Annotated in this window: 122 protein-coding genes, 1 tRNA gene, 1 pseudogene and 1 other annotated feature (1 of these 125 running past the window's edge); of the genes and pseudogenes, 24 read left to right on the top strand and 100 right to left on the bottom strand. The window is 48.4% G+C overall.

Annotation, left to right across the window (positions count from 1 at the left end):
• The 3 genes from I8U21_RS08240 to I8U21_RS08230 form a co-directional block, all read right to left on the bottom strand.
• On the bottom strand, positions 1-1,052 hold the 5' portion of the coding sequence (locus tag I8U21_RS08240) for an acyl-CoA dehydrogenase family protein (RefSeq protein ID WP_198053673.1). The gene continues 121 nt to the left of window position 1, outside the view; only the first 1,052 of its 1,173 coding nucleotides appear in the window; the start codon lies at positions 1,050-1,052; its stop codon lies off the left edge, out of view.
• Between the two features lie 58 nt (positions 1,053-1,110).
• Positions 1,111-1,746 carry a TetR/AcrR family transcriptional regulator gene (locus tag I8U21_RS08235; protein ID WP_170151222.1) on the bottom strand — a complete coding sequence of 212 codons (636 nt, stop codon included), beginning with the start codon at positions 1,744-1,746 and terminating at the stop codon, positions 1,111-1,113.
• 815 nt (positions 1,747-2,561) lie between these two features.
• Positions 2,562-3,812 (bottom strand): NCS2 family permease, encoded by a 1,251-nt coding sequence (locus I8U21_RS08230; RefSeq protein ID WP_049720081.1) that lies wholly within the window; start codon positions 3,810-3,812, stop codon positions 2,562-2,564.
• 249 nt (positions 3,813-4,061) lie between these two features.
• On the opposite strand from I8U21_RS08230, the gene I8U21_RS08225 reads away from it, so the two are divergent.
• Entirely contained in the window at positions 4,062-5,138 is a 1,077-nt protein-coding gene (locus I8U21_RS08225; protein WP_236533604.1) for a tyrosine-type recombinase/integrase, read from the top strand.
• Positions 5,139-5,255: 117 nt separating this feature from the next.
• Positions 5,256-5,876: a transcriptional repressor LexA gene (gene lexA, locus I8U21_RS08220; RefSeq protein WP_181732115.1), complete on the top strand. Its 621-nt coding sequence runs from the start codon at positions 5,256-5,258 to the stop codon at positions 5,874-5,876.
• 94 nt (positions 5,877-5,970) lie between these two features.
• Here the strand turns inward: lexA and I8U21_RS08215 are convergent, their stop codons facing one another.
• From I8U21_RS08215 to I8U21_RS08190, 6 genes are all read right to left on the bottom strand, one after another.
• Positions 5,971-7,164 (bottom strand): pyridoxal phosphate-dependent aminotransferase, encoded by a 1,194-nt coding sequence (locus tag I8U21_RS08215; RefSeq protein ID WP_181732114.1) that lies wholly within the window; start codon positions 7,162-7,164, stop codon positions 5,971-5,973.
• 74 nt (positions 7,165-7,238) lie between these two features.
• Positions 7,239-8,435, bottom strand: coding sequence for an acetate/propionate family kinase (locus tag I8U21_RS08210; RefSeq protein WP_181732113.1), 1,197 nt, complete (start codon positions 8,433-8,435; stop codon positions 7,239-7,241).
• On the bottom strand, positions 8,432-9,322 hold the full coding sequence (locus I8U21_RS08205; RefSeq protein WP_309544774.1) for a 3-hydroxyacyl-CoA dehydrogenase family protein: 891 nt from the start codon (positions 9,320-9,322) through the stop codon (positions 8,432-8,434). The genes I8U21_RS08210 and I8U21_RS08205 overlap by 4 nt, the downstream gene beginning before the upstream one ends.
• A gap of 21 nt (positions 9,323-9,343) precedes the next feature.
• Positions 9,344-10,864, bottom strand: coding sequence for an AAA family ATPase (locus tag I8U21_RS08200; RefSeq protein ID WP_370527055.1), 1,521 nt, complete (start codon positions 10,862-10,864; stop codon positions 9,344-9,346).
• A complete protein-coding gene (locus I8U21_RS08195; RefSeq protein WP_062842992.1) occupies positions 10,857-11,390 on the bottom strand; it encodes a hypothetical protein in 534 nt (177 codons plus the stop codon). The genes I8U21_RS08200 and I8U21_RS08195 overlap by 8 nt, the downstream gene beginning before the upstream one ends.
• A gap of 120 nt (positions 11,391-11,510) precedes the next feature.
• Entirely contained in the window at positions 11,511-12,149 is a 639-nt protein-coding gene (locus tag I8U21_RS08190) for a hypothetical protein (protein ID WP_198052542.1), read from the bottom strand.
• A 198-nt stretch (positions 12,150-12,347) separates the two neighbouring features.
• Here I8U21_RS08190 and I8U21_RS08185 point away from each other — a divergent pair, with 198 nt between their 5' ends.
• Positions 12,348-12,545: a hypothetical protein gene (locus tag I8U21_RS08185; protein ID WP_037995397.1), complete on the top strand. Its 198-nt coding sequence runs from the start codon at positions 12,348-12,350 to the stop codon at positions 12,543-12,545.
• 92 nt (positions 12,546-12,637) lie between these two features.
• On the opposite strand, the gene I8U21_RS08180 is transcribed toward I8U21_RS08185, so the two are convergent.
• Positions 12,638-13,936, bottom strand: a complete 1,299-nt coding sequence (locus I8U21_RS08180; protein WP_232333964.1) for an amidohydrolase — start codon at positions 13,934-13,936, stop codon at positions 12,638-12,640.
• 68 nt (positions 13,937-14,004) lie between these two features.
• Positions 14,005-14,907: a non-homologous end-joining DNA ligase gene (ligD, locus tag I8U21_RS08175; RefSeq protein WP_062842988.1), complete on the bottom strand. Its 903-nt coding sequence runs from the start codon at positions 14,905-14,907 to the stop codon at positions 14,005-14,007.
• A 337-nt stretch (positions 14,908-15,244) separates the two neighbouring features.
• Here ligD and I8U21_RS08170 point away from each other — a divergent pair, with 337 nt between their 5' ends.
• Together I8U21_RS08170 and I8U21_RS08165 are read left to right on the top strand one after the other, a co-directional pair.
• Entirely contained in the window at positions 15,245-15,460 is a 216-nt protein-coding gene (locus I8U21_RS08170; RefSeq protein ID WP_062842987.1) for a hypothetical protein, read from the top strand.
• A gap of 77 nt (positions 15,461-15,537) precedes the next feature.
• Positions 15,538-16,479 (top strand): ATP-dependent DNA ligase, encoded by a 942-nt coding sequence (locus I8U21_RS08165; RefSeq protein ID WP_049720069.1) that lies wholly within the window; start codon positions 15,538-15,540, stop codon positions 16,477-16,479.
• Between the two features lie 55 nt (positions 16,480-16,534).
• Here I8U21_RS08165 and nagB read toward each other — a convergent pair whose 3' ends face one another.
• A complete protein-coding gene (gene nagB / locus I8U21_RS08160) occupies positions 16,535-17,272 on the bottom strand; it encodes a glucosamine-6-phosphate deaminase (protein WP_049720139.1) in 738 nt (245 codons plus the stop codon).
• 3 nt (positions 17,273-17,275) lie between these two features.
• Complete coding sequence (gene nagA, locus I8U21_RS08155) at positions 17,276-18,463, bottom strand: N-acetylglucosamine-6-phosphate deacetylase (protein ID WP_049720068.1); 1,188 nt, start codon at positions 18,461-18,463, stop codon at positions 17,276-17,278.
• Positions 18,464-18,745: 282 nt separating this feature from the next.
• Here nagA and I8U21_RS08150 point away from each other — a divergent pair, with 282 nt between their 5' ends.
• Positions 18,746-19,930: a CynX/NimT family MFS transporter gene (locus tag I8U21_RS08150; protein ID WP_049720067.1), complete on the top strand. Its 1,185-nt coding sequence runs from the start codon at positions 18,746-18,748 to the stop codon at positions 19,928-19,930.
• A 55-nt stretch (positions 19,931-19,985) separates the two neighbouring features.
• Here I8U21_RS08150 and I8U21_RS08145 read toward each other — a convergent pair whose 3' ends face one another.
• The 8 genes from I8U21_RS08145 to I8U21_RS08110 all read right to left on the bottom strand — a co-directional run bounded on the left by I8U21_RS08145 (position 19,986) and on the right by I8U21_RS08110 (position 28,166).
• On the bottom strand, positions 19,986-21,314 hold the full coding sequence (locus I8U21_RS08145) for an APC family permease (protein ID WP_198053671.1): 1,329 nt from the start codon (positions 21,312-21,314) through the stop codon (positions 19,986-19,988).
• A gap of 151 nt (positions 21,315-21,465) precedes the next feature.
• Positions 21,466-21,900 carry a pyrophosphohydrolase domain-containing protein gene (locus I8U21_RS08140; protein WP_198053670.1) on the bottom strand — a complete coding sequence of 145 codons (435 nt, stop codon included), beginning with the start codon at positions 21,898-21,900 and terminating at the stop codon, positions 21,466-21,468.
• A gap of 22 nt (positions 21,901-21,922) precedes the next feature.
• A complete protein-coding gene (locus I8U21_RS08135; RefSeq protein ID WP_255516949.1) occupies positions 21,923-22,966 on the bottom strand; it encodes a ribonucleotide-diphosphate reductase subunit beta in 1,044 nt (347 codons plus the stop codon).
• A gap of 12 nt (positions 22,967-22,978) precedes the next feature.
• A complete protein-coding gene (locus I8U21_RS08130; RefSeq protein WP_198053777.1) occupies positions 22,979-25,144 on the bottom strand; it encodes a ribonucleoside-diphosphate reductase subunit alpha in 2,166 nt (721 codons plus the stop codon).
• Between the two features lie 418 nt (positions 25,145-25,562).
• Positions 25,563-25,967 carry a CRISPR-associated protein Cas4 gene (cas4, locus tag I8U21_RS08125; RefSeq protein ID WP_198053669.1) on the bottom strand — a complete coding sequence of 135 codons (405 nt, stop codon included), beginning with the start codon at positions 25,965-25,967 and terminating at the stop codon, positions 25,563-25,565.
• 77 nt (positions 25,968-26,044) lie between these two features.
• Complete coding sequence (locus I8U21_RS08120; protein ID WP_049720062.1) at positions 26,045-26,314, bottom strand: hypothetical protein; 270 nt, start codon at positions 26,312-26,314, stop codon at positions 26,045-26,047.
• Between the two features lie 127 nt (positions 26,315-26,441).
• Positions 26,442-27,392, bottom strand: coding sequence for a thioredoxin-disulfide reductase (trxB, locus tag I8U21_RS08115; protein WP_198053668.1), 951 nt, complete (start codon positions 27,390-27,392; stop codon positions 26,442-26,444).
• Between the two features lie 141 nt (positions 27,393-27,533).
• Entirely contained in the window at positions 27,534-28,166 is a 633-nt protein-coding gene (locus I8U21_RS08110; protein WP_198053667.1) for a DsbA family oxidoreductase, read from the bottom strand.
• A 155-nt stretch (positions 28,167-28,321) separates the two neighbouring features.
• Here I8U21_RS08110 and I8U21_RS08105 point away from each other — a divergent pair, with 155 nt between their 5' ends.
• Both I8U21_RS08105 and I8U21_RS08100 read left to right on the top strand, forming a co-directional pair.
• Positions 28,322-29,044: a pseudouridine synthase gene (locus I8U21_RS08105; protein ID WP_181732181.1), complete on the top strand. Its 723-nt coding sequence runs from the start codon at positions 28,322-28,324 to the stop codon at positions 29,042-29,044.
• 168 nt (positions 29,045-29,212) lie between these two features.
• Positions 29,213-30,577, top strand: a complete 1,365-nt coding sequence (locus tag I8U21_RS08100; RefSeq protein ID WP_181732103.1) for an amino acid permease — start codon at positions 29,213-29,215, stop codon at positions 30,575-30,577.
• A gap of 446 nt (positions 30,578-31,023) precedes the next feature.
• On the opposite strand, the gene I8U21_RS08095 is transcribed toward I8U21_RS08100, so the two are convergent.
• Positions 31,024-31,446: a helix-turn-helix transcriptional regulator gene (locus I8U21_RS08095; RefSeq protein WP_181732102.1), complete on the bottom strand. Its 423-nt coding sequence runs from the start codon at positions 31,444-31,446 to the stop codon at positions 31,024-31,026.
• 272 nt (positions 31,447-31,718) lie between these two features.
• Between I8U21_RS08095 and I8U21_RS08090 the strand changes: the two genes are divergently transcribed.
• On the top strand, positions 31,719-32,729 hold the full coding sequence (locus I8U21_RS08090) for a gluzincin family metallopeptidase (protein ID WP_181732101.1): 1,011 nt from the start codon (positions 31,719-31,721) through the stop codon (positions 32,727-32,729).
• Between the two features lie 167 nt (positions 32,730-32,896).
• On the top strand, positions 32,897-34,141 hold the full coding sequence (locus tag I8U21_RS08085) for a YeeE/YedE family protein (RefSeq protein WP_181732100.1): 1,245 nt from the start codon (positions 32,897-32,899) through the stop codon (positions 34,139-34,141).
• 70 nt (positions 34,142-34,211) lie between these two features.
• Here the strand turns inward: I8U21_RS08085 and I8U21_RS08080 are convergent, their stop codons facing one another.
• The gene (locus I8U21_RS08080; protein ID WP_232337578.1) at positions 34,212-34,472 is read right to left on the bottom strand and encodes an Mpo1-like protein; all 261 of its coding nucleotides are present in this window, start codon (positions 34,470-34,472) and stop codon (positions 34,212-34,214) included.
• Positions 34,473-34,611: 139 nt separating this feature from the next.
• On the opposite strand from I8U21_RS08080, the gene I8U21_RS08075 reads away from it, so the two are divergent.
• Entirely contained in the window at positions 34,612-34,965 is a 354-nt protein-coding gene (locus I8U21_RS08075) for a hypothetical protein (protein WP_181732098.1), read from the top strand.
• Here I8U21_RS08075 and ku read toward each other — a convergent pair.
• The 20 genes from ku to I8U21_RS07975 all read right to left on the bottom strand — a co-directional run bounded on the left by ku (position 34,962) and on the right by I8U21_RS07975 (position 51,073).
• A complete protein-coding gene (ku, locus tag I8U21_RS08070; protein WP_181732097.1) occupies positions 34,962-35,765 on the bottom strand; it encodes a non-homologous end joining protein Ku in 804 nt (267 codons plus the stop codon). The two genes, I8U21_RS08075 and ku, sit on opposite strands and share 4 nt — an antisense overlap.
• Before the next feature lie 10 nt (positions 35,766-35,775).
• Complete coding sequence (locus I8U21_RS08065) at positions 35,776-37,152, bottom strand: tetratricopeptide repeat protein (protein ID WP_181732096.1); 1,377 nt, start codon at positions 37,150-37,152, stop codon at positions 35,776-35,778.
• A gap of 151 nt (positions 37,153-37,303) precedes the next feature.
• Positions 37,304-37,687 carry an aspartate 1-decarboxylase gene (gene panD, locus I8U21_RS08060; protein WP_181732095.1) on the bottom strand — a complete coding sequence of 128 codons (384 nt, stop codon included), beginning with the start codon at positions 37,685-37,687 and terminating at the stop codon, positions 37,304-37,306.
• A gap of 3 nt (positions 37,688-37,690) precedes the next feature.
• On the bottom strand, positions 37,691-38,542 hold the full coding sequence (panC, locus tag I8U21_RS08055) for a pantoate--beta-alanine ligase (RefSeq protein WP_198053666.1): 852 nt from the start codon (positions 38,540-38,542) through the stop codon (positions 37,691-37,693).
• Complete coding sequence (gene panB / locus I8U21_RS08050; RefSeq protein WP_181732093.1) at positions 38,539-39,402, bottom strand: 3-methyl-2-oxobutanoate hydroxymethyltransferase; 864 nt, start codon at positions 39,400-39,402, stop codon at positions 38,539-38,541. Before panB ends, panC begins: the two co-directional genes overlap by 4 nt.
• 291 nt (positions 39,403-39,693) lie before the next feature.
• Positions 39,694-40,878 carry a NupC/NupG family nucleoside CNT transporter gene (locus I8U21_RS08045; protein ID WP_181732092.1) on the bottom strand — a complete coding sequence of 395 codons (1,185 nt, stop codon included), beginning with the start codon at positions 40,876-40,878 and terminating at the stop codon, positions 39,694-39,696.
• Positions 40,879-41,039: 161 nt separating this feature from the next.
• Positions 41,040-41,207 carry a hypothetical protein gene (locus I8U21_RS08040; protein WP_181732091.1) on the bottom strand — a complete coding sequence of 56 codons (168 nt, stop codon included), beginning with the start codon at positions 41,205-41,207 and terminating at the stop codon, positions 41,040-41,042.
• A gap of 19 nt (positions 41,208-41,226) precedes the next feature.
• Positions 41,227-41,739: a hypothetical protein gene (locus tag I8U21_RS08035; protein WP_181732090.1), complete on the bottom strand. Its 513-nt coding sequence runs from the start codon at positions 41,737-41,739 to the stop codon at positions 41,227-41,229.
• A complete protein-coding gene (locus I8U21_RS08030; protein ID WP_198053665.1) occupies positions 41,714-42,388 on the bottom strand; it encodes a hypothetical protein in 675 nt (224 codons plus the stop codon). Before I8U21_RS08030 ends, I8U21_RS08035 begins: the two co-directional genes overlap by 26 nt.
• Positions 42,385-42,918: a hypothetical protein gene (locus I8U21_RS08025; RefSeq protein ID WP_181732088.1), complete on the bottom strand. Its 534-nt coding sequence runs from the start codon at positions 42,916-42,918 to the stop codon at positions 42,385-42,387. The genes I8U21_RS08030 and I8U21_RS08025 overlap by 4 nt, the downstream gene beginning before the upstream one ends.
• Positions 42,919-42,920: 2 nt before the next feature.
• Complete coding sequence (locus I8U21_RS08020; RefSeq protein WP_181732087.1) at positions 42,921-43,424, bottom strand: hypothetical protein; 504 nt, start codon at positions 43,422-43,424, stop codon at positions 42,921-42,923.
• Positions 43,425-43,436: 12 nt separating this feature from the next.
• A complete protein-coding gene (locus I8U21_RS08015; RefSeq protein WP_181732086.1) occupies positions 43,437-43,979 on the bottom strand; it encodes a hypothetical protein in 543 nt (180 codons plus the stop codon).
• A gap of 5 nt (positions 43,980-43,984) precedes the next feature.
• Positions 43,985-44,623, bottom strand: coding sequence for a TetR/AcrR family transcriptional regulator (locus I8U21_RS08010; RefSeq protein ID WP_181732085.1), 639 nt, complete (start codon positions 44,621-44,623; stop codon positions 43,985-43,987).
• A gap of 164 nt (positions 44,624-44,787) precedes the next feature.
• A complete protein-coding gene (locus I8U21_RS08005; protein ID WP_198053664.1) occupies positions 44,788-45,765 on the bottom strand; it encodes a biotin--[acetyl-CoA-carboxylase] ligase in 978 nt (325 codons plus the stop codon).
• Positions 45,743-46,978 (bottom strand): CCA tRNA nucleotidyltransferase, encoded by a 1,236-nt coding sequence (locus I8U21_RS08000; protein WP_181732083.1) that lies wholly within the window; start codon positions 46,976-46,978, stop codon positions 45,743-45,745. Before I8U21_RS08000 ends, I8U21_RS08005 begins: the two co-directional genes overlap by 23 nt.
• 13 nt (positions 46,979-46,991) lie before the next feature.
• A complete protein-coding gene (gene bshA / locus I8U21_RS07995) occupies positions 46,992-48,116 on the bottom strand; it encodes an N-acetyl-alpha-D-glucosaminyl L-malate synthase BshA (RefSeq protein WP_181732082.1) in 1,125 nt (374 codons plus the stop codon).
• 18 nt (positions 48,117-48,134) lie between these two features.
• Positions 48,135-48,833, bottom strand: a complete 699-nt coding sequence (gene bshB1, locus I8U21_RS07990; RefSeq protein WP_198053663.1) for a bacillithiol biosynthesis deacetylase BshB1 — start codon at positions 48,831-48,833, stop codon at positions 48,135-48,137.
• 61 nt (positions 48,834-48,894) lie between these two features.
• Complete coding sequence (locus tag I8U21_RS07985; protein ID WP_198053662.1) at positions 48,895-49,890, bottom strand: 1-aminocyclopropane-1-carboxylate deaminase/D-cysteine desulfhydrase; 996 nt, start codon at positions 49,888-49,890, stop codon at positions 48,895-48,897.
• A gap of 17 nt (positions 49,891-49,907) precedes the next feature.
• Positions 49,908-50,708, bottom strand: coding sequence for a 4-hydroxy-tetrahydrodipicolinate reductase (dapB, locus tag I8U21_RS07980; protein WP_220215025.1), 801 nt, complete (start codon positions 50,706-50,708; stop codon positions 49,908-49,910).
• Positions 50,709-50,740: 32 nt separating this feature from the next.
• Entirely contained in the window at positions 50,741-51,073 is a 333-nt protein-coding gene (locus I8U21_RS07975) for a nucleotide pyrophosphohydrolase (protein WP_181732079.1), read from the bottom strand.
• 150 nt (positions 51,074-51,223) lie between these two features.
• Here I8U21_RS07975 and I8U21_RS07970 point away from each other — a divergent pair, with 150 nt between their 5' ends.
• Complete coding sequence (locus I8U21_RS07970) at positions 51,224-52,114, top strand: YitT family protein (protein WP_181732078.1); 891 nt, start codon at positions 51,224-51,226, stop codon at positions 52,112-52,114.
• Positions 52,115-52,595: 481 nt separating this feature from the next.
• Here I8U21_RS07970 and I8U21_RS07965 read toward each other — a convergent pair whose 3' ends face one another.
• The 34 genes from I8U21_RS07965 to I8U21_RS07800 all read right to left on the bottom strand — a co-directional run bounded on the left by I8U21_RS07965 (position 52,596) and on the right by I8U21_RS07800 (position 80,685).
• On the bottom strand, positions 52,596-53,387 hold the full coding sequence (locus tag I8U21_RS07965) for a sporulation protein YpjB (RefSeq protein ID WP_181732077.1): 792 nt from the start codon (positions 53,385-53,387) through the stop codon (positions 52,596-52,598).
• An 83-nt stretch (positions 53,388-53,470) separates the two neighbouring features.
• Positions 53,471-54,127: a DUF1405 domain-containing protein gene (locus tag I8U21_RS07960; protein ID WP_232333963.1), complete on the bottom strand. Its 657-nt coding sequence runs from the start codon at positions 54,125-54,127 to the stop codon at positions 53,471-53,473.
• Positions 54,128-54,184: 57 nt separating this feature from the next.
• On the bottom strand, positions 54,185-54,973 hold the full coding sequence (locus I8U21_RS07955; RefSeq protein ID WP_181732076.1) for a menaquinol-cytochrome c reductase cytochrome b/c subunit: 789 nt from the start codon (positions 54,971-54,973) through the stop codon (positions 54,185-54,187).
• Between the two features lie 26 nt (positions 54,974-54,999).
• A complete protein-coding gene (gene qcrB, locus I8U21_RS07950; protein WP_037995230.1) occupies positions 55,000-55,671 on the bottom strand; it encodes a menaquinol-cytochrome c reductase cytochrome b subunit in 672 nt (223 codons plus the stop codon).
• Between the two features lie 27 nt (positions 55,672-55,698).
• Entirely contained in the window at positions 55,699-56,196 is a 498-nt protein-coding gene (locus I8U21_RS07945) for a Rieske (2Fe-2S) protein (RefSeq protein ID WP_037995233.1), read from the bottom strand.
• A 166-nt stretch (positions 56,197-56,362) separates the two neighbouring features.
• Positions 56,363-56,818, bottom strand: coding sequence for a DUF2487 family protein (locus tag I8U21_RS07940; protein WP_198053661.1), 456 nt, complete (start codon positions 56,816-56,818; stop codon positions 56,363-56,365).
• Positions 56,819-56,877: 59 nt separating this feature from the next.
• Complete coding sequence (locus I8U21_RS07935; RefSeq protein ID WP_049720005.1) at positions 56,878-57,426, bottom strand: YpiB family protein; 549 nt, start codon at positions 57,424-57,426, stop codon at positions 56,878-56,880.
• 113 nt (positions 57,427-57,539) lie between these two features.
• Entirely contained in the window at positions 57,540-58,670 is a 1,131-nt protein-coding gene (locus I8U21_RS07930; RefSeq protein WP_198053660.1) for a hypothetical protein, read from the bottom strand.
• A gap of 81 nt (positions 58,671-58,751) precedes the next feature.
• The gene (locus I8U21_RS07925) at positions 58,752-59,249 is read right to left on the bottom strand and encodes a hypothetical protein (RefSeq protein WP_181732073.1); all 498 of its coding nucleotides are present in this window, start codon (positions 59,247-59,249) and stop codon (positions 58,752-58,754) included.
• Between the two features lie 169 nt (positions 59,250-59,418).
• On the bottom strand, positions 59,419-60,711 hold the full coding sequence (aroA, locus tag I8U21_RS07920) for a 3-phosphoshikimate 1-carboxyvinyltransferase (protein WP_198053659.1): 1,293 nt from the start codon (positions 60,709-60,711) through the stop codon (positions 59,419-59,421).
• Positions 60,708-61,838 (bottom strand): prephenate dehydrogenase, encoded by a 1,131-nt coding sequence (locus I8U21_RS07915; RefSeq protein WP_198053658.1) that lies wholly within the window; start codon positions 61,836-61,838, stop codon positions 60,708-60,710. The genes aroA and I8U21_RS07915 overlap by 4 nt, the downstream gene beginning before the upstream one ends.
• Before the next feature lie 9 nt (positions 61,839-61,847).
• Positions 61,848-62,939 (bottom strand): histidinol-phosphate transaminase, encoded by a 1,092-nt coding sequence (hisC, locus tag I8U21_RS07910; RefSeq protein WP_198053657.1) that lies wholly within the window; start codon positions 62,937-62,939, stop codon positions 61,848-61,850.
• A 31-nt stretch (positions 62,940-62,970) separates the two neighbouring features.
• Positions 62,971-63,768 (bottom strand): tryptophan synthase subunit alpha, encoded by a 798-nt coding sequence (trpA, locus tag I8U21_RS07905; protein ID WP_181732069.1) that lies wholly within the window; start codon positions 63,766-63,768, stop codon positions 62,971-62,973.
• Positions 63,768-64,967 carry a tryptophan synthase subunit beta gene (trpB, locus tag I8U21_RS07900; protein ID WP_198053656.1) on the bottom strand — a complete coding sequence of 400 codons (1,200 nt, stop codon included), beginning with the start codon at positions 64,965-64,967 and terminating at the stop codon, positions 63,768-63,770. Before trpB ends, trpA begins: the two co-directional genes overlap by 1 nt.
• Positions 64,951-65,619: a phosphoribosylanthranilate isomerase gene (locus I8U21_RS07895; protein ID WP_181732067.1), complete on the bottom strand. Its 669-nt coding sequence runs from the start codon at positions 65,617-65,619 to the stop codon at positions 64,951-64,953. Before I8U21_RS07895 ends, trpB begins: the two co-directional genes overlap by 17 nt.
• Positions 65,616-66,395, bottom strand: a complete 780-nt coding sequence (gene trpC / locus I8U21_RS07890) for an indole-3-glycerol phosphate synthase TrpC (RefSeq protein ID WP_198053655.1) — start codon at positions 66,393-66,395, stop codon at positions 65,616-65,618. The genes I8U21_RS07895 and trpC overlap by 4 nt, the downstream gene beginning before the upstream one ends.
• The gene (gene trpD, locus I8U21_RS07885) at positions 66,385-67,407 is read right to left on the bottom strand and encodes an anthranilate phosphoribosyltransferase (RefSeq protein WP_181732065.1); all 1,023 of its coding nucleotides are present in this window, start codon (positions 67,405-67,407) and stop codon (positions 66,385-66,387) included. Before trpD ends, trpC begins: the two co-directional genes overlap by 11 nt.
• Positions 67,404-68,918 carry an anthranilate synthase component I gene (gene trpE / locus I8U21_RS07880; RefSeq protein ID WP_181732064.1) on the bottom strand — a complete coding sequence of 505 codons (1,515 nt, stop codon included), beginning with the start codon at positions 68,916-68,918 and terminating at the stop codon, positions 67,404-67,406. Before trpE ends, trpD begins: the two co-directional genes overlap by 4 nt.
• 229 nt (positions 68,919-69,147) lie before the next feature.
• Complete coding sequence (gene aroB, locus I8U21_RS07875; RefSeq protein ID WP_181732063.1) at positions 69,148-70,257, bottom strand: 3-dehydroquinate synthase; 1,110 nt, start codon at positions 70,255-70,257, stop codon at positions 69,148-69,150.
• Positions 70,257-71,417, bottom strand: coding sequence for a chorismate synthase (aroC, locus tag I8U21_RS07870; protein WP_181732062.1), 1,161 nt, complete (start codon positions 71,415-71,417; stop codon positions 70,257-70,259). Before aroC ends, aroB begins: the two co-directional genes overlap by 1 nt.
• A gap of 193 nt (positions 71,418-71,610) precedes the next feature.
• Positions 71,611-72,054, bottom strand: coding sequence for a nucleoside-diphosphate kinase (gene ndk, locus I8U21_RS07865; protein ID WP_181732061.1), 444 nt, complete (start codon positions 72,052-72,054; stop codon positions 71,611-71,613).
• A gap of 91 nt (positions 72,055-72,145) precedes the next feature.
• Positions 72,146-73,117 carry a polyprenyl synthetase family protein gene (locus tag I8U21_RS07860; RefSeq protein ID WP_181732060.1) on the bottom strand — a complete coding sequence of 324 codons (972 nt, stop codon included), beginning with the start codon at positions 73,115-73,117 and terminating at the stop codon, positions 72,146-72,148.
• Positions 73,118-73,214: 97 nt separating this feature from the next.
• The gene (locus tag I8U21_RS07855; protein WP_181732059.1) at positions 73,215-74,084 is read right to left on the bottom strand and encodes a UbiA-like polyprenyltransferase; all 870 of its coding nucleotides are present in this window, start codon (positions 74,082-74,084) and stop codon (positions 73,215-73,217) included.
• A gap of 23 nt (positions 74,085-74,107) precedes the next feature.
• On the bottom strand, positions 74,108-74,833 hold the full coding sequence (locus tag I8U21_RS07850; protein WP_232337577.1) for a demethylmenaquinone methyltransferase: 726 nt from the start codon (positions 74,831-74,833) through the stop codon (positions 74,108-74,110).
• The gene (locus tag I8U21_RS07845) at positions 74,830-75,567 is read right to left on the bottom strand and encodes a heptaprenyl diphosphate synthase component 1 (protein WP_181732058.1); all 738 of its coding nucleotides are present in this window, start codon (positions 75,565-75,567) and stop codon (positions 74,830-74,832) included. Before I8U21_RS07845 ends, I8U21_RS07850 begins: the two co-directional genes overlap by 4 nt.
• A gap of 26 nt (positions 75,568-75,593) precedes the next feature.
• A complete protein-coding gene (locus I8U21_RS07840) occupies positions 75,594-76,154 on the bottom strand; it encodes a hypothetical protein (protein ID WP_198053654.1) in 561 nt (186 codons plus the stop codon).
• Positions 76,155-76,231: 77 nt separating this feature from the next.
• Positions 76,232-76,453, bottom strand: coding sequence for a trp RNA-binding attenuation protein MtrB (mtrB, locus tag I8U21_RS07835; protein ID WP_198053653.1), 222 nt, complete (start codon positions 76,451-76,453; stop codon positions 76,232-76,234).
• 98 nt (positions 76,454-76,551) lie between these two features.
• A tRNA-Pro gene (locus tag I8U21_RS07830) sits at positions 76,552-76,628 on the bottom strand.
• 77 nt (positions 76,629-76,705) lie between these two features.
• On the bottom strand, positions 76,706-77,269 hold the full coding sequence (gene folE / locus I8U21_RS07825; protein WP_198053652.1) for a GTP cyclohydrolase I FolE: 564 nt from the start codon (positions 77,267-77,269) through the stop codon (positions 76,706-76,708).
• Between the two features lie 145 nt (positions 77,270-77,414).
• A complete protein-coding gene (locus I8U21_RS07820) occupies positions 77,415-77,690 on the bottom strand; it encodes an HU family DNA-binding protein (RefSeq protein ID WP_037995279.1) in 276 nt (91 codons plus the stop codon).
• A gap of 170 nt (positions 77,691-77,860) precedes the next feature.
• A complete protein-coding gene (spoIVA, locus tag I8U21_RS07815; protein WP_198053651.1) occupies positions 77,861-79,339 on the bottom strand; it encodes a stage IV sporulation protein A in 1,479 nt (492 codons plus the stop codon).
• A 164-nt stretch (positions 79,340-79,503) separates the two neighbouring features.
• Complete coding sequence (locus I8U21_RS07810; RefSeq protein WP_156097728.1) at positions 79,504-79,647, bottom strand: hypothetical protein; 144 nt, start codon at positions 79,645-79,647, stop codon at positions 79,504-79,506.
• A 69-nt stretch (positions 79,648-79,716) separates the two neighbouring features.
• Complete coding sequence (locus tag I8U21_RS07805) at positions 79,717-80,448, bottom strand: hypothetical protein (protein ID WP_181732057.1); 732 nt, start codon at positions 80,446-80,448, stop codon at positions 79,717-79,719.
• Between the two features lie 12 nt (positions 80,449-80,460).
• On the bottom strand, positions 80,461-80,685 hold the full coding sequence (locus I8U21_RS07800; RefSeq protein WP_181732056.1) for a hypothetical protein: 225 nt from the start codon (positions 80,683-80,685) through the stop codon (positions 80,461-80,463).
• A 77-nt stretch (positions 80,686-80,762) separates the two neighbouring features.
• Between I8U21_RS07800 and I8U21_RS07795 the strand changes: the two genes are divergently transcribed.
• Positions 80,763-81,302 (top strand): hypothetical protein, encoded by a 540-nt coding sequence (locus I8U21_RS07795; protein WP_181732055.1) that lies wholly within the window; start codon positions 80,763-80,765, stop codon positions 81,300-81,302.
• A gap of 163 nt (positions 81,303-81,465) precedes the next feature.
• On the opposite strand, the gene I8U21_RS07790 is transcribed toward I8U21_RS07795, so the two are convergent.
• From I8U21_RS07790 to I8U21_RS07750, 9 genes and pseudogenes are all read right to left on the bottom strand, one after another.
• Complete coding sequence (locus I8U21_RS07790; RefSeq protein WP_181732054.1) at positions 81,466-82,491, bottom strand: NAD(P)H-dependent glycerol-3-phosphate dehydrogenase; 1,026 nt, start codon at positions 82,489-82,491, stop codon at positions 81,466-81,468.
• On the bottom strand, positions 82,488-83,096 hold the full coding sequence (gene plsY / locus I8U21_RS07785; RefSeq protein WP_181732053.1) for a glycerol-3-phosphate 1-O-acyltransferase PlsY: 609 nt from the start codon (positions 83,094-83,096) through the stop codon (positions 82,488-82,490). Before plsY ends, I8U21_RS07790 begins: the two co-directional genes overlap by 4 nt.
• A gap of 29 nt (positions 83,097-83,125) precedes the next feature.
• The gene (gene der, locus I8U21_RS07780; protein WP_181732052.1) at positions 83,126-84,439 is read right to left on the bottom strand and encodes a ribosome biogenesis GTPase Der; all 1,314 of its coding nucleotides are present in this window, start codon (positions 84,437-84,439) and stop codon (positions 83,126-83,128) included.
• Between the two features lie 109 nt (positions 84,440-84,548).
• Entirely contained in the window at positions 84,549-85,166 is a 618-nt protein-coding gene (locus I8U21_RS07775; RefSeq protein WP_181732051.1) for a hypothetical protein, read from the bottom strand.
• A gap of 99 nt (positions 85,167-85,265) precedes the next feature.
• Entirely contained in the window at positions 85,266-86,423 is a 1,158-nt protein-coding gene (gene rpsA, locus I8U21_RS07770; protein ID WP_181732050.1) for a 30S ribosomal protein S1, read from the bottom strand.
• A gap of 108 nt (positions 86,424-86,531) precedes the next feature.
• A complete protein-coding gene (locus I8U21_RS07765) occupies positions 86,532-87,122 on the bottom strand; it encodes a lysophospholipid acyltransferase family protein (protein ID WP_181732049.1) in 591 nt (196 codons plus the stop codon).
• 3 nt (positions 87,123-87,125) lie between these two features.
• Positions 87,126-87,794, bottom strand: coding sequence for a (d)CMP kinase (cmk, locus tag I8U21_RS07760; protein ID WP_181732048.1), 669 nt, complete (start codon positions 87,792-87,794; stop codon positions 87,126-87,128).
• A 307-nt stretch (positions 87,795-88,101) separates the two neighbouring features.
• The gene (gene ypeB / locus I8U21_RS07755) at positions 88,102-89,448 is read right to left on the bottom strand and encodes a germination protein YpeB (RefSeq protein WP_181732047.1); all 1,347 of its coding nucleotides are present in this window, start codon (positions 89,446-89,448) and stop codon (positions 88,102-88,104) included.
• Between the two features lie 15 nt (positions 89,449-89,463).
• Positions 89,464-89,826, bottom strand: a pseudogene (locus tag I8U21_RS07750) (cell wall hydrolase); the annotation flags it as partial.
• A 503-nt stretch (positions 89,827-90,329) separates the two neighbouring features.
• On the opposite strand from I8U21_RS07750, the gene I8U21_RS07745 reads away from it, so the two are divergent.
• Positions 90,330-91,304, top strand: coding sequence for an asparaginase (locus I8U21_RS07745; RefSeq protein ID WP_198053650.1), 975 nt, complete (start codon positions 90,330-90,332; stop codon positions 91,302-91,304).
• A gap of 70 nt (positions 91,305-91,374) precedes the next feature.
• Here I8U21_RS07745 and I8U21_RS07740 read toward each other — a convergent pair whose 3' ends face one another.
• Positions 91,375-92,355, bottom strand: a complete 981-nt coding sequence (locus tag I8U21_RS07740; protein ID WP_370527046.1) for a YpdA family putative bacillithiol disulfide reductase — start codon at positions 92,353-92,355, stop codon at positions 91,375-91,377.
• 62 nt (positions 92,356-92,417) lie between these two features.
• Positions 92,418-93,698 (bottom strand): Glu/Leu/Phe/Val family dehydrogenase, encoded by a 1,281-nt coding sequence (locus tag I8U21_RS07735; RefSeq protein ID WP_181732045.1) that lies wholly within the window; start codon positions 93,696-93,698, stop codon positions 92,418-92,420.
• Between the two features lie 134 nt (positions 93,699-93,832).
• On the opposite strand from I8U21_RS07735, the gene I8U21_RS07730 reads away from it, so the two are divergent.
• The gene (locus I8U21_RS07730) at positions 93,833-94,513 is read left to right on the top strand and encodes a PIG-L deacetylase family protein (protein ID WP_181732044.1); all 681 of its coding nucleotides are present in this window, start codon (positions 93,833-93,835) and stop codon (positions 94,511-94,513) included.
• A 37-nt stretch (positions 94,514-94,550) separates the two neighbouring features.
• Here I8U21_RS07730 and I8U21_RS07725 read toward each other — a convergent pair whose 3' ends face one another.
• Positions 94,551-95,141: a genetic competence negative regulator gene (locus tag I8U21_RS07725; RefSeq protein WP_181732043.1), complete on the bottom strand. Its 591-nt coding sequence runs from the start codon at positions 95,139-95,141 to the stop codon at positions 94,551-94,553.
• Positions 95,142-95,301: 160 nt separating this feature from the next.
• Positions 95,302-95,886, bottom strand: a complete 585-nt coding sequence (locus I8U21_RS07720) for a CPBP family intramembrane glutamic endopeptidase (RefSeq protein ID WP_181732042.1) — start codon at positions 95,884-95,886, stop codon at positions 95,302-95,304.
• 110 nt (positions 95,887-95,996) lie between these two features.
• Here I8U21_RS07720 and I8U21_RS07715 point away from each other — a divergent pair, with 110 nt between their 5' ends.
• On the top strand, positions 95,997-96,206 hold the full coding sequence (locus I8U21_RS07715; protein WP_037997672.1) for a ferredoxin: 210 nt from the start codon (positions 95,997-95,999) through the stop codon (positions 96,204-96,206).
• A 38-nt stretch (positions 96,207-96,244) separates the two neighbouring features.
• Here the strand turns inward: I8U21_RS07715 and I8U21_RS07710 are convergent, their stop codons facing one another.
• Positions 96,245-96,571, bottom strand: a complete 327-nt coding sequence (locus I8U21_RS07710; protein ID WP_181732041.1) for a rhodanese-like domain-containing protein — start codon at positions 96,569-96,571, stop codon at positions 96,245-96,247.
• A gap of 114 nt (positions 96,572-96,685) precedes the next feature.
• Between I8U21_RS07710 and I8U21_RS07705 the strand changes: the two genes are divergently transcribed.
• From I8U21_RS07705 to I8U21_RS07695, 3 genes are all read left to right on the top strand, one after another.
• Entirely contained in the window at positions 96,686-97,180 is a 495-nt protein-coding gene (locus I8U21_RS07705) for an inorganic diphosphatase (RefSeq protein ID WP_037997666.1), read from the top strand.
• 121 nt (positions 97,181-97,301) lie between these two features.
• Positions 97,302-97,700, top strand: a complete 399-nt coding sequence (locus tag I8U21_RS07700) for a GntR family transcriptional regulator (protein ID WP_198053648.1) — start codon at positions 97,302-97,304, stop codon at positions 97,698-97,700.
• The gene (locus I8U21_RS07695; RefSeq protein WP_181732039.1) at positions 97,697-98,800 is read left to right on the top strand and encodes a DUF1648 domain-containing protein; all 1,104 of its coding nucleotides are present in this window, start codon (positions 97,697-97,699) and stop codon (positions 98,798-98,800) included. Before I8U21_RS07700 ends, I8U21_RS07695 begins: the two co-directional genes overlap by 4 nt.
• A 34-nt stretch (positions 98,801-98,834) precedes the next feature.
• On the opposite strand, the gene I8U21_RS07690 is transcribed toward I8U21_RS07695, so the two are convergent.
• Positions 98,835-100,970 (bottom strand): ATP-dependent helicase, encoded by a 2,136-nt coding sequence (locus I8U21_RS07690; RefSeq protein WP_181732038.1) that lies wholly within the window; start codon positions 100,968-100,970, stop codon positions 98,835-98,837.
• A 150-nt stretch (positions 100,971-101,120) separates the two neighbouring features.
• Positions 101,121-101,349: a binding site (T-box leader), on the top strand.
• Between the two features lie 68 nt (positions 101,350-101,417).
• Here I8U21_RS07690 and I8U21_RS07685 point away from each other — a divergent pair.
• The 3 genes from I8U21_RS07685 to I8U21_RS07675 are packed head-to-tail and all read left to right on the top strand — an operon-like array spanning position 101,418 to position 104,885.
• Positions 101,418-102,575 carry a pyridoxal-phosphate-dependent aminotransferase family protein gene (locus I8U21_RS07685; RefSeq protein ID WP_181732037.1) on the top strand — a complete coding sequence of 386 codons (1,158 nt, stop codon included), beginning with the start codon at positions 101,418-101,420 and terminating at the stop codon, positions 102,573-102,575.
• Complete coding sequence (serA, locus tag I8U21_RS07680) at positions 102,568-104,148, top strand: phosphoglycerate dehydrogenase (RefSeq protein ID WP_181732036.1); 1,581 nt, start codon at positions 102,568-102,570, stop codon at positions 104,146-104,148. Before I8U21_RS07685 ends, serA begins: the two co-directional genes overlap by 8 nt.
• A 41-nt stretch (positions 104,149-104,189) precedes the next feature.
• Positions 104,190-104,885: an SDR family oxidoreductase gene (locus I8U21_RS07675; RefSeq protein WP_181732035.1), complete on the top strand. Its 696-nt coding sequence runs from the start codon at positions 104,190-104,192 to the stop codon at positions 104,883-104,885.
• Between the two features lie 49 nt (positions 104,886-104,934).
• Here I8U21_RS07675 and I8U21_RS07670 read toward each other — a convergent pair whose 3' ends face one another.
• The 8 genes from I8U21_RS07670 to I8U21_RS07635 form a co-directional block, all read right to left on the bottom strand.
• Complete coding sequence (locus I8U21_RS07670; protein WP_370527045.1) at positions 104,935-106,749, bottom strand: ATP-binding protein; 1,815 nt, start codon at positions 106,747-106,749, stop codon at positions 104,935-104,937.
• Entirely contained in the window at positions 106,746-107,462 is a 717-nt protein-coding gene (locus tag I8U21_RS07665) for a response regulator transcription factor (RefSeq protein WP_037997548.1), read from the bottom strand. Before I8U21_RS07665 ends, I8U21_RS07670 begins: the two co-directional genes overlap by 4 nt.
• Positions 107,463-107,487: 25 nt before the next feature.
• Positions 107,488-108,690 (bottom strand): cytochrome c biogenesis protein CcsA, encoded by a 1,203-nt coding sequence (gene ccsA, locus I8U21_RS07660; protein WP_181732034.1) that lies wholly within the window; start codon positions 108,688-108,690, stop codon positions 107,488-107,490.
• Positions 108,691-108,702: 12 nt separating this feature from the next.
• Positions 108,703-110,277: a cytochrome c biogenesis ResB family protein gene (locus tag I8U21_RS07655; RefSeq protein WP_309544779.1), complete on the bottom strand. Its 1,575-nt coding sequence runs from the start codon at positions 110,275-110,277 to the stop codon at positions 108,703-108,705.
• A 111-nt stretch (positions 110,278-110,388) separates the two neighbouring features.
• The gene (locus I8U21_RS07650; protein WP_181732033.1) at positions 110,389-111,108 is read right to left on the bottom strand and encodes a pseudouridine synthase; all 720 of its coding nucleotides are present in this window, start codon (positions 111,106-111,108) and stop codon (positions 110,389-110,391) included.
• A 119-nt stretch (positions 111,109-111,227) separates the two neighbouring features.
• Entirely contained in the window at positions 111,228-111,767 is a 540-nt protein-coding gene (locus I8U21_RS07645; protein WP_181732032.1) for a spore maturation protein, read from the bottom strand.
• Between the two features lie 25 nt (positions 111,768-111,792).
• Complete coding sequence (locus tag I8U21_RS07640; protein ID WP_181732031.1) at positions 111,793-112,395, bottom strand: nucleoside recognition domain-containing protein; 603 nt, start codon at positions 112,393-112,395, stop codon at positions 111,793-111,795.
• Positions 112,396-112,402: 7 nt separating this feature from the next.
• Complete coding sequence (locus tag I8U21_RS07635) at positions 112,403-113,551, bottom strand: D-alanyl-D-alanine carboxypeptidase family protein (RefSeq protein ID WP_232333962.1); 1,149 nt, start codon at positions 113,549-113,551, stop codon at positions 112,403-112,405.
• Positions 113,552-113,805: 254 nt separating this feature from the next.
• On the opposite strand from I8U21_RS07635, the gene tnpA reads away from it, so the two are divergent.
• Positions 113,806-114,204: an IS200/IS605 family transposase gene (gene tnpA, locus I8U21_RS07630; protein ID WP_181732030.1), complete on the top strand. Its 399-nt coding sequence runs from the start codon at positions 113,806-113,808 to the stop codon at positions 114,202-114,204.
• 4 nt (positions 114,205-114,208) lie between these two features.
• Positions 114,209-115,264: an RNA-guided endonuclease TnpB family protein gene (locus I8U21_RS07625; protein ID WP_198053647.1), complete on the top strand. Its 1,056-nt coding sequence runs from the start codon at positions 114,209-114,211 to the stop codon at positions 115,262-115,264.
• The last annotated feature ends 79 nt before the right edge of the window (positions 115,265-115,343 follow it).

Below are 115,343 nucleotides of genomic sequence, written 5' to 3'. Positions count from 1 at the left end.
AAAATTTGCACCGCATTGGTCGTGACTTCCATGGCCGTTTCGGCCGCGAATGCTTTGGCCATACTGGCTTCGGTCGTACAGGGTTCCCCCCGGTCTGCCAGATCGGCCGCGCGATAGGTCAGCAGGCGGGCCGCTTCGATTTTGGTTTTCATTTGCGCAAGCATGAAGGAAATCGCTTGGTTTTTGATGATGGGACGCCCGAATTGCACCCGGTTTTTTGCATACTCCAATGCATATTCATATGCAGCCCGGGCAACACCGACAGCCCCGGCAGCCACTACCGGTCTTGATTTTTCCAACATCTGCATGGCCCCGAAGAATGCCATGTGCTCTTCTCCCAGCAGGTTTTCCTCCGGAACGCGGACATCCTCAAAAATCACATCTCCGGTATGAGAAGCCCGAATTCCCATTTTTCGCTCTTTTTTCCCTCCGGAAAGCCCCGGCGTTCCTTTAGGGACAATAAAAGCCGACACCCCGTGATAACCCGCATCCGGAATGGTCCGTGCAAAAACGACGTACAAATCGGCAATGCCGCCATTGGTGATGAAACATTTCCGTCCGTTGATCACCCATTCGTTGCCGTCTTTTTCGGCGCGGGTTTTAATCGCTTTGACATCGGAACCAGCGCCCGGCTCAGTCAGTGCCATGGCTCCCATCCGCGGGGTTTCCGGATCACACAAGAACGGGATCCATTTCTTTTTTTGTTCTTCCGTTCCCATATAATAAAGAGGCAATCCGGCCAACCCCGCCACCATCAGCGAAGTGGCAATTCCCGCACATCCCCAATACAACTCCTCGGCAATCAGGCAAGCAGCCATCACGCTGGTCAGCCCGCCCCCTCCGTATTCCGCCGGAGCCGCATAGCTGGTTAAGCCGGCTTTCGCAGCTTTATCCAAAACTTGCATGGGGAACTCTTCTTTTTCGTCATACTCGGCCGCGATCGGGCGGATCTCTTTTTCTGCAAATCCATGCGCCCACTTTTTGAGCTCCAATTGTTCATCAGAAAGTTGGAAACAAAGTCCAGGATTTGCTTCCTTATTGGTTCCTGACATGATGGCATCCCTCCGTTTGATACCGATACGTACTGGTACTTCCTGTCCAAAGACAGGCCTATTGGCGAACCACGTTTCCAGCTGATTTCCCAAACGAAAAGTTGACATACGAACTGACCATGATCCGGTTTAACAACCGTGCCAAGTGGTCCGTGTCGATTTTTTCATCAGACTGGAAAAGATTTTGCATCACGACTTCATTGATCGCTCCAACCATTGCTTGCGAAATGAACCGGGCATCCTGGTTTTGTTTGGCTGGCGGGAGAATCTCTTGCACGATCCGGTCAATCAAGCCGGCAAATCTCAGGTGCGCTGTCCGGCGCATTCGTTCGACTGCCTTACTCACCCCGACAGACTCCACCAACAATAATTTCGCAACGGTTGAACGATTCACACAAATCTCGATGTAACGGCGTATGCCGGCATACCCCTTGTACGCAATTTGCTCTTCCCGGCGAACCGCTTCCTCCACTTCCTTCAGAACTTCGTTGGCCAACAGTTCAAACAAACAGACAAGCAATTCTTCTTTGCTGCGGAAAAAGCGGTAAAAAGTCGTTTTGGACACCCTTGCCTGTTCCACCACTTCAAGGATCGAGGTCTCTTTAAAGCCTTTGGTGGTAAACAGTTGAAGAGCTGCATACAGTAACTTGTCTTTTGCTTCTGTTGGCATTTTGGTTACATGAAGCATTTCCATCATCCATTCTCCAATGAGTACCAGTACGTATTAGTATTATACTACAAAACCAATCCATTTATCAATTAATTTATTATTTTTTGAATAATATATTTTTATTTCTTTCCGTCTGTGATTTCCTCATTTCTCGACGGATTTGTTTTTAAATCGGAAGTGGTTCGGTTGATTATTGATGTTTTGGGGCTACCCGGGGGATTTCGGCTGGGCAGTTTAGTTTTGTGTTTATTTTAGGGTTAATGGGTTGGATTCTAAACATATCCTTTGTATGGGGTTGTTTCTTTTTTGAAGAATTTTTTATTTGTGTTGCAAACTAGTTTTTACTGATGTTCCATTGATGTTTCGTGCAAACGAAAACTTTTTGGATGAAATGCCTGCATTCACCTGCATTCAACGGGATTAACGGGGATTGGTTCCATTCCGTTGGAACTTGAATTTAATTTTGAATAGTGGAAATAAACAAAAAATAATTTCTCCTTACGAATGATCCATTATCGGGATGAAAAGGAGAAAAACTATGATTGCCAAAAAAAATATCGGTCATTCTCGTCTTCTCCCTCGGCTTTTTGTTGACATTTTTTCTCGTGTTTTCCCTCCCCGTCCCCATCATGAATCCACCGCCGGCAAAAACAAATGCCACCTTGGATTACATTCGTTTGAATCCGCCCCGCCCGGAATCTTTCCGGACAGGGCAACCTGAAACGGCACACAAGTGCCCCGTCCGGCTGTCCCGGCTCATTTTTTGTTTCCTCAAGAAATCTCCTCACCCGTGATGAAATGTCATCACACAAAAAAAGAGGCCGGATCCGGCCTCTTTTTTAATGCATCATCCATGCGGATGCAACAAAATAGATTAAAAACAGTCCCGCTGTCATATAAATCAAGCGCGAAACCTGTTTCCATTTTCCGCTTGCGGCTTTGATCAACGGGTATGCGATGAATCCCAACGCCAACCCGTCCGCGATACTGCCCGTAAGCGGGATTCCGGCGATGATCAAAAAAGCGGGAAACCCTTCTGAAAAATCATGGAAGGGAATCTCTTCCACGCTTTTCATCATCAGCGCGCCAATCACCATCAATACAGGAGCAACTGCATTTTCCGGAATCATGCTGATGACTGGCAGCATCAAAACGGAAAGGGCAAACAACCCGGCTGCAACCAGAGCCGGAACGCCCGTTCTTCCCCCTTCCGCGATTCCGGCTGAGCTTTCAGCCGATGCCACCGTCGGGCTCGTTCCAAAGATACCGGATGTGAGCGTGGATACCGCCACCACCTGATAAGCCCGCGGAAATTTTTTTGCATCCGGCAGCATACCGCTTAATAAGCCCATGTTTTCAAAAACCACAATCATGGTCATCGAAAAAACGGAAAGCCAAAACGGGATCTGCCAAAAGCTGAACTCTGCCGCAGCAAACAGATGGACATAATCTTGCAGCTTCACATCAGTTGCCCGGGGACGAAAATCACCGGTCAGGATCATCGTCAGCAAGCTGGTGATGATCAGCCCGATCAACATGCCTCCTCTGGTTCCCCGGACAAACAAAAACAGCGTGACAACAAGTCCCAGAATCGTGGCGAGGGTTACCGGATGAGAAAAATCCCCCAGTTGAACCACGTTGATTTCACTCGGTCGGATGATCATCCCTTTTTGCAAACCGATAAAGGTCAGCAAGAAACCAATCCCTGCTGTGATTCCGTGCTTCAACGAATCCGGGACCCCGGTGACAAGCTTATCGCCCCAGGATGTCACACTGGCGACGAAAAAGCAAAACCCGGAGAGAATCACCACAGCCAACCCTTGCTTCCACGAAAGGCCAAAAGATTGCACAATGGTGTAACTGAAAAATGCATTGACTCCCATTCCGGGAACCAGGATAACCGGAGCTTTGGCAAACCATCCCATGATCAAACAACCGAAGACGGAAGCGCAAATGGTGGCCATCAATCCTGCTCCCAACGGAATTCCGGCATCTTTCAAAATCAGTGGATTAACAAGCAGAATATAGGCTGTCGTGAAAAAGGAAGTCACTCCTGCAATGATCTCAACTTTCAATGTTGATCGATCCATCTTGCCTTTCTATTCCTTTGAGATGTTCCCTCACCCACCCGCCACGCAACGAGTTGCGTGACACAAAAAGATCGATGTCGTTTATCATATAAAATGGAATTGTGGTCATTAAAAAAACGGGTGTTTTCCCACACCCGGATAGATATTATAGATGATCCTGACCTCATAAGTCAAATCACCTTCCATTCTTTATGGTAGAATAATGACATTGACTTTCCGGAAACAGGAGGTGGATTCGGCTTGAAACCTGTGTTTAAATCACGCAAACTGCCAGAAAACATCAATCGGATCATTTCTCAGTTTCCTGCAGAAGTGCAAGAATTTTTTCTCGAGATGATCAGCGCCGAACGTTCAAAACAAACCATTGCGAATTATGCCTATGATTTTGCACTCTTTTTTGATTATCTTAATTCCATCAACAAAACGATCGAGCAAGTGGATCCGATGATCATCAAACGTTTTTTCCGGCAGATAGAAAACGGCTATGAACGAACCGTACATATCTTAAGAAAGAAAAAAGACCCGAAAACCGGGAAAATCAAGGAGGAGTGGATCACCCGGACACACTTCCGGGAAAACTCCCAGAGCGGCAAACAAAGAAAGCGCGCTTCGTTGCGCTCTCTCTTTCGTTTTCTGGTCAAAACGCACGTGCTGAACCAAAATCCGATGGCAGAATACGAAGATGCTTCACTGAGAAGCCGTTCGCGCCAAAAAGTGCCCGTCTTTCTGACCAAAGAAGAGGCCCTGCGCCTTCTTCGCGCCGTCAAAACGTACCATCAAAAGAAAAACACCAAAAGCCCGGAATGGATGGAAAGACGCGATCTGGCCATTCTTCTCCTGTTTTTGAACACCGGAATGCGGGTGTCCGAGCTGATTCAATTAAACCTGAACAGTATCCAGTCCGACGGCGAAGTCATGCGGGTGATCATCCTGGGCAAAGGCGGAAAAGAACGGATGCTCAAATTGAATGAGACGGCCAAACAAGCGTTGAAAAATTATTTGACCGTCCGCCCTGAAAACAAAGCATCACGGGAACATCAGCAAGCCTTGTTTCTCAATAAAAACTATCAGCGCATCAGCCGGAAAGGCATCTCGGATATTATCAGCAAATACGTGCGCGAAGCCAACCTTCCACCGAAGGCAGCTTCCATTTCCCCGCATAAATTGCGCCATACCCTGGCCACTCTTCTTTTGTCCAACGGGGAAAACCTGCGGGTGGTGCAAGAAATCCTGGGGCATTCCAATATTCAAACCACCCAGATTTACACCCACGTCATCAATACGGAAAAGGATGAAGCACTCGACCGGCTGGATCAAATGTTATAAACTGTGTTTTAAGAACAAACATTCTGCAAATGTTTGTTCTTTTTCCATTGTTCATGTATACTAGTAGAAGATATGTCAATGTGGAGCGGGTGAATGTGATCAAAGGGGGATGAAAACGTGGACAAACTCTCACCCAGGCAAAAAGCCATTTTAGACTATATCCAAAAAGAAGTGGCCGAAAAAGGATACCCGCCTTCCGTTCGGGAAATCGGCGAAGCCGTGGGTCTTGCCTCCAGTTCCACCGTGCATGGACACCTGGCTCGTCTTGAAAAAAAGGGATATATCCGGCGTGACCCGACCAAACCCCGTGCCATCGAGCTTTTACATCGTCCTGAAATCTACACCAAAGGCGTGGAAACCGTCATGGTCCCGCTGGTCGGTAAAGTGACGGCGGGCGAGCCGATTACAGCCATTGAAAACATTGAAGATTATTATCCGCTTCCAAGACGGCTCGTCGGACAAGATGATCCCGTGTTTCTCTTATCCGTGCGCGGGGACAGCATGATCAATGCCGGAATTTTGGACGGGGATTATGTGGTCGTGCGTCAGCAACCGACCGCCGAAAACGGCGACATCGTCGTGGCCATGACCCCTGAAGGGGAAGCAACGGTCAAACGTTTTTTTAAGGAAAAAGATCATATTCGTTTGCAACCTGAAAATGACACCCTTTCGCCGATCTTATTGCCCAGTGTGAAAATTCTCGGCAAAGTGATCAGCTTGATTCGTGAAGTTTTGTAATTTATACGATGCCGGCAAGGATTTAGATTGTTGTCACCCAAACGATTCCGATGGATGGCAAAAAGGCTGTTGACCATGGTCAACAGCCTTTTTTTCATGCTTGGGATTGGGTAACGAACCGTTCGATCCGGTCCAAAGCCTTTTCCAATTGTTCCAAAGAGGTGGCGTAAGAGATACGGATATGATCCTTGGAACCGAAACCGGAACCCGGAACCACGGCAACCCGTTCGATTTCCAACAAATCCGCCGCCCACTCATCCGGGTTTTTGTAACGTCCGCCGGAGTTTTCGAGCGCCTGCCGGATATTGACAAACGCATAAAACGCACCCGCCGGCTTCAGACAAACAAAGCCCGGAATTTTATTCAAGCGTTCCACCACGTAATCGCGGCGTTCTTTAAAAGCTTTTTTCATTTCTTGAATGGGTTCCTGTGTCCCCGACAAAGCTTCCAAAGCGGCATATTGCGCAATGGAAGTGGGATTGGATGTGCTGTGGTCGGAAATTCCGTTCATGGCTTTGATGAGCGGTTCCGGCCCCGCAGCAAATCCGATCCGCCATCCGGTCATGGAATAAGATTTGGAAACCCCGTTGATGATGACCGTATGATCATAATAATCCGGGCCCAGACCGGCCATGCTGACATGTTTTTTGTCCGGATCATAGATCAGATGTTCATAAATTTCATCCGAAATGATGAGGATGTCCCGGTCAATGCAGACTTTTCCAATTGCACGCAACTCATCCTCCGTATAAACCATGCCGGTCGGGTTGGACGGGCTGTTTAGAATCAACGCTTTCGTCCGCGGAGTAATGGCTTCTTGCAATTGTTGAGGTGTGATCTTAAACCCCTGCTCTTCTGTTCCCTCGATCACCACCGGCTTTCCTTGGGCCAGTTTCACCTGTTCGATATAACTGACCCAGTAGGGGGCCGGGATAATGACTTCGTCCCCTTCATCCAGTAAAGCTTGGAACAGATTGTAAAGCGCGTGCTTCGCCCCGACGGTCACAATAATTTGGCCGGGTTTGTAAGTCAACCCGTTATCCTTTTTCAACTTGTTTGCAATGGCTTCTTTCAGCTCAGGGATCCCGCCTGTTGCCGTATATTTGGTAAACCCGTTGTCCATTGCAGCTTTGGCTGCTTCAATGATGTGTTCCGGTGTATTAAAATCCGGTTCACCGGCTCCCAGGCCAATCACATCATGCCCTTGTTGTTTCAAGGCTTTTGCTTTGGCAGTAATCGCAAGTGTCGGCGACGGCGCCAACTGTTGCACACGTTTTGAAAGTTTCAAGATCGGGCCCCTCCCCTGTTCTGCAGTCTGGCAATCTATCCTTTCACCATTATCCATCTTATCATGAACATCCCTTATTGAACCAGTGCTTGTGTTTCTCTTGCGATCATCAATTCTTCATTGGTCGGGATGACCAGGACATCCACTTTGGACCGCTGCGTACTGATCCGGCGCTCTTTTTTGCTGCGTTCGGCATTTAATGCCGGATCCAGTTCCACACCGAAGAAGGTAAGCCCTTCACATACTCTTTCCCGGATCAATGCTGCATTTTCGCCGACCCCGGCGGTAAAGAGAATGACATCCACGCCGTTCATGGCGGCAATATAAGCCCCGATGGTCTTTTTGATTTTATAGACATACATATCAATGGCCAGACGCGCATAATCATTCCCGTTTTCCATGGCTTCGGTCACTTCGCGCATATCTCCGGAAATTCCGGAAATCCCCAGCAATCCGCTGTGCTTGTTCATCATGGAATTGACTTCGGCAAGGGTCAGATCTTCTTTTGTAATGACAAAAGGAACGATTGCCGGATCGATATCCCCGCTGCGTGTTCCCATCATCAAACCTTCCAGTGGAGTCATCCCCATGCTTGTATCCACCGATTTTCCGTTTTGAACAGCGGTAATGCTGGCTCCGTTCCCGATATGACAAGAGACAATTTTCAGTTCATCCAGCGGACGTCCGAGGAATTTGGAAGCCTGTTCCGAAACATACTTGTGCGAAGTCCCGTGGAAACCATAACGGCGAATTTTATATTTCCGATACAAGACATAAGGAAGCGGGTACATGTAGGCATAATCGGGCATGGTTTGATGAAAAGCCGTGTCAAAAACGGCAACATGGACGGCATGCGGAAGTTGGGCCTGGGCCGCGTCAATGCCGAGCAGGTTCGGCGGATTGTGCAAAGGAGCCAAATCGATGGTTTCCCGGATGGCCCGGCGCACATTGCTGTCGATCACCACCGAACTGGAGAAGTTTTCTCCCCCGTGAACCACGCGGTGCCCGACGGCCGCCACTTCTTCAGCGCTTTTGATCACACCGTCTTCCGGATCCATCAACAAATCTAGCACTTTTTTCATACCAACCCGGTGATCCAGAATCTCGCTGGCAATCACCAGTTCTTCTTTTTCCGGCACCTGATGTTTGATAATCGAACTTTCCGTCCCGATCTTTTCAACCAATCCGGTGGCCAAGACGGACTCGTCCTGCATGTCAAACAGCTGATATTTGATGGACGAACTGCCACAGTTGATGACTAAAATCTTCATTGCTGCTCCTCCTTGTCGATACGTTCACCGTCTTCATCATACCGGAAAAATCCTTCCCCGGTTTTCACTCCCAAATGCCCGGCACGGACCATTTTTTTCAACAGTGGTGCGGGACGATATTTAATATCGCCAAATTCACGGTAAAGGCGTTCCAAAGCCGCCAAAATCGAATCCAAACCGAAGTGGTCCGCCATTTCCAACGGACCCTTGTCGAAGTGATATCCGCTTTTCATGGCCCGGTCAATGTCTTTCTCGCTGGCGACTCCTTCCATCAAGGTGTAAATCGCCTCATTGATCAAAAGAACAATCAGACGGGTCGTGACAAAACCGGGAGATTCGTATACTTCAACCCCTTTGATTTCCAGTTTCGGCAGCAACTCCATCACGGTTTCCACGGTTTGTTGCGAGGTTTTCAAGCCGCGCACCATCTCTACAAGCGGTGTCCGGGGAACCGGATGCACAAAATGAAGACCAATCACATTCTGAGGGCGATTGGTCGCAGCCGCAATCTCCGTCAAGCTGAGGGTCGATGTGTTACTGGCTAAAACGACTTCAGGACGGCACAGTTTATCACATTGTTCAAAAACTTGAATTTTTGTCTTCATGTCTTCGTAAACCGATTCAATCACAAAATCCGCTTCTTTTAACACATTCATGTCACTGGTGACATGCAGTCGGGAAAGGGTCATTTTCTTTTCAGCAAGCGTAATGCCCCATTTCGACAATTTCTTGTCCAGGCTCATCTCGATATAGTCATACGCTTCTTTGGCCAATTCATCGTTTTGTTCAATAATGGTGGTGTCAAAACCTTTGGACGCAATCAATTCGGCAATGCCGCGTCCCATGGTTCCGCCACCGATGACTGCGATGTTTTGTATGCTTGCCACAATAAGTACTCCTTTCATCTTTTACCTAACTTGATCTATTTTAACAGTTCTTGCAGCATATTTCTTTAACATTTTCCGAAAATCGTCACCAGATAACACTTCACCAGATAACACTTCTTCTAATAAAATGCGCAATGCATCCTGAAACATGAAAGAAAATTGCACAATGTCGTTCAAAGTTTCCTGATACAGTTGATCCAATATTTTCTTGGCTTCCGTGTACATTGCCTGCTTGTCCGTCCACTCGGGGTGAATGATCCCGAGATCCGACAGACCGGCTTCAATCAATTGCCGGGCATAACGGTAAGCTTGCTCATAATCATTCTTGGCCCCGGTGCTCTTTTGGCCGTAAACATGTTCCTCCGCAGCCGCTCCGGCCAGACAGACACGAATGCTTTCTTCCAGATCCTCCCGGGTATACAAAAGCCGGTCCTGTCCCGGTTTTTGACGCACATAACCCAGGGCTTGCCCGCGGGGAGTCAAGGTGATCTCCGAAACAGATCCGGGTCTTACCCGTTCCGAAACAATCGCGTGACCCATTTCATGAACCGCCACCCGTTCTTTTTCCTCTTCGCCGGCTTCCCGGTCGGTCTGCTCCCCCATCAGCACTTTGTCAATGGCGGAGGCAAAATGTGCTTGTCCGATTTCGGTTTGCTTGTCGCGCAAAGCGTAAATCGCTGCTTCATTTGTCAGGCTTTCCAATTGTGCACCGGAAAACCCGAAAGTTTCGGATGCGATTTTTTCCAATGACACATCCGGGTGCAACGTTTTGTTTCTGGTGTGCAATTGAAGAATTTTTAACCTTGCGTTTTTATCCGGCAAATCGACTTGGATATGACGGTCAAACCGTCCCGGACGAAGGAGTGCCGGATCCAGGATATCTTTCCGGTTGGTGGCTGCCACAATCAAGAGCTGCACATCCTGATCGGACCGGATCCCGTCCATTTCGGTCAACAATTGATTGAGCGTTTGGTCGTATTCGCGCTGTTGGCCGCCATCCCGTTTCCCGCCGATGACATCAATTTCATCAATAAAGATAATGGCGGATGACTTTTTATTTTTCTTTGCTTTTAAACGGGCGTTTTCAAACAACGAGCGAACGCGTTTCGCCCCGACTCCGACATACATTTCCACAAATTCACTGCCGGAAGCGCTGACGAAAACCGAATCCGTGTAGTGGGCGGCCGCTTTGGCCATCAGCGTTTTCCCCGTTCCGGGAGGACCGGTGAGCAAAATCCCCTTGATCGGACGAATTCCAAATTGAGCGATTTTTTTGCGGTCGATCAAAAATTGGAGGGCTTCCTTCAGCTCATTTTTGGCCCGGTTTTGTCCGCCGATCTCGTCAAAATCAATGGTGGGAATCACAGATGTTGTTTTTTTCTTTTCAAAAACCTTCCCTGTCCTTTGCGCCATGCGGGTGCGCTGAAAATAAACCGTTCCGCCGATCACCGCCAAAACCAAAACCGGCAGCGGATCCACCCCGAGATAAAGAAGAAAAATAACGAGAGCTGCTCCCGCTCCCGCCAAAACCGGCTTAATCAACATTGTCGCCTCCTTTCTGCGCAGATTTGACATGCATCACACGGGTTAAATAATGATCTCCGTCATAAAGCAAAATATAAACCGCATCTTCATTCATTTTGACGCCGTATCCCAAATCGTACTTGTCCGCCCATTTCCCGATGGTTTCAGGAATTTCCGTATATTTTTGCGTTTCCAAGCCTTCCCGGATCCCAAAGATCATTTGATCCCAAGCAACCAGCAACTTCTCATTGGGACGGTCTTTCCATTTCACATGAAGAGAACGATGCTTGTTTTTTTCCTGAATCCGTCGGATTAAATCCGGAGCCTTTCTTGTGAAGACCTTTTGGTCGGGACGGTTCATTTCCAGTTCAATTTCTATGTCAGATGGATAAACATCGATGTTTCTCAGCATCATCCCGGTTTGTTTTTCAATCATGGAAACAACCGGTCTTTTCACCAGCAGCTCTTGGTATCCCCAAAAACCGCCAAACAATAAAACAAGCGTGACCAAGCAACTGATGAAAATGATTTTTTTATTTTTCACACGCCACGCTCCTTTCTAAAACGACATACACAAATACATAAAAAGTATAACATTTTTTATATATGATCGTATTGACAATCCATTCCAATAAAAAAAGACAGCATTCCGGTGATGCTGTCTTTACCCCTCAATCTCATAAGTCAAGGTTTGTTTGACTTGCTTTTTGTCATGCACATGCAAAATCATTCGTTTCAGATCCATTTGCGGTCCGGTGTAAATCAACTCATAATAAATTTCCATCTCTTCATAAACCGGAAACAACACTTGTTCGGCCCCGTCATTGACGCGCTGTTTGAAATTACGGGTTAACTTCGCCGAATCGACGGATACTTTCATCCTTTTTGCGTCCGGATTCTTTTCAATCTCTCCATAAACCTGTCCGATAAACCGCAAATGGTCTTTCAACGAAACCAAACCGGCTTGTTCCGGTGTCATTTCTTCCTTTTTTCCTGAATGATATGCCCAAACCTTTTCTTTTTTTCTTTCCATGACTTTGTGTTCCTGCGTATCCAAAATCACCCAATTTTCCCCATTTTGCATTCCTTTGTATTCTTCTTTTTGTTTGGAATTTTGTATTTGCAAGCAAAACGCGTAATGCTTTTTTTGCTCCGCACGGTGGATCAGGTGCTGAAGTTCTTGCTGAAGCCGGCTTTGCTCCGCACGCTTGATTTCCGCTGGAGAAGGCTTGTTCGCTTCTGTCCCGCAACCGGAACAGAACCACAACAGGGAAAACAACAAAATGCAACAGAACGGTTTCATGCGACACCTCCTTTCAACATACTTACGTCATTTCCTTGTTTTTTATCCCGAAAAGAAAAAATGGTTCAAGAACCGTCGGGTTCTCAAACCATTTCATGCCAAAAGCCGTCCGCCGCGAATTTTGCAGACGGGCAAAATGTGCTAATCATAAACGGTTTATCTCCGGTGATACTAACACCAACAAGGGAGGTGAAGGAAATGACAACCCCTTCCCTTTATCCCGATTGGGTTTACAAAGAGTTACAAAACCGGTTGACCGAAGAGGAATGGAAACAGCTGTCCACCTTTTTACCCGCGGAGACATGGGCTTCCCCTGCTGCTCAAAAACGGGAATGGCAAGAAAGAAATACAGACATTCCCTTGCGCTTCCATTTGGATATTGATATGGAAATTTGATTTGTTCTTAGTATGACTTAGAAACTCCTGCCTATTCCCCTTCGCCAAATCTCTTTTCGCTGCCAATGATGCCAATTATTGGCGGCTTTTTCTTATAAGATCTCCTGAATGGCCCGATTGGCTTCAAATTTGATTTTTTCTTCATCCAAGGTCAGCAATTCCCGGTTCCGCATGACCGGTTTTCCGTCAATGTAGACATCCAAAACATCATTCCGGTTCGCCGAATACACAATATGCGATACCACATCATGCAAAGGCTGCATATGGGGCCCTGACAAATCCAACACCACAAAATCCGCTTTCTTTCCAACTTCCAAGGATCCGGTTTCTTTTTCCAAAAAGGCGCATTCCGCCCCATACAAGGTAGCCATTTTCAACGCCGTCATCGCAGGAACCAGCACCGAATTTTCATGAGCGCCTTTATGGATCATTGCCGCGATATGCATCTCTTCAAACAAATCCAAATTGTTGTTACTGGCCGCCCCGTCCGTGGCCAATCCGGGACGGATGCCTTTTTCAAGCATTTTCGGAATGGGAGCAATACCGCTTCCCAACTTCAAATTGCTTTCCGGGTTGTGAGCGACTTTGACATCATAAGAAGCCAGAATATCAATCTCCTCATCCGTCACATGCACGGCATGCGCCACCAACGCCGGCTGATCAAAAAAGCCCAAACGGCGCAAATGTTCCACCGGCCGGACACCGTAATCCCTCACATTTTGTTCCACTTCTTTCGCGGTTTCCGACATATGGGTATGCAGCGGCAACGAAAGTTCAGCCGCTTTTTCCACAAATTGGCGGATGTAATCCGGTGAACAGGTGTAAGGGGCATGCGGCGCCAGCATGGTGGTGATTCTCCCGTCTGCTTGTCCGTTCCAATCCTTGGCGAATTGCACGGCTTCATTCAGTTTCTGTTTTTGTTCTTCTTCACTGCAAAGTCCGATGGAACCGCGGCACAGCCGGGCGCGCATCCCGGATTCCATCGTGATTTTGGCCACTTCATCCATATGGTCATACATATCCACAAAACATGTGGTCCCGGATTTTATCATTTCCGCGACCGCCAAGGCCGTTCCGGCCGAAACTTGTTTTGCTGTAAACCTGGCTTCCAGCGGCCACATTTTTTCTTCCAGCCACGTTTGTAACGGAAGATCATCGGCATACCCTCTGAGCAACGTCATGGCCGCATGTCCGTGTGTATTGACAAGCCCGGGCATGATCGCGCGTCCCCGGCAATCGATGACTTCATCATAGGAAGCCAGTTCGTCTTCTCCCGGAACCGGACCTATATATGTAATATCGGTGCCATCCACACCCATGGCTCCTTGTTCAATCACTTCTTGTCCTTCCACCAGGGTGATGATCGTGCCGTTAATGAATATCCGTTTCAATCATTTTCCTCCTCACCATTCAAGTAAAAATGCACATCAATATTAAGATAACACGACCGATTTCCTTTTTACAGTTTGCGTTTTTCAATAAACTGAAGAATCGCATCCAATCGTTGTCTTTCACCGGATAAAACCGGTTCAAACAAATCCCCTTTTTCTTTCAAACGGTCAAAAATGTTGAGCAGCGTCCATTCCTTGGGCGAACGAAGTGTTTGGAGTTCCTCCCACTCCAGCGGCGTCGAAACCGTTGCTTCCGGCACGGCCCGCGGCGAATAGGGCGCAATTAACGTTTTGTTGTGCCAATGCTGCAGATAATCAATATAAACCTTGTCTCCCCGCTTTTTGACCAGGCGTTCCACCGTGACCAACCGGGGATGAAGTTCGGTCAAATAATGTGCGATCAATTCCCCGATTTTCCTTGTTTCTTCATAAGAGTAAACCGGTTCGATCGGGACATAAATTTGAAGTCCCGTTGCGCCGGAGGTTTTCACCAATCCGGATAACCCCATTTTCTCCAGTACTTCCTTGATCAACCACGCCACTTCCGCCACTTTTTCAAATCCGGGAGCACTGGGATCCAGGTCAAACACCAACTCGGTGGGAACCGGGCGATCCACCCGGTGAAAAGAAACATGGTATTCCAGACAAGCCAGGTTTGCGAGCCAAATCAATGTCGGGACATTATTGAGCAAAATATATTCAATATCCCCTGCCTTGCTGGTCTCTACCCAATCCGGGCGGTAAAAAGGCGCGTTTTTCTGATAAAACGAATCATGATTCACCCCGTCCGGAAAACGGATCGTTGTCAGCAAACGATCCTTGCAATAAGGCAGGAGATAGGATGCCAGACGGGCGCAATACAAAATAAAATCCCACTTTTTGATCCCTGCTTCAGGAAACCAGATTTTATCCGGATTGGTGATCTTTAATTCCCGTCCGTCAACTTGGACGTATCGCTCTTTTTCAGCCATGTGACCTCCCCGTTCAAATGCCTATTTTTCATTGGACAATGACCCGGGACGTGATAAACGCATAGTTTATAACAAACCCTGAAACCCGAGCAAACAGGAGGAATGAAACGTGTTGGAATCTGCCAATCAGCCGCTTCATGATGATTCTGCAGAATTTGTGGCATCCGGGTTGGAGCAGGAACCCATCCATGCATCTCAATTTTTCCCGGGGCCGTTTTTCGGAGCTCCCTTCATTTACCCGCGTCCCTTTTTTTATTTTGGATTTTTTCCTTTCTTCCGCCCTTTTGGACGGTTCGGCCCGTTTTAACTTCATCACCCGTTAAGGAGGAGATTTCGTATGTATCATCATGATAAGGAATGGATGGATACCGAAGAAAATGAAATTGAAACCAAACAACGGGGTTTTTACCCGCCTTTTTCACCCTTCTGGCCACCTTATTATCCCCCGTTCTATCCGGTCTATCCGCCGATTTTGTTTCCACCGTTTTCCCCGGTTTTCCGGCCTCCTTACTTTCCCCGGGACCGGCGCCGGGACAGAAGACGCGGCTATTGACGAAAGGACACTTCCCTTTTATTGGGAGGTGTCCTTTTTTAAAACCCGCAAAAAATAGGAAAAAAGGAGGCTTTCGCATGGATTTGAAGCCAATCATCCCGTTTGAACCGGTAACAACGGATGACTTCCCGCAAGGAAAACAATGGATCGCGCAAGTGAAATGGGACGGCGTCCGCATCCTGGCATACCGGAACAGAAACGAAATCAAACTTTTTAACCGCAAAAAAAATGAACGGACGTTTCATTATCCCGAGCTTCAGCATTTGGATCAATCCTTAAGAGCCAAATCGGCAATATTGGACGGGGAAGTCATCGCATTAAAAGACGGGAAACCTTCTTTTTATGAAGTGATGAAAAGAGACGGCCTTCGTAATATCGACCGGGTTTTGACCGTGCAAAAACAAGTTCCGGTTACATATATGGTTTTCGACCTGTTATACTTGGACGGCCAATGGATCATCCACCGGCCACTTTCGGAAAGAACCGCGTTGCTTCATGAAATCTGCGAATCTTCCGGTCCTGTTCAGCTCGTCCCCTCTTATGAAGATGGAAAAGCGCTGTTTGAAGCCGTGAAAGAACACGGCTTGGAAGGAATCGTTTTCAAAGACCAAAACAGCACCTATGCCATCGGCGGGAAAGATCACCGCTGGCAGAAGAAAAAAAATATGCAAGATTTGATTGCGGTGGTGGGGGGCGTCGTTGTACGCGATTCCGTGGCCCGTTCCCTTCTGCTCGGATTATATGATGAAAAGGACCGGCTTTGGTATATCGGACACGCAGGAACCGGCAAATTGACTCACGAAGATTGGAAAACGCTGACCCGCATGATTCAACCTGTTGTGCAGGAGAACATGCCTTTTGTCAATCCGCCTTCCCGGATGAAAAACACACTTTGGCTGAAGCCGGCCATCACGGTGAAAGTTGAATACTTGGAATGGAGCCACGGACACACATTGAGACAGCCGAGCATTCAGGCTTTCGTGACCCATCCTCCCCGCCAATGCCGCTTCGACCAATAAAAAACCCCGGCGCAAGCAGAAAACCCGCTAACGCCGGGTCCGCATGCCGGGCAGCTCATCCACGGTCGTCCAGGGACAAAGCCTCTTCATCGGCAATGATGGTGACATTCGGATGTTGTTTCAAAATGGAAGCCGGCAATTCCGGGGACGGCTCGTCCATGGTAAACAGCCGGTGCAAGACCGGGGCTTTCATCTTCCCGTTGGCAAGCAAGACAATCTTTTTGCTTTTCATAATGGTCGAAAGCCCCATTGTGATCGCATGGGTGGGAACCTGATCCTTCGCATCAAAAAAAGGACGGTTGGCTTCCCGGGTCGATTCCGTCAACTTCACCACGTGGGTCTTGGAGGAAAAAGGGGTTCCGGGTTCATTAAATCCGATATGCCCATTTCTGCCGATCCCCAAAATTTGCAAATCGATGCCTCCGTGTTCTTCGATCTCCCGCTCATAACGCACACATTCCTCTTCCGGATTTTTTGCCAAGCCATCCGGAATATGGGTTTGGCCGACAGGAATATCGATATGGCGAAAGAGATGTTCCATCATGTAGAAGAAATAACTGGTTGCATCCTCAGGTCCCAACCCGACATACTCATCCAAATTGAAGGTGGTGACATGCCGGTAGGAAGTACCGTTTTGCCGGTGGTCCGAAACCAGTTTTTCATAAACACCGGTGGGGGTCGCGCCGGTCGCAAGTCCCAGCACGGGAGACTCCGTTTCCTTTACAACCCGGATGATTCGTTCAGCCGCCAGATCACACATTTCTTCATAGTTTTGTACACGGACCAGTTCCATCATTCATTCCTCCTGTGTCTGTTGATACGCAAACTCGCCGCGGCAGATCGTGAGGTAAATTTCCAAGTCGGGATTTAACACCACCAGGTCCGCATCTTTGCCGACCCGGATACTCCCTTTGCGATCATCCATCTTTAATTCTTTGGCCGCGTTGGAAGCGGTCATTTGGATCACTTCTTCCATGGTGCACCCGGTATATTCGATCATATTTTTTGCAGCATCCTTCATTTTTAAAATGCTTCCGGCCAACGTACCGTCTTCCAAGCGGGCATCCCGGTCCGAGACAAAGACCTTTTGTCCTCCCAGATCATAATTGCCCCTCTTCATGCATTTGGCACGCATGGCATCAGTGATCAGCAAAATCCGGTCACTCGTGATTTGCTGGTAAGCCAGCCGCACGCTGCGCGGATCGATATGGATCCCGTCCACAATCATTTCCACATTCAATTCTTTACGTAACATGGCCGCGCCGGCGACACCGGGCTCCCGGTGATGAAATCCGCGCATGCCGTTAAAAAGATGGGTGACGTGGGAGATACCGGCTTCGATTCCTTCCATCACTTGATCATAGGTGGCATCGGAATGGCCGATGGAAGCAATGACCCCCGTCTCCTTCAAATAGGCAGCCAGTTCATACCCGCCCGGTTCTTCCGGGGCCAATGTGACCAATTTAATGGTTCCGCGGGCAGCCTCCTGCCATTTTTTAAACTGCTTTACATCGGGTTCCAAGATAAATTCCAACGGTTGCGCGCCTTTTCGCTTGGCATTGACAAACGGCCCTTCCAGATGAACCCCCACGCATTCTGCTTTGCCCGGGGTTTGATGATGCTTTATATATTCCGCGGCATTTTTCAGCGCCTTTTCAATGTTCTCCGGTGACTGAGTAATCGTTGTCGCCAAAAATGCGGTTGTCCCTTCCCGGGCCAAAGCAACCGCCATTTGATCCAATGCTTCCGGCGTGGCATCCATCACATCAGCCCCGGCGGCACCGTGAATATGGACATCAATCATTCCCGGAACCACGGTTCTTCCTTGGACATCCAGCACGGACCCGCCGGAAGGAGGAACATCATCGTCCATGGTGCCGATCGCCGATATTTTATCCTTTGTCACAGAGATAAAACCGTTTGGTATCAAACCGTTTTCAGCATAAATCTTTGCATTGATCAAGGTCCACGTAACTTCGTTCATATGAATAACTCCTTTGTTCTGCTTGTCATTCTAAAGTTTAACGCTGTGCATCCCATCCGTCCATCGGATGGCAATGTCCGTTCATATCAGATACCCGGCCCGAATAAAGCACGCCGCTTTTTCATTGCCAGTTTGCATTATCTTTGCTAAAATATCTTCCAATCAATAAACCCTTTTATCTTTTCATATTTCCAGTCGACTTGTAAAGAAGATGGCGGTCTCTCATGCCATCTTTTCTTTTATCTTCACCTTGTCAATGTCAACGAAAAAGGAGTCCACAGCATGAATCAGCCATCATCGGTGAAAAAAGCCATTTTAATTGCAGGGATTGTTTTTGTTGCATTTAATTTACGCCCTTCGATCACTTCCGTCGGGCCCGTGATTCATTCGATTCGCGCCGATCTGAACATCTCCAATGGAACGGCCGGATTTCTCACCACTTTGCCGTTGATTGCTTTTGCCCTGCTGTCTCTTGTGGCCCCGCTTTTATCCCGCAAGTGGGGAAATGAGCGAACCATCTTCATCGGGCTTTTCACACTGGTATGCGGCATTCTTATCCGTTCGGCCGGAACGGTGTTCACCGTCTTTTTCGGCACGGTTTGGATCGGAGTCGGAATTGCCATCGGAAACGTGCTGCTTCCCGGGATCGTAAAAGAAAAATTTCCGGATCAAGCCGGCTGGATGACCAGCATTTACACCACTTCAATGAACACCTTTGCCGCCATCGGATCAGCTGTGAGCATTCCGCTGGCGGATGCGTTGAACGGGGGATGGAAATCCTCTCTTTCTTTTTGGGCATGGATGGCCGTTGCTGCTTTGTGTATCTGGATTCCCCAAGTCCGAAGCAGAGATCAAATCCGGCCGGCCAAAGCGGAACCGGTCCGGACAGGCGGCACCTTGATGTGGCGTTCGTCGCTTGCCTGGTATGTGACCATTTTCATGGGACTGCAATCCTTTCTGTTTTACTGCACGATCACCTGGCTTCCCGCCATCATGCAAAGCCGGGGATTCAGTGAAGAAACCGCAGGTTGGATGGTATCGGTCATGCAACTCATCAGCCTTCCGGCCACTTTTGCCACCCCGGTTCTGGCCAACCGGCTTTCCCAGCAAAAAGGAATCGCCTTCGCCATCGGACTGATTCACCTTTCGGGAATCATCGGTTTGTTCACCAGCGAACCGGTTCTTCTGTATATCAGTATTGCCCTGATCGGGATGGCCCAAGGTGCCAGCGTCAGCCTGGCCCTCACGCTGATCACACTGAGGACGGCTGATGCCAAAGAAGCCGCCAATCTTTCCGGCATGTCGCAATCCGTCGGGTATCTCCTTGCCGCCTTTGGTCCGATCCTGCTGGGTTATCTCTTTGATGCAACCCGCTCATGGGTTCCGTCCCTTGTGCTCCTGCTGGCAACAACGGTCTGTTTGATTCTTTCCGGACTGGGGGCCGGCCGCCGGGGTCATGTCGCATGATACGAAAAAAGAAGGTTCGCATCCTGCAGGATGTGAACCTTCTTTTTTTCATGAATCAAACCTGATCCGTCGCTCTCCGTTTTAAGAAATAATAAACCGGCAGTCCGATGACCATAATGAAGATTGCACCCAATCCGCCGACCGGATCATGCCGGAGCATGCTGACAATGATGTAAATCGAACCGACAATGGCAACCAGAGGCACCAACGGGTAAAGCGGAACACTGTAAGGCCGCTCTTTCCCGCTGTTTCTTCTGCGCAAAGTAAACACGGCAAAAAAGGCAAAAATATAAAAGAGATAAATGGAAAATACCGAGATATCCGACAAACGGTTCGGATCGCTGATCAGCATGAAAACCGTGGCGATCGCCGCTTGTGAAATAATGGAAACATAAGGCGTGTGAAATTTCGGATGCACCTTGCCCAACCCTTTGGAAAACGGCAATTGGCCGTTTTTGGCCATCGCATACGGGATCCGCGGAAAAGCCATCATTTTTCCGTTCAGGCAACCAAAAATCGAAATAATGATTCCAATGGTGATCAAAATCCCGCCAAAATCGCCAAACAACGTTGTTGCCGCCGTACTTGCCGCGTTTTCACCCAACTTCACAATATCTTCTGCAGGCAACACATACAAAAGGGCCATATTGACAAGCAAATAAACCACGGTGACCCCCGCCAAACCGATAAAAATCACCTTCGGCAACAATCTGGTCGGATTTTTCATTTCCCCGGCGACGGATCCGACCAAAATCCATCCGTCATACGCAAACAAAGTGGCCAGCACAGCCGCGCCAAAGCTGAATTCTTCCGGCTCAAAAGCCCCCGGGGTGAAGATCGACTGTTCTCCCTTCCATAAACCGAAGATGATAATGAGCACAATCGGAATCAGCTTGGCCGCTGTGGAGATGTTTTGCACCCATCCCCCATACTTCGTTCCGGTGATGTTCACCAACATCAGAAATACCACAAACCCGATGCCGATCCCTTTCAACCATGACTCGTCCAGGCCAAACAGATGAACAATCAATGAACCCAGATACAAACCCAATGCGGCAATGACCGCCGGACCGTACACCACGGTCTGCACCCATCCGCATAAATATCCCCAAAACTTTCCATACGTTTCTTCCAAATAAATATATAACCCGCCCGTTTTAGGAATTTGCGCTCCCACTTCAGCAACGGTCAGTCCGCTGGCCAGTGTGATCAATCCCCCCAAAAGCCAGGCGAGCAAAGCCATCTTTGCATCTCCTGAAGAGGCCAACACTTCGCCTGGTTTCATAAAAACCCCGGAACCGATGACAGTTCCGATTACAATGGATAATGCCGTGATAAATCCGATGTCCCTTTTCAGATGATTGCTGTTGTGTTCTGCGTTCATGGTGTCCTCCTTATAAAGACAAATGTCTTTTAGAGGATTATACATTATCAGGATGGGAATATGTATAAAAATAATAAAGTAACTCAATTTAGAATATATCCATAAAAAAGAAACCGTCTCTTATAAAAGAGACGACATTTCGTTCCGACATTTAATCTTCTTGAACACCTGCAGGTTCACCGGCTGGATCGCCAGTGGTTTCCATTTTTTGCTTCCGGATTTCCTCCCGGATCCGCGGCTGGGGATCTTTCCACCCCGGCGGCTTGATCACTTTTCCGTCCGTTTCCCGGTAACGGGGTTTTCCATCCGGCCACAACTTGCTCATATTGGCTTCATGGACGATTTGAAAAACTGCTTCCGGCTTCACTCCCATTTCCACCAGTGTGCCCAACGCCAGATAAATGGTATCGATCATGGCATCCGCTTGATCTTCTATGGTCGAAGCTTTGGCAAACTCGTTCAATTCTTCCTCCATCCATTTTTTACGCTTGGCGACCCGTTCTTCAGACAGTTTTCCAGGTTGGTTGCCGACCGGAACCGAGTAAGCTTGATGGAATGCTTTGACTTTTCTCCAGGCCTCATTCATGGTCAGAATCCTTTCTTTTTTATTAAAGGTCACTGAAATCCAGGTTTCCGGCTTTTGCATAGTTGGTCACTTTCTGCTCAAAAAAGTCGGTTTTGGTGGCATTGAGATTGGAGAAGCTTTCCACCCATTTCATGGGATGGGACGTGATTTCCGGATACAAAATTTCCAGACCCAGCCGTCCCAACCGCTCATTGGCCAAGAATTTGATGTACCGGTCAATGAGGTCATCGTTCAACCCTTGAATGTGGTTGTTGGTGATATATTGTCCCCAGCGGATTTCATGTTGTACGGCAGTCCGGGTCATTTCCCGCAATTCTTTAATCAATTCCGGCGTAAACAGATCCGGGTTTTCTTTGCGCAACTCTTTGATCATGTTTTGGAACAACACCACATGGGTCAGTTCATCACGCTGAATGTATTTGATAATCGTTGCCGTGGCGGTCATTTTCCCGTTTCGCGCCAAGGCATAGAAGAAGGAGAATCCGCTGTAGAAGTAGAGAGATTCCAGCAAAAAGTTCGCCATGCACGTCCGGACAAAGTTTTTGTCATTCCGGTTATCCACAAACTGCTGATATAAATCGGCAATAAACCGGTTTCGCTCCAAAAGCCGTGGATCATTGCGCCATTCATCATAAATGTTTTCCCGTGTTTCCGGCGAACAAACACTGTCCAAAATATAGCTGTATGACTGGGCGTGAATCTCTTCCTGAAACGCCTGGATATTTAACAATGAGCAAACTTCCGGCGCCGTCACATACTCATTGATGTTCGGCAGGTTCTCCCCTTGAATCGAGTCCAAAAAGTTGAGAAAGGAAATGGTTTTGTCAAAAGCACGCCGTTCTTCCGGACTCAATTCCGCGAACATTTTGGCGTCTCCCGCCAACGGAATTTCCTCGGGAATCCAAAAGTTGTTCAGCATGGTCCGGTACAATTTGTGTGCCCAATCGTATTTAATCCGGTTCCACTCTCTCAGGTTGGTGGTGTTTCCGTTAATCATGCGTTGGGTTCCCCGTTGCCCGTGTTCATTAAATATTTTTTTTCGTTGCAATTTTTCCATTTTCTTCATTTCCCCTTCTCTTCAGGATGAACAACTGACGCATTCTTCCACTTCAATGGATTGGTTCCGGACATAGTAGATGGTTTTCAGCCCATGCTTCCAGGCATCCATATACAGCGACAAAAATTCTTTTGCCGATGTGTCGGGGGTGATATACAGATTAAATGACTGGGATTGGTCAATATGCCGCTGTCTTTTCCCCGCAGCCCGGATGCTCCAATGCTGGTCAATCCGATGGGCTTCTTTATAGTACCAAGCCGTTTGAGGCGACAAATTGGGAGCCGTAAGCGGAATGACCGCCCCCCGTTTTTCCTCCACAAAATATTTGGCATAAACCGGATCAATGCCCGCCGTCGATCCGGCAATCAAGGAGGTCGATCCGGTCGGTGCCACGGCGAACAACCACGCATTTCTCAACCCGTGTTTTTGCACGTCCTTGCGCAATTGTTGCCAGCGTGGACTGGTGTAACCGCGCCGCCGGAAATACTCTCCGGTTTGCCATTCGCTTCCTTCAAAGCAAGGATAGCTTCCCTTTTCTTTGGCGATTTCCATGGACGCTTTGATCGCTTGATAAGCAATCTCTTCAAAGAGACGATCCGCTTCTTCCAGATGTTCTTCCGACTCCCATACAATTTGATGCTGAGCCAGATATTGATGGTATCCGCTCGTCCCCAAGCCGACGGCCCGGTATTTTTTATTGGTCCGTTCCGCTTGTTTGACCGGATAGATATTCAAATCCACCACATTATCCAACATGCGCATTTGAACCGGGATGATCCGCTTGATGTCTTCAAGGGATTGAATCCGTCCCAGATTCAGCGATGACAAGTTGCATACGACAAAATCGCCCGGCTTGGTTTTGGTGACGATCACACCGTCTTCCAACTCCTCGCTGATCAATTCCGTCGGGGACATGTTTTGGCAGATTTCGGTACACAGATTGGAAGAATAGATCATCCCTTGATGTTTATTGGGATTGGCCCGGTTGACCGCATCCCGGAAAAACACGAAAGGCGTTCCTGTTTCAAAAGCGCTGACCATGATCCGTTTCATGATCTCAATGGCCGGAACCTTTTGCTTTTTCAAGTCCGGACGGGCTTCACATTCCAGGTAACGTTTTTCAAACTCGCTTCCCCAGTAATCTTCGATGGAATATCCCATCACTTCCCGGATCTCGTGGGGATCAAACAAATGCCAGTCGCAACGTTCCTCCACCCGTTTCATAAACAAATCCGGAATGCAAACGCCCGGGAAAATATCATGGGCTTTCAACCGGTCATCGCCGTTATTGGTTTTGAGATTGAGAAAATCAAAAATATCGGCATGCCAGACATCCAAATAAATAGCAAATGCCCCACGGCGGACTCCCAACTGGTCAACGGCCACCGCCGTGTTATTGTAATTCCGGATCCAGGGAATCACCCCGCCGGAAGCGCCATGATGCCCGCGGATCTTGGAACCTTTGGCCCGGACTTTCCCCAGATAGATGCCGACCCCGCCTCCGTGTTTGGAAACTTGGGCCGTCGCCGAATTGGTGTGGTAGATCGACCACAACGAGTCCCCCACCGTATCGATAAAACAAGAAGACAACTGATGGAGGGGTTTTCCCGCATTGCTCAACGTCGGGGTGGCAACCGTGATTTCCAATTTGGACAAAACATCATAAAACCGTTTCGCCCACCCCACACGGTCTTCTTCTTTTTGCGCCAGATGCATGGCAATGATCATAAAACGCTCTTGCGGCAATTCCATGATCCGTCCGTCATAATCCTTCACAAGATAACGGTCTAACAACACTTTTAATCCAATGTAATTAAACAACAAATCCCGCTCTGGTTTCATGTACGATTCCAATTCATCGATTTCATTCTTTTCGTATGATTCCAACAAATAAGCACCGTATAATTTTTTCTCCGTCAAGGTATGTATCAGTGGATAAAATCCGCCATACTTCCTGGCAGACGGGTAACCGCGGTTCTGGGCCGCTTCCATGTACAACTCATGGGCCAACAAATGCGCGGCGACAAATTGCCAATCCGGCTCTTCCGCCGTTGTTTTTTCCACCGTGGTTCGAATAATGGTTTGCAACACTTCTTTGTCCGTCATATTTTCGTGCAATTGCGTTTCCGCTTCCCTCAGCCATTCTTCCCGATTCAAATGCGGAAAGCGCCGGCACGCTTCATCCATCAAATTTAGAAACGGGTTGATTTGATCCAGAGTCGTCTTCAACACAACGAACACCTGCCATTCATACTATATATAGTTGCTATCTAAGTATAACCAACACAATATATAGTGCCAAACAGCAAAAAAAAAGCTAATATGACATCTGTCCGTTCGAGAAGCAAAATTCAACCCGGGATATTCCTTTTTCTCGAAGAAGCTCGGTCCCCCGGGGGTTGACAAAGCCCTGTCCGGATTGATTTCTTGTTTTTCGGCATGTTTTTTTATTGCAATCCCTGCAAATACATGAATTTAACATTTATTCATGGCATTCATCATTTGTTTTGTTTTTTCTTTTTTGAGCGTTTTGTCTGTGTTGCAAACTTGTTTTCGATTTTCCAAGGACAAAAAAGGGTCCGCTTCTTTTCCCATCCCCCGTTTTCTACACTTTGGTGCAGGAAACTTTGTAGAATTCACATTGCCGGCATTTTGGCATATAAATGTTCACCCGGGTTTCATTTGTCTGCTCCACTTCCCGCATCTGTTGAATGACTGTCAATAATTGTTCCTTTAATTGCGGAGTCCACTTCACCTTGCACACCCGGTTTTGATAGCGGATTTCCCCCCGGATTTTTTTCGCTTGATATGTTTCCTCCACAAGCAAAAAATAAGCAGCCAATTGCAACCGGTCGCCGTCATAGGGGTGTGTCCTTTTTAACATTCCTGATTTGTATTCCACCACGAAATAAGTTCCGTCCTTCATTTTCCAGATCTCGTCAGGCTTGCCCCGGATGCCCCATTTTTTGTTGACCAGAACTTTCCCCGCACCGGTTGCGTCTGAATACACCAAACTTCTTTTGGATTTTAAGAAAAACCGTAAAAAAATCAACAGGAAAACCAGCAAAACAGAGAGGAACATGGCCATCAAGCATTCATCACCGTCCAAATCACAAACAACAGGATCACGACAAGCAACACCGCCACTGCCCAATCCGTCCCTTTCGTTTTCACCCACACCGAAACGGCTTTCTTCCGGTGGTAACGCTTCCCTTTTTGAAAAAGCCGTTTTTGGGTTTTCAACTTTTGTTCATCGGCTTCGACCAACCCTTGCCGGTGCAATTTGGCCAGCCTCCATTGCTCGGGACAATAACAAAACTGATTGATTTCCTTTGCAGTGATCCACCTCTTTTTCAATCCGGATATCCCCTTCTTTATGCCATTCTTTTTGTTATATTTTACCAAATTTTCTGTATCTTTTAAATAAAAAACACCCCTTCCCCGTCGAATGTTTCAAGGAAAGGGTGATGAATCCACTTCATTTTTATTTCAGCGACCGGCTCCAGTCTTGTGCGGCATTCCCTTCCAAAAAGCGTTCACAATCGAGCGCTGCCATACAACCACTTCCGGCCGCCGTGATCGCCTGACGGTAAACCCGGTCCTGCACATCCCCGCAGGCAAAAACGCCGGGAACATTGGTTTGCGTCGTTCCGGGCTTCACTTGGATGTAGCCCAACTCATCCAACTCAATTTGCCCTTGAAGGAAGCCGGTGTTGGGTTGGTGTCCGATGGCGACAAAAATTCCGTCTGCTTCCAGAATTTCTTCTTCCCCTGTTTCGTTATTTTTCACTTTTAATCCTTTGACTCCTTGTTCCCCACGGATCACTTCCACCGGTGTCCGGTTCATGGCCCACTTGATCTTGTCATTTTGCCGTGCCCGGTCCTGCATGATTTTGGATGCACGCAATTCATTGCGCCGGTGAACAATAGTGACCTCCGATGCAAAACGGGTCAGGAAAGTGGCTTCTTCCATCGCGGAATCGCCGCCGCCGACCACCAGCAATTTTTTGCCGCGGAAAAAGAAGCCGTCGCATGTCGCACAAGTGCTCACTCCCATCCCGATGCTTTCTTTTTCGCCGGGAATTCCCAACAATTTGGCCGTTGCCCCCGTCGAGATGATGAGCGCAGATGTTTCAATCACTTCATCTTCTCCGAGAAACAATTGAAAAGGACGCTTGGACAAGTCGACTTTTTTCACCCAGCCGCGTTTGAAGGTGGCTCCAAATCGTTCTGCCTGCTTTCGCATATTATCCATCAATTCCGGGCCCATGATTCCGTCCGGAAAGCCCGGGAAATTTTCCACTTCCGTCGTGGTTGTCAGTTGTCCGCCCGGTTCAGGTCCTTCAATCACCAACGGTTCCATGTTGGCGCGAGCCAGATAAATGGCTGCGGTCAACCCTGCCGGACCGGTTCCCAATACAATCACTTTTTGCATGTTGTTTACCCCCTGTTCCAAACGATGATCTATGTCACATATGTAACCTTCAATAATTACGGTATCCCTTCATATTGTAACTGAATTTTCGTCATGAAGCCAAACGGATTTCCGGCCTCCTCGTTAAACGCTCTCCCTTGTTCAGGATGCTTTCACTTCCTGGAATGCCCGCAAAAAATTATCTTTGGGATGCGCCCCGGCCATGGCCAACCGGCCTTGGATAATAAAAAAAGGAATGCTTTGAATCCCCGAATTCCCGGCACGTTCCAAATCTTTTTCGACTTCGTGCCGGATCCTCTCGTCCAGCAGCGCCTCCCTCGCCTCATTCGCATCATATCCCACAGATTCGGCAATCCCGGTCAAAACGTCCATATCACCAATATTATGCCCTTTTTCAAAATAAGCTTCATACAATTTTTCAGCCATCTCTGTTTTCTTCCCGGGATCGGTCCACTTCAGGAGCATATGCGGCGCCATGGTGTTGGGAAGCCATTCAATCCGGTCAAACTTGAATTTCAAACCGACGGGGGCCCCGGCTCTTGCAATCTGTTCCAATGCCTGATAAGCCCTCGACATGTTTCCCATCTTGCGCACCATCATATCCATAAACAAAACGCCACGGGGCGGGATCTCCGGATATAACATATACGAACGGTATTTAATTTCAAACGGTTCGCCGGATTGTTCCGTCCATTCCTGCATGGCATCTTTGAGATTTTTATGGCCGATCCGGCACCAAGGACAGGTCAAATCATGGTAAACCTCAATATCCATTTTGTCTCTCCTTTGAAATCACACAACTGCAAACTCCAGTATATCACAAGAAAAAAATATTAGATACTATACCAAAGTAAGCATCAGACTGCATGAAAACCCGCCCTTGTGCTATGATGTTTTTTGTGAATCAAGAGAAAGAGAGCGTGAATCAGATGAAAAAGAAAAGACAACGCTTGGATAAGGTTTTGTCCCATGTGGGAATCGGAACCCGCAAAGAAATCAAAAAACTGGTGAAAGCCGGCCGGGTCAGGGTCAATGATGAACCCGCAACTGACCCCGGCATGCACGTGTTTCCCTTTGAAGATGAAATTGAAGTCGATCACCGGCCGGTTTTGTACCGGGAACACATCTATCTGATGATGAATAAACCGCAAGGGGTTCTGTCCGCCACCGAAGATGCCGTGCAGGAAGTGGTGACGGATCTGTTGGAACCCGAACACCGCGTTTTTTCGCCGTTTCCGGCCGGACGGCTCGATAAAGACACCGAAGGGTTACTGTTATTGACAAGCGACGGAAAACTGGCACACCAGCTTTTGTCTCCCAAAAAACACATTCCGAAAGTATACGTTGCCGACATCGAAGGAGAAGTGACAGACAACGATATCCACGCATTTCAAACGGGAATCACATTGGAAGACGGTTACACAACCATGCCGGGGGATCTTCACATCCTGCACGCCGGCCCCCGATCCACCGTCGAAATCACCATCTATGAAGGAAAATTTCACCAGATTAAAAGAATGTTCCGGGCCCTTGGGAAAAAGGTGGTCAGTTTAAAACGGATCCGCATGGGTTCATTGGAACTGGATCCGGATCTGGCTCCCGGGGAATATCGTGAATTAACAGCGGAAGAATTGAACAAATTAATCAAATAATAATTGGTCAAAAAGCTTTGATCCCGGTGATCCTTTGGATCACCTTCACCCTCCGTCAGAAACTTGCGGTCATCGATTCAGTTGAAAACGCTAACAAATTCATTTACAATGTTCTATATCAAACATTCATTATACTAATACAATCCTTTATTTCAAGGAGGCAACTTGATGGATAGCAAAAAAAATAATCCAGTTAATGAATTAGAAAGGGGGCTTGGTGACCGGCATATTCAATTAATCGCAATCGGCGGGGCCATCGGTGTCGGGCTTTTCCTCGGTTCAGCCCAGGCGATTCAAACAGCCGGACCTGCAATCATCCTCTCTTATGCACTAGGCGGTCTCATGATCTTTTTAGTGATGAGAGCGTTGGGGGAATTGGCCCTTTTTAAACCCGTTGCCGGATCATTCAGCACCTATGCGACGGAATTTGTGGGACCTTGGGCCGGATTTCTCACCGGTTGGAATTACTGGTTTATGTGGGTGGTAACGGGAATGGCCGAAATTACCGCGGTGGGTGTTTATTTCCGTTACTGGTTTCCGGAAGTGCCGCAATGGATTCCTGCACTCGGAGCTCTTTTGGCTGTCTATATTGTCAACTTGATTACGGTCAAATTATTTGGGGAAATCGAATTTTGGTTTGCTTTGATCAAAGTGGCCACCATTGTTGCCCTGATCATCATCGGTCTCATTATGATCACGACAGGATGGGGAAACGGCGGGGAAGCCGTCGGTTTTTCAAACCTGTGGGCCAATGACGGGTTTATGCCCTTTGGCATTGCCGGTGTCCTGTTGGCCCTGCAAATGGTGATGTTTTCTTTCTTGGGAGTGGAATTGGTCGGGGTGACCGCCGGAGAAGCAAAACATCCGGAGAAAACCCTTCCAAAAGCCATCAACAGTGTGATCTGGCGGATTTTGATATTCTACATCGGAGCCTTGGCCATCATCTTGTCCCTGTATCCTTGGAACCAAATGAGTGATGAAAACAGTCCTTTTGTACTGATTTTCACAAAAGTCGGGATTCCCGCTGCCGCCGGCATCATTAACTTTGTTGTCCTCACGGCTGCTCTGTCTTCTTGTAACAGCGGGATCTTCAGCACCGGGCGCATGCTTTACACACTGGCAAAAGACGGACATGCCCCACGTGCCCTGGGACAATTGAACTCGCGAAAAGTTCCGGCCCGCGGCATCACGTTGTCTGCAGCGGTCCTGCTGATCGGGGTTCTGTTAAACTATGTCATTCCGGAGAAAGCCTTTTTATATATCACCAGCGTAGCCACTTTCGGTGCGCTTTGGACCTGGGGAATGATTCTTTATGCGCATTTACGGTTCCGTAAAAAAGCCAACCATGCAAAAGTCCATTTCAAAATGCCGGGTTACCCCGTCACCAACTGGATCGCTATTTTGTTCCTGGTCCTTGTGGCTTTCTTGCTCTCCTTCAACCCTGAAACACGGATTGCTTTGATTGTGGGACCTGTTTGGCTCTTGATCTTGCTCATCAGCTATCAATTCGTGAGAAAAAGTACAGAAAAATAATTACGATGACGCTGCCTGTTCCGGGCAGTTTTTTTGTTTTCTTTTGACAGATTTTTCTAAATTATCTATCCTGTTTTGCTATAATAATAAAGAGCTACCGATAAAGGAGTCTCCCTTTTATGTTGATCGCCTCCTTCCTTTACACCTTTCTTTTTTTGTCTGCGATGTTTTTTTCCCTCATGGCCATTCGGGCAGTGTTTGTAAACCTTCCGGTGGTTCCTTGGATCTTGGGCCTGCTGGCGACAGGCAGTCTTTACATGTTCATGGAATCCATTGAGGATCTTTTTTTTTTGACAAGACGGCGACGATCGGGAATCCTTTTTCCGTGCTTTCCATTAAAGTACAGACGGATCCCCGATTATTCCGTAAATTTTGTCATTCATCCGCGAACAGAATTCATCGTCTCCCGTTCCCGACTGCCGTGTGTCTGTCCAAACGGTCCTTGTTCACTGACTGACTCTTTTTTCCGGCAGGGAATCATATTTTCCCAAACCCAGCATCCGGATATGCTCTTGAATCATTTCATCATTGTATCCTTTGGAGCGCAATTCCTTGATTTTATTTTCCCGCCGTCGCAAAATATCTCTCATTTCTTTTCTGTCATATTCCCGGACGAGCTGTAATTGCTCCTCCTCCGTCGGCGGGATGAATTCATATAATTCATCCGGACGAACCCCGAGCAACCGGGACATATGAAAAATCGTTTCCGGTCTTGGCATCGCCCCGCCCCGGGCCCACAAAGAAACCTGTTGCTTGCGAACCCCCAACGCCCGGGCCAAAGCGGTCTGACTCGGTTTTTTTCCGCAGATTTTCCAACCTTCTTCCCTTCTTCTCATCAACACACTGTCAATGCGGGGAATCAGTTTCATTCATCATCCTCCTCTTCAGGTCAGATCCACTCCTGCCGATCCTTCAACTTTGAATTCGGCCAATATATTCATATTTTTAAGTTTAATATTTCTTGAGAAAATAATCAAAAAACAAACCGTGAATCCCTTGGGAAAATCCTGCACCAAACGCCCGCCAACACAGAAGACAACTGTTTCATTTAAGATTTCGACAAATTGCTGTAAAAAAGGGATAAATCATTTTAGTATAGAATATATTTCTTTGTATTGTTTTATGAAGGAGGACGCTTTCCATGAACCGGAGATCGATGAATGCCTTGGCACTGACCATCAGCATGGCTTTTTCACCTGCCTGGGCTTATGCCAATCCACAAGTTGCAAAGGCCAGCCAACCGGCCGGCACCCCGGTTCAACAGATCCGACATTTCAATCAAAAAACGGAGACCGCACAAGTTCTGGGACCCTCATCCCCCCATTACCGGGTCAACCTTTTCTATGACAGCCAAAATCACCGCATCCGGGGCAAACTGTCCGTCACTTTTACCAACCATCTGCAGCAGGAAATGCAAGAAGTGTACTTTCATCTCCGGGGAAATGCCAAAACTTATCAGCAAAAAGGTGGAAAAACAACCATCAGCCATGTCCGGGTCAATGGAAGAAAAGCCGGATTTCAAATCAAAAACCACACTGCCCTCCATATCACGGGTTTCCAACTTCTATCCAAACAAAGCGCAACGGTTTCCATGGACTTTGAGGTCAATATCCCTCATGACCAAGGCCGTTTCGGATGGCATCACACAACGACCTCTCTGGAAAATTGGTTGCCGGTGCTGGCTGTTTACGATCATGAGAAATGGAATGTGGACCCTTATTCTTCTTATGGAGAAAGTTTTTATAATCTTCCCGGAAACTATGATCTGACTCTGACAACCGACAAGCATCAAGTGATTGCCGCCACCGGGATCGAAATCGGATCGCCATTGGTGCAAGGAAACCTGGCGACACACCGCTATCAAGCTAAACAAGTCCGTGATTTTTTCATCCACATGGATCCCGGCTATCAGGTGATTTCGGATCAAGTCCGGCATGTCCGGGTAAATGTGTACTATACCAAGAAGCATGAAAAATACGCGGAAATCATGTTAAAATTCGCTGTGAACAATGTGGAATCATACATCCAAAAACATGGAAGCTATCCATGGCCGGAGTTAGACATCGTCAGTACCGATGGGCAATTTGGAGAATGGGAATCCCCGCAACTGCTGATGATTTCACAGGTTCACCCTGAATTCCGCAGGATATAATTCGTGGTTGCCCGTCATCACGGGCTCTTGCCTGTAAAATTTTTTCGGTCTTTTAAACCGATTATTCCAGTTTCCAATAATGATTTTTCATGGTAATATATTGTACTCATAGGAATGATTTTTATCCCGAAAACCAACTATATTAATCGGAAAGGAAGAGATTGGAGATGGCCATGATTTCGACTTCATTGAAATCAACAACCCGTCCGGTCAAACCTTCTCCCTTGCCTTCGGTCCAAAACGGACTGGCATGGGCATCCGGATTGTTGTTTCTTCTTTTGGGTTCGGTCATTTTATGGCAACAAGGCTCCCACCAAAGCCTTTTGTACGGAATCGGCTTTTTGCTGGGAATGACCTTGTATCATGCACGATTTGGATTTACTTCGGCATTCCGGCAGCTCCTCACCGTCGGGCAGGGTCAAGGAATCCAGGCGCATATGGTCATGCTGTCGGTTGCCAGCATCCTTTTTGCCATCATCTTTGCAACAGGAGTCACTTGGACCGGCGCCGCTCCGCAACCCAACTTGTCCCCTGTTGGCACGGCCATGATCGTCGGCGCCTTTTTGTTCGGAATCGGGATGCAGTTGGGAGGGGCTTGCGCTTCCGGAACCTTGTTCCATGTCGCCGGAGGACGATCCTCTTTGTTGCTGACCCTGACCGGATTTATTATCGGATCGGTTTTGGCCGCATGGAATTGGGATTTCTGGCAAGGGCTTCCCAGCTTCGGGGCGTTTTCTCTTGCCACCTCCACCGGATGGGGATACGGACCGGCGTTGGTGGTTCAGCTGACAGTGTGCGCGCTGATCTATCTTGCGGTCTCTTGGATTTCGAGAAAAAGAAACGCTCCCCTTCGGAAACCGGTTCCCACCACCCGGGGATGGAAACGGATCATCCGGGGTTCCTGGCCGCTTTGGATGGCGGCGGTTTTGTTGGCTGTCTTAAACGGCCTGACACTTTTCTTCAGCGGAAAACCGTGGGGAATCACTTCGGCCTTTGTACTTTGGGGATCAAAAATTTTGCAAGCAGCCGGAATGGATGTGGCTTCATGGAGTTACTGGTCCGGAGCAAACGGTCAAGCTTTGAAAGAATCCGTCCTGGCGCACACCACCTCCATCATGGATTTTGGCATCATCTTCGGCGCTTTGTTTGCTGCCGCCATCAGCGGAACCTTTAAACTGCAAAAAATCTCCCCCAAAGTGGCGGCCGCTTCACTGATCGGCGGAATCATCATGGGGTATGGCGCCCGTCTGGCATTTGGTTGCAACATCGGCGCTTATTTCAGCGGGATCGCCTCTTTCAGCTTGCATGGCTGGGTTTGGGCTGTCTTTGCTTTATCGGGAAGTTATGTCGGCGTCAAATTGCGGCCGCTCTTTACATTAAAAAACCCGAAACCCACCGACCAGTTTTGTTGATGGAAAAAACGGCTCCCGCCAAAAGGGGAGCCGTTTTTTCATCCCGCCGCCCGGCTTTCCGGTGCGGCGATTATTTGGTTTTGCGCAGCAGCTTGCGCAAAAAATAATACGGACCAATGATCAAATAAAGCGGATTGGAGAAAAAAGTTGGTTTTTTTCCCTCAAACGCGTGCCCGATGAACTGAAACATCCAGCCCGTCACAAACAACCCCAGTGCCCATTTCCAATGAAAGAAAAACAAGGGCAGCGAAATGATGATCATCGGGATGCCGATCATATGGGTTCCCCTATTGACCGGATGTTGATGATCCCGGCGGTATTTTTCTAACATTTCAGAAACCTTCATCGATACCTACCTTCCTTTTTTTTCTGCTTACTTTTATTATAACAAAACATCCTGTGATCAATCGGTGATTCTATCGTTTGAGAAAAAGTCATATACATCTTAAAAACAAGAAAGAGGGATTGATATGAAGTGGATCCGTTCCTCACTTTTTCAACCCTTTCTAGCCATGATCGGCATCGCCGTCATGATGACCGGCGGATTGTGGCTGGGAAAAAATCTCGTTCCGATTGATAAAGCCGTCTCTTCCTCCGCCGAGCCCGAACCCGGAAACTTGACCCGGGTGGAATATGTGATGGAAAAAGTGGGAGCCAAAAAGGTTGAGGCCGAGCCAACCCTTTCGGCTCCCACCGGGGCAAACGGCTACTGGATCGTGGAACATTACCGGCAATACGAGTATCATTATGATGCCAACCATCGTTTTCTTTACAAAAACCCCACCCAACAGGAAACTTATCTGCGCTATTGGCATGCCCGTTAGGAAGAAGCTTTCTTCTTGCGGCCCCTTTTTTTTCCTTTCGTGGCATCGATACTGGCTTGCAGCGCTTCCATCAAGTCGACCACTTTTTCCGGTCGGCGATGCGGGGCTTCGACGATTTCTTCATCGTTGATTTTCTTATCGATGGCGGATTGGACAGCTTCCCGGTATTCATCTTTGTATTTTTCGGGATCAAACTTGGTGGTCAATTGTTCAATCAATTGGGTCGCCATTTTCAATTCTTTTTCCGTCACTTTTGCATTGTCGGGCACATACGGAACTTCCTCGATGTTCCGGACTTCATCCGGATAAAAAATGGTCTCCATCACGAGGCAGGACCGGTAAATCCGGATCACGGCCAAGGATTGTTTGGAACGGATCGTCACCTTGGCCACCCCGATCTTCCCGGTTTCTTCCAACGCTTTCCGAAGCAAGGCATAAGCCTTGTTGTTTTCATCCTGTGCCCCCAAATAGTAGGTTTTGTTAAAATAAATCGGATCAATTTCTTTCAACTCGACAAAATCCAAAATCTCAATGGCCTTGTCGGAATCCGGCGCAATCGCGTCCAGCTCCTCTTTTTCAAGCACCACAAACTTTCCATCTGCGTATTCAAAGCCTTTCACCACTTCATCCCAAGGAACTTCCCGCTGGCAATGCGGACAAGTCCGCACGGTTTTGATCGGTGTCCGGCATTCTTTGTGAAGGTAACGGAAACGAACGTCTTTGCTCTCGGTGGCTGCATACATTTTCACCGGGATATTGACAAGACCGAAACTGATCGATCCTTTCCACATGGTATGCATGACTCACACCTCATTTTTTTAAAGATAACTGACTCCAGCAATTACGGGTGGCATCCGGATGTCCTTCAATCAAATGGCAAATCCCTTCAAAAAACAACGGATCTTTCCAAGATGAAACCAACTTTTGAGCCTGACGGAAATGCCGGATCGCTTCCTGAAGATCCCTTTTTTCCATCAAAGCCCTTCCTTTGTGATAATGTCCCATCGCCCGGATCGACGAATTCTCTTGTTGTAACAGCTTCTCGGCCAAATCGGCAGCTTCATTCACATTTCCGGTATGAATGGAAAGCCTGGAACGCACCGCCGTCCACACAGGTTCTTCTGCCACCTCATCCGGCAAGGCATTCAACGCTTTTTCCGCCCGGTGATGGTCATGGACATCCATACACATCCAAACATAAGCCAACAACAATCCCGAGTGTTTCGGAAACAAGGACAACCCCTTCTTGATCCAACTGAAAGCCTCATCCGATTTTCCGGTTAAAAAAAGATTCCACGCCATTCCATGATAGGCTCCCGGATGCTTCGGATGCTTCGCGGCCAAACGCCGGTACCATTCCAAAGCTTTGTGCGGCAAACCCATTTCTTCATAATCATGAGCAATCGATTCCAACACATGCGGATGTTTGGTTTTTTCATAGGTGGCCAACCGCCAGAAAGAAACACTTCCCCATTCCTTGATCTCACGGTAGCAATTCGAAAGATAATACATGGATTCCCAATCATCGGGATTGGTCGACAACGCCTGATAAAAACAAGGAATGGCCTCATGGTATTCCTTCAAACGGTAGTGGCAAACCCCCATGTTGAACCAGGCGTCGCTGTGGTCCGACATGAGCTCCACCGCTTTTTTAAACTGACGGATCGCCGCGCGGTCATCTCCTTCCTTCACCGCAATACATCCCAGCATGTGACGGGCAAAACCGGCAAACGCCTCATGCCTTGCCGTGTTGGCTGTCAATTGGAATTGACGGCTCGCTTCGGTAAACTTTCCTTCATGGAACAGCGTCAGTCCGTAATAAATCCGGCCCAATAAAAAATCCGGTTCATCATCGATGACCTTTTTAAAAATATTTCCCGCCTCTTGAAACATCGTGAGTCCGTAATATCCCTGTCCCTGGCGAAACTGCCGCACGGCCGATTCGTTTATCCAAAACTCTTCTTCTAACTCCTGGACCGATGACGATAAACCGGGACATTTCTTCGTCAGTTCCGCCAATTGCTCTTCCACTTGCGCCCAGGCTTCCAACATCTCATCGCAAGAACGCTTGATTTCCATGAAACGCCGGCGCCATACCGGCCGCTTGGATGCCGGGCTTTGGGAATAATTTTTTTCAATCTCTTTGATCGCGGACTCCGCCCATTTCAGCCATTGTTGATGAACCATTTTTTCTCCTCCATCCACAACATCGTTTATGTAGTTAGCCTAACTCCGCGCCTCCTTTTCCATACCTTTTTTCACAAAAAAACTCCCGCATCAAAGATGCGGGAGTTTCAAACCATTGGCATGGATGGGTTTCAAACAGGATCGGCCCGGTTTACAAAACAACACCGTGAACCTCTTTCCCGATCAATTCCACAATCCGGTTGTTTTCATCCATGATGGCGATTTTCGGCTGATGTTTCCGGGCCTCTTCTTCTTCCAACATCACATAAGACATGATGATCACCTGATCCCCGGGTTGCACTTTGCGGGCAGCCGCCCCGTTTAAACAAATCACTCCGCTGCCTCTTTCCCCCGGAATCACGTATGTCTCCAGACGGGCTCCGTTATTGTTGTTGACCACTTGGACTCTTTCATTGGGCAAAATGTCCACTTTCTCCAAGATTTCTTCATCAATCGTGATGCTGCCCACATAATTCAAATTGGCTTCTGTTACCGTGGCGCGATGAATTTTCCCTTTCATCATGTACCGGAACATGTTTCACTCCCCCTTCCCTTCATACAAAAAGTTATCGATCAAACGCGTCTTTCCAAAGTGAACGGCCACCGCTACCAAGACCGGCGGGCGGTCCAACCGTTCCACCGGTTCCAATTTCGGATAACTCACCGCTTCCACATATTCGATGCGTGCCAGCGGCCGGGTTTCAATCCGTTCCGAAATAAACCGGATGACATCGCGGGCTTCCACCAGTTCACCTTTTTCCACCCGTTCTTTGGCTTGCTGTAAAGCTTGGGAAATCACCAGCGCCTGTTCTCTTTCCTCCGGAGACAGATAAACGTTTCGCGAACTCATGGCCAGACCGTCTTCTTCACGGACGATCGGACAAGGGACAATCGTAACCGGAAAATGGAGATCCCGGACCATTTGTTCGATCACGGCCACTTGCTGAGCATCTTTCAACCCGAAATAAGCACGGTCCGGCTGAATGATGTGAAACAGTTTGCTGACCACTGTGGCCACACCTGCAAAATGACCGGGCCGGCTCTTTCCACATAACCGTTCCGTAATTTGTGTCACATTCACTTGTGTCAGCGGTGTCTCCGGGTACATCTCCCGGACATCCGGATGAAAAATGAAGTCCACTCCGGCCTTTTCGGCCAGTCCGGCATCCCGGTCGAGATCCCGCGGATACCGGTCATAGTCTTCATTGGGGCCAAACTGCAAAGGGTTGACAAAAATGGACAGGACCACGACATCGTTTTTCTTCCTTGCCCGTTCCACCAGACTGAGATGGCCTTCATGCAAATAGCCCATAGTCGGCACAAAACCGATCGTCCCGGTTTGCTTTTTTAATTCCTTTCGCATTTCAGCGACCGTTTGGATGATTTTCATTGGTCCGTTTCTCCTTCACTTGATCCGTATAATTCATGAATCAGTTCATCTTTTAAGTGAGTGACATGTTTCTCCGCCGGGAAGCTTCTCTCTTTCACCTCTTGCACATAGGCGGCAATCCCTTTCCGGATGACTTCCCCGGCATCTTGATAAACCTTGACAAAGGATGGCCGGAAGTCGCCGGCCATGGCCAACAAATCATGATACACCAAAACCTGGCCGTCGCAATGGCGTCCTGCACCGATTCCGATTACGGGAATCCCCACCTTTTGGGTCACCAGTTCCGCCAATTCTTCCGGAACACATTCCAACACGATGGCAAATGCTCCGGCTTCTTCCAACCGTTGCGCCGCATCAAGCAAACGTCTCGCCGCAGGCAAATCTTTCCCCTGGATCACATACCCGCCCAATTGATTCACTGATTGAGGGGTCAAACCGAGGTGCCCCATCACGGGAATCCCTGCCATGGTTAAACGATTGACTTTGTCAACAATTTCGATGCCGCCTTCCATTTTTACCCCGTAAGCCAGTCCTTCCTGCATCAGGCGGGCTGCGCTTTTCAACACTTCCCCTTCCGGCAGATGAGCGGTTGCAAACGGCAAATCGGCAATGACCATGGCTTTTTTGGCTCCCCGGGTCACCGCTTTGGTATGATGCAAGATATCATCCAGCGTCACGGGGATGGTCGAATCATATCCCAAAACGACCATTCCCAAAGAATCGCCCACCAGCAAAATATCAGCTCCCGCTTCCTCTGCCAGACGCGCCGAAGGATAATCATAAGCTGTAATCATGGCGATCGGCTCTTGCTTTTGCTTCATGCCGAGCAACGTTCGTTTGGTCACTTTTTTTCCCGACATCAAAACTCCCTCCCAAATTTGGGCCCTTGGGCGAGAGAAAAAAACGCCTTTTATCGTCACCCATCCGAGACGAAAAAAGGCGCAGGTATCCGTTACCTTTCTGTCCCCGTCCCAATGGCTCGAAGCAGATTTCCAAACTTTGATATTCACCTTTTAAAAAAACAGGAAAATGATAGTGCAACTCTTCCACAGATGTTGCCTATCACTTTTAACGTATCGGATCTTCCTCCCAAATGCAATATTTTCATGAAAAAACCCAGCGAAAAAATCCGCTGGGCAAGGTTTTTCGTTTTAAATAAACAATCCGGTCATTGCCGCCGTCAGGAAGCTGGCCAAAGAGGCTCCAAACAATAATTTCAAGCCGAAACCGGCCACCACCGGCATTTGTTTTTCCGAGATCGCTTTAAAAGTCCCGGCAATGATGCCGATGGAGCTGAAGTTGGCAAAGCTGACCAAATAAGTGGACACCACGGCAACCGTCTTTTCGCTTAATTTCGGAATCATGTCCTGGAACTGGAGCATGGCGACAAATTCATTCAAAATGATTTTGGTTCCCATCACGCCGCCGGCCGTCACCGCTTCAGACACCGGCACACCGGAAATCACGGCAAACGGCATCAGAATATATCCCAAAATGTTTTGCAAGGTCAATCCGGTCAAGTTGGTGGTCACAAAGTTGATTCCTTCCATCAGCGCGATAAATGCGATCAACATCCCGGAAATGATGGCCACCAGCTTTATACCGTCGGATGCCCCTTCCCCGATCACTTCAAACAACCCGCGGCCCTGGTCGTTGGAAATTTTAATCACATCTTTTTCGCTGTCCACCTGCACCGGCATCAATATGCAGGCAATAATCAGGGCACTGAACATATTGAGCGGCAATGCCACCAGCACATAGGTCGGAGGCAAAATGGTCATGTACGCTCCGATAATCGTCGAACTGACCGATCCCATCGCAGAGGCACAAAGCATATACAGCCGCTCACGTTTCAACCCGTCAAGATGGGTACGGATCGCCAGCAACGCTTCACTTTGTCCAAAAAAGATGGAGCTGACGGCATTAAAACTTTCCAATTTTGGCAGCCCGGTGATTTTGGAAACCACAGCCCCCACAACCCGGATCACCCAAGGCAAAATCCCGATCCAGGTCAGAACGGCCATAAATGCCGAGAAGAAAACAATGGGCAACAATACATCAATGACAAAGACCGTGTCCACACCTTCCGGTTTTAATCCGCCCACCACAAAGTCGATTCCGGCATGGGCAAAATCGACCAGCTTTAAAATCCCGGCGGAAACGCCGTTAATGATGATGGCCCCGATCTGAGTGCTCAACATCCCCCAGGTCACAATCACTTGAAGAACTAACATAATGCCGATGGCTTTGTAGTTGATTGCTTTTCTGTTTTCTGAAAACAACCATGCCACACCCATCACGACAAAGATACCTATGATGCCTATATAGTCCATCATTGCGTTCTTCATTCCTTTCGGTTTTATAAAGCCAAAAATAACATTATCATTAAAGCAAATTTAACTAAACAAGTAAACCCTTTCAATAATATTTGAAATGAATGTTTTTTATATAACCATAAAAAAACCCGGATTTTAATAGTAATCCGGGCCTTTTGAGGTTAAAACAACAAACTGATTCCAGTTATTGCAAGATAAATCAGGTTGATGAAAACCAGCCTCCACAACCACTGAATCACCGGACGCTGCCGGATGACGGCATAGATTGCCATCGCAGCACAACCCACGGTTCCCAAAATATCCACCAAATAAAGCATACTGAAAAACATGCCGGAAACTCCTTTGCGATCAAGGCAATAAACCAAGCCATGCCAGTTTTTTGTTTAATTGATTTAATTCTTGAATCGATTGACGAGTAAGCTTGGATAAGTCCAATAAACTACGGTTCTCACGGTTTGACTGTTCGGATATCGTTTGGCTCAATTGCTTGATTTCTTTGTTTTGGGAGGAAATTTCCCCCAATCCTTCATATACATTTTTGGTATATCCGTTTAATTCATCCAATCCGGTGATGATCTTTTGTTCACTGGCATTGACCCTCCCGATTTTCTCGTTCATATGATTCAGGCGTTTTTTCGTGTCCGACAATTGTTGATTCATCTCTTGCATCACGGTGGCCGTTTCCGCAAGCGGAGCCAAATGCCGGTTTGTCTCTTGTGTCAACTTTCTGGAGCGTGAAATATTTTGATAAACTTCTTCCATCACCAGGTTCGTATTTTTTTGGTTCACGATTTGTTGGTAGGTACCGGCTCCAAACAAGATCAACAATACCGCATTAGCGATCAGCCATGGTATCCTCATGTGACTCTCCCCCTGTCGTCGGACCGGATCCGGAACCATTCAGGCCGATCTTGCCTTTGAGGTCATCCAGCCATTCAACAATCCGCCGGATGAAACGCAAATTATCGTAAGATTTGTTCAACTCCACCATCAAATCGTCCATCAGCGGGTGAAGTTGCTGACTGTTTTTCCCAATGTCCCCGGTGACGGCTGCAACATTGCCGAAATCCCCGATCACTTCCTCCATCTGTCCGGAGATTTCATTGGTTCTTGCGGATACTTGCCCCGTCAAGGAAGAGGTTTCCTTTTGCCGGATCAAGATTTGCTCCATCTTGTCGCGGGCGGAGATATTTCCCTGCAGTTGCGATTCAAGTTCCGTCCGGATGCCTTGGTTGATCCGGATTTGTTGTTCCGCCAACGTCAATTGTTGATCCAACACCCCCAAAGACCGGCCCGCCTGTTTGACTTGATCCTCCAGAGCTTCGGTCTCATCAATCATTTGGTCTGTCAATCCCACCAGATCTTTGGTGATTTGAAAAATGTTATACTTGGATAACGAAGTTAACAACACATGATCGCTGAATCCGCTTAAAAACGGCATGCTCAAAAGAACCAACAAAAGCCCGGTCAAACCTGCCTTCACATGGTGCCGGTTCCATGCGTTTTTCATTGTTCTTTCCCCCTGAGCGGAGGGATGAAGTCCGTCTTGTCATTCATTTCTTCCAGATTTTGATTGATTTCTTTTTGTGTCGATACCATATTGGCAAGAGACTGGCGGATTTTCTGATTGCTGTCTGCCATGGACTGCAAATATCCGGCACTGTTGGCAAGAGATGTCCGGATCCCGTTTAAGCCGGCTGTCGTGGCATTGGTCTCTTTTCCGATCCATTCAACATGATCTGCAATTGACGCCACCACTTTATCTAATTGGATCAACTCCTCTTCCAAATCTCCTGTGTTATTTTGAATTTTTGTGATTTTGTGTTGCAATTGATTGGTTTTTTGCTTGATGACTGCAATCGTTTCCAATTGTTTATTCATTTGCTCCGATTTTGCCGCCGACTGATCCAGCGTTTCCTTCAGTTTTTTGGAATCGCTGGCGATGCGGTCCTGGAGTCCCAATTGCAGCCAAGTGTTTCCGGCAAGCACAACCAACAAAACACAAGTCAATGCGGATAAACCCAATGATGATTTACTCATGCTCATTTCACTCCCGGGATTTTCCCGTTTAAGGATTCCGTCGACTCATTCAACCGCTTCATATGCTCCTGATCTTTTTGCGTCGTTTCAGATAATTGCCCCAATAATTGATCCAATTTTTTCAAATGCGGTTCCATCTCTGCCAGCGTTTGATTCACTTTTTCGATCTCTTTGCCGGTGTTTACGGAAGATTGGTAAGTTTGGCGATTCAAATCCAGACTTCCGCTGATGTAATGGACCACTTCAGACAAAGAATCTAACGTTTTGCCCGTTTGTTGGATGGTTCCGTTCAAATCACCGTCCAATTGATCCAGCGTTTGTGTCATCCGGGTTAATTCCTCATTCTTTTGAATGATGCTTCCTTGCACCTGATTCAATTGATAAACCGCTTTCAAATTTTTGTCCAAGCTGCTTTGGATCTTTTTCATCTGTTGGGTCATGGTGACACCGTTGATCAACAGAGCCGTCAGGCACAAAATCCCGAAGACTTGAAGAACCCTTAACATTTTCTCCCTCCTTTAAGGCAGAGAGTTTTTCACTTGTTCGGCCACCTCAGCAGCTTGTCCCAACTTTTCCTCCAATAACACATTTTGCTGCAAAACCTCATTCAGATTGGCCTCGGTTTGTTCCGTGATTTTCTTCAATTGGCCTGCTTGCGTTGCCTGCCTTCCCCCGCTTTTTGAAATGGTGTCCATCTGATTGGCCAACCGCTGGCTGAGACTGTGCAGGTTTTGGCTTAACGGGACTTGCTGGCCGGTAACCACCCGGATTTGATTCAGCTGTTCCACTTGGGCGCCGGCCAGCTCTCCCACCCGGGCCAACTTTTGATTCACTTCTTTCGTTTTGCCCGATTGCTCTTCCAGCTTTTGGATTCCCTGAATGATGCCTTGATTCACATCGCCGAGTTGTTCTGTTCGTTCATGGATTTTGGCCAAGGTTCCATTCAAATCAAAATCTTCAAACGATATCTCGGACCACGGGACTTTGGTGGCGGCGGCCCAACCTCCCCCGGCAAGGATCACTGCCGCGATCAAGCCGGAAACCACCCGCTTTTTCTGCAACCCTTTTACACCCCCTTTCCCGATTCTTCCCGCAAAATCTTGCTCAGCATTTTTTCCAAAATGGTTGCAATGTGATCCACGTCCGGCATTTCCTCTGTCAACAGAGATTGGATCACCACTTGATGAATTGCCCCCACCATGGCATTCGAGATAATCCATTTTTCCTGTTCTGTTTTCAGCATCATCAGTTCCCTTTGGAAAATGCCGGCAAAAAACAGCATCATCTCTTCGCGCTTTTCCTGCAATTCCGGGACAAATCCGATGGTGTCAATCAAAAGCAGCTTGGCCAGTTCCTGATAGGTCTGACACATCCCGATATATTCCCGGATCGCCTGATAGGTCCGTTTTGCCGTTGTCGGGGGATAATCGCGCAAAATTTTTTCCACGCGCCGGACCACCGCATTGGAAACCAGGTCGAAAAGATGGTTCAACACCGCTTTTTTATTGGGGTAATGCTTGTAAAAGGTGGATTTGGATGCATGGGCCAATGCGACAATGTCACTCACCGTCGTGGCCACATACCCCCGGTTCGAAAACGCTTTCGCTGCGGCCGACAAAATCCGCGCCTGCTGCTCATTGAGACACACTTCCGTTTGAAAAAAATGGTCGATCGGCGATAATTCCTGCCCTTTGATTTCCGCCAAACGCTCCCCCCTCCAAAACAGTACGTCGTCGTACTATTTAGATATATTATAATATAAAGTATATTATTAATAAATATAATAGGCAAACATTATAGCTATTTTATGTCAAAAAATAAAAATCGGACAAGAACGAGAAAAAACCCCGTCTGTCCGACATGCCATCTTTATTGCCATTCGATCTCTGCGGAATAAACCGGAACCACACCGGAAGAAGTCCGGATCAGCAAGGCTCCTTGTTCATTCAAGTGTTCCGCCAAACCGGTGATGGTGCTTTGCGTGGAGCGGGCCGTGATCACTTGCCCCAGCATTCCTGCATTCTCTTCCCATTTTTTGCGAATGGGGGTAAAACCTTGTTGCAAATAAAGCAAATAGTATTGTTCCAGTTCTTTTAACAGCACGGCCACCAAAGAGGCGCGGTGGATTTTGCGACCGGTCTCCATGGCCAGCGACGTACCGACATTCGCCAGTTCTTCCGGAAAATCTTTGGCTTCCGTGTTGACATTCATTCCAATCCCCATGATGACATAGTGGATCCGGTCCTGTTCCCCCCGGATTTCCGTCAAAATCCCGCATACTTTTTTCCCTTGCACCAAGATATCATTGGGCCATTTTATTTTTGTCGGCAAATTCGTTTCTTTTGAGATGGCTTCCTGCACTCCCACCGACGCCAGCAGGGTTAATTGGGACGCCTCCGCCAGCGAAATGGGAGGGCGCAAAATCAAACTCATCCAGATCCCGGTCCGCGGTGGAGAATGCCAGGTTTTTCCCATCCTCCCCCGCCCGTTCACCTGTTCCTCCGCGATCACGACGGCCCCTTCGGGAGCTCCGTCTTTTGCCCATTGATGAGCAATGTTTTGTGTGGAAGGCGTGGATTCGACATATCGAATTTCACACCCCAACCGCTCCGTCTTCAGGTGGGGATAAATTTCTTCGGGTGCCACACGGTCCGGGCGGTACTTTAACCGGTAGCCTTGCCGGGGTTTGGCCTCAATCTCATAGCCTTGTTTCCTCAGCTCTTCAATCTGCTTCCAAACGGCCGCGCGACTGCATCCGACCCGGCGGCTGATTTCTTCTCCGGACAAGAATCCCTCCGGATTCTCGACGAATAAGCGAACAATTTCATTTCTGATGGAGCGCTCCAATTTTACACCCTTCCTTCAGCAAAATTTCTTTCTCATTGGGAAGATGTCCGAGGGCCACTTGTTCCAAAAGAACCTGCAGGACTTTACCGATCCACGGGCCTTTCTCCCATCCGCAATGCCGGATGAAATCCCGGCCGCTTACCTTCAACTCCCGAGCTTGATGAATCTTCAGGCCGTTCCACCACTCTGCAAGCTGTGAATCCGAAGGAATCCACTGTCCGTCAGGGCTTGTCAGTCTGGCCAGATTTGCCGCGTTGGCCACGGCCTCCGGTCCTTCTTCCAGCAAGATGCGGCACCAGTCTTCCCGGCTCATGGAATCATCCGGGCCTTTCCACCGGGAAGCCAGCGAAAAACAAGCCGATATTTCTTTATTCTCCTTTTTGGAAAGCTTTAACTGCCGAAGCCGTTCCGCCAACTGATCCGGGCGGGTGCCGCATAAACAGAGCAGATACGCCCACCTCACCGTCCGGTTTTTGATCGGATCAATCTGTGGCATTGCCTTCACCGCCTCATCCGGAAGATCCCACCGGCAAAAAGGCGGGAGGAAATGGATCAGGCGCGTTTGAAACAGAAGCCGGAATCCATGGGACACGGTATCGGCATCAAACATTTTGTTCAGTTCGGCGGTCACCCTTTCGACCGACAAACAGCCTCCTTTGTCCCGGTGCCGGCAAATGCCTTCTTCGGTCGCCGGATCCAAAACAAACCGGAATTGGTTGGCAAAGCGAACCGCCCTCAGCATCCGGAGTGCATCTTCCTGAAAACGCTCCGACGGATCCCCCACCGTGCGAATGATTCCTTCATCCAAATCTTTCCGCCCGCCAAAGTAGTCGATGATGCGGCCGTTTCGATCCTTGGCCATGGCATTCATCGTAAAGTCCCGGCGTTTCAAATCCTCCTTCAGTGATTGCACAAACTCCACTTTTTCCGGTTGCCGGTGATTCGAATATTTTCCATCGGTGCGGAACGTCGTCACCTCAACCGGGACTTTCTGTTCCACCACCATCACCGTTCCGTGCCGGATTCCGGTCGGGACTACTTTTTCAAAGATTTCCATCACTTGTTCAGGACGGGCATCGGTCGTCACATCATAATCCTGGGGAATCTTTCCCAAGCATTCGTCCCTGACGCATCCGCCAACCAAATAAGCTTGATAGCCTGCTTGTTCCAGTTTCTCCATCACGTGAAGTGCCGCCATTTTTCGATGGTCCATAATGCTCACCAACTCACCCGTTGATCACCCGACGATAAATCGCTTCATATTGTTCAACGATCTTCGTCCCGCTGAACACCGTTCTTGCCCTTTGCAGGCCCGCTTTTGCAAACGACGCATGCATCTGCGGATCCCTCAACAATTGAACGGCATACCCGGCCATTTCATCCACCGCTCCCACCGGGGACAAAAAGCCGGTTTTCCCGTGTTCAACCACCTCCGGAATCCCTCCCGCATCGGATGCAACGGCCGGAACCCCGCAGGCCATGGCTTCCAGGATCACCAAACCAAAACTTTCCTTGGCGGAGGGAAGAAGCACCAAATCGGCCAGGGAGATCAGCCGGGACACTTCATCCTGTTTTCCCAAAAAGATAACCCTGTCCTCCATTCCCCATTGTTTCACCTGCTCAATCACCCGTGGAAGCTCGGGGCCTTCGCCCACCATCAACAACCGGGCCGGCAGGGATTCACTCACTTTGCGGAAAATCTCAATCACATCCATCGGGCGTTTGACCGGACGAAAATTGGAAATGTGAAGCAACAGCTTTTCGTCCGCATCCACATACTTTTTCCGCAGGTCGGAAACATCCCGCGGATAATACACCCTTGTATCCACAAAATTGTAGATGCAATCAATCTTTTTTTCATGATCCTGACAAAAAAGGGCTTTCGTTTGCTTGGCAAGATCCTCCGATACCGCCGTCACCGCATCACTCTGCCGGATCCCGAAACAAATAATGTCTCTCAGTGATGGATCTTCCCCCAACACGGTGATGTCGGTTCCGTGGAGGGTGGTGACAACTTTCAAATGTTCCCCCACCATTTGTTTGGCCAACACGGCGGCAATGGCATGCGGGACGGCATAATGGACATGAAGCAAGTCCAAATCGTATGTTTTTGCAACTTGTGCCATCCGGCTGGCGAGCGACAAATCATAAGGCGGATACTTAAAAACCGCATACCGGTTGGCCTCAACCCCGTGATACCGGATATTTTGGTGAAAGTTTCCCAACCGGAAAGGCATGTCATATGTAATAAAGTGAATATCATGCCCTTTTTCGGCCAACAGTTTCCCCAGTTCGGTGGCTACCACGCCGGATCCTCCGTGTGACGGATAACAAGTAATCCCGATTCGCATCCAAATCCTCCTTCATCTTCAAAGAAACTCTTTTTTTACCGGATGGGGACTCACCAATCCTTCCCCATAGCATACACCGATTTGTTGCCCCCATAACTGATCCCGACCTTGAATCATGGCCAAATATGCGGGCTGATTCAGCGGGGTTTCCACCTGTCCTTCCCCTTGGGAAAACTGGCTGCGGTAGGCAAGCAAAGCTTTCTTTTTTAACTCGTAAACATCCGAAACATCCACAATCACATCTGCTTCACCCATGTGATTAATAAAATAATAATAAACTTGCTCCACACGATGGGCTTCTTCACCGCCAGGTGTTTCTTTTTTCCGGATGGCCGCGTCAAACACGGCTTCTTTGACCATTTTACTGCACTGAACGTGATCCGGATGCCGGTCTTTCCAGTAGGGGGCGAGCACCACACGGGGACGGAGCTTGCGGATCACCTGCGTCATTTTTAACAATTGTTCCTTGCTGCCGGTCAACCCCCGGTCCGGGAAGCCCAGATAAATGCTTTGTTCCACCCCCAGGATCTCCTCGGCCTGCTTCGCTTCTTGTTTGCGAAGCTCCACCGTCCCGTTGGAGGAAAGCTCGGCATCCGTCAAATGACAAAAAGCAACAGAATAGCCTTTTTTTGTATGTTTTGCCACCAAGGCGCCCGCCCCGATTTCAATGTCATCAGGATGAGCGCCGAAAGCTAAAATATCAACGGTTGTACCCACTTCACACCCTCTTTTCCTGTTTCATTTTTTGTAAGTTCCTTGCTTGGTATGGGGCTTGAATTCACGCTTCATCCTGTGAAAGGGAAGAAGCGTGGGTAAAGACAGCCGGGGTTCCGCCGGTGTGCCAAAATAACACGTGTTTATCCTTTAACAGCCCTTTCCGGGCCCGGTCAATCAATCCCGACAGGGCTTTTCCCGTATATACCGGATCGACCATGATACCTTCCAAACGCGCCAGCAGACGAATGGCTTCATTGCCGGCTTCAGACGGAACCCCGTATTTTTTTCCGATGAATTGATCAAACAATTGCAAAGCATCCATGAAAACCGCCTGGTCGTGTCCCAACCATGACAACAATTGAGAAGTGAAATCCTGAATCTCCTGATATAAAGTCTCTTTCGATTCCCAAACGCTGATACCCATCAAATTCGTTTTTTGCGGATATAAATGAATCCCGGCCAGCAATCCGGCAATCGTCCCGCCGGAACCGGCTGCCACATAAATTTCATCAAACGGGGGAATCTGTTTCATTTCCCGCTGTTCCTCCAGCTCTTTCCATGCGCGAAGGTAGCCGTAATCCCCGATCGGGGTCGATCCGCCGACTGGAATGGTGTAAGGTTTTTTTCCTTCTTTTTCGGCTTCGGCCGCTTTCTCTTTCATCGCCTGATACAAATTGTTTGATCCATATACCCCGGTAGTGAACATGGTCGCTCCCATAATATGATTCAGCAGCAAGTTTCCTTGCCGCATCCCCATATGGCGACCGGCAAAACATAACCAGGTTTCCATGCCGGCCTTATTGGCAACCGCAGCCGTCAATCGGGCATGGTTGGACTGGGGGCTGCCTCCGGTGATCACCAGATCACATCCTTTGGACAAGGCATCCCCGATCAAATACTCCAATTTCCTGAGTTTATTTCCCCCAAACATCAACCCCGTCAAATCATCCCGTTTGATCCATAAACTTTTCATCCCCAGGTGTTCGGCGAGACGAGGCAACGGTTCAAGCGGAGTAAATCCATCCAAGATCGGAAAATGATTCATCGGGTGAGGCACGGTTCCATCTCCTTTGATCACAAATCCAAAATATTTTCCAAACCGTAAACCAGCTTGTCCAACGTCATAACTTTTTCAATCGCCAATTTCACACCCGGCATGAACGATTCCCGATGGAAAGAGTCATGCCGTACCGTCAGCAATTGCCCGTCGCCGCCAAACATCACTTCCTGGTGGGCGACCAATCCGGGCAACCGGACACTGTGAATCCGGAAACCGCCGACATAAGCGCCCCGGGCCCCTTCGAGCAACTCTTTTTCTTCCGGATGCCCTTGTTTTAACTCTCCCCGGCTTCTCTGAATCATCTCAGCTGTTTTGACCGCCGTTCCCGAGGGAGCATCCAGTTTCCGGTCATGATGAGACTCCACGATTTCCACATGGGGTAAATATTTCGCCGCTTTTTGTGCAAAGACCATCATCAATACGGCACCAATGGCGAAATTAGGGGCAATGATCGCACCCACCCCGGTTTGTTCACTCATTTCCCGGAGGGATTGGATATCCGATTCAGACAATCCGCTGGTTCCCACCACCGGACGAACGCCCGCTTCCATGGCGAGTTCCATATTTTCTTTCACCACTTCCGGTGTCGTAAAGTCCACCAAGACATCCGCCCGGGTTTTACTGAGAGCTTCAAGTGTGGAAGAAACAAAAGAGACCCCCAACGGCCCGATTCCAACCACTTCTCCGACATCCTTCCCCGCGTGGGTCCGGGATGTGGCTCCGACCAGTTCCAGATCTTCGGTTTTTGTTAACATCTTCACAACTTCCTGTCCCATTCTTCCGCTTGCTCCGGCTACGATGACTCGAATCTTCATGATGTTTCGTCTCCTCTTCTCCCTTGGTGTTTTTATTTGTCTTCAATCCGCGTCCAACGGTTGGCATCCCGTGTTTGGTATTTATCCATTACTTTTTGGTAAGCCTCTTCCAAATCGATGTCCAACGAGTTGGCAAAGCAAGTAATGATAAACAAAAGATCCCCCAACTCATTTTCAATCGAATTTTCTTCTTCATCCGGCTTTTTGGGTTTTTCGCCGTAGCGGTGATTCACTTCCCGCGCCAGCTCCCCCACTTCTTCCGTGAGGCGGGCCAGCATGGATAACGGATGAAAATATCCTTCCTTAAACTGACCGATATATTGATCAACCTCTTTTTGGAGGTCACTGATCGTTTTTCCTGCCATCGCTTCACCCTCCTGCTCCATTCTCATGTTAACGTAAAATACGGAACAAACTCAATCTCCTTCATTATACCGATCTTTTTCAAGCATTGAACCTGGAAATCAGGGCATGTATAATATATCGGAAATGATTCTTTGACAAGGAGAATCCAAATGAAAAAAAACAAAATTCTTTTACATATTTCCAAGATCGTGATCCTTTTAACCGGTTCACTGATTTTTGCCATGGGGATCAACTATTTTGCCATCCCCAGCAATTTGGCTGAAGGAGGATTTACCGGGATCAGCCTGCTTCTGTTCTATTTGTTTGGCTTTTCGCCCGGTCTGGTGATCCTGCTTTTAAATATACCGCTTCTCTTTGTCGGATACAAAGTATTTGGAAAACAATCCTTTATCTATACGATCCTCGGGATCGCCTCTTCCTCTTTTTTCTTGGAAATCACCAAAAACATCGTCACGTGGTTCGGCCCCCCGCCGGAAGACACCTTATTGTGCACCTTGTATACCGGAGTGTTGGTAGGAATCGGCCTGGGGCTCATCTTCCGGACCGGAGGGACGACCGGCGGCGTGGATATCATCGCCCGGCTTGTCAACAAATTTTATGGTTGGAGCATCGGCCGCACCATGTTGATGTTTGATTTCGGCGTCATTCTCTCGTCCGTCTTTATCATCGGACTGGACATGGCCATGTACACGTTGGTTTCGGTGTTTATCAGCGCACGGGTCATCGACTTCGTCATCGAAGGATTGAACGCATCCAAAGCCGTCACCATCGTATCCAACCGCCCTCAGGAATTGGCCGGCACCATTGTCAAAAAGATGAATCGCGGCGTCACCATTTTGACCGGACGCGGCGGATACACCGGGAAAACGCGGGAAGTGTTGTATGTGGTGGTCGGCCGCAACGAACTGCCCAAACTGAAACAAATCGTCCATCAAATCGATCCGCTGGCTTTTGTCGTTGTAAATGACGCAAGGGATGTGTTGGGAGAAGGATTCAGTTATGAAAAAACGATCGCTTACAGCGACCAGCACCGGACCTGAACCGGAAATCCCTTGGAAAAAGGGGAGCCGGTTCTTTTTTATTATGCAGGGCCGGATGGTCATGACCGGGGCATATCCCAAATATAATGTTTTGCGGGCATTCCAGAGTGTTGCCTTGCCGATGTGCTCCTGTTTACCGATTTTTGAAAGAGTTTGTTTGTGTTGCAAACTTGTTTAAATTATAATCGACTGAGTTTTTGTCTCTCCTCTTTTCGACGTCACTGAATCCCATCATGTTGACATCTTCCTTTTTGACAAAAAATTGGTTGCTTTCTTCGAATAAAAATAAGAAGCGCCCAAAACCATGATTCCATTCCCCTAATCAAAAGAGCTGCCCGGTTGTGAAGGCAGCTCTTTTGATCAATCTTGATGTTGACATCCATGTTTTATTACATTGCATTTCCACTCTGGAAAACTTGCGTTTTTCCCAAGCGTCTTTCATATATCCGGCCCGCAAAACATGCCTGACTTGTCCATTTTTTTATTCTGCCATCTCACGCTGCTTGCGCGGATATCTCCGCCAACTGACATAAGCCAAAACACCGGCAATCAACCCGGAGATCCATCCCCCGATTTTTAATAACCCTTCTTTTTCATCCCAAGGGGACACCATGGACAAAACATCTTTTTCGGAACCGAAAAACAACGGGTTCAAGAGCCTTTCCCATTGCCGGATTCCCCGCTCGCGTTCGGCCCAATCATTGGTCTTCCGGATCCATGTCATCAATGAGTCCAGTTTTTGTACCGTTGTTTCGCTTTTACTGATCATGACCGCCGGACGGATCAACTGGTAATGCTCATAAAACTGATCGATTTGTTGCCTGTAACCTTTTTCATTTTTCGCTTTGATTTCATTCTTGATCTGCCCGATATCCCGTTTGAACTCGCCGTAATATTGATGCCACATCGGCTGATGGGGATGAGACACGGCATCAAAAGCCATTTGCATGCGAAGCGCGGAACGGTGAATCTTGGCATGATTGGGCCGGATTTGATTCAAATTCCGCTCCACATCCATGATCACCCCCGATAACATATGAATCGCGGGCACCGTTAATTGTTTGTCAACCCAATTGGATTTGGAAAACTGTTGAGACAAGGCGGCCAGCTTCTCCCTTGCCGATAAATAATTTTTCTCTTCGATGCTTTTCATCACTTCATTGGCCAACCCGGACCAGGATTGGCTTTCATCAAAAAAGCCTTCATTGGCTTGTACCCTTTCCACCGGGATGATCCACAACACGACCATCAAAGTCCAGATGATCCATCTCAAAACCACTCCCTCCCGTTCACCTCCGATAGTACAAGTTTATTTGTCATCTCATCCGGTTATGTCCCCAAACAAAAAAGCCGGTGTCATTTCCCGGCTGAAAACCACAGATGATAATTCCATTTTCGGTGCGAACTGTTTAACATGGACAGGGTGGCGAAGAAAAGCAATGTCGTCAAGCTTAACAACAGCGTGAAATAACCGACCAAATGGTCATAAGGCTCCAACGGGGGTGCCAGCCACGGATGGATATCGAGCCCGTAGTCCAACGCATCATTGAGCAAAGTCCAACCTCCGACCAGCAAAATTTCCCGGACCCGGTATGTATAAAAAGGAGCATACAAAACGGCCTGCAAAGCCATTCCCAGATGAGAGCCGATCAACATCCAATGTTGCCAGGTCAACGCCTCCATAAAAGGACGCGTATCCAACATTCCTCCCCATATGATCATCACCACGGCCCATATGCCGTATTTCACCAAAGTGATGGAAGCAAACGCCTCCAAAAGCGGGCTTCTGCGATGACAAAGATAAGAAAGCAGGACGAAACAGAAAAAAGTACTGGCGGTGGGACTGTCGGGGACAAATATATTTAAGTATTTCGGCTCTGTCCAAAGGAGTTGATTTTTGTACCAATAAAACCCGTAAATGGATCCCAGCAAATTAATTACCAACAAAACCTGCAAAAAAAACCGTTGTTCCATGATCCACAACCACTTCTGTTTGAGGACAGCGAAGCTCATTGATTTTCCTCCTTTGAAACAAAAACCTGGTTGCCAAGGCAACCAGGTTTTTTCATCTTATTTTTGCGTCTGTTTTGTCAACCATTCAACCAATACTTTTTCCTCTGCAGGGCTTCCTTGGAACATTCCGGCAGGCATTGCCCCCCGGCCTTCTTCAACAATCTTGGTGATTTGATCAGCTGACAGTTTGTTTCCAACGCCCAGCAAGCTCGGTCCGTTTTTCCCTTCCAGGTTTTCGCCGTGGCATTTGATACAAGCATTTTCAGAATAAATTTGATACCCTTGAGAGTCTTTTGCCACTACTTCCGTATTTTCAGGTGCTTCGCCGGGTGCAGACTCCAATTGCTGTTCATGCTCGTATTCCGCTGCCCATGTCAATGCCGAAATCGCAATCAAAGTCGTCACCATAATCCCGGTGGCCACCGGACGTTTCAAAGGGCGGCGCTCCTTGCTGCGATCCAGCCACGGGGCAAGCATCAATGCCAAAAATGCGATACCCGGCAAGATCACGGTACCCACAACCACAAATTTTCCAGCGGCCCATTTGTATTTCAGCAATTGGTACAAAAACAAGAAGTACCAGTCGGGAACGGGCAAAAAGCTGGTGTTGGTCGGGTCGGCAAGCTCACCGAGCGGGGGTTCTTCCGACATGACCAAGGTCATGAAACCCACCAAAAAGACAACTGCAACCATCCACTCTTTTAAAAGGAAGTCCGGAAAAAAAGCTTCCGTTTTTCCTGGAAACTCAGCGTAGTCCTTCGGATATAACTTCGGACGGTCAGCACGAACGCGTGAGTCTCCCACATAGTGGACTTGTTTGTCGTTTCCTTCTTGATTATGTGCCAAAGTGGATCCCTCCTCACGCGCAGACCTTATAGAGGTCCGGATATGCCCTGACGACGAATCAGGATAAAGTGTGCACCCAACAGCGCAAGCAATGCAGCCGGGAGGAAGAACACATGCAGAGCATAAAAACGTGCAAGAGTCTGAGCACCTACGATGTCTCCCCCTTGCAGGAATGTTGCGATGTAAGGCCCGATCACCGGCACGGAAGCCGCGATTTCAACCCCTACTTTGGTGGCAAAATACGCTTTGTTGTCCCACGGCAACAAATAACCCGTAAATCCAAGGCCCAACATGACAAAAAAGATCAACATTCCGATAATCCAGTTAAATTCACGCGGATGTTTGTAAGATCCTGTGAAAAACACGCGCAGGGTATGTAAAAAAAGCATGACGATCGCCACGCTGGCACCCCAGTGATGCATGCCCCGCACAATGACACCCATTGCAACCTCATTTTGCAGGTAATCGACGCTCCGGTGAGCGTTTTCAATATCCGGAACATAACTCATTGCCAAAAACATGCCGGATAGGATTTGAATAACGACGACAAAAAAAGTCAATCCACCAAAGCAATAAATAAAAGCAGAAAAGTGGTGAGCCGGGTTTACGTGTTCCGGCACCTCATGGTCCGCAACATCGCGCCACAACGGCGTAATGTCCAACCGCTCATCCACCCAATCATAAATGGCGCGCAGCACTTGCTACACCTCCGTTTCAGCAACCATTTACTTCTTGATTAGCGGTCCAATCAATAACTTTCCATCTTGCACTTTCGTTTCATAGCGATCAAGAGGTGCTGATGGGGGAGTACCCGGGACGTTGGTCCCATCCTTCGTGTACCGGCCAAAGTGGCAGGGACAGAAGAACTGGTTTTTAAACTGCGGGTTGCTGTTCCAGTTTACGGTACATCCCAAATGCTTGCAAACGGGGGACAAAGCCACAAATTCACCGTTTAACTTCAGCACCCAGGCAGTCATCTGTTCCCCTTTAGGCGGGTTGTACCAGCCATCTTTACGATGAACCGTAAAGCGCACTTCCTTTGGTGTATCGGTAATTTCATCCACGCTCAAACCAACATCGTGGAATTCGCCGCCTTCTCCTTTTCTGAGTAACGGATCAGCAACAAACCGAACCATCGGGAAAAGGACTCCCGAAGCAAGGAAAGCACCGGTCCCACCTAATGTGTACGTTAAAAATTGCCGGCGGGAAACTTTCTTACTCACGTTTTGTCCGACCTCCTTCTATCCGGCTTACCGTCCACTCGGACCGGAATCTATGCTAGGACACTTTCATCTTTTACTAGGACATATACATGATAGCGAAAGCTTTCCATAAAAGTCAAGGAAGCGTTCAGACTTTAAGGGACAATGTTCCCAAAAATCTTGAACATTAAGATTGATGTTGCCAGAGTTCCAATACTTTTTCATAAAGTTTCCGGCTTTCTTCCTCCATTTCTGACCGGGTGGTCTCCGGTGAAAGTTCCATGGCATAAAACAACAGGTTTTCATCTTCTTCCGCGAAACATTCCTCCACCAACGCTTTCAGTTTCCCGTCGCATACGATGACAAGATAATTAAAACCGGATTGCCTGATATCTTTTATTATTTCATGAAAATACGATTTAAAAACCTCCGGGTTTTGTCCCGTATATGAAACGGACGGCAAGAGCAACAACCGCCCTGTTAAAGTTTTTTCCAGTTCTTCGGCAAAATATTGGACCATTTTCCCGTTTTTAATATCCAATTCTTTTTCCTCGATCCGGACAGAGGCAACCGGCAGGCACAAGGTGTCCACAAAGGCCGCCACCTCTTTCCAACCGTCCTGATTGATTTGATCCAGTCGCATTTTGTAACCTTCTTTCCAAAAAAAATGCCCAGCTTCTGCTGAACATTATAACGAATATATCATTTGGACTCCAGTATTTCCTTCCATTGTTTGCTAAGTTGTAAAAATGTTTCAACATCTCGCTTGGCCAAAGCATCATCAATTTGTTCGTACAAACGTTTTTTTTCAAAATCCTTTACCGCCTGATCCAGAAGCATCTCCGCAAACAGACTCAGCAAATGGTCTTGCACCAAGTCATGTTTCTCCATGGAATAAACCTCCAATACCGCGGTAAATTTGGAACACGAGAAACGCTTTTTAAAATACAAACCGATATATAGCTCTTCATGGGGATACGCCCGGATATCGTCAAAAGCCGTCTCCACATCCGTATACACCCGTTTGTTTTTCGTAAAACGAAACGGGACCATTTTACTGCAACAGGATGAGATAATCATGGATTTGGGCAGGTTGCGGACATGATCCACAAAACGGACTTTTTCAAGCAACCGGTCATTGGAATGCAAATAACCGAGTAACCATGCCGCTTCTTTTTTCTGCAAATCGTAATTTTCCAGGAACCAATGAATGAACGATTTTTTCTCTGCCACAGACACGTTGCTTTTCATATTTCCCCCACTCTTGCGCCGTTTGGAAAATTCATTCTATTCCGGCTGCAATCCGGAAACAAACCGTTTCCGGATACAACATGTTTTCGGCGCCATGGACATTGATTCCTGCCTCATGTCCTTTGGAGGAACCCTTCCTCGATCGCACGCTCCCTGAAGGCCGAAATCCCGTATAACCACTTGACTCCGGATGGTGTAAGGGAAATATATTGCTCCTCTCCTTCCCTGCCGATCTTCAACACGCCGAGATGCACCATCATTTTCAACACTTTTTGGAAAACGCTTTCTTTTGTTTCGTAATAAAAAGGGTTGAGCCAAGATTCCGTTGCCTGATAAACCGTAACCGTCCGGATCCATCCCGGATAAGCCAACAATGCGATCAAACGAATGACCATCGGCAACTGCGGAATTGCCCGCCGGTAAAGACGTATCCAAAACCGGACCAATTCTTTTCCATGGTCAATCTTTTGCTTCTCTTGATTATTTAATTTCCCCGAACCTTTCTCCGTTAAACACAAATATCCATCTTTATCCTCTATAAAATATCCTTTGTAATAGGCATAATCATACAATAGTGAGAAACGGTCCGGATACAGATGGTAACAACGGCCGAAACCAAACCGGGGACCTTTTTTGGAAACCGGTTCTTCCGGGACATAAAACGTTTGAAACATTTGCTTTTGCTGATTTTTATAGATCGCCCCGTCCAAGGTCAACCGGACGATTTCCTTTTTTAAGAACAGGAGGAAATGGTCCAAGTCGTGGAGCAACTGCTCTTGCTCATCACGATAAACCGCCGGCGGGTCCTCCCGGTAACTTCCTTTCATCCGGAAAGGCTTGAGCAAAATCTCACTCACTCTTTCCCGCAAATCGGAAGGCACATGATACAGTGATTGCGTACGATAGGAATAGCCGGGAAAAATCCATCCTCTTTTCAACGAATCCACAATGAACCGGCGCGGCTCGCCTTTTTCGCCGTCCAACGCCGCCCTTCCTTTGGCCAGGAGTTCTTCCATGGAGTATTGAAGGCTCGGATCCAACATGATCAACTGCAGAAAACGAAATTCATGTTTGTCGAGGGAAGCGATTTGCTCCTCCAGCTGGTTTTTTTGGTTCATGCGTTGCAACAACGACCGGATCAGGTCATATTTGGAACAGGAATTTTGATTTTCACACCCGTAGTACCGGTTCATTCGTTTCAATTGTTCGATATCCGTATACGTTAACCAATCTGCCATGTTCACCGTCCATCTTCCTCCTCGGAGACTCGTTATTTTTATTTTGGACGAATCAGGAGAAAGATAGACTCTTTGCCGTCCTGGTTTTCAAAGATTCTTCTCATTTAACGGGATGGATGATTTCCGGTTGCCACTATGTTCTTCCGGTTTTTCCTCTTTCACCTGAATTCCTCTGCCTGCAAGAAAAAGAATAAAACTGATGATGACCAAGTGCCAATCATGAATGGTTTGTTTTGGAAAAAACAAGGCCAATAAATCCCCGATCAAATCTTTCCAATATAAATAAAATTGATCAATCACGGACACCGTTTGAATGAAAAACAAAAGATGAAGCCCCAAAAACACCGCCGTTGCCTGCCACAGCGACAATCCATGGGATTGTTTTGCGGAAGAGCCCAACCCCAAATAAATAAACATCATCATGACACCGATGATCAGCACGGTCCACTCCATCAAATGATCCGCCACCAACCGGGCGGGAAACCAAAATGAAATCAACAAGGGAAAAAACCAGATTTTCAATGCCATGACCAATCCGATCACGATTAAGAATTCAAGGCAAAAACGACCGACTCTTGTCCGCATGAAACCACCTCATCCCACTTTTATGTTTACAAGGAAAAAAAAAGAACCGCCCGATCAAATCGGGCGGGTTGCACAGGACGTACAATATTGGATAGGAGTGGAGAGAAACCATACTGTAGTTCCCATTATACGGGCAGAAGTGGACAAGGTCAACAACATTTTTTAATTTTCAGATTTGACTTACTTGCATTTTTTGGATGTAACGGAAAAATCCAGGGAAAGATACATCGATGGATTCCACATCCAATACTTTGACGGTTTCTTTGGCTCCCAACCCGGCGACCGCCATCGACATGCCGATCCGGTGATCCCCGTGGCTGGTGGTGGTGCCGCCGTGCAGGGTCACGGGGCCTTCGATCACCATTCCGTCTTCGGTTTCTTTGATGTTTGCCCCCAACTTCTTCAGCTCGTTGACCGTGGTGGCAATCCGGTTTGATTCCTTCACTTTTAATTCTTTGGCATCTTTAATGACCGTGGTTCCTTTGGCCTGAGTGGCAACAACGGCCAAAACAGGAATTTCATCAATCAAGCGCGGAATCATTTCTCCGCCAATGGTCACTCCGTGAAGCTCTCCAGTGCGAACAGTCACTCTGCCGACCGGTTCATTGCACCAACTTCCGGTCTCTTCCACTTCCACCATGGCTCCCATTTGTTTAAAAGCATCCAGGATTCCGGTCCTTGTCGGGTTTAAACCGACGTCTTCCACCGTCACCTGGCTGCCCGGCACCATCAGGGCGGCGGCAAGGAGGAACGCGGCAGAAGAAATGTCTCCCGGCACCCGGACTTTGGTACCGCGCAACGATTGTCCCCCTTCTATGGAAACCACATGATCTTTCGCCGTCAATGCGGCTCCAAACGCCGGCAGCATGCGTTCGGTATGGTCACGGGATAGAGAGGGCTCAGCCACCGTGGTGACCCCTTCCGCGCTTAAACCAGCCAGCAAAAGACAAGACTTCACTTGGGCGCTGGCCACCGGACTGTGATAGGTGATCCCCTGCAGACGGCCTCCTTTTACGGCAAGGGGGGTGTAACGCCCGTTTTCCCGTCCTTCAATGCGTGCTCCCATTTTTCTTAACGGTTGAACCACCCTGTCCATGGGACGGCGGCTGATGGAATCATCACCGATCACCGTGGAAAAAAACGGCGCTCCGGCCAATATTCCCAGCATCAACCGGATGGTCGTGCCGGAGTTTCCCACATCCAGCGGGGCCACCGGCTCTTTTAATCCGTGGATCCCCCGGCCGTGAATCCGCACGGATGTGGGGGACAATCGTTCAATTTCCACTCCCATCTGTTCAAAGCATTGCAGGGTCCCCAAACAATCCTTTCCGGGCAAAAAGCCCTCGACTTCGGTCACCCCTTCAGCCAATGCCCCCAGCATGATGGAGCGGTGGGAAATCGATTTGTCACCGGGGACTTTGCAAGTCAATTGAAACGGTTTCGACTGCCATATTTCCATCATACTTTGCTTTCCTCCCAGCTTTCGTCCTCACTGAATACTTCCAGTCCTTCCCTGCGCAAGACAGAGATGGCGGCCAGATAATCTTTTTCTTTTTTAAAGGCAATTTTTAAGACACCGGGAATCTCTTCCCGGTTTTCCATCACTTCCAAATTGCTGATATTGATGTTTTCGTTTCCCAACAAGGTGGCAATCTTTCCGATCACCCTCGGCTGGTCCGGCACATCCACATGACATTCATACCGCGGTTCCAGAATTCCCCGGCGCTTTTTATCCGGCAATTGTTGCCTCAACCGGCGGGAGCGGCTGAAAAACGCTTCAATTTGCTCTTGTTCCCCGTCAGAGATGGCGGAGCGGACTTCTACCATTTTTGCGATCCAATCATCCATCAACTTTAACAGTGCTTTCCGGTTGGAAAGCAAAATATCCCGCCACATGACCGGATGACTGGCACCAATGCGGGTCAAATCCCGAAATCCGCCTGCTGCCAAGCGATGAAACCATTCATTTTCTTCATTATAATTGCCGACCACATTCACCAATCCGGCCGCAATGATATGGGGCAAATGGCTGATCGCCCCCACAATCCGGTCATGATGCGCGGCATCCATGATCACCAGTTCGGCCCGGGTCGCCTTATGCAACAACTGGCTGACCTTTTGCACCTCCCAAAGGGAAGCTTCCGGATCCGGAGTCAAAACATAGTAAGCATTTTCAAACAACAAAGACCGGGCCGCCTGAATGCCTGACTGGTGCGATCCGGCCATGGGGTGCCCGCCGATAAAAACGATCCCTTTTTCTTTTAATTTGCGGCTTGCTTCCATGATCTCCGATTTGGTGCTCCCCACATCGGTCACAATGCATGACGGCTTGAGGGGGAGTTTGGCCAATGTCTCAATCATTTGCTTGATTTGGCCCACAGGCAAGGCGATGACAATCATGTCGGCATCGCTGACCGCCCGCGGGAGGGAAGTTGTCCAATCATCCACGGCACCGATTGCCATCGCATACCGCAAGTCTTTTTCCGAACGGTCATATCCGACCACCACGGCATCGGTCCGTTCTTTCAATCCCAGCGCCAAAGATCCGCCGATTAATCCAATTCCCAGAATCGCAATTTTTTCAGGCATCGGGAGATTCTATCCTTTCATTTCCAAAAGTTGCTCCAACGCTTTTAAAAACCGGTCATTTTGCTCTTTGTTTCCAACCGTGACACGGATGTAAGTCGGGAAGCCCAGTGCCTCCCCGGACCGGACAATCACTCCTTGACGAAGCAATCCCTGAAACGCCTCATCGGCCGGCATGGTGGTATCCATCAGGATAAAGTTTCCATGGGCCGGGTAATAATGAAGGTTCCATTCATCCAATTTTTCCGTGATCTGTTTGATTCCCAACCGGTTTTGGTTCCGGCAATAAAAAATAAATGCTTCATCCTCCAACGCCGCCAGTGCCGCTGCTTGCGCAAGCCGGTTCAGGTTGAACGGTTCACGGACCCGGTTCAACTCGCGCACCACATCCGGATGGGCAACCCCGTATCCGGCCCGGAAAGCGGCCAAACCAAAGATTTTGGAAAAAGTGCGCAAAACAATGATTTGCGGATTATAATTCAAAAAAGACAAGGAATCAGGATAATCCGGGTCCGTGACATATTCATAATACGCTTCGTCCAACACCACCAAGACGTGATCCGGCAGCTGATCCAAGAACCATGTCAACTCTTGCCGGGTTACAATCGTTCCGGTCGGATTGTTCGGATTGCAGATCCAGATCACCCTCGTCCGGTCCGTCACCGCCTCCAGCATGGCTTCCAAGTCATGCACGCCGTCTTTTAAAGGCACCTTCACCGGCCGGGCTCCTTCAATCCGCACCGCGGTTTCATACCGTGGGAAAGTGAGGTCGGCCATCACCGATTCCGTCCCCGGTTCCAGATAGGTGCGGCCGATCATCTGAATCAATTCATCCGATCCGTTTCCGAAGATGATACGTCGCGGGTCGGTTTCCAAGTACTCCGCCAATTTTTCACGCAGTTTGGGAGCATTCCCTTCCGGATAGAGATGGAACTCCCCTTTCATCTCTCCCAAAGCTTCCCAAACCTTTGGTGAACAGCCGAAAGGATTTTCATTCGAGGCCAACTTGATCACATCGTGGATCCCGTACTCCTCTTTTACCTCTGCAAGTGTTTTGCCAGGTTGATAGACTGGTAGTCCTTGAACGGTTGCTTTTGGTTTCATGCCCATTCCCTTTCAATTTTTTATTTCTATCTTACTCCGATTTTAACTGTCTGACAAACACCCTGATGTTCTTCAATCCGTCTTCCCTTCTCCCCAGATCCTTCAACAAGTCCGATTGTTCCTCGATTTTTTTGACCAACGCACTTCCGACCACAACGCCATCGGTATGGTTTAAAAAGTGCCGGACATGTTCCCGATTGGAAATGCCAAAACCCACTGCCGTGGGAACGGGACTGAATTTCCGCACCGTATCCAAAAAATGACTGGTTTGTCCGGCGAATTGATCCCGCATCCCGGTCGTTCCCAGTGAAGAGACGCAGTAAACAAACCCTTGGGCTTTTGAAACGATTTCTTTCACCCGGTCTTGGGATGTCGGCGCCACCAGGGGGATCACGCACAAGCCGCGTTTTTTTCCCAAATAGCGTAATTCTTCGCTTTCTTCAAAAGGCAAATCCGGGACAATCAACCCGTCAAAGCCGTGAGCGACCGCTTCCTCCACCAGTTTTTCCATGCCGAACCGGTACACGGGATTGGCATACGTAAACAAAATCAAAGGCACTTCACTGCCGTTTTTTCGCATCTTTTTTCCCAATTGCAGCACTTTGGCCAAGGTCACCTGATTTTTCAAAGCGCGTTCCCCCGCGGCCTGAATGACGGGACCGTCGGCCATCGGATCCGAAAATGGAACCCCCAGTTCAACGGCCGAAACCCCTTCCTCTTCCAGCAACCGGATGAGGCTTTCTGTCACTTCCATATCCGGATCGCCACACATGATGAAGGGAATGAAATGGTTCTCTTTTTGAGCCAAGGTTTGTTGCAAACGGTTCATTACGATTCACCTCTTAACGCCCGGCGGATCGTCTCCACATCCTTATCCCCGCGGCCTGATAAACAAATCACAATCAAATCCCGAAAATCCCGTTGTTTGGCCAACCGGATCCCTTCCCAAATGGCATGCGCCGACTCCAACGCCGGCAAAATCCCTTCCGTCCGGCAAAGGATTTTCACCGCTTCCAATGCTTCCTGGTCGGTCACCGAAGTATATCGCACCTGGCCGGTCTTGTGCAGGTACGCATGCTCGGGTCCGACCCCGGGGTAATCCAATCCGGCTGAAATAGAATGGGCGGGCAACACCTGGCCGTGTTCATCCTGCAAGAAATAACTGTACATGCCGTGCAAGACGCCGGTCTCCCCTTTGCTGAGCGAAGCGGCATGCAATCCGGTGGACAAGCCTTTTCCCGCGGCTTCCACCCCGTGAAGGTGCACCTCTTCCTCATCCAGAAACCCGGTAAACATGCCGATTGCATTGCTTCCTCCCCCGACACAAGCCACCACATCCGTCGGAAGTCGTCCTTCCCGGTTTAAGATTTGGATCCTTGTCTCATCACCGATCACCCGTTGAAACGTTTTGACAATCAACGGATAAGGATGGGGTCCCACGGCCGAACCGATCAGATAGAAGGCATGATCCACTTCCGCCACCCAACGCCGGAGTGCTTCATTGGTGGCATCTTTTAATGTGCGGGTACCGGAGCAAACCGGTTGCACTTTCGCCCCCAACAGTTCCATCCGAAAAACATTCAACTGTTGCCGTTTGATATCTTCTTCTCCCATAAACACTTCACATTCCAGCCCCAAAAGAGCAGCAACCGTTGCCGTGGCCACCCCGTGCTGACCGGCTCCGGTCTCGGCAATCAATTTGGTTTTCCCCATCCGCTTGGCCAAAAGCGCCTGCCCCAAAGCATTGTTGATCTTATGGGCACCGGTATGGTTCAAATCCTCCCGTTTCAAATAAATTTTGGCCCCTCCGGCATATTCGGTGAGCCTTTTTGCATAAGTCAATGCGGTCGGGCGTCCCGAATAATGTTCCAACCAATGGTTTAACTCTTCTTTAAAGGAAGGATCCTTCATCGCCTCTTCAAATCCGGCTTCCAGTTCGATCAGGGCATTCATGGTGGTTTCGGGAACGTAACGCCCCCCGAATTCCCCGTATCTCCAAGACGCGGCTTTTTTATGAAGAAGTGGCATAAGCTTTTTTCACCCTTTCCAAAAAAAGGCGCATTTTTGCGCTGTCTTTGTGTTGATCGATTTCTATTCCGCCGGACACGTCAATTCCGTCGGGCCGGTAGCGGGTGATCAACTCCGTCACATTGTTTTCGTCCAATCCCCCGGCAACCCAACAGGGCAGATTCAATTGGTGGCATGCCTCCTTCCAGGCCGGGATCAAACGCCAATCAAACCGTTTTCCGGTTCCGCCTTTTATGTTTCCGGCTGCGGTGTCGAGCAAAATCGCATCGGCCCACGGCTGATACGCTTCCAGCTTCCCCGGTTCCGGCAAAGAGTCTTGCATATGAAACACTTTGGTAAGATGAAGGCCGGGGCGGGCCGACTTGATTTTTTGGAGCAACTCAACAGGCTCTTCTCCATGCAGTTGAATACCGGACAGAAGCGCGGTTTCCAACCAACTTTTCACTTCATCCCAAGAAGGATTTTGTAAAACCCCGATGGCCGCCTGCCCTTTAGACAGATGCCGGACCAATTCCGGCAAACGGCTGCGGGGCACGGATCTTCTCCGGCCGGGAACCAGCACAAATCCCAAAGCATCCACCGGCAACCGGCTGGCTGTTTGCACATCCCGGGCTCTTTGAAAACCGCAGAACTTGATAAAAGGCTTTTTCATCTTCTTAAACCCTCTCGCAATTCACGAACGGCCCGTTCCGGATCTTCCTGACGCATCAGGTATTCCCCGACGAGCAACCCTTGCACCCCGGCTTTGTGCATCCGTTTTGCATCTTCCAAAGAGAGAACACCGCTCTCCCCGATCACAGGGCGTCCCGGGGGAATGAGCGGTCTCAGCTTCTCAGTATGGGAGATATCGGTTTGAAAGGTATGCAAGTTCCGGTTATTGATTCCGATCACATCCGGGTCGCACGAAAGCGCCGAAGGAATTTCGTCTTCTTCATGGATTTCAACCAGAACTTCCATCCCCAGCTCATGAGCCGTGCAGGTGAACCGTTTTAACCGCTCTTCATCCAGTAAAGCGGCAATGAGTAAAATGATGTCGGCTCCCAACAGCTTGCTTTCATACACCTGCAATTCATCCATGATGAAATCTTTGCGAAGCACGGGCAAGCCGACATTTTGTTTCACCTGTGTCAAATATTCCGGTTTGCCGTGAAAATAAACGGTATCCGTCAACACTGACACGGCTGCCGCCCCGCCAAGCTCATATCCCTTGGCCACCTTCACCGGATCCAACTTTTCTGAGATTACCCCTTTGGACGGAGAGGCGGATTTCACCTCGGCAATAATGGCCGCCTCCGTCCCGGACAACTTCTTTTTTAAAGACAACCCCTGCGGAAGGCGTTTGGCACGCTTCCGGTCATGCGAAGAAATTTGCTCGTGAAGGGCTCTGATTTCTTTTGCTTTGGTGTCTGCGATTTTTTCAAGAAACATAGGTAACCTCCTTCGAAGCTTGAACCACTTTGTTCAGCTGCTCCCGGGCACGTCCTGATTGAATGATCCGTTTCGCCTGCTCCGTTCCTTCTTTCAATGATCCGGCTTTCCCCGCAAGATAGAGGACCGCCCCGGCATTGATGCTGACGATATCGGCAGGAGCCCCCTCCTTGCCCGCAAAAACTTCTTTCATGATCCGGGCATTTTCTTTTGCGGTTCCGCCCCGGAGCCCGGCTGCATGCCAACGGGTCACTCCGAGGGACTCCGGAGTGACCTCGTAAGTTTTCACCTCTCCGTTCTCCAATTCACTGATGCGGGTCGCATCCGTCACCGTCATCTCATCCAAGCCGTCCAGCCCCGACACCACCAGCGCTCTTTTGACGCCCAAGTGATTCAATACATGCGCCACCTTCCCGGTTAAGCCGGCATCATAAACGCCCAACAATTGCACTTTCACCCGCGCCGGATTCAACAGGGGCCCCATCAAATTGAAACAGGTGCGAAACCCGAGCTCTTTGCGGATGGACATCACCTTTTTGACCGCCGGATGAAACAATGGGGCGAATAAAAAACAAAGCCCTGTCTTTTCAAGCATTTTTACTGCTTCATCGGCATTCAGGCGGATATTCATCTTTAAGGCCTCCAAGACATCGGCACTCCCGCTTTTGCCCGATACCGCGCGGTTTCCGTGTTTGATGACGGGCACCCCCGCCGCAGATGCAACGATGGATGCCGCTGTTGAAATGTTAAATGTTTTTTGTCCGTCCCCGCCGGTTCCGCAAGTATCCACCGCTTCTTCAAACGGGTTCCGGACGGGAATGGTTTGCGAATGGATGCCTTCGACAAAGCCGATCAGTTCTTCCACCGTTTCCCCTTTCATCCGCAGCGCAGTCAAAAAACTGGCGATTTGCGCCTGTGGCACGTTTCCGTTGATCATCGCTTCTATCGCTTGCTTTGCTTCGCTGCGGCTGAGAGGTTCGCCTTCCACCACTTTTTTCAGAAACGGCTTCATCCCACCGAACTCCTTGCCTTTTCCGGCCGGACCATTGCCAATGCTTTGAGCATCCCCTTGGCTTTATGCAAGGTCTCGAAATATTCCCTTTCCGGATCCGATGCAGCAACAATGCCCGCACCGGATTGAACCTGTGCTTTTCCGTCACGGAACACAATGGTCCGGATGGTAATGCATTGGTCCATATCCCCACTGAAGCTGAAATAACCGAGTGCTCCCCCGTAAATGCCCCGGGGAGACGCCTCCAGATCGGCGATGATTTCCATCGCCCGCACCCTGGGCGCTCCGGACAAGGTTCCCGCCGGGAAACAAGCGATCAAAGCATCCATGGGTTTCTTTCCTTCTTTCAATTCCCCTTGGATCCGGGAAACCAGATGCATGACATGGGAATATTTTTCGATTTTCATATAATCCGGCACTTTCACCGTTCCCACTTTGGCAACGCGCCCGATGTCTTCCCGGCCCAGATCCACCAACATCACATGTTCGTCGCGTTCTTTTTGGTCCTGCAACAAATCATCCATCAATTCCTGATCTTCCTGTTCGTCTTTTCCGCGCGGTCTGGTTCCGGCAATGGGGCAGGTTTCCGCGGTGGACCCGGTGACACGCACCAACACTTCCGGCGAAGTCCCGACGACCTTCTCATCCCCGAGGTTCAAATAATACATGTAAGGGGAAGGATTCAAAACCCTTAACGCCCGGTATACATCGAAGGGCGGAGGTGCCGTCTCCACCGTCAGCGAACGGGCCAGGACCACTTGCAAAACTTCGCCGTTTTGAATGTATTCCTTGGTTTGTTTCACCATTTGCATAAATTCGTCTTTGCTGACGTCCGGTTTAATATCCAGTTCGGAAACTTCCCTTTCTTCAAAAGATAATGAAGGAACGGGACCTGGCTTCTTCAAAAACTCCGATGACCATTTCTCCAGCCGGTCTGCCTCCTGATCATAGGCCTCTTTTATTTCCTGAGCGGACATCCCGGGGAAAACCTTCAGATGGGAAACAAAGATGACTTCATCTTTCAGATGGTCAAACACCAGCAACCGGTCCACGAACAAATAATGGAGGTCGTTTTGATCAGAAGTCCCTTTGGTCACCTTCCGGTCGGGCTCAATAAACCGGACGGCATCGTAACCGGTGTAGCCGACCGCTCCTCCCAAAAATGAAGGAAAATCTTTATAAACCGGGGTTTTATACTGTTCCAACATGGATTTTAAAAAATCAAATGGGGAAGATGTCACTGTTGTTTCGCTTTCGCCATTCCGCTTTGTCGTCGTGATTTCGGTTCCTTTTCCTTTGACCGTCAAAAACGGGTCATATCCGATAAAGGAATACCGGGACCGGTGCTCACTCTCTTCGACACTTTCCAGCAAAAAGGAATTGGGTTGATCCTTCACCCGGGCATACAAGCGGATGGGGGTTTCGGTATCAGCCAGCACTCTTTTGCAAAGCGGAATCAAGCGGTATTTTTTGCTCAGTGACAAAGCCGTTTCTCGTGTGGGGTAAATCAAAAAAATCCCTCCTCAAAAATGGGTTTTGAGAGAAGGGAAAAGCGGGGATTGCAGAGGAAAATATAAAAACCAAAGCAAGCATTGCTTTGGCTGTTTTTTCATGTATCATTCAGCCTCCACTCTGCTCCGCTATCTCCATTCTCTGCTCAACTCAGCTCATCTGAATAACTATGCTACTCATTCTATGATTATTACTTTATCGAAGAGGCAAAAAATTGTCAACCCGAAATCAGGGTTTCATTTCCCGGTCCGGCAACAATCGCTGCAAGACCCGTTTGATTTCTTCCTCCGGCACATCCCGTACAATCTCCACGTTGCCGATATCCCGGGCCAGAACAAACACATATTTTCCTTGTTGCGCTTTTTTGTCCCGCTTCATGATCCCGATCAGGGACGCAACCGGCCATGAATCGGTGCAAACAACGGGCAGTCCGAACGATTTCAGAATCCGTCCGGTTTCCCGGATCACCTCCCGGTTTGTTCCCAACAACCGTTCGCTTAATTGCGCGGCCCCGTTCATTCCGATGGAAATCGCCTCTCCATGGGTGTAAACCTGATATCCGGACACCGCCTCCAAGGCATGGCCAATGGTGTGCCCATAATTCAAAATGGCGCGAAGGCCGGTTTCCCTTTCATCTTGGGACACCACATCCGCCTTGATCTGACAACCCCGGTAAACGGATTCCATCATGGCATCATGGTCCCGTGCATCCAGCGATTCACGATGTTCATCCAACCATTCGACGAAGGAAGCATCCCGGATCAGGCCGTGTTTGATCACTTCCGCCATTCCGGACCGCCATTCTCTCGCCGGCAGTGTCTTTAAACAGGCCACATCAAAGACAACCATCAACGGCTGATGAAAAGCGCCGATATAATTTTTGCCCATGGGATGGTTCACGGCCACTTTGCCGCCGACACTGCTGTCATGGGCCAATAAAGTGGTGGGAATTTGAACGAACGGAATCCCACGCATGTAACTGGCCGCCAAAAAACCGGCCAGATCACCTACCACACCTCCGCCCAAGGCCAAAATCACACTGCGGCGATCCAGGCCAAATTTCAAACATTCCCCCGTCAAATGTTCCAGCATTTGCAAGCTCTTGCTTTTCTCCCCCGCTTCGACGACAGAGATCCCAGCCTGAAATCCGGCTTGCTCCAACGCGTCGCGCAATTTGCCGGCATAAAGCGGAGCCACGTGGGTGTCCGTGACAATCATCAGTTTGCAATCCGTTTCAATGTGGTGTTGCTTTAAAAACGATGGCACTTTTTCCAACAGACCGTTTCCGATGTAAATCGGGTAAGACCGTTCTTTTCCCTGCACCGTCAATGTTTTCATCAGAAACTCAACACGCTTTCCTGATACTGCTTCAATTGTCGTTTCACCTCATCCATGGTGTCTCCCGAAAATTTGCCCAAGAGCGCTTGTGCCACTTCCCAAGCCACCACATTTTCCATCACCACGCTGGCTGCCGGAACCGCACAGCTGTCGGAACGTTCGATGCTTGCCTGAAATGGTTCTTTTGTCTCAATATCAACACTTTGGAGAGGTTTGTACAAGGTGGGAATGGGCTTCATGACGCCTCTGACAATGATGGGCTCGCCGGTGGTCATTCCGCCTTCGAATCCGCCCAACCGATTGGTCCGGCGGTAAAATCCGCGTTCTTTTGACCACAAAATTTCGTCATGAACTTCGGATCCCTTCCGCTTGGCGGCCTCAAAACCGATTCCAAATTCGACTCCTTTGAAGGCATTGATGCTGACCACCGCACGCGCAATATTGGCATCCAGTTTGCGGTCCCAATGAACATGGCTTCCCAATCCGACCGGAACCCCTTGCACAATGGTCTCCACGACGCCTCCCAGGGAATCTCCCTCTTTTTTCGCTTGATCGATGAGGGCCATCATTTTTTCCTCAGCGTTTTGATCGAGACAACGCACAGGGGACAATTCGGCACGTTCCACCATCTCCTCAAAGGACAATTCCACCGGCTCCGCAACGACATCGCCAATGCGGATCACGTGGCCGGCAATGCGGATTCCGCATTCTTCCAGAATCAAACGGGCCACCGCTCCTGCAGCGACACGGGCTGCGGTTTCCCTGGCGCTGGACCGTTCCAAAACATCACGCATATCCCGGTGTTGATACTTGATAGCTCCATTCAAATCGGCATGCCCCGGACGCGGGCGGGAAATTTTCCGTTTCTCTGCTTCTTCCGGAATCGGATCCACACTCATCACTTTTTTCCAATGGTTAAAATCCCGGTTTTCAATCACAAGGGTGACGGGTGCTCCTGTTGTCTTCCCGAACCGGACACCGGACAAAATTTTCACTTGGTCCTTTTCAATCTGCATGCGTCGGCCGCGTCCATACCCTTTTTGACGACGGGCCAATTCGCGGTCAATTTTCTCTTTATCCAAGGAAAGCTGGCTGGGCAATCCTTCAATGATCACTGTTAATTGCGGACCGTGTGACTCTCCTGCTGTCAGATACCTCATGCTCATCTCCCTCTCATCTCAATGAAAAAATTTGATAGTAATCATAACACAGATCAACCAAACTGGGGAGAGCCAATTCCAGATAAAACCCTTTTCAAAACCGGTTTGAAGGATGGCCGCGGCCATTTTCAACCCGCCGGCTCCGAAAAAAAATCAAGGCATAGCTTTTCGCTATGCCTTATCAAACCGGTTTTCAGATCCAACGATTGATAGTTTTCTCATAATGATTGAAATCTTCCTCATCAAACCACAGTGCAATTTCCCGCTCGGCGCTTTCCGGCGAATCGGAACCGTGAACGATGTTCATCGCCACATTGACGCCATAATCGCCCCGGATCGTTCCCGGCAACGCTTCGGAAGGATTGGTTTTCCCCATCATTTGGCGGGCTGCCGCAATAATGCCGTTTCCTTGCCAAACCATCGCAAAGACCGGTCCGGAAGTAATGAAGTCCACCAACTCGTCAAAGAAGGGCTTCTCTTTATGCTCGATATAATGCTGCTCCGCAAGCTCGCGGGATACGGTCATCAACTTGGCACCCACCAGTTGGTAACCTTTCCTCTCAAAACGGGACACGATTTCTCCGATCAATCCGCGTTGCACACCATCCGGCTTTACCATGATAAATGTTTTTTCCATTTGGTTCATCCTCCACCTTTATGTATAAACAAAAAGAAAAAAGCGTCATGAAAAATTTTAACAAGTTTAAATTGTAAACGCAACCATCCCGTCAATAAGACCGTTCAACAATGAATTCCGCAATCAGCCGGAGGGATTCCCGTTCGGTGGAAGCCGGTAATTGCTTTAAACAGTGCATCGCTTTATTCATGTAGCGTTTGGACAAATCCAAGGTATATTCGATGCCCCCGCTTTTTCTGACCTGATCCAACACCTGGGAGAGGGAGACCATTTCCCCTTGCGAGCGCAAATAAGAACGAATGGATTCCCGCGCATCTTCATCGCCTTGGTATAACGCGTAGATCACCGGCAAGGTCACGTTTCCCTGCCGCAAATCATTTCCCGCCGGTTTTCCCAATGTCTCTTCATCCCCGATAAAATCCAATACATCATCCTTCATCTGAAAAGCCATTCCCACGTAATACCCGTATGCTTTCAACCACTGAACATGGCGGGGGGAAGCCTGGCTCACGAGCGCCCCCAATTGACAACTGACCGATATGAGCAAAGCGGTTTTCCGTTTGATCCGGCGCAAATAACGGCGCAACGACAATCTTTCCGAATACAGATCCTCGATCTGATCCATTTCCCCCAGGCAAACCAAGGTCATCGCTTTGGCCAGAATGGGATGAACCGTCTTATCTTTCAAACCGGACAACTCCATCAAGGCCCGGGCCAAAATAAAGTCCCCGGTATACATGGCCACTTTATTGTCCCATTCCTTTTTGATGGTCGCTTGCCCCCGTCGTGTATCCGCATCGTCAATCACATCATCATGAACCAGGGTAGCCATGTGTATCAACTCCAGCGCCACGGCTACCCTTTTTAATTCTTCACGCTCATAATGACCGAACCGCCCGGACAACAGCACAAACACGGGGCGCATCCGCTTGCCGCCGGCTTTGAGCAAATGTGCGGATGATTCATTGAGCACCGGTTGTCCGGTCTCGATGGCGTTTTGTAATTCTTCTTCAATCCAATCCAGATCCTTTTTGATCACATGGTAAATTTCTTGCAAATTCATCATCTTCACCCTAACACATACCAACCGGTCGGCGGGTTGGCATGCCGATTTCAATATCCTCAATCCGGCTTTCTTTAAAAAAACCGGAAATTCGCCTTTACAGCCATACATCCAGAAGCATGAAGGCGAACACAACCACACTCAGTACCCCGTTCATGGTGAAAAACGCCGTGTTTAAACGGGATAAATCATCTGCAGAAACAATGGCGTGTTCATAAATCAGAACCCCCAATGCAATAGCCGTTCCAATCCCAAACCAGATCCCCAGGTTGGTCAGCAACAACAGCGCAATCAATCCGGCTGCCGTCCCCACGTGCATCAGCGAAGAAATCACCAATGCTTTTCTGATTCCAAAACGGGCCGGGATGGAGTGAATTTTTTCTTTCCGGTCAAACTCAACATCCTGGCAGGCGTAAATCACATCAAATCCGCCGATCCACAATGCCACCGTCGCAAACAAAATCAGGGAGACCCCATCGATTTGAGCGGTGGTGGCCACCCATCCCCCCAGCGGGCCCAAAGCGGTGGCGATTCCCAAAAAGAAATGGCATGTCCAAGTGAAACGTTTGGTATACGAATAAAACCACAGGAAAAACACGGCCACCGGCAATAAATAGACGGCCAGCATATTCAACTGATAGGCCGAGAGAAAGAGCAGCGCAAACGAAACAATGACAAATCCCCATACAAAGGTGGTTGAAACCAAACCGGCCGGAATCGCCCGGTTTTTCGTGCGGGGATTTTTGGCATCGATATGCCGGTCGATCAAGCGGTTCAGGGACATCGCCGCACTCCGCGCAGCGACCATCGCCAACGTCACCCATCCCATTTCGGCCCAGGACGGAAATTCCCCTCTCACTTCCAAACTGCCCAGGATCGCCCCGAGATAGGCAAAAGGCAACGCAAAGATGCTGTGTTCAAACTTGATCATTTCCAACACGATTTTTAATTTGTTCCATGCATTCATCCAACCATCTTCCTTCTGTTCCTTTATCCATTGATTGGTTTTTTTCCGATGTGAAGAGCGGTAATGCCGCCGGTCAGCGGGTAAACCCGGATCTCCTCCAGCCCCGCCTCTTCTTTCATCAATTTCGCCAATTCTTTGTAATCGGGAAAAGGAGCGAGCGATTCCGGCAACCAGCGGTATTGCTCATAACGTCCGGCAAACCATTTTCCCATCAGCGGCAAAATCCGTTGAAAATAGAAATAATAAACCGCCCGGAACGGAGGCCACGTCGGCTTGGACAGTTCCAGGGAAACCACTTGTCCTCCCGGCTTGACCACCCGTTTCATCTCTTTTAACACTTGTACAAGATCCGGAACATTCCTCAATGCAAAACCGATGGTGGCATGATCAAACGTATTGTCCGGAAACGGCAGGTTCATCGCATCCCCGTGCACCAGCCGGATTTGGCCGGACAAAGCTTCCTTGTCCACTTTCTGCTTGCCGACATCCAACATGTTTTCACTGAAATCCAGTCCGACGATTTCGCCGGTCTTGGATGCGCGGGCCAGGGAAATCGTCCAGTCACAAGTTCCGCAACAGACGTCAATAGCTGTTTCGCCCGGTTTCACATTCATCTTTTTCATGGCGAACTTGCGCCATACTTTGTGCATGCAAAAACTCAGCAACGTATTCATCCGGTCATAATCTTTGGCGATATTTTCAAACACCTGATGGACAAACCGGGATTTCGCTTCGCCTTCCCGTGTCAAGATTCATCACTCGCTTTCGATACAGCCGTATCTGTTTTCGGCAGTTGATGGATTAAGCATGTCAAACCCGGATCCCCGGCTTGGCTGCATGCCTCCTGAAGAAACGCCTCTTTTTCCCGCAGCTTGTTCGTCCACACCTCATGTTGATGAAGCCGGGAAACAGCGGTTTGCGTTGCTTCATGGAGAACGACCAGCGCTTCTGCAATCTGAACCTTCAAGTTTTCTTCCACATGAAAAAAGTCGGCGAGCGCCGTAATCCAAGCCGTTGCAATTTTTTCAAAGTAAAACCAGACCTTCTCCACGTCCGGATCCTCTTCGTCATGAAGCAGAGAATGCAAAGACATTTTCCATTCGTTCACCCGGCACGTCACCCCGGCCAGACAACGGATTCCCTCGGTTTCATGCCGGCCGGCCAGATGCCGGTAAAACAAACTGCTGTAATGGTCCCCGGCCAGAACCGTCAGCTGCTGTTTTTGCTCGTTTTCGGAATCCGGGGAAGCGACCGCCACGCGTTCATGCATATCCGTTCCCATTTTCACCAGCGTGGTTGCCAAAATGTACAAGTCCACCCTTTTTTTGTCCGCAGCCAGGTCGCCGAGCAGCCACTGCAAAACTTGGACAAAAAAAACTGGGACTTCCGCTTCCCCGATTGTTTTGCGTACATATTTGTGATTTGCATCATTTTGAATTTGTGTAATCAACTGATTTAATGATTCATTATGTATGAATGCCATAAACAAAGTTCCTCCATTGAGGTAGTTCAAACACTGCGAATAGTATACCATACTTTTTTGGTGGATAGGCATTCTTCCAAGGTTTTCCCCTCATCACGGGAACGCAAAGAAAACCGGGTCATTTCAAACACACCCTCCAAAATTTCCTGATCCGACAACGCTTTCACCGGTGCTTTCTGCAACGCCGGCAAATCTTCTTTCCCGGCTTCCACAAAGTAACTTTCACCGGGTCTGAAATGCACAAGAACCTCCACCCGGCTGATATTTTCGACTTGCTCCAGCATCGGACAAATCAATTGTACCAGCTCATGCTCCATTTCCTGTTTGGTCTGTTTGAAAGCAGTGAGCTCCAAATAAACATTTTGCTGACGAAGGTCGGCCCGTTGAATCGGCAACCGGATCTGACGGCTCACCAAATAGTCCACCAGGTTTTCGTCAGTCAACCGATGAACTTTTTCTTCTTTAAAAACCGGTTTTGTCGGCTGGTTGGCGGAAAACATCGTCCGGCTGCACATCCAGGAAATCATCAGCGCCAACACTGTGGACAACAAAACCACAGCAAACCATCGGATCAGAAAGTCTCTCACCCTTGTTTCCCCCTTTGATTTCCCTGATTTTATTTTATAAACGGCAAGGGGGAAACATGCCTCGGGCGCACAGTCCTCTACTCATCCGTCTCGATCGTTCCGTAACTGGTCATGACCGTTGCCTTTCCGCGAACTTTAATGGCGGAGGTGTTCTCCGTAAATTGTGCAATCATCACTTCACCGCGGTCCAACTTTTCTGAATGGTGAAAACGGGTGTCTCTTCCCCGGGTCAACCCGATCACATTCACCCCGTTCTCTTTGGCTTTGATAATCACATAATCACCTGAAGTTTCCTTCAATGAAAATCCCTCCTTGAGAAAATCAACTTTATTTTACCACGGTTTCATCCTTGTCATGACAATAAAAGAGACTCTCCCATGAGGAAGAGTCTCGTTGTTGGTCGGGCTAGCCAGATTTGAACTGACGACCTCTTGCGCCCCATGCAAGCGCGCTACCAAACTGCGCCATAGCCCGTCATATAATTCATTTTGTCTCTCAGTGACAAGTAAGATTATATAACGGGTTTTATACAGTGTCAAGAGGTTTTTTCATTATTTTAAACCAATCAAACTCAAGGCTTCGGCTCTGGCTGCCACATCTTCTGCAAACACACCCCTGACGGCCGAGGTGACGGTTTTGGAACCCGGTTTTTTAACCCCCCGCATGGTCATGCACATATGTTCCGCTTCGATGACGACAATCACACCATACGGATCCAGCGACTCCACAATGGAATCGGCGACCGTCGAGGTAATCCGTTCCTGCAATTGGGGTCTTCTGGCCACCGTTTCAACTGCGCGGGCCAACTTGCTGAGCCCGGTCACTCTTCCTCCGCGCGGGATATAACCGATATGGGCTTTCCCGAAAAACGGAACCAAATGATGCTCACAAGTGGAGAAAAAAGGAATGTCTTTCACCAGGACAAGTTCCTCGTGATCTTCACTAAAAACCACCGAAAATTGATCTTTCGGATCTTGGTTTAATCCCGAAAAAATCTCTTCATACATCCGTGCCACACGTTTTGGGGTATCTAATAAACCTTCACGGTTTGGATCTTCGCCGACAGCTTCCAAAATCATGCGTACCGCTTCTTCAATTTTGCGATGGTCTACCATTTATGTTCCTCCATCCAAAAACAAATTCCTGTACAATAAGTATTATACCAATAGAAACAAGGATCATTATATCATATTGTCAAAAAACAAAAAGACCTCGAAGAAACGAGGTCTTTTTGGCAGGTTATGTAGTCCCAGCAATCAATTACTTATTGACTTCTTCGCGCAATTGTTTACCTGCTTTGAAAGAAACACTTTTGCGAGCCGGAATGATCATTTCTTCTCCGGTGCGCGGATTACGCCCTTTGCGCTCAGGCTTATCTTTCACTTCAAAGTTTCCGAATCCAATCAGTTGTACTTTTTCTCCTTCACGCAATGCTCCGGCAATGGCTTCCAATACAGCTTCAACCGATTTCGAAGCATCTTTTTTCGTCATTTCAGTAGCCTCTGCTACTTTATTGATCAGATCGGTTTTGTTCATATTCGCACCTCCGTTTACGAATCCAACACTCTTGCCAAACAACCGGCAAATGAGTGGATTTGCGTGGGACAATCCTATACTAATATAGACAAATCGTAAGTTCAAGAGAATCTTTGCGATTTTCCCGGATAACAATAAAAAAAGCGCTGAAAACGCGCTTTTCATATGATTTATAATATAATGGCAATTAATCCCCCTGAACCCTCATTGATGATCCGCTCGAGCGTTTCCTGCAATTTATAGCGGGCATTTTCCGGCATCATGGACAGTTTGGCCTGAATGCCTTCCCGGACGATGGAATTCAGGGAACGGCCGAAGATGTCGGATTTCCAGATCTGCAACGGGTCTTTCTCAAAATCGCGCATCAGGTAATTGACCAGCTCTTCACTCTGTTTTTCCGAGCCGATGATGGGCGCAAATTCGGAAGTCACGTTCACCCGGATCATATGGATCGAAGGTGCCGTTGCTTTCAAACGGACTCCAAAGCGGTTTCCCTGTTTGATCAATTCGGGTTCATCCAATGTCATTTCCTCGATTGCAGGGGCTGCCACGCCATAGCCGGTCGTACGCACCATTTTTAATGCATCCGCCACTTTGTCATATTCCCGCTTGGCAATGCTGAACTCCTGCATCAATTCCAACAGGTGATCCCGGCCGCGAATCTCAACACCGACCACTTCCTGCAACACCTGGTCATACAAATCATCCGGGGCATACAGATCAATTTCGGCAACGCCTTGCCCCATATCCATTCCGGACAGGGATGCTTTGTCAATGAAATCATATTGATAAAACTGTCCCACCACCCGGTCCACATCCCGGAGCCTCTTAATGTCTTTGACCGTTTCGCGCACGGACTCTTCAAAACTTTGCCGCAGCCAGTGATCCTCTTCAAGAACCATGACCCAGCTCGGCAGATTGACATTGACTTCATGCACCGGGAATTCATAAAGCACTTCCTTCATAATGCCCAAAATTTCTTCTTCACTCATCGTGGCCACACTGACTGCCAGAACGGGGATGTCATATTTTTCTGCAAGTTCGGCCCTTAAAGCCTGGGTTTGTTCACTGTACGGCTGGGTTGAATTCAGGATCAGGATAAACGGTTTTCCCACTTCCTTCAGTTCTTCGATGACACGCTCTTCCACTTCTTCATAAGACTCCCGGGCCAGATCGGTGATACTGCCGTCACTGGTAACCACAATGCCTACCGTTGAATGCTCCTGAATCACTTTCCGGGTGCCCACTTCCGCCGCTTCCTGAAACGGAATCGGTTCTTCAAACCACGGGGTGCTGATCATCCTCGGCCCGTTTTCATCCTCATACCCTTTGGCGCCCTCAATGGCATAGCCCACACAATCCACCAAACGAATATTGACATCCAATCCTTCGTCCACATGGATCTGAATCGCCTGATTGGGCACAAACTTCGGCTCGATGGTTGTGATGGTACGTCCTGCACCGCTGTGCGGCAACTCATCCGTCGCTCTCACTCTTTCGGCTTCATCTTCAATGTTCGGGATGACAACCTGTTCCATGAACCGCTTGATAAATGTTGATTTACCGGTGCGCACCGCACCGACCACACCCAGGTAAATATCTCCTCCTGTTCTCTCTGCAATATCTTTCAGGATATCTACTTTTTCCACGAAATTCCCTCCTCCAGAACTTAAACATCACATGCTGGTCTTGTCGCCGGTGCGAAGGCAACCCCTCCCTCCGGAACCTTCCTTGGACACTACCAATATATGAATGCTTTGCACCAATATGATTCTTCAGGTAAAAAAATAGAGCTCTCTTTTTGCAAGAAGCTCTAAGATGAACGGGATGACAAGCGGTCTTTGTGCCGGGAAGAGGTTACTTTCGTCCGGAATGCGGATATTTTCACAGACCCCGACAACCTTCCCAACAAGAAAACCGACGGGATCGCCAAAAGGTGAAGCAAAAGCAGTTCCATGGGACTTCACTCCTCGGGCCCAATGTTCTTCCGCTTGTTTTCATCCTTATTCAAAGAAAAAACAGTTATTCATTTTTTGCTGTGGTTTTCCTCCTCCACCGGCAACAACCGGGGTTCGTTCCCCTCCATTTGGATCTGCGGGGAAAATGCAGGGACAAAAATTGCGTCTTCGGACAACCACAGGCGCAAATCTGTCTTTTCATCCGGTTTTTCTTTCGCATTTTGCCATTTTTTCATCACTTCTGCCCGGTAATCGAGAAATACTTTTCCTTGCCCGTCGACCACCAAAGGCAGGTTCTCCCCGGAATAAGGGCTGGGCACCTCGACGGGATCCATACGCAGTTTTTGAAAATCAACGGTGTAAAATGGCCCGCTTATTTTCTCTTTGACCGGTAAAGAATGGTGTTGTTTCACATAGCCGTTCACTTCGGCTTGGACTTTCATGACCGCATCATTGACGCGAAGGTCAAACAAGCGGACCTTGGGATCCTTTTCCACATCGACCAGAACAAACAAAAAATATCCGCCCTTTTCAAATGCCGATGGCGGGATATTCCCCAAAATCCCTTTCAACTCTTCAAAGTTCACCTTGTACTTGGTCGTTAATTTTTCATCCTCTTCTGTATACTTATACGGCAAAACCCGGTTTTCCCGGTAATATGCATCGACCGCCCCCTGCACCTGCGCCACTTGTTCCGGAAGCCGGTCGAGTTGCATCCGTTCCTCTTCCGGATACATACAACCGGCCGCAAGAAGCAGAACAAGGCTGAACATCCCGGGTAACCATTTTTTGAACCGCAAAACCATCCCTCCTCACATAAACATTCGTATCACAAAGAGCAGAACCACCAACAGGAGCAAGAAGGATACGGTTGAAAAAATCATGCTCACCCAGGCCTTTTTTTGTTGCCGTCCGACGGCCACCAAAATATTGATCAGCACCAATAAAAACAAAACAATCATTAAGTCCAATCTTTCCACACTTCCTTTTTCGTTTTCACCGGGACGGGTGAAATCCGCACCGGCCCAGGGGATCACAGGACATCTGCCTCAATTCATTCGCCTGCCCTGTGCATAAGATAAATGGACATCAGCCTGAAATGGAGGAAGCCAACATGAGTAACCAACGAAATCGGCCAAATGCTTCTCGCAAAAAGAGAAGAAAAAAAGTGACTTCCCCGGCAAAACCGGTTCAACCGCCCGGCAGAGCAAAACCGGAACCGCTGCCTCCCATGACATCCGATCATATCGCAAAAGTTCTGAGCGGATTCATGACCTTGCGTTCAACCATCCAAGATTTGAGCAAGTCTATCCAAAAGCTTGAAAGCATCATGGAATCGGCATACAAAATCTTCGAATTGACCAATCAGATGAGATCCGCCCGGCAAGCACTTCCGTCATCACGCACTTTTCCCATGCTCCCCCCGCCGGACCGGGAACACGCCCCCACAATGCCCGAGGAAGAAGAGATCCCGGTCATCGAGTGGCAGGACGAAAAAAAAGCGGATCCGCCATCCCTTTTTTCATCCATCAGCATCGGCCAGATTCTTGAACTGTTACAATCTCCATGGATTCAAAGAATGATTGCACAAATGTTCCGTCCCAAAACCGCTTCCACTTCTTCTTATTCGCAAATCAAACGAAAACAGGGGTAATGCTTATCAGGCATTACCCCTGTTTCTTGTACCCTGCTTCTCCTGACCAATCTGATTCCCTGTCCTTGTATCAGTGCTCAAGTTTTGTGGATATTGGTTGAAGCTATTACAGAGTATGAAATCACCGAAAAGCTTGCAACAGGGAAAAAGCCCAAATATCATTTTACCAACCTTGGACGATTTCTTCCAGTTCTTTTGTCCGTCCGCGCTCCATCAATTCTTTGACGGCTTGTCTTGGTTCTTTGTTTTCAAAAAGCACCAAATACAGTTGTTCATTGATGGGCATTTCCACGTTGTAACGCTTCTTTAAAGCATGGGCGGCACGGGTGGTTTTCACCCCTTCGACAACCATTCCCATCTCCTTCAGAACCTCATCCAACTTTTTGCCTTGGCTCAGCATATTGCCTGCCCGGAAATTCCGGCTGTGCTTGCTGGTGCAAGTCACAAACAAATCCCCGACCCCGGCGAGGCCGGCAAAGGTAATGGGCTCGGCTCCCATCGCGGAACCCAAACGGGCAATTTCGGCCAATCCGCGGGTCATCAGGGCGGCTTTGGCATTATCGCCGAATTGAAGCCCGTCTGCCAAGCCGGAAGCGAGAGCGATCACGTTTTTCAGCGCCCCGCCCACTTCAACGCCCACCACGTCCGGATTGGTGTAGACGCGAAAATAATGGTTCATGAACAAGGTTTGAACCTTTTCCGCTGCCGGCAACCCGGAGGATGCCACGACAACGGCAGTCGGACACTTCCGGATCACTTCTTCCGCATGGCTGGGACCGGATAATACGACCAGCCGGCTTTGGTACGATCCGCCCAGCTCTTCCAGCAAAACTTCCGACATTCGCTTCCACGTATCCAATTCGAAACCTTTTGTCGCATGCACAACGAGGGCATCCGGAGGCAGGTACGGCTTCACTTTCTTGGCCACTTCCCTCATGGTGTGCGAAGGCACCACAAAAACGACGATGTCCCGCTCCTTCAGGCACTCAGCCAGCGAAGAGGACGCAAAAAGCGATTCCGGAAGTTTCACCCCCGGCAAATATTTTTCATTGGTGTGAGACCGGTTGATTTCCTCTGTCTGCTCATCCCTGCGGGCCCAGATCTTCACATCATGGCCATTTTCCACAAGAACCGATGCAAGAGCGCTTCCCCAACTTCCTGCACCCAGCACTGCTATTCGTTGTTTCATGCCTTCTCTCCTCTGAATGAGATCTTCCGTTCTTTTCCGCGAATCAAATTACGAATGTTCACCCGGTGGCGCCAAACGGACATCACCGTGATAACCAGCATCAGCCCGATCAAGATCCCGGAATAATCCAGGATCCACATCATGACGGGGATAAAGAGGGCCAAAACCAGCGACCCCAATGAAACATAACGAGTAATGACAATAAACAAAATCGCCAAAATCCCGGAAACAAGGGTGGCGCCAAAAAAACAGGTGGCTGTCACCCCGACCATGGTGGCGATCCCTTTTCCTCCCCGAAAACGAAGAAACACCGGCCAGTTATGGCCAACAATGGCCGCAATCCCGCATACAACCATCCATACCGGGTCTCCGTGAGACAACCAGTGACCCAGCCCCACCGCCGCCACTCCTTTGACGGCATCCAGGACAAAGACGGCTGCCGCAGGTCCTGCGCCAAGAACACGCAACGTGTTCGTTGCCCCGGCATTCCCGCTTCCATATTCCCGGATATCCACGCCTTTTAACCAGCGTGTAAACAAATAACTGAAACTGATCGACCCCAGCAAATAGGAGATCAATAAGGATATCCCCCAACTGAACAACATATTCTCCTCTCTCTCCCTGCTTGTGATTATCAACTTTTCTTCCTTAATTTTATTTTAAGAGGCGTGCCATGGAAAGGAAATGCCTGTCGCAATTGATTTTCCAAATATCGGAGATAACTGAAATGAGCGATCTCCGGGTCGTTGACAAAAAACACAATCGTCGGCGGTTTCACGGCAACCTGCGTAATGTAGTGAACCCGGAAGCGGCGTCCCCGGTCGGAAGGAGGCGGTGTCGTTGCCATCGCATCTTGAATCACTTGGTTTAAAACCGAGGTGGGGATGCGCATCGCATGCTGTTCCGCCACTTCACTCACGGTTGGCAAAATCTTTTGAATCCGTTTGCCTGTTTTGGCAGAAACAAACAGGATGGGGGCATAGTGCATAAACTGGAATGAATCACGAATTTTTTGCTCAAACTTATGCATCGTTTTTTCGTCTTTTTCAACCGCATCCCACTTGTTGACGATGAAAATGGCCGCTCTTCCCGCTTCATGTGCAAACCCGGCAATTTTTTTGTCCTGTTCTGCAATTCCCCGTTCGCCATCAATGACAATCAAGCAAACATCGGAACGCTCAATCGCCCGCATCGCCCGGATGACACTGTATTTCTCCACGGACTCATAAACTTTTCCGCGTTTGCGGATCCCCGCGGTATCAATCAGCACATACGACTGCCCGTCATACTCGAAAGGCGTGTCCACCGCATCACGGGTGGTTCCGGCTTCCGGGCTCACAATCACCCGCTCTTCTCCCAAAATGGCATTGACGAGGGATGATTTTCCCACATTGGGCCGGCCGATGAGCGCCACCCGGATGGTGTCCTCGTCATACTCTTCTTCCTCTTTTTCCGGAAAAAGGGAAACAACGGTATCCAGCATGTCCCCGGTTCCCGTGCCATGAATCGAAGAGACCGGGATCACATGTTCAAATCCCAACCGGTAAAACTCGTACACGCCTTCAATATGTTTGACATCATCGATTTTATTCACCATCAAAACCACCGGTTTTTTGGACCGGTGCAACCAACGGGAAACTTCTTCATCCGTTGCGGTGATTCCTTGGCGCCCATCCGTGACGAAGATAATCACATCAGCTTCTTCAATCGCCAGTTCGGCCTGATTTCGAATATGTTTAAGGATCCCGTCTTTTTCATCAAATTCAATTCCGCCTGTATCAATCAGATGAAACTCGCGACCATTCCATTCCGTGCGGGAGTAAATCCGGTCACGGGTGATTCCCGGCTGGTCTTCCACAATCGCAATCCGCTCTCCCGCCAAGCGGTTGAAGATGGTCGATTTGCCCACATTGGGCCTTCCAACGATCGCAACAACAGGTAAACTCATACAAAATCCTCGCTTTTCCATTTTCCAATCTTTATATATTAAGACATACCTAATCTTATCGATAAATATTTTTGAAGGCAAGCTCTTCTCATCCGGTTTTGATGTTCTTTCAAAGCTTTGACAGAGACAGGCGTTTTTTGGATATCCGTGAACGAAAATGATTTTCCAAAATATGCGCGAACAAAATGCCGGTCAAAGACAGCCATAACACATCCATAAAAACATTTGACCCCAAAACGACCGGGGCGAATCCATCCTGATGAAAATACTGAATCCAAATCTCCAAGGCCATCAAACTCATCCCTGCAAACCAGATCCGCTCCGGCAGGCGGGGAGAAATCAAAAGCGAAAGCAGAATCACGCCCGAAAGCAACAAGATTCGAAAAGGTGGATAAGTCCAATCAGCATGGGCATGGAGCCATTCATGCCCCAAAAGGAACAGGGTGCCTGCACAAAAGGAACTGCTGAGTAAAGTCATTAGGATGTCCGGAGAAAATTTGCCGCCGCAATAAATAAAGATGAGAAGAAAACCAATCCACGCGGGATGGATATACAAATGCTCATGAACCCTCCACGGTTGACATAAACTGAGCAAAGACAGGGTCCACAACACCCATTGGATGTTAGCCCGGGTCGATTCAAACGCTTCCATCCAATGGGACAACCATCCGGTGCCATATAAAATCAACAAGCTCCACGAGCAAAGGAAGGCCGCAATCCTGTTCACCTTCTTTCTAAATCTTTTTATATATTTTTTGTAGAAAAAACTTTTCTTAAGCATATAAAAACCAGCCAAAAGTTGGCTGGTTTCAAACATCCTGTGATTTTATTTTAAGTTGCGCAATTCCGGATAAACATCCCCCAAGGTCACATTCAAACCGGAGGATTGTTGCAATTTGTTCTCTTCTTTTTCTTTTACTTCTTTTTTCGGCTCTTTCGGTTCCACTTCTTTCATGCTCAAGCTGATCCGTTTTTGATCCGGAAGGATATCGAGCACTTTGACTTCCACTTCTTGTCCTTCTTCCAAAACATCCGCCGGAGTTTCCACATGGCGGTGGGAGATTTGGGAAACATGAACCAATCCTTCCACTCCCGGGTATACTTCAACAAACGCACCAAACGAGACAAGGCGTTTCACTTTCCCTTTCACAATGTCCCCGGCGCTGATTTCTTTGGCCACTTTTTCCCAAGGGCTTTCCAGGGTTTCTTTAATGCTGAGGCTGATTCTTTCTTCTTCCTGGTTGACTTTCAGGACTTTCACCTGCACCTTGTCGCCTTCCTTCAGCACATCGGCCGGATGCTCCACGCGGTGCCAGGCGATTTCGGATACATGAACCAGACCGTCCACACCGCCAATATCCACAAATGCTCCGAAGTCGGTTAAACGTTGTACGGTTCCTTCCAGCACTTGTCCTTCTTCCAGCTGGCTCAAGCGTTCTTTTTTGCGGCGTTCTTGTTCTTCTTCCAATACGGCCTTATGGGACAAAATCAATTTGTTTTTCTCCGGATCCAATTCCACCACTTTTAAGGTCAGTTCACGACCCTTGTAATCGGAAAAATCTTCGACAAAGTGTTGTTCAACATGGGAAGCCGGAATAAAACCGCGCACGCCCACATCCACAACCAAGCCGCCTTTGACGATGTCATGAACCTTTGCCGTCAGCGTTTCGCCTGTTTCAAATTTTTGTTGCAACTCAGCCCACGCTTTTTCGGCATCGACTTCTTTTTTGGAAACAATCAATTTTCCTTCGTCTTCTTTAATACGAAGCACTTTGACCGTGACTTCGTCCCCTTCCGACAAGACATCAGAAACTTTATCCACATGCAAACTGGACAATTCGGAAATGGGTAAAATGGATTCGAATTTATAACCTGTATCAACCAATGCTTGATTGTCTTCCACTTTCACGACTTTGCCTGTTACAACATCGCCCACTTCTAAATTTTGAACTTCAGCCAACTCAGATTTCATCTCTTCTGCCATCACGAGCCCTCCTCATCATTGCCAGACGCAATCAAAACTGTTTTTTATAAAAGAAAGATCAGATTTGAAAAGGTGAGTTTCTGAGTTTCCTCACCTTTTCGATGATCTTCATTCCCTGTTTTCATTTTGCATCGAACGGATTTCTTCCATCACCCGTTCCGTCAATTGTTTCGCCGTTTTCATGTTTGCTTTTTCCTGTAAATACGGCGTGATGTCAATGGGGGGACCATAGGTAATCTTGACCGGACGAAACAACCGGTAAGGTCCGGTGATGTTTACCGGCACAATGGGTGCTTTTCCCTTCAGGGCGACCAATGCGGCACCCACATGAAAATCCAACAGCTCGCCTGATTTGGAGCGGGTCCCCTCCGGAAAAATCCCCACGACTTTCCCGTTTTTAAGGAGTTGAATGGCCGTTTTCAGCGATTTCAAATCCCCGGCTCCGCGTTTGACGGGAAAAGCCCCGAAACGGCGGATGACACTGTTTAAAACCGGAATGCGAAACAGCTCCTCCTTGGCCATAAAATAAACTTGACGCGTCGTGGTGATCCCCACCAAAGGCGGATCCAAATTACTTATATGATTGGAACATAAGACCACAGGCCCCTCTTTGGGAATATGCCCTTCCCCTTCGGACTTGAAGGGATAGAGCAAAGCCATCAAAAATCGAACAATGGCACGTGAAACACGGTATAACATATCTTACTCCTCATCGTTTATTTTGTTACGACAAAGTTGAAGGATCTTTTCGACAACTTCCGGAACCGGGCAACCCGTCGTATCCACCAACACCGCATCCTCTGCCTTTTTTAACGGGGCGATTTCCCTCGTGCGGTCGTTTTCATCCCGTTTTGCCAGTTCCGCTTTCAATTGTTCGAAATCCACATCGATCCCTTTGGCTTTCATTTCCCGGTATCGACGCATGGCCCTTTCTTCAATGGACGCTGTCAAAAACACTTTTACATCGGCATGCGGCAACACATGCGATCCGATATCCCGCCCGTCCATCACAACGCTCCGGCCTTCGGCGATCCGTTGCTGGATGTTCACCAGGATGCGGCGAACCCCGGGCATTTTTGCAATGTTTGACGCAAGTTGCGACACTTCGGAAGTGCGAAGTTCATCTTTTAAGAGCCGTCCGTCGACACGGATTCCATCCGGATGCAGATCGATTTGAACCGATTCCGCAAGCTGAGTGATTGCTTCCTCATTTTCCGGATCAATCTTGTTCTGAAGCGCTTTCCATGCAATTGCCCGATACATGGCTCCTGTATCCACATAGGTTATTCCAAGGCGCTTTGCCACTCGGCGCGCCACTGTGCTTTTTCCGGCACCTGCCGGACCGTCAATTGCCACTGAAATCCTACTCATTGATTCTGTAAATCCTCCCTGAAAATCGGGATGAAAATGATAAGAGCAGGCGTAGCCTGCTCGATTGGAAATACTTTATTCGATTCAAGTAAATTCCTCTCGACAAACTAAAACGCAACTGCTACCTGATCATATCAACTATGTATTTCCTTTTTAAGTAAAAACATGAAATTCGAGCGAATGACATCGCGCATCACAATAAAGGAAACCTGTTTAAAGAATAACATAATTTAGTCATAGTTGCAATGAAAACAATTAAATGAGCCGATCTTATTATATCGGCCCATTTAAAAGTTTAAACAAAAAATTAAATCTGATCGGCATCGGCTTTTTCAATCCGCTCCACGTACTCTTCCTCGCCGGTTTTGGCATTTAAGAAGACGCGGTACTGATTGTCTTTGATAGTGCCCAAAAACTCATGACACAACACCGGTTGCCCGTTTTGGTTATAAATCACCGCAAGCCCGTTCTTCTGCACTTTCAAATGCGGACTCAGTTTTTTCCGGGCCTCTTCCACCGTCAATTCCGGTTTGGTATCGGCCACTTTGAATTGATTAAACACATATTCATCAGCCTGCAGCCCCATGATTTCCCCGTTGTCCAATGCCACTTTGACGGCGAGGGTTTGCGGATATATCATCACTCCGTTCAGCCGGCGGACAAACGTATAAGACAAAATGTTGGCCGTTTCATCATAGGAAACCGGTTCCATGTCCGGATAACCGATCCGTTCCAAAAACTGTTCCGCTTTTCTCAGAGCTTGCTCAGAAGAAATTTGTTTCTTTTTCACCGGCCGGTCAAACACCATCCATACCAGATGGCCTCCTTTGGTGGTCATTTCCGTGTAAACCTCGGTGTCGCCGGCTCCCTTGTAACGGACACTGTATGTCTCAAAATCCCCGTTTTTGTTTTTCGCCACTTGCATGCCTTTGGTTGTTTTTTTGCCAAAGGCTTTTGCCACAATTCTCCTTGCCTCTTGCGGCGAGATCTTTTTACCGGAAATCTGATTGGCCCGTTCTCTCTCCCGGATTTCCATATTATTCACAGCGGGGCCCCAATCCACTTCCGGGAACTCTTTCACTTTCTGGTTCACCAACTTAAAGCCGTCAATGATGGTGCTGTCCATTTTCTTGTCTTCGGTGGCGATGGCCAGTTCCACATCCATCCAGCGCAAGTTGTTGTCCAAAACTTTATGTTGCACATTTTGCAGCTCATGAGTGATATTTTGTGATTGATTATAAAGTTCTTGCAGTGTGTTCCATTCTTTTTCACTCAAAGGTTCCTTGTTAAAATCGCGAATCCCGACATGATAGGCAAAGCGGCCCACTTTTGCCAAATATTTTTCGGCCTGGTCAAAAGGAACCAACGTCAGCGGCAATTGTCCGATATCACTTTGTGCCGCATAAGCCAGTCTCCACACATTGGTCATCGAAGTTGCCAACTGCTTGGGTGATTTCATTGCCAGCGACTTTCCCAATTCCCCGTGCAGACGGTCCAAATTCTCGTTCAAATCATGGAAAGCCCGTTGATAGGAGTTTTCCGCTTTAATCAAAACGGCATTTTTGTCTTGATATTCCTGATATCCCCATGCTGCAGTCCCCACCAGGGCCACCAACGTGATCGGAAACAAAATGGCCGCCACTCTTTTGTACATGAGATCACATCTCCTTTAACCACAGAAAATATGTTTTCCGATTTTCTTTTTTTGCGGACGGGACCAGATCCATTTGGAGGTGGCGGTTTCCGGGTTGAAATAATACACCGCCCCTTCCGCCGGATCCCATCCGTTTATGGCATCCATCACCGCTTTGCGGGCTGTTTCATCCGGTTCCATCCAAATCTGTCCATCCGCCACGGCGGTAAAAGCCCCCGGTTGAAAAATGATTCCGGAGACGGTATCGGGAAAACTTTCACTTTCCAAGCGGTTTAAAATGACCGCGGCGATGGCAACCTGTCCGATATAAGGCTCGCCACGCGCTTCACCGTAAACCGCCTGGCTCATCAGCCGGATTTCATTTTCACTGAATCCTCCGCTTGCTTTTCCGGCGTTTACCGCATGAACCTGCCCCCGGTCTGCAGAAACCGTACAGACCATCATCAAGATCAAACAAAACCAAACACCGATGGATACAAACCTTTTCACCGTTTCTTCCTCCGCTTTTCATTTCTTTCCGTAGTTTGAGCGGCCGGCCGGTGATTTATGCAATAAGAAAAGAGAGCCATCCGCGCTCTCTTTTTTCAACCGGTTCTTTATTTGTCATCCAATGAAGTATAATCAATTTCAAAATCCGAATCATTATCGCACAAACATTTCTTAAATCCTGTCTGCACTTGCCCCTTTTTCATCCTGCCTTTTAAAATAAACCGTTCGCCACATTGATTGCATTGAATTCTGACCATGTATCTTTCGTTTTCCTTCATTCTTTCACCATCCAAACCACTTGATAATCCTATTATTGACAGGGAATACTGGATTCCATACGATAGATTTGGTGCAAGCCGCAAACACGGACGGATGGAAAGGATGTGAACCGCTTGGATCAAAAAGTGGTTGTGATCACAACCGGAGGAACCATCGCCATGTCTCAATCCGACGAGACGGAAGGCGTCAAACCGGAAGATCCGGCAGCATTACAGGACACGCTGCCGTTATTGAACAAATATGCAAAAGTGGAAATGGACCATTTCCTGAATCTGCCCAGCCCTCATATCACACCGGCCATCATGGCGCAAATCGCCGGGTGGGCCAAACACTTCCTGGAACAAAATGACGTGGCGGGAGTCGTCATCACCCACGGAACAGATACCCTGGAAGAAACCGCATACTTCTTGAGTTTGGTCCTTCCTCAGGATAAGCCGGTTGTCATCACGGGTGCGATGCGAAGCCAAAACGAACTGGGCGCCGACGGCCCGTACAATTTGGTCAACGCCGTTCGCGTCGCCTCAGACAAAAAAGCCAAAGGCATGGGGACCCTTGTGGTGTTTAATGACGAAATCCATTCCCCCAAAACAGTGACCAAAACGCACACCAGCAATGTTGCAACATTTCAATCCCCGGGATTGGGCCCCCTTGGCATGATCACCAAAAAAGAAATTTTATTCCAACGGCAAGCAGTCAGTGAAAAACAACTGCCGTTAAATCCCCCTTCTCATCAAGTCGCCCTCATCAAGGCGGTTTCCGGAATGGACAGCTCCATGATCGAGTGGGCGATTGAGCAAAATATGGACGGGCTGGTCATTGAAGCATTGGGACAAGGCAACCTTCCTCCCATGATGTTGCCCGGAATCCGTAAAGCACTTTCCCGCAACATGCCGGTCGTGCTGGTTTCCCGGTGTTTTAACGGAGTGGTGCTCGACACTTATGAATATGAAGGGGGCGGAAAACAATTAAAAGAGATGGGGCTTTTGTTCTGCAACGGGATCAACGGGCCCAAAGCACGGATCAAACTGATGCTGGCCCTTCAACAGACAACCGATCCCAAAAAACTGGAGCCTTACTTTCAAATGTAAAAGAGACCGTATCGCGGTTTCAAAAGGAAAGCGGAGGGGCCTCCCTCCTGAAACCACCACACATTCCTCATCACGCTTTGAATTTCTTCTTCAGATCCCCGGCAATAAACCGTCCATGGTGTCTTCCGTTTTCAATAAAGATTTTGGTGGAATCATGACCGGTTGTGACCACCCCGGCCAGATAAAATCCGGGCACCGTTGATTCCATCGCTTCAGATAAAACGGGAACCCCGGTTTTCGGATCCACTTCCCCGCCCAATCTTTTCAACAAAGTGAGATCAGGCCGGTATCCGGTCATCGCAAACACCACATCGGCCGGAATGGCCATTTTCTCCCCGTTTTTTCGAATCATCACGGAATTCGGCAAAATTTCTTCCACTTCCGATTCCCAGAACATCTCAATGCGTTTCTTTTCAATCGCATTTTCAATCACCGGACGCACCCAGGCTTTCACGCTGTCGTGAAAAGCTTTTTGGCGGTAAACCATGGTCACCTTGGCTCCGGTATGGTAGAGCTCCAAGGCCACATCAATCGCTGAATTGCGGCCTCCGATGACAACCGCTTTTTGATCGGCATAGGGATGGGCATCATGAAAATAATGATGAACATGCGGCAATTCTTCACCCGGGATTCCCATCTGCCGGGGATTGTCATAATAGCCTGTGGCCAACACCACCGCTTTCGCCTCGTAACGATGTTGTTCTCCTCTTTTTCGGGTTCGGACCACAAATGCATCCCCGTTCTTTTCAATGTCCAAAACTTCTTCATAAGTATGGATATTCAACTCAAAATGTCTGGCCACGGTCCGGTAATAAGCCAACGCCTCCGCGCGGGTCGGTTTTTCATTTATGGTGGTAAAAGGAATTCCCCCGATTTCCAGATTGTCAGCGGAACTGAAAAAAGTCATGGATAACGGATAATGATAAATGGAATTCACCAGACACCCTTTTTCGATGATGAGCGGATCAAATCCTTCCTTCTTCAGTTCAATGGCGGCAGAAATTCCGCAGGGTCCGGCTCCGACAATAATTACATCAGCCAAGTGAATCACCTCCAAAATACATGCAAAAGAAGAACACCCCGCAAAGGGTGTTCTCCAAGTCTTTTATTATACTATACCCAGCCACGAAAACGCGATGCTTCCGCCATATTTCTCACACCGACCATATAAGCCGCCAAACGCATATCCACATTTCGTGTTTGCGCCGTACGATATACATTTTCAAACGCTTTCACCATGATTTTTTCCAATTTTTCCTCGACTTCTTCTTCCGTCCAATAATAGCCTTGGTTGTTTTGCACCCACTCAAAATAAGAAACCGTCACACCGCCGGCACTGGCAAGCACATCCGGCACCAGCAAAACACCACGGTCATTCAGGATTTTGGTCGCTTCCAAAGTCGTGGGACCGTTGGCGGCTTCCACCACGATATCCGCCTTGATCCGGTGTGCATTTTGGGCGGTGATTTGATTTCCGACCGCGGCGGGCACCAGGATGTCACAATCCAATTCCAACAATTCCTGGTTTGTGATCGTGTCTTTGAACAGGTTGGTCACGGTGCCGAATGAATCACGGCGATCCAGGAGATAATCGATATCCAGGCCGTCCGGATCGTAAAGGGCTCCGTAAGCATCGGAAATCCCGATCACCCTGGCACCGGAGTCATGCATGAATTTGGCCAAATAACTGCCTGCATTCCCGAATCCCTGAATCACAACCCGTGCATTTTTCAAATCAATGTTCCGCTTTTTCGCCGCTTCGCGGATCATCAAAGTCACGCCTTTGGCCGTCGCTGTTTCCCGTCCACGTGAACCGCCGAGCACCAACGGCTTTCCGGTGATAAACCCGGGGGAATCAAATTCACGAATCCGGCTGTATTCGTCCATCATCCATGCCATGATTTGCGAGTTGGTGTAAACATCCGGAGCCGGAATGTCTTTGGTGGGACCCACAATCTGACTGATCGCCCTCACATAACCGCGGGACAAACGTTCCAATTCCCGAAACGACATATTGCGCGGATCACAAACCACGCCGCCTTTTCCGCCGCCATAAGGAAGATCGACAATCCCTGCTTTCAAACTCATCCAAATTGACAACGCTTTCACTTCGGTTTCAGTGACATTCGGATGGAAACGGACGCCACCTTTGGTCGGTCCGACCGAGTCATTATGTTGTGCCCGGTATGCTGTGAAAACCTTGACGGATCCGTCGTCCATTCTCACGGGAATCCTTACCGTCAAAACCCTTAACGGCTCTTTTAACAATTCATATACCGCTTCTGAATAACCTAATTTTTCTAAAGCTTCTTTGATCACGGTTTGCGTGGAAGCAAGAACATCCATGTTTTCTTTATCTTCTTGATGACTTTCTGCAACTGATTGTTGTGCCATCCTGACCACCTCAGAAAAAATACTACTTTTCATTCCCTTTAAACATATCTAAGTATACAATATTCCTCAGAAGAACTAAACTCAAAAAAAGTGCGCTCCAAACCAATACGTTAAACGAAGAAAGGAAAATCATCATGTGTCAAAAAATATTGTACGTCTTTGCCCATCCTGATGATGAAACCTTCAGCTGCGGGGGAACCATTTGTCACTTTCATCAATCGGGACACGAACAGATCCTTTTTTGCGCCACCCGCGGCGAAGCCGGCAAAACCGGCAACCCTCCCCTGTGCACACAAGAAGAACTGGGTGACGTCCGGACACAGGAACTGAAAAATGCTCTGTCCATTTTGGGAATGGACCGGCTCATCCTTAAAAATTACGGTGACGGACGTTTAGCCGATAAGCCTTTTTCGACCATCGTCAGTGAACTGTGTTCCGTGATGAATGAAATTCGCCCCGATCGGATTATCACCTTCCCACCGTCCGGAATTTCCGGACATCCGGATCATAAAGTCATTCAAAAAGCAACACTCACAGCTGTGCAAAATATTTCTTTCCCAACCAAACTTTACTATATTGTCATACCAGAATCAATCGCCCGATTTTATTCCGCTCCCGTTTCCTTCGTGCCGGACGAACATGTAACTGAAAAAGTGGATGTAAGCCCTTACCATCAACAAATCGCCAAAGCGCTGGCCGCGCATAAAACCCAGCATCTGTCCGTGGAACGTGTCTTTCCGGGGGTCCTTGCGGGCAAAACCGGCCAGCTTCGAAAATTTGAGCATTTTCAATTGGTTGTGGATAAAACGTCATGAAAAGCGCACCCGCCTGAAAACGGGTGCGCAATCTATGTCATCCAAAGTAATGGGATATTTGTTGAACCGCATGATCTTCACAAACCACTTTTCCGTATTCTTGCAAATAAGGAATGGTACACGTGGACATTTCACCGAATTCGGACAAGATGGCCACCAGGGTTTCCAAATCATCTGATTGCATCTCTTGCCCGAAAAGGAGATAGTAACGATTCTGAAAAGCGTAAACCTGTCCTCCTTGGGTGAGATGTTTCACGCGATGGGCGGCCTGCACCAAATTTTCGAAGTCATGGAAACAGAAAACCAGGTCTTTTGTTTCCTCCATCGTCACTTCCAGTTCATAGATTTCCGGATCATGGCTGATTTCCTCCTCCGTATCGCCCGGAGCCTGACCACGGGTGACGACAACCACCATCCCCTGTGCAGGCAATGCAAACACTTCCACAGCCACGGGTCCGGTCACTTCAAATCCCAACTCCTGATAGGCATGTTCCATCATGTCATTAAATAACTCATGCACTTTGGGGATATCCCGCCAAATATCCTCTTTTTCAATACCGCGATCAGCCAGATCATCCAAAGTGAGGAAAAAGCGGATTTTATCTCCCCCAAGCCGTTCGACACGCATGGCCTACCCTCCCTCGCCGGAGACCTTCCCCTATACCTTATGTGAAAAAAAAGAACATGTGACGGGGTCAAGTCTCCTTTTTCTATATTCATCATACACAATCAACAACTCTCTTGCCTAGATCAGCATATAAAATAATTAAAACATCTTGAAGTGGCTGTCAAGTTTTGAGCTTCCTCCCGCTTTTTGCCTTGTGACGGATGAACAATCCGGAAACAAAATCGACCAGTCCGTGCGCAATCACGGCGGGAGTAATGTTGCCGAACCATTCCGTCAACCAACCGAGCCCTGCACTGATGGCAAAAACAACGGCCATCAACAACCATTTTTTTAAATACCGTGTATGCAGGAGAACAAACACGACACTGGTCATCCAGATCCCCAGCCATTCCTGAAGAACGCCCCGGAAAAACATCTCTTCCGAGACCGCCGCGATCAACGCAATCACAAGAACATGCACCCGGGAGCGATTCTCAAACAGCAGTTGATTCAATCCCCCGTCGTCCATCCAGCTTTCGGGAACGCAGGCCATGAGCACGGCATCGACGGCCAGAATTAATCCTCCCGCACCGATTCCCCACACCCACATATGTATATCATGAAAGGAGAATAAATGCTCCGGTGATTTCCCTTGCCACCATAAAGCGACGGCACTGATTGCAAATAACAAAAACTGGGTAATATAAAAGGCGGACAGCACTTGCTTCGCCGTGGATGATGAATCGTTGGAACCGTGTTCCTTCATGGTCATCCCTCTCAATCCGCTTCTTGCAATTCCAACCAATTCGTTCTAAAATGAGGGTTGGTAGTGGACTTAGCTCATTGGTATTTATTCACGGGAGGAGATTTGTACTTATGCGCACTTGGGTAGATAAAGATACTTGCATTGCTTGTGGTGCTTGCGGAGCAACGGCTCCCGACGTGTATGACTATGACGAAGACGGCATTGCATATGTGATTCTTGACGACAACACCGGAACCGCAGATGTTCCTGAAGAACTTTGGGAAGATGTCCGAGACGCTCAAGAAGGATGCCCCACGGATTCCATTAAAGTCGAGGAATAATGCGCACAAGCTACCCGGTTTTTTTCCGGGTAGCTTTTTCATTTTTCAAATTCCTCCAAATACAGCCGAACGCGTTGAATGCCCCCTTCGACATTCACCACATCGGAAAACCCTTGTTGAAGCAGATATTGCGCGGCATAGAAGCTGCGGACGCCATGGGCGCATATCACATAAATTTTTTGCTGCTTATTGAGTGCATGAATTTGCCGGTGCAACGATCCCAATGGCATTAACTTCGAGCCTTCCAAATGGTAATCATGCCATTCTTCGGGTTCGCGCACATCAACGATCACCATTTCACCCTTCTCTGGCTTTTGGCTTTGAATTTTTTTCGCAAACTCTTTTGCGGAAATTTCATTTATCATATTTTCTCCCCTTTTTTATGATTGTAGCATACCCGGAGCACCTTCTTTATTGCGAATCTGTAAAAAAACGTCTACAATGATGGTTAGGTTATACATACCAAAGGAGGAACAAAGATGTCCAATCCACTCGTAGTTGATGCATTCATTGAAATTCCGACCGGAAGCCAAAACAAATACGAATATGATAAAGAACTTGGCGTATTCCGACTGGACCGGGTTCTTTACTCTCCCATGCATTATCCGACCGAATACGGTTATCTTGAAAACACCCTGGCGGAAGACGGGGATCCGTTGGATATTTTGGTCCTGACTTCGTTCCCGACCTTCCCGGGTTGCGTGATTTCCAGCCGGGTGATCGGCGTGTTGCTGATGTCGGATGACAAAGGCCCGGATGAAAAATTATTGGCGGTTCCGGTTGATGATCCCCGCTTTGACAAAGTCAACTCCCTGGAAGACGTGGCTCCCCATGTGTTGAAAGAGATCGAACACTTCTTCCAGGTGTACAAAGACCTCGAAAATAAAGAAACCAAGATCGAAGGCTGGAAAGATGCTGACTTTGCGGCTCAACTTTATGAAGAATGTCAAAAGCGGTATCAAGAAAATAAATAATGTCTCCTTGAACAAGCACCTGATCCTTTCAGGTGCTTTTTTTGTGCCTTCTGTTGCCTGTTTTTATTTGTTTGTTATATTATATATATAACATATAGAATGAAAGGAAGGTGGTGGAAGGATGCAAATTTTTTTGGACTTCGAATCCGATGAACCGATTTATTTGCAGTTAAAGCATCAAATCATCGCCGGGATCGCCAAAAAAGAATTAAAACCGGGCGACCGCCTTCCTTCGGTAAGAGCCATGGCCGCTGACATCGGAATCAACCTGCACACGGTCAATAAAGCTTACCAACAGTTAAAACAGGAAGGCTTCATTTTGATTCACAGACAAAAGGGCGTGGTCGTTCATCCGGAAGGGGTTCCGGAAGCGGATGAAGCATACCGGATAAAACTGGAACAATCCCTTTCTCCCCTGATCGCCGAATCCGTTTGCCGCGGAATCGGGGAAAAGGAATTTCAACAGCTTTGCAGCCGCTTGTTTAAAAAATTCACCGACAGGGAAGGTGACAACCCGTGAGTACAAGTGTGTTACTGATGTGCCTCATCATGATTCCCGTATTGATTTCCCTTTGTTTCATTCCCTATTGGACCCGTCGGACGGAAAGTTTTGGCGTCTCCATCCCGGAAAAAGTTTATCATCTTCCGGAACTTAAAAAGATGCGCAAGCAATATGCCTGGATCATGGCCGGTATCGGATTGGCCGTCCTTGCCATGTTTGTTCCGGGATCCATGATATGTGACGACGAGGAATCGCTTGGTCTTTGGTTTGTTTTTCTTCTTGTTGCTTATTTGGCTGTCAACTTTTTGGCTTACTTAATCTTTCACCGAAAAATGAAAGCATTGAAAAAACAAGCGGATTGGGGAAAAGAGAAAAAGCAGATGGTGGTTGTGGATACCGGCTTTCGCCAGCAAAAACTGACTTACTCCCATTTATGGTTTTTGATTCCCTTTTCGCTTGCGCTTGCCACTTTGATCTATTTCATCCATGTTTATGAACAGATCCCGGAAAAGATCCCCATGCAATATGACTTGAACGGAAAGGTAACCCGCTATGCGGAAAAATCTTACCGGACGGTTCTCTTTCCACCGGTGATGCAGGTCTATTTAACCCTTCTGTTTTTATGGATCAACATCATCATCGGCAAAGCCAAACAACAAATCGGCGCGGAAAATCCGGAAAAATCCATCCGGCAAAATGTCATTTTCCGGCGCAGATGGTCCCTTTTCACCATCCTTTCCGGAACCGTTTTGGTTTCGATGTTGTCTCTGTCATCCTTTTCATGGATCCACCCGGTTTCCGCGGGACTGGTGACTGCCGTTTCACTCGTCATTACCATCGGAATTTTGATCGCCGCACTTATCCTATCCTTTACAACGGGACAAGGCGGCAGCCGGGTCAAAACGGTTTCCGGCAAAAACGGGGATATGATCAACCGGGATGAGGACCAATACTGGAAGCTTGGACAGTTTTACTTTAATAAAAATGATCCGGCGATTTTTGTGGAAAAACGCTTCGGGATCGGCTGGACCAATAATTGGGCTCACCCGCTTTCCTGGATTTTCATCCTTCTTGTCGTCGGTCTTGCGTTTACCATTCCTTATTTTCTGGGAAATTGACAAAAGGTCAGGGAACCCGTGTCCCTGACCTTTTTCATGCCTGCAGGATCAATCCCAACTGCCGGGATAATTCATAGTGCAAGGATTGACGCTGGCCTTGAAACCGCACCAGAATTTTTCTGCCGGGAGCCACCCCTTCAATGGGAACGACATCTTCAATGATCCCGGTTCCGAACCGGGTATGGTGAATCATCATGCCGATGGTTAATTCTTCATGGATAAATCGCATTTGCGGTTGCTTTTTCAGATCGGACGGCTTTACAGGGGAAGCGGCTTCCGGTTTCTTATCCGTTCCCCCTTGTGCCCGCCGGGTTTCCCCGGTGATTCCGATGTCTTTTAAAAACGGCGAAGGAGCAGCTTTTTTTCCCTGCCTGGTTTTGGCCGAGGACAAAATCAGTTCTTTTCGCGCACGGGTCATTCCCACATACAACAAGCGCCGTTCTTCTTCCCAGGCGGCACTTTTTCGTTCCTCCGCCACCTGAAGACTCCGGTGATGCGGAAGAATTTGCGCCTGTAATCCGATAATGAAAACCCGGTCAAACTCCAGACCTTTGGAACGGTGAAGCGTCATCAGCTTGATTTTGGCCGTGTCGGGATTGGTCTGTTTTAACGCTTCTTCCACTTTTTCCGCATGCGCGAGCATCTCCGGAAGATCGGAAAAATTCTCCGCGGCGACCATCAGTTCATCCAACGGTTCGGTCAACTGCTCGAGCTCCGCCCCCGTTTCCTTCGCAAATGCTTCTAAATACCGGTCATATCCCGTTTGAAACCGCAAATGCCGGATCGCTTCAACCGGTGAGCATGACTGGATTTCCCGCAGATCTTTTCCCAGCTTGTCCAAATGGCGGACTTGATACGGTTCCAATCCCGGCAGTGACGGCAATGTATCCACCAGCGACCGCCCGCTTTTTTTGGACAGGGACCAGCATGCATCGATCCATTCTTCTTGAAACAAGTAACGTTTGGGTTTGTTGATGATGCGGATCAAGGCGTCCAGATCATCCGGGTCTTTGGCCAGACGAAAATAAGAAAACAGATCCTGGATCTGCCACCGGCGGTAAAAAGAAAACTCTCCTGACATATAAAAAGAGATGCCCTTTCGTACCAACGCATCGACCAAAGCGCGCGCCTGGGTGGCGGTTCGGAACAATACCGCCGTGTCGGCGCCGTCCTGGATCCGGAATAAAATCCGTTCGGCCTCTTCATTCTCGTCTTCCGGCTCCATCCATTCCACATCCGCACCTTCCTTTCCCAGTCCATGCCGGACTTTGGCCTGCCTGAAGCGGTTTTTTTGGATCAACCGTTCACTGGCTTGAATGATCGGATCGGCGGACCGGTAGTTGGTGGTCAGGATGTATCGCTTCAGATCGGGAAAATCTTTTTTTAATTGCAGCATGATTTCCGGATCGCTGCCCCGGAATCCGTAAATCGATTGATCATCATCCCCGACGGCATACAGCAGGCGGTGCCTGGAAGCCAACCGGACCAGAATGTCGTATTGAATCCGGTTGATGTCCTGAAACTCATCCACCAAAATATGTATCAACCGTTCTTGCCACCGCGCAAGAAACTCCGGTTTTTTCACCTGATGGTACATCGCCAGCAAGATATCATCATAATCCCAATAATCCTGCTCCCGTTTCCATGCTTCGTATAAAGAATAAATTTCCCGAAACAAGATGTTTTTTTGCTTTTGGACTTTCATTCTGGCCGGGAGAATGGCATGCGCTTTACATAATCCGATTTGCTGAAGATACGTGCCGATCGTGTCATCATCGGTGGGCTGGTTCAGTTGGGACAAGATGTTGCGGATGGCTTCTTTTTGCCTGCCGTCTTTCAACAAAGGAGGGATTCTCATGCCGCTTTCTTGCAACATCAAAAGAAACAAAGAATGAAACGTTCCGATCCACAGTTTGTCCGTATCCACGGGGTTCACTTCCTGTAAACGGCTTTTCATCTCTCGTGACGCTGCCCGGGTGAACGTCACCACCATGATCTGTCCGGGTGCTGTCCCCTGATCCATCAAATATAAGATTCTTCTTGTCAGCACCGTCGTTTTTCCGCTTCCCGGCCCGGCGAACACCACGGTCGGCTGGCAGGGTGCCGTTACAGCCTCTTGTTGTCTCTCATTCAATCCGGACAAAATGTAATTCGTTCCGCTGATCCCCACCGCTTTTCCTCCTTTCCTCCGGATCGCCATCAGCAAAACTGAATAATTCAATGTTAACACAAACCTTTTTTTCTATGCCTCAACATTTTTCTTCTTTATGGGTTGACAGTACTTCCCCGCCATGTTACATTATTTATCAAAATTCAGATGATTAAAGCGATGAAGGAGCCAAGCATCAGCCGGCAAACTCTCAGAGAGCCGATGTTTGCTGCGAATCGGCAGTTTGCCCGATGCGGAGCACTCCCGAGCGGTCTGCTGAAAGACAGAGTAGGCAGATCCGGATGATCCGTTACATCATGAGTCCTTTTCGGACTTGATGAGGCAATTGGTGCGAACCAATTGCGAATGAGGGTGGCACCACGGACCTTACGTCCCTCACCTGTTGCCACAGGTGTGGGGATGTAAGGTTTTTTTATTGACTTTCACCTTGGATAGGAGGAGATCTTCATGCCTTTAAAAGACAAATATCATCTGCGCATTCCCGGTCCGACCCCCGTTCCGCCTCAAGTCCAGCGGGCCATGACACAACCGGTGATCGGGCACCGGAGCCGTTTGGCTTCCCAACTGATTCAGGAATGTTCCGAGCGGTTGAAACCCATCTTCGGAACCAGACAGCAACCGCTCATTGTGGCAGGCAGCGGAACTTCGGCATTGGAAGCGGCTGTCGTCAACACTTTATCCCCCGGGGATGAAGCTGTTGTCGTGGTCACCGGTGCATTTGGCGACCGCTTTGCCAAAATCGTCGAAACATACGGGATCGGTTTGCATCGCTTGGACATTCCCTGGGGTAAAGCATGCGAACCGGAGCAACTGGCTGACTTTTTAAAGAAACATCCCGGTGCCAAAAGCGTCTTTCTGACTTATTGCGAAACATCCACCGGCGTTTTGAATCCCGTTGCGGAACTGGCCCGAACCGTCCGGCAACATTCCGATGCTTTGGTGATCGTCGACGGCGTCAGCTGTGTCGGGGCAGTTCCCTGCCAAATGGATGATTGGGGCGTCGACATTATGGTGACCGGTTCCCAAAAAGCACTGATGCTGCCGCCGGGACTTGCTTTTCTTGCCGTGAGCGAACGTGCCTGGCAAGTGATTGCCGGCAACCGGCAACCCCGTTTTTACTTGAATCTTGAAGCGTATCGCCGGAAACTGGAACAGGAGGACACCACTCCTTTCACCGCAGCCGTCTCCCTTTTGTACGGTTTGAAAGAATCCTTGTCCCTTTTGGAAGAAGAAGGCTTTGAAAATGTATGCTCCCGGCATGAACGTCTCAAAAACATCACCCGTGCCGGCATCCGGGCTTCCGGCCTGACCTTGATGGCCGATGACCGCCACGCTTCCCCGACCGTCACCTCCATCGATGCGTCGCAGGAGAAGTGGGATGTGGAGGCGTTCCGCAAAAAATTGCAAAGCCACGGCTTTTATGTCGCCGGCGGACAACAACACCTGAAAGGGAAAATCTTCCGAATCGGGCACATGGGTTACTGTGACGAGTGGGATATCCTGACGGTTCTTGCCGCCGTTGAAGTTACTCTTTCGCAAATGGGACAATCCGTTGAACCGGGAATGGCCACCAAAGCAGCACAAGAGGTGATGATGGATGTTTAAAGTATTGATCACCGATCCGATCAGCGACCAAGGGATTGAAAAATTACAACAATCCCCGGATATTGAAGTAATCCAAAAATCAAAATTATCCCAAGAAGAACTGCTGACAGCCATCGAAGATGCCGATGCTCTTCTGGTTCGCAGCCAAACCAAAGTGACCGCCGAAGTTATCGAAAAAGCCCGGCGTTTGAAAGTAATCGCCCGTGCCGGGGTCGGTGTGGACAACATCGATGTCCAGGCCGCCACCCAAAAAGGAATCATTGTGGTCAACGCTCCGGACGGCAATACGATATCCACCGCTGAACATACATTTGCCATGTTGTTGTCATTGGCCCGCAATATTCCGCAAGCATACCACTCTCTGCTGCAAGGCAAATGGCTGCGCAAAGAGTATGTGGGAACGGAATTGAACGGAAAAACCCTCAGCATCATCGGGCTCGGACGGATCGGATCCGAACTGGCAAAACGCGCCAAAGCCTTCCGGATGAACGTGATTGGATACGACCCTTACCTGTCCAAAGACCGGGCCGAAAAATTGGGCGTCACCAAAGCCGGTTTGGAAGAAGCGATCCAAAAAGGTGATTTCATCACAGTACACACGCCATTGACCAAAGAAACCAAACACTTGATCAATCATGACATGTTTTCCAAAATGAAAGACGGTGTCCGGATTTTAAACTGTGCCCGGGGCGGAATCATCGATGAAGAAGCCCTGTATCAGGCCATTTTGGACGGAAAGGTGGCCGGAGCCGCACTGGATGTGTTTGAGTCGGAACCGCCTGAGGACCATCCGCTTCTTTCCCTGCCTCAGGTGATCGCAACTCCGCATCTGGGAGCCTCCACCGTCGAAGCTCAAGAAAATGTGGCCCTGGACGTTGCGGAAGAAGTGCTTCACATCCTGCGTGGGGAACCTTTTAAAAATGCCGTCAATCTGCCATCCGTCCCGGCCGAACTGAGACAAAAACTGCTTCCGTATCAAGAATTGGCCGAAAAGCTGGGAAAATTCGTCTCCCAGATCAGCAACGGCGCCCTGTCGCAGATCACCATCACCTATGGCGGGGAAGTAGCCGAATTGGATGTTTCCCCACTGACCCGCACGGTTTTAAAAGGAGTGCTTTCTCATTACTTATCCAATGTAAATGATGTCAATGCGCCCCATCTCGCCAAAAAACGCGGCGTTCAAATCGTGGAACAAAAAACGATGGCCAGCCATGGTTTCACGCAATATATCCGGGTGGAAGTGCATACCTCCAAAGAAATCCGCAGCGTGGCGGGAACCCTGTTAAACGGCTTTGGGCCCCGCATTACCAAGGTGGACGATTATCCGGTGGATGTCACCCCCAAAGGACATCTCCTGTTTATTCAGCATCAGGATTTGCCCGGCGTCATCGGACGGGTCGGAACTTTGCTCGGAAGCGAAGATGTCAACATTGCGACCATGCAAGTGGGACGGCTGGGCATCGGGGGCCAGGCCATCATGATTCTCCGAATTGACAAACCGCTTACCAAAAACCTGATTGATTTGATTCTGCAAATCGATAACATTCAATCCTTGCATGAAATTGATTTATAATAGAGATTCAGAATCAATCTGTCAGGATTGGAGGATCAGTAATGGAAGCGGAACAAAAAATCGCCATTGTGACAGGCGCAAGCAAAGGATTGGGCGCTGCCATCACCCGGCGTCTGGCGAAAGAAAACATCAAAGTCATCGCCACCGCCCGCAGCATCGAAAAACTGAATGAATTGGCCGGGGAGTTCCAAGGCACCATCGATCCCGTCGCTTGCGATGTCACAGATTCCCGGCAAGTCAAAAAAGTCATCGATGATACCATCGAAAAGTACGGCCGGCTGGACATCCTGATCAACAACGCCGGTCTCGGATATTTTTCGCCTGTGGAAGAATTAAGTGAAGAAGAATGGGACGAAATGATGAATGTCAATTTGAAAGGCGCTTTTCTTCACTGTAAATACGCCATTCCCCATTTAAAAAAAACCGAAGGGCACATTGTCAATATTTCCAGCATCGCCGGAACCGAGGCATTTGCTTCCGGAGCCGGATATTGCGCTTCCAAATTTGGATTGATGGCACTGACCGATGCACTGACGCTCGAATTAAAACCTCATCAAGTCAAAGTATCGGCTCTTTGTCCGGGATCGATCAAAACCAACTTCAACAACTACAAAGAATACGCCATGGAAGCCGAACAAGTGGCCGAAGCGGTATGGACCATTGTTTCAGCACCCAAAGGGGTGATTTACAATCAAATTTTGATGCGCCCCTTGGTCCCCAGAGCATTCCAAAAGTAACTTTCTCCCGTAAAAAAGCACGGATCCCTGTGAGATCCGTGCTTTTTCTTCAGCCGATAAAAAACTCATTATTCTCTTCGATCCGAAGCGGCAATTCAATCATGAACACCGTTCCCTTTCCGGTCTCGCTTTTGACAGAGACATTGCCTCCATGCGCATCCACCAGGTGTTTGACAATCGACAAACCGATTCCGGTTCCACCGGATTGACCCCGGGTCCGGGCTTTGTCCGCTTTGTAGAAGCGCTCAAACACAAAGGGCAAATCTTCTTCCGGAATTCCCGAACCGGTATCTTCCACATCGATATGCACTTTTCCGTCTTCGACACCGACGTGTACATGGACGTTTCCTCCACTCGGTGTGTGACGGATCGCGTTGTCGATCAGATTGGTCAAAACCTGCTCGATTTTGTCTTCATCCCAATAGACAACCGGCTGCGTTTCTTCTTTGAACACGGCAGCCAACTGGACATTGCTCTCCTTTGCCATTCCCTGGAATTTGCGGATCACCCGCTGGATAAACTCATCCAGCGGAACTTCCGTGGGAACGATTTGAATATGCCCCGATTCAATGCGGGCCAAGTCGAGCAATTCACGGACCAGACGGCTCATCCTTTGAGACTCTTCATTGATCACTTTGGCCAGTTCCCGGCGCTCTTCCGGTGTGTCGGCAATGTCATCCATCAAAGCTTCACTGTAACCTTGCAACATTTGCAACGGGGTTCTCAATTCATGAGAAACATTGGCAACAAAATCTTTTCTGAGTTTGTCCAATCTTCTCTCTTCCGTGACATCCCTCAACACGGCCACCACCCCGCGCACTTGGTCCCCGGTGTCGGTGTAAAGCGGGGACATGACCACCACCCACGTCCGTCCACGGGCCGTGATATCCCCGGTATACTCTTTATGGTCGTCGGTCACTTGCCTGAAAAGATCTTGCAACGGTTTGGGCAAGGCATCTTTGGGGGTGTCATCTTTCCACTGCGCGAGAAAACGGTCGGCAATGGGGTTGGTCAAAATGATTTTTCCATATTTGCTGATGGTCAAAACGCCATCCGACATACTTTTTAAAATGCTTGCCAATTGTTCTTTTTCTTGTGACAGCTGATGGATCGAGTCTTCCAATTGGGAGGCCATCCGGTTAAACGTCATCGACAATTCGGCAATTTCGTCCCGTTCATGGTAGCGGACCGGAACCCGGGTGGAAAACTCGCCGCGTGCCATCTTTTCCACCGCTTTTTTCATCTGCACCAACGGCAGGGAAATCCGGGTTGACAAGAAAAAGGCAAAAATGGTCGTCAACACGATGCCGATCAGCGAAGAGTAAAAAATCCACCGCTTGATGTCCGTCTCGCTCAACTGTTCCTGGGTTTGGTAAAGCACGATCGCCCCCACCGTTTTGTCGTTGACAATATGCGGAACGGCAACGAGCAAGACGTCATTTTTAAAGAACGGAAAATTTCCCGGATCGGACTTTACCCGGACTTTTCCCTGAATAAAAAGCGTTTCGCCCTTTAACACCCGGTTTAAATCATCTTGCGACAAAACTTCCTGCCAGGGAACGTTCGGCACATGGGGAGAAACCCCGTAGTTGCTCACCGATCCGCTGGCATCCAACGTGACGATATATGTATGGAAAAGTTCAGAGACTTGCAGGACATTATTCAGATACTGGATATGATCATATCCGGGTTGATTGAACTTTTTCTGGATCTCTCCGGCAAGTTGCTCCAAACTTTTCTTCTGGTCACGAACATACGTTTTCTCCACTTGTTCGTTCAAAAAGAGATTTAACAGCACCAGCACCAGGGAAACAAGAATAATGATGGTGATCCACAGCTTACCGACTACACTTCTCCAAATCACTCTTTCGGCACCTCTAGTTTGTAACCGACTCCCCACACCGTGGTGATCATCTTCGCTGCTTTGGTGGAAGCGCGGTTCAGTTTTTCACGCAATCGTTTCACGTGTGTGTCAACCGTGCGCAAATCCCCAAAAAATTCATAATGCCATACATCCCGCAACAACTGTTCCCGGGTGAAAACCTTATCGGGAGATTTGGCCAGATAATAAAGCAGCTCATATTCTTTCGGTGTCAATTGGATTTTCTTGCCGCCCGCTTTGACTTCATGGGCATCATGATCAATCGTCAGTTCGGGAAACACAATCACATTATGCGTTTCTATATTGGTGGTCAGGAAAGCGGTCGCCGAGGCCCGGCGCAACACGGCTTTCACCCGGTGTACCAATTCCCGGGGGCTGAACGGCTTGACGACGTAATCATCGGTTCCGGATTCAAAGCCTTCCACCCGGTTGGCTTCTTCTCCCCGGGCCGTCAGCATGATCACGGGCGTTGCTTTTTTCTTTCGCAATTCGGCACAAACATCCAATCCGTCCATCCCCGGCAACATCAAATCCAGCAAAATCAAGTCATAGTTTTTATCCAGCGCCATTTGCAAAGCTTTTTCGCCATCTTCCGCTTCTTCGATCAAATAGCCTTCTCTTTCCAGATACATGCGAAGCAACCGACGAATGCGGTCTTCATCATCCACCACCAGAATCTGATACTGTTTGTCCAAGTTACTTCACCCCTGCTGCTTTGATTTACGCATATGAATGCAAACCGGTGATCACTAGATTAATTGCGATTAAATTAATCATGATAATCACAAAACCGCCAACCGCCAGCCATGCCGACTTCAACCCGTGCCAACCGCGGGACAGCCGCAAATGCAAATAAGCGCTGTAAAAGAGCCAGGTAATGAGTGCCCACACTTCTTTCGGGTCCCATCCCCAGAAGCGGCCCCACGCTTGATGAGCCCAAATCATTGCAAAAATCAGCGCGCCCAATGTAAAAATCGGGAAACCGATTGCAATCGCGCGGTAAGAAATTTCATCCACCAATTCGCTGTCCAAGTCTTTTAACAGCGGATGAAGTACTGTTCGAAGCGGCTTTCTCAAGATCAACCGCAAAAGCCCGTATAAAATCAGTCCGGTAATTACAGACCAAATGACAGAATTCAATTTGCTTGCCGCTTTTTCTCCCTTCATCCAGCCCGGACTTTCAAACAGCGGTTCATTCAGGCCCGGGAAGGAATCCATTTGAATAATTTGACTATCGGTTGGACTCACGATGGGAGGAAGCGAGTACTCCTGAACATTTGCCTCCCCATCAACAGTATGCGAAAATTTCGCTTCATAATCAACGAGGCCAAAGGCAAATTGAACAATACTGAATCCAAGAAACATCAAAACAATCAACAGAGTGGTTTCCAGCCAAAAGGCATTTTTCCCTGATTTCTGATTCCCGACGGTTTTAATGAGATAAATCAATCCGGCGACAAAACCGATCCCAAAGGCCCCTTGCCCCAGCGCTGCCGTCGACACGTGAATCGGCAGCCAGTAACTTTGCAAAGCCGGGATCAGCGGCTGGACATCCCGCGGGAAAACAGAAGCATAAGCCAGCAAAATCACAGCCAGAGGCATGACAAAAGCCCCTAAAACAACATTTTTATAGATAAAATAAACAATTACAAACGCGATGACAATGGCATAACATAGAAAAGCCGTAAACTCAAACATGTTGCTTGTCGGGAAGTGGCCGCCAATCAACATTCTTGTGATGATGAACAATGTTTGAAAAACGGCTCCCACGATGGCAAGCCCGACGGCAATATTCCCCCACCGTCGTTTTCTTTGTTCATTTTTTTCATTTTTGTCTTTGGAGATTCCCATCACAAACGCGACAGAAGAAATCAAATATAAAAAGAAGGTGCCAAAAAGGAGATTCTCCATCAATTGTTCCATCGTCTTTTCCCCCTATTTTTTCGCCGGCTTCAAGTCATAATCTTTAAATACATCCAGCGCAGACAGTTCGCGGTAAAAACTGTACCAGTTTTTGTTGGTGTGCCCGCCAACGTATAAGGAGCCGTCGGCTACCCGGACCCAGACCCGGCGATGGTGCCAGTAAAATCCCATCACCAGCCCGATCATGCAAATGAATCCTCCCGTAAAAATCACCGGCAAACTTTTATCGACGCGAACCATGAGCCCGGAGGAATTCACCGTGTGGATATTGGCCAGATCAATGTTATAGTGATTGTCTTTCAACAAATCGCCCAAATCCTGACCGGAGATGACCCAAGATTTTTCTCCCGTTTTCGCCCCTTTTTCCCGGACTTCAAAGACAAAAGCCGGGCGGTTCGGTTCCTGCGATTTGGTCACCGGGCGATTGTTTTCCATGGCAAAGTCCGGATAATATTCCAGTGCCCGGACTTCCAAATTTCCGACCGGATAAACCTGGTCCTTCCGGAGGTTATTCAAATCAACGGTGAAGGTTCCCAGCTCTTTTTTCGAATTTTTCTCCGTGACTTTAAAAGAAATTTTTTGGAGCAATCCGGTCTCAAAGCTGGATTGATATAACAACAAGCCGTTGTATTCAAGCGGTTTATTCACAATGATCCCATGTTTTTTGACCGGCTTTAACTTTCCTGTCTGCTTGTCCTTTTCATACAACACGGCATCGGTCTGGTATTTCTTGACAACCGGCCCTTCATCCTTGCTTTGTTGATCATAAAACTCCATGGTAAAGCGCTCATTTTTCACATAATACGGTGTCTCCGGGACTTTTTTGGTTTCCCCTTCCCGGACCCATAACGTTTCGTTCAGGTACCAACCCGGCACATACCGCAACAAAACCCCGAATAAAAAAATAATCAACCCGATATGATTGATGTAAGGACCCCATCGGCTGATCCGTCCTTTTTCCGCAAGCAGCGCCCCGTTTTCGCGCCGGATGTGATAATGCTTCTTACTCAATGCTTGCGCGATCTCATCAATCTTTTGCTCCGGGTGTTCATCGGACACATGCTCCACATGCGCAATCCGTTGCCGGCGGATAAATTCCGGGCTTTTGGTCACAGTTTGGTTTTTAAGCGCTTTATAAAGAGGAACCACCCGGTCCAAACTGCAGACCACAAGCGAAACCCCGATCATCGCCAAAAGCAGGAAAAACCACCAGGAGTTGTACATATCCGAAAAACCAAGTGCATAATAAAGTTTCCCCCAAATTCCATAGTGCTCCTCATAGTAACTCTTTGGATCGGAAGAGGGGACATAGATTTCTTGAGGAAAAATGGTGCCGATGCCGGCGGCGATCAAAGTAACGACAATCAAAATAATGGCAACTTTCACTGAGGAGAAGAAATTCCAGACCCGGTCAAACGGGGAGGGTTGTGCCGTTTGGGAACGTCTTGCCTTCCCTTCATAGCGCATCTCCTCAGCAATATTTTCCTTTTCTTCGATGGACTTGTCCAGCGGTTTTCCGCAGTACTCGCACAATATGGTGCCAACAGGGTTATTGTGTCCGCACTCACATTTACTGTTATCTATCACGCATGACTCCCCCCTGTGATCCATTCACGAAAACTCCGTGATTTCATTAACTAATTATACATTTAAGTTTGGTTTTCGATTAGGAACATGTGACGATGATTTGAAAGATGTTCACAAAATCTCTTTTTTTAACCGCTGAATTTCTTCATCCGTCAACTCCCGGAATTCCCCCTTGCTTAACCCTTCCAGCGTCAAAAATCCAAACCGGACCCGGATCAGATGAATCACACGGTGCCCGACAGCTTTCAACATGCGCCGGACTTGTCTCTTTCTCCCTTCATAAATCGTCAGTTCCACCCGGGAAGTATTGTCCTGGCTGGAATGGGAAAGAAAGCGGACTTTGGCCGGGGCCGTCCATCCATCCTCCAGTTTCACGCCCCTTTCCAGCTGTTTCAACGCTTTTGGGCCGGGTTTTCCTTCCACGGTGGCTATGTATACTTTATTTACCTTGTAACGCGGATGAAGCAAACGATGGGTCAGTTCGCCATCGTTGGTCATGATCAGCAAACCTTCGGTATCGTAATCCAGCCTCCCGACCGGGAAAACACGCTCCGGGATATCGCGGAAATAGTCAGCCACCACTTTCCGGCCCTGCGGGTCATGCATACTGGTAATCACTTGCTCCGGTTTATAAAACAAAAACGTTCTTTTTCTCTCCAACACGACCGGACGGTCATCCACCTCGATCCGGTCTTGGCGGGGATTCACCTTGGTACCCAGTTCGGTGACCCGTTGTCCGTTGACTTTCACTCTTCCGGAACGGATCAATTCTTCCGAACGTCTTCTTGAGGCGACTCCCGCCTGTGCCAACACTTTTTGCAAACGCTCCATGCCAAGCTCACCTCTTAGTCATCTTAACTGTTTACAAAGTTTCATACAAGTCAAACCGGACGGCCCTGTTATTTTCAGACATGTTAAAACCCGGTATCGCAGAAAATGCCTTTCTCTGCTCAACCGGGCAAAAAAATCAATGTACAAATGATCCAGGCGGCCAAAAATCCCGCCAAATCCGCCCACAAACCGACTTTCAGCGCATAGAGGGAATTGCGGATTCCCACGGCGCCAAAGTAAACCGTCAGCACATATAAAGTGGTGTCGGTGCTTCCCTGAATCGTGGATGCCAGCTTCCCCAAAAAGGAGTCCGGCCCGTAGGTGCGAAGAACGCTTTCCACAAAGGCCAGGGAACCGGTTCCGGAAATCGGCCGCAAAATCCCGATCGGAACCACTTCTTCCGGGATCTTCACCCAGCTGAGCACCGGTTTCAAAAATTGCAAATAAAACTGCAAAGCGCCGGTATCCCGGAAAATGGAAACTGCCACCATCATGCCGACCAGGTGCGGGATAATCGAGATCGCCGTCGGGAATCCTTCCTTGGCCCCCTCGACAAAACTGTCATAAACGGGCACCTTGCGAAATACGGCATACAGCGGAACAAACACCACAATGGCCGGCAACATCAGATTGGAAACAAAACTGATCACTTCAAACATCCGATTTACCCTCTTCCCAGTTTGATTACTTCTTCCGTCGCCCATTCTCGTCAAACGTGCGCTTTCGGTAATAACGATCCAACAGGATGGCGACAGAAGTGGCAATCAAGGTGGCCAGCAATGTCGGGCCGATGATCTCCGTCGGGTTCACCGAACCGTGTTTCAACCGGATCCCGATAATCGTTGTCGGAAGCAATGTCAGTCCCGAAGTGTTCAGGGCAAGCAAAGTGCACATCGCAGGAGTGGCCGTCTTCCGGTCGGGGTTTAATTTTTGCAACTCTTCCATCGCCTTGAGTCCCATGGGGGTCGCGGCATTTCCCAATCCAAACAGGTTGGCGCTCATGTTCGATAAAATGTATCCCATCGCCGGATGGTCATGGGGCACGGACGGAAACAAAAACCGGGCAACCGGACGCAAGATCTTCGCCAGCTTTTCCAACAAGCCGGCATCTCGGGCAATCCGCATCATCCCCAACCAAAACACCATGATACTGATCAGTCCCAAACAAACAGAAACCCCTTCTTCCGCACCATGTAAGGCCGCTTTTGTCACCAACTCCAATTTCCCCTGCAAAGCCGCAGCCACCACCCCGCTTAAAATCATAAAAATCCAAATATAATGGATCATTTTTGCTTCACCCTTTTTTCCAAAGCATCAGCCCGAAGGATTGAAACCACTTTTTCATCATGGATGGTTCGGGCTCCATTTTGACTTCCAAAGGAACCGATCCGATCAATTGCCGGTTTACGTAAATCCGGGCACTTCCCACTTGCATGCGGTCGCTTGTCACCAGCCGGAGAGGATAACTGATGACCGGCTTGACCGTAACCTGCTTTTTTTCTTCTTCCGTCAGCGGATAATCAAAGGAAGCACCGGCAACAACCCGGAATTTTTTGTGATCATCCGTTTCATAGGTCTGACCGGACAGAATCTGTCCTTTTTTCACCAAGGAAACCAAATCATAATGTTGAAAGCCGTACTCCAGCATGTTCATGGAATCCCGCCAATCATCCCCGTCATTCAAAGTAACGGTGATTAACTGGTGGCCGTCTTTGGTCGCAGAAGAAACCAGCGTTCTTCTCGCTTTTTTGGTGAATCCCGTTTTAACACCGTCTGCCCATTTATAAAAACGCAACATCTTATTCTTATTGTAAAATTTCCTTTTCCATTTCTCGCCAGGCCAGGACACCGTCTTGACCTCTGTTTTGACAATCTCCTGAAAAACCTGATTTTTGAGCGCGTATGCCGTCAATACGGATAAATCTTTGGCCGATGAATAATGCCCCTCTTGATCCAGACCGTGCGGATTGGCAAAATGTGTGTGTTCCAGACCCAGATAGGCGGCTTTTTCATTCATTAAATAAACAAATCCTTCCACCGATCCGCCGATGTGTTCGGCGATCGCCGTTGCCGCGTCATTTCCGGAACGCAACATCAGTCCGTACAATAAAGTGCGAAGCGGTATTCTTTCGCCGGCTTTCAAGTAGATGGAGGATCCTTCCACCCCTTCCGCATTGGGGCTGATGGTCACCTCTTCATCCAAATTTCCGTTTTCAATCGCAATGATCGCCGTCATGATTTTGGTCAAACTGGCAATCAACATGGGTTCCTCTGCATTCTTCTCAAATAAAACACGGCCTGAAGAAGCATCATACAAAATGGCGGCTTTTGCCCCGGGAGCCAAATCCTCTGTAACTTCGGCTCTTGCTCCTTCCGGCCAGACAAAGATCATCATCAGGATGGCTGTGACAAGCCCGACCGAACAAATCCGAACCAGAATCAAATGATCTCACCCCACTCCCGTTCGGGTTTGTACAAATATATGCACTCCGGACAAGATTATGTAAAAAAACGACACTGCCCCGGGCTGTGCCGTTTTGTATCCGGTTTACAGAAAATGCCGTCTGAAAGCCCACGGTTTGAATCGTGGGATGAAAGACGGCGTTGCTCGGTAATCCCTTCATGGGATTGCTTAGAGCAACAATTTTTTATCTTTAATTGTTGCAGTATGACCATTAAACTGATACAATTAATAATATGGAACAAGAATATCGAAGAACGAAAACAACTGTATCTTTAATTAACTATCATTTTGTTTTCTGCCCACGTTATCGAAGAAAAGTGTTAGTGAACAGAGTGGAAGAGCGATTCAGGCAGTTAGTAGAAGAAATTTGCCAAGAGAATGATTGGATCATTCTTGCTATGGAAGTGATGCCTGATCATTGTCATTTGTTCTTGAATTGTCTTCCCTCTGATTCTCCATCAGATATTATGGCAAGAGTGAAAGGAGTGACTTCCAGACGATTAAGACAGGAATTTAAACACCTGTCTCATCTGCCAAGTCTTTGGACACGCTCTTTCTTCGTTAGTACAGCAGGGAATGTATCAAGTGAAACAATCAAACACTATGTGGAATCTCAAAAGAAAAGGGGGTGAATCAATGCCGACGATCACACTAAGGCTAGAACTACATAAGCCAACTCAAGCCAAACAGGATATGTATCAGCGAATGACGGAAATAAACACAGCATTTGCTAACTGGCTACTTGTTCACCCAGAGGTGAACAAGGCAACCAGTAAGATTTTCAAAGAGTTTTCTCATGGAAAATTTCCGTCTGCTGTAGTGAACCAGACGATTCGGGAAGTCAAGTCAAAAAAGAAAAACCAAAACGCGAAATCATTCAAACAGCTATGGTGTTGCTTCAACAATCAGAACCTCAAGGTGGAAAAGGTTGGAGACTTCTATACGGTTTCCTTTCCAACTTTGGAAAAGCGGATCGGTGTACCCGTTGTAGCCCGTCCTTATCAGCAGGCATGGTTAGAGAGAATCCTAAATGGAACCGTCAAACAGGGTGCCAGCGAGCTATACAGGAAAAAAGGAAAATGGTATATCGCCATTCCAATCACTTTTGAAGTAGAACAACGGAAAGAAACTAAAGTCATGGGAGTTGATCTAGGACTGAGATACATAGCTGTCGCCAGTGTTGGAACAAAATCATTATTCTTCAAAGGAAACCAAGTTGCTTTTGTTCGTAGACGTTTTGCGGCTAGACGAAGAAAGCTAGGTAAACTGAAAAAACTTTCCGCCATCAAAAAATCAAAAGATAAAGAGTCTCGTTGGATGAAAGATCAGAACCATAAAATCAGCCGTCAAATCGTAGATTTCGCATTGACCAACGGTGTTGGTATCATTCGAATGGAAGATTTGACGGATATTCGAAATAGGGCAAAGTCTAAAAAAGAAGCTGGTAGAAACCTTCATTCATGGGCTTTCTATCAGCTACAGAAAATGATTAAGTACAAAGCAGAAATGGTAGGTATTCGCTTTGAATTAGTTAATCCAGACTACACCAGTCAAACCTGTAAATGTGGTCATTGTGAAAAAGCGAATCGAAATGGCATCCAGTTCAGATGCAAAAAGTGTGGTTATACCTGCCATGCTGATCTGAATGGAGCAATCAATATAGCTAAAGCCATTTCTGGGTTAGTAGCCTAGCGTACTGGTAACAGGTACGCCGCCCATGTGGGTACACTCTAACCACATGGGACGGGGTGATGACACACCCCTGAACTTG

The organism is Thermoactinomyces sp. CICC 23799 (genome assembly GCF_016055145.1).
Lineage (GTDB): Bacteria > Bacillota > Bacilli > Thermoactinomycetales > Thermoactinomycetaceae > Thermoactinomyces > Thermoactinomyces intermedius.
The sequence above is the reverse complement of the archived record's forward strand: the minus strand, read 5'-3'. Positions and strand labels throughout refer to the sequence as shown.

What these genes read in the sequence shown, in the direction of transcription:
- I8U21_RS07715 (WP_037997672.1), top strand. Translation starts at nt 95,997, where the DNA reads ATGCGCACTTGGGTAGATAAAGATACTTGCATTGCTTGTGGTGCTTGC.
- I8U21_RS08040 (WP_181732091.1), bottom strand. Translation starts at nt 41,207, where the DNA reads ATGTTTTTCAGTATGCTTTATTTGGTGGATATTTTGGGAACCGTGGGT.
- I8U21_RS08065 (WP_181732096.1), bottom strand. Translation starts at nt 37,152, where the DNA reads ATGGTTCATCAACAATGGCTGAAATGGGCGGAGTCCGCGATCAAAGAG.
- I8U21_RS07970 (WP_181732078.1), top strand. Translation starts at nt 51,224, where the DNA reads ATGAAAAAAAACAAAATTCTTTTACATATTTCCAAGATCGTGATCCTT.
- I8U21_RS07705 (WP_037997666.1), top strand. Translation starts at nt 96,686, where the DNA reads ATGTCCAATCCACTCGTAGTTGATGCATTCATTGAAATTCCGACCGGA.
- I8U21_RS07860 (WP_181732060.1), bottom strand. Translation starts at nt 73,117, where the DNA reads ATGAATTTGCAAGAAATTTACCATGTGATCAAAAAGGATCTGGATTGG.
- I8U21_RS08150 (WP_049720067.1), top strand. Translation starts at nt 18,746, where the DNA reads ATGAATCAGCCATCATCGGTGAAAAAAGCCATTTTAATTGCAGGGATT.
- panC (WP_198053666.1), bottom strand. Translation starts at nt 38,542, where the DNA reads ATGAAAATCATCCAAACGGTCGCTGAAATGCGAAAGGAATTAAAAAAG.
- I8U21_RS08035 (WP_181732090.1), bottom strand. Translation starts at nt 41,739, where the DNA reads ATGAGGATACCATGGCTGATCGCTAATGCGGTATTGTTGATCTTGTTT.
- I8U21_RS07735 (WP_181732045.1), bottom strand. Translation starts at nt 93,698, where the DNA reads ATGGCACAACAATCAGTTGCAGAAAGTCATCAAGAAGATAAAGAAAAC.
- I8U21_RS07845 (WP_181732058.1), bottom strand. Translation starts at nt 75,567, where the DNA reads ATGGCATTCATACATAATGAATCATTAAATCAGTTGATTACACAAATT.
- I8U21_RS08045 (WP_181732092.1), bottom strand. Translation starts at nt 40,878, where the DNA reads ATGATGGACTATATAGGCATCATAGGTATCTTTGTCGTGATGGGTGTG.
- I8U21_RS08020 (WP_181732087.1), bottom strand. Translation starts at nt 43,424, where the DNA reads ATGTTAAGGGTTCTTCAAGTCTTCGGGATTTTGTGCCTGACGGCTCTG.
- I8U21_RS08210 (WP_181732113.1), bottom strand. Translation starts at nt 8,435, where the DNA reads ATGAAGATTTTAGTCATCAACTGTGGCAGTTCGTCCATCAAATATCAG.
- cmk (WP_181732048.1), bottom strand. Translation starts at nt 87,794, where the DNA reads ATGAGTAGGATTTCAGTGGCAATTGACGGTCCGGCAGGTGCCGGAAAA.
- I8U21_RS07640 (WP_181732031.1), bottom strand. Translation starts at nt 112,395, where the DNA reads ATGATCCATTATATTTGGATTTTTATGATTTTAAGCGGGGTGGTGGCT.
- trxB (WP_198053668.1), bottom strand. Translation starts at nt 27,392, where the DNA reads ATGCAAAAAGTGATTGTATTGGGAACCGGTCCGGCAGGGTTGACCGCA.
- I8U21_RS07940 (WP_198053661.1), bottom strand. Translation starts at nt 56,818, where the DNA reads ATGCGACTGGATCAAATCAATCAGGACGGTTGGAAAGAGGTGGCGGCC.
- dapB (WP_220215025.1), bottom strand. Translation starts at nt 50,708, where the DNA reads ATGAAGATTCGAGTCATCGTAGCCGGAGCAAGCGGAAGAATGGGACAG.
- I8U21_RS07725 (WP_181732043.1), bottom strand. Translation starts at nt 95,141, where the DNA reads ATGCGTGTCGAACGGCTTGGGGGAGATAAAATCCGCTTTTTCCTCACT.
- I8U21_RS07790 (WP_181732054.1), bottom strand. Translation starts at nt 82,491, where the DNA reads ATGAAACAACGAATAGCAGTGCTGGGTGCAGGAAGTTGGGGAAGCGCT.
- I8U21_RS08185 (WP_037995397.1), top strand. Translation starts at nt 12,348, where the DNA reads ATGACAACCCCTTCCCTTTATCCCGATTGGGTTTACAAAGAGTTACAA.
- nagB (WP_049720139.1), bottom strand. Translation starts at nt 17,272, where the DNA reads ATGGAACTGGTCCGTGTACAAAACTATGAAGAAATGTGTGATCTGGCG.
- panB (WP_181732093.1), bottom strand. Translation starts at nt 39,402, where the DNA reads ATGTCGGGAAAAAAAGTGACCAAACGAACGTTGCTCGGCATGAAGCAA.
- ndk (WP_181732061.1), bottom strand. Translation starts at nt 72,054, where the DNA reads ATGGAAAAAACATTTATCATGGTAAAGCCGGATGGTGTGCAACGCGGA.
- rpsA (WP_181732050.1), bottom strand. Translation starts at nt 86,423, where the DNA reads ATGGCAGAAGAGATGAAATCTGAGTTGGCTGAAGTTCAAAATTTAGAA.
- trpA (WP_181732069.1), bottom strand. Translation starts at nt 63,768, where the DNA reads ATGAACCGTTTGCAACAAACCTTGGCTCAAAAAGAGAACCATTTCATT.
- ccsA (WP_181732034.1), bottom strand. Translation starts at nt 108,690, where the DNA reads ATGGAACAATTGATGGAGAATCTCCTTTTTGGCACCTTCTTTTTATAT.
- I8U21_RS08030 (WP_198053665.1), bottom strand. Translation starts at nt 42,388, where the DNA reads ATGAAAAACGCATGGAACCGGCACCATGTGAAGGCAGGTTTGACCGGG.
- trpD (WP_181732065.1), bottom strand. Translation starts at nt 67,407, where the DNA reads ATGAAGCCGTTTCTGAAAAAAGTGGTGGAAGGCGAACCTCTCAGCCGC.
- I8U21_RS07960 (WP_232333963.1), bottom strand. Translation starts at nt 54,127, where the DNA reads ATGAGCTTCGCTGTCCTCAAACAGAAGTGGTTGTGGATCATGGAACAA.
- trpC (WP_198053655.1), bottom strand. Translation starts at nt 66,395, where the DNA reads ATGTTTCTTGAAAAAATCGCAGACACCAAAGCAAAAGAAATCAGAGCC.
- I8U21_RS08000 (WP_181732083.1), bottom strand. Translation starts at nt 46,978, where the DNA reads ATGGACCATCGAAAAATGGCGGCACTTCACGTGATGGAGAAACTGGAA.
- I8U21_RS08075 (WP_181732098.1), top strand. Translation starts at nt 34,612, where the DNA reads ATGAAGTGGATCCGTTCCTCACTTTTTCAACCCTTTCTAGCCATGATC.
- I8U21_RS07915 (WP_198053658.1), bottom strand. Translation starts at nt 61,838, where the DNA reads ATGCCTGAAAAAATTGCGATTCTGGGAATTGGATTAATCGGCGGATCT.
- der (WP_181732052.1), bottom strand. Translation starts at nt 84,439, where the DNA reads ATGAGTTTACCTGTTGTTGCGATCGTTGGAAGGCCCAATGTGGGCAAA.
- ku (WP_181732097.1), bottom strand. Translation starts at nt 35,765, where the DNA reads ATGCATACCATGTGGAAAGGATCGATCAGTTTCGGTCTTGTCAATATC.
- I8U21_RS08095 (WP_181732102.1), bottom strand. Translation starts at nt 31,446, where the DNA reads ATGAAACTGATTCCCCGCATTGACAGTGTGTTGATGAGAAGAAGGGAA.
- tnpA (WP_181732030.1), top strand. Translation starts at nt 113,806, where the DNA reads ATGGAACAAGAATATCGAAGAACGAAAACAACTGTATCTTTAATTAAC.
- I8U21_RS07855 (WP_181732059.1), bottom strand. Translation starts at nt 74,084, where the DNA reads ATGAATGCATGGAACAAATTAAAAATCGTGTTGGAAATGATCAAGTTT.
- I8U21_RS07820 (WP_037995279.1), bottom strand. Translation starts at nt 77,690, where the DNA reads ATGAACAAAACCGATCTGATCAATAAAGTAGCAGAGGCTACTGAAATG.
- I8U21_RS08190 (WP_198052542.1), bottom strand. Translation starts at nt 12,149, where the DNA reads ATGAAACCGTTCTGTTGCATTTTGTTGTTTTCCCTGTTGTGGTTCTGT.
- I8U21_RS08110 (WP_198053667.1), bottom strand. Translation starts at nt 28,166, where the DNA reads ATGGATATTGAGGTTTACCATGATTTGACCTGTCCTTGGTGCCGGATC.
- panD (WP_181732095.1), bottom strand. Translation starts at nt 37,687, where the DNA reads ATGTTCCGGTACATGATGAAAGGGAAAATTCATCGCGCCACGGTAACA.
- ligD (WP_062842988.1), bottom strand. Translation starts at nt 14,907, where the DNA reads ATGGCTGAAAAAGAGCGATACGTCCAAGTTGACGGACGGGAATTAAAG.
- I8U21_RS08230 (WP_049720081.1), bottom strand. Translation starts at nt 3,812, where the DNA reads ATGGATCGATCAACATTGAAAGTTGAGATCATTGCAGGAGTGACTTCC.
- I8U21_RS07795 (WP_181732055.1), top strand. Translation starts at nt 80,763, where the DNA reads ATGAGTAACCAACGAAATCGGCCAAATGCTTCTCGCAAAAAGAGAAGA.
- I8U21_RS08165 (WP_049720069.1), top strand. Translation starts at nt 15,538, where the DNA reads ATGGATTTGAAGCCAATCATCCCGTTTGAACCGGTAACAACGGATGAC.
- serA (WP_181732036.1), top strand. Translation starts at nt 102,568, where the DNA reads ATGTTTAAAGTATTGATCACCGATCCGATCAGCGACCAAGGGATTGAA.
- I8U21_RS08145 (WP_198053671.1), bottom strand. Translation starts at nt 21,314, where the DNA reads ATGAACGCAGAACACAACAGCAATCATCTGAAAAGGGACATCGGATTT.
- I8U21_RS07675 (WP_181732035.1), top strand. Translation starts at nt 104,190, where the DNA reads ATGGAAGCGGAACAAAAAATCGCCATTGTGACAGGCGCAAGCAAAGGA.
- nagA (WP_049720068.1), bottom strand. Translation starts at nt 18,463, where the DNA reads ATGAACGAAGTTACGTGGACCTTGATCAATGCAAAGATTTATGCTGAA.
- I8U21_RS07645 (WP_181732032.1), bottom strand. Translation starts at nt 111,767, where the DNA reads ATGTTTGAAGTGATCAGTTTTGTTTCCAATCTGATGTTGCCGGCCATT.
- I8U21_RS08235 (WP_170151222.1), bottom strand. Translation starts at nt 1,746, where the DNA reads ATGGAAATGCTTCATGTAACCAAAATGCCAACAGAAGCAAAAGACAAG.
- I8U21_RS07730 (WP_181732044.1), top strand. Translation starts at nt 93,833, where the DNA reads ATGTGTCAAAAAATATTGTACGTCTTTGCCCATCCTGATGATGAAACC.
- plsY (WP_181732053.1), bottom strand. Translation starts at nt 83,096, where the DNA reads ATGTTGTTCAGTTGGGGGATATCCTTATTGATCTCCTATTTGCTGGGG.
- I8U21_RS07765 (WP_181732049.1), bottom strand. Translation starts at nt 87,122, where the DNA reads ATGTTATACCGTGTTTCACGTGCCATTGTTCGATTTTTGATGGCTTTG.
- trpB (WP_198053656.1), bottom strand. Translation starts at nt 64,967, where the DNA reads ATGCCACTTCTTCATAAAAAAGCCGCGTCTTGGAGATACGGGGAATTC.
- I8U21_RS08100 (WP_181732103.1), top strand. Translation starts at nt 29,213, where the DNA reads ATGGATAGCAAAAAAAATAATCCAGTTAATGAATTAGAAAGGGGGCTT.
- aroB (WP_181732063.1), bottom strand. Translation starts at nt 70,257, where the DNA reads ATGAAAACATTGACGGTGCAGGGAAAAGAACGGTCTTACCCGATTTAC.
- I8U21_RS07975 (WP_181732079.1), bottom strand. Translation starts at nt 51,073, where the DNA reads ATGGCAGGAAAAACGATCAGTGACCTCCAAAAAGAGGTTGATCAATAT.
- aroA (WP_198053659.1), bottom strand. Translation starts at nt 60,711, where the DNA reads ATGATGGAAATATGGCAGTCGAAACCGTTTCAATTGACTTGCAAAGTC.
- I8U21_RS07810 (WP_156097728.1), bottom strand. Translation starts at nt 79,647, where the DNA reads ATGGAACTGCTTTTGCTTCACCTTTTGGCGATCCCGTCGGTTTTCTTG.
- I8U21_RS07625 (WP_198053647.1), top strand. Translation starts at nt 114,209, where the DNA reads ATGCCGACGATCACACTAAGGCTAGAACTACATAAGCCAACTCAAGCC.
- I8U21_RS08130 (WP_198053777.1), bottom strand. Translation starts at nt 25,144, where the DNA reads ATGGATGAAGCGTGCCGGCGCTTTCCGCATTTGAATCGGGAAGAATGG.
- I8U21_RS07710 (WP_181732041.1), bottom strand. Translation starts at nt 96,571, where the DNA reads ATGATAAATGAAATTTCCGCAAAAGAGTTTGCGAAAAAAATTCAAAGC.
- I8U21_RS08025 (WP_181732088.1), bottom strand. Translation starts at nt 42,918, where the DNA reads ATGAGTAAATCATCATTGGGTTTATCCGCATTGACTTGTGTTTTGTTG.
- I8U21_RS08085 (WP_181732100.1), top strand. Translation starts at nt 32,897, where the DNA reads ATGGCCATGATTTCGACTTCATTGAAATCAACAACCCGTCCGGTCAAA.
- I8U21_RS08140 (WP_198053670.1), bottom strand. Translation starts at nt 21,900, where the DNA reads ATGAATGAGGCCTGGAGAAAAGTCAAAGCATTCCATCAAGCTTACTCG.
- I8U21_RS08170 (WP_062842987.1), top strand. Translation starts at nt 15,245, where the DNA reads ATGTATCATCATGATAAGGAATGGATGGATACCGAAGAAAATGAAATT.
- aroC (WP_181732062.1), bottom strand. Translation starts at nt 71,417, where the DNA reads ATGAGGTATCTGACAGCAGGAGAGTCACACGGTCCGCAATTAACAGTG.
- I8U21_RS07700 (WP_198053648.1), top strand. Translation starts at nt 97,302, where the DNA reads ATGCAAATTTTTTTGGACTTCGAATCCGATGAACCGATTTATTTGCAG.
- I8U21_RS07935 (WP_049720005.1), bottom strand. Translation starts at nt 57,426, where the DNA reads ATGAAAAGCAACGTGTCTGTGGCAGAGAAAAAATCGTTCATTCATTGG.
- hisC (WP_198053657.1), bottom strand. Translation starts at nt 62,939, where the DNA reads ATGAAACCAAAAGCAACCGTTCAAGGACTACCAGTCTATCAACCTGGC.
- I8U21_RS08090 (WP_181732101.1), top strand. Translation starts at nt 31,719, where the DNA reads ATGAACCGGAGATCGATGAATGCCTTGGCACTGACCATCAGCATGGCT.
- folE (WP_198053652.1), bottom strand. Translation starts at nt 77,269, where the DNA reads ATGGTAGACCATCGCAAAATTGAAGAAGCGGTACGCATGATTTTGGAA.
- I8U21_RS07895 (WP_181732067.1), bottom strand. Translation starts at nt 65,619, where the DNA reads ATGAAAAAGCCTTTTATCAAGTTCTGCGGTTTTCAAAGAGCCCGGGAT.
- I8U21_RS07925 (WP_181732073.1), bottom strand. Translation starts at nt 59,249, where the DNA reads ATGCGGACAAGAGTCGGTCGTTTTTGCCTTGAATTCTTAATCGTGATC.
- I8U21_RS07720 (WP_181732042.1), bottom strand. Translation starts at nt 95,886, where the DNA reads ATGAAGGAACACGGTTCCAACGATTCATCATCCACGGCGAAGCAAGTG.
- ypeB (WP_181732047.1), bottom strand. Translation starts at nt 89,448, where the DNA reads ATGTACAAAAGAGTGGCGGCCATTTTGTTTCCGATCACGTTGGTGGCC.
- I8U21_RS07685 (WP_181732037.1), top strand. Translation starts at nt 101,418, where the DNA reads ATGCCTTTAAAAGACAAATATCATCTGCGCATTCCCGGTCCGACCCCC.
- I8U21_RS08080 (WP_232337578.1), bottom strand. Translation starts at nt 34,472, where the DNA reads ATGTTAGAAAAATACCGCCGGGATCATCAACATCCGGTCAATAGGGGA.
- bshA (WP_181732082.1), bottom strand. Translation starts at nt 48,116, where the DNA reads ATGCGAATCGGGATTACTTGTTATCCGTCACACGGAGGATCCGGCGTG.
- I8U21_RS08105 (WP_181732181.1), top strand. Translation starts at nt 28,322, where the DNA reads ATGAAAAAGAAAAGACAACGCTTGGATAAGGTTTTGTCCCATGTGGGA.
- I8U21_RS08135 (WP_255516949.1), bottom strand. Translation starts at nt 22,966, where the DNA reads ATGAAGAAAATGGAAAAATTGCAACGAAAAAAAATATTTAATGAACAC.
- I8U21_RS07650 (WP_181732033.1), bottom strand. Translation starts at nt 111,108, where the DNA reads ATGGAGCGTTTGCAAAAAGTGTTGGCACAGGCGGGAGTCGCCTCAAGA.